Here is an 85,791-nt window from a genome sequence, read left to right on the forward strand (position 1 = left end):
GCTTTTTTCTTGGCTTCGGCATCAGCTTTGCGTTTTGCTTCGGCATCCGCTTTTTTCTTGGCATCAGCGTCGGCTTTACGTTTTGCTTCAGCATCCGCTTTTTTCTTTGCATCAGCATCAGCTTTGCGCTTTGCCTCTGCATCGGCTTTTTTCTTGGCTTCGGCATCAGCCTTCGCTTTTGCCTCAGCATCAGCCTTTTTCTTGGCGTCTGCGTCAGCTTTACGTTTTGCCTCAGCGTCAGATTTTTTCTTTGCATCCGCTTGGCGCTGTTTTTCTAAGGCTTCTTGGCGCTGTTTTTCCTGACGATCAGCTTCTTGACGTTGCTTTTGCTCAAGTTGCTTTTGCGCTTGCTGTTCTCTCTCTCGCTGTTTTTGCTCTTGTTGTTTTTGTTCTAGCTGTTTCTGACGAGTATCTTCGACAGGTTTTTCTTTCGGCTGAATTGGTGTTGGTACTGGATTGACTTCTTCAGGCGTTTCAGCGACTTCAGGTGCTTCGGTAATTTCTGAGATGTTCTCAGTCGGTGCTTCGGTGAGCTCTTGAAATGGTTTGTCTTGTTGTAACAGTTTGAGCTGTTCAGGCGTAATTAGAACGGTTTTTAATGGTTTTGGTGGTTCAGGGAGTGGTGCGTCAGCAAAAAAAGCCAAGCCGACCAATACCACGGCATGAATACCGACGGTAAAGGCAATAGCAAGTGGCTTTTGTTTAAACTCAGGTTGACGACGCATATTTTCTACTTTCTTACAAACTTCATTAAACGCTATAGGTTGACGAAAATGGCAGAACTATTTTAGCGGTTGAGTGACCAGTCCGACTTGATCAAGTCCTGCTTGTTGCAAATCTGACATCAGCTTCATCACTTCACCATAAGCAATGGATTGATCGCCTGCAACCATGACATTGATATTTTCATCTTGTGCAAGGGCAGAGGTCAGCGTAGTTTCGATCTCAGACAAACTCATTGGTTTTGGGTCATCACTTTGTACTTGAAGCTGTAATTGACCTGCTTTATCAATACTGACGGTGTAGAGCGTAGCATCATTGCTATTACTGCTTTGATCTTGTCCATTGACTTTGGGCAGATCGACATTGACTTTACTGGTAATCATTGGGGCAGTGACCATGAATATCACCAACAGCACTAACATCACGTCGATGTATGGAACGACGTTCATTTCACTTTTCAGTGGTTTTTTAATGCGTGCAAAACGGCTCGTTGAACGTGACATGATTTAACTTCTCAACTCAGCGGATTAATCTTCAAGCTCAGGTGCAAGCGATTGACGTTGCAAGCGTGCAGTCATTTCTTCGGCAAATAAAGCACGTTCTTCGTACAAACCTTCACTTTTTGAGGTGAAATGGTTGAATGCCAATACCGCAGGAATCGCTGCAAATAGACCAATCGCTGTTGCAATCAACGCCTCTGCAATACCTGGCGCAACCGTGGCAAGCGTGACTTGCTCGGCAGTCGATAATCCGATAAATGCAGTCATGATGCCCCATACCGTACCGAATAAGCCGACATAAGGTGCAACCGAACCGATACTGGCTAAGGTGCCTAGACCATGCTCCAAGCCTGCTTGTTCACGAGAAAGGCTGACACGCAAAATACGCTCTGTACCTTCTAAAGATTGGGCAAGTGAGGCCTTACGCTTATTCAGCTTATTAAATTCGCTATAGCCGTCATGGAAGACGTTTTCCAAACCTGCACGGTTGGCTTTGGTTTGTGCATTTTTAAATAAAGTCGGAAGTTCTGCGCCTGACCAAAAGACTTTTTCAAACTGTTGATCTTGTTTATTGGCATTTTTAAAGCTGATATAGAGCTTGGCGATGAGATACCAACTGAAGATGGATGCCAATAACAAGCCGAGCATCACCAATTGCACGATGATCCCTGCGCCTAAAATCAAATCCATGACATTTAAAGAATGTGCGGTCGCTGTGGTTGGTAGTGTTTCGGTTGGCATAATCTATTTGACCAAAAAAGTTTTAAATCAGTTTTACGATGACTATCGCTGTGCTTTTTGCAGTGATTGCTGTTCCAAAGCAAGCTGTTCAAGAATCATTTCCTTCAACGCTTCAGGAAGTTTGCGAGGTCGCATATCCTTTGATAGACAAGCGATGGTGACAAGTCCCGAAGCAAGCAGTATTTCATCACGGTAAATTTCTTGTTGCAAGGAAAATGATACGGATTTGCAAGAAATTACACGTGCTGTAACAGTCAGTAAATCATCCATTAAAATTGGTCGATGGTATTTCACCGAAATCTCGTGTACGACGAAGTTATAATCTTGCTGATGCCAATAATGTTCAAACTCAGACGCACGAAGCCATTCGGTACGGGTACGCTCCATATAGCGAATGTGATTGGCATGGTAGACGATGCCACCTGCATCAGTATCTTCGATATAGACACGGATGGGAAAACGGAAACAATTGACAGATGATTGCGCCGAATTTGCAGATTGACTCATAGGTTTTGCTCGAAGGACATTTTTAGAGAAATCACGATTTCTGAGTTTAGCCGATCAGTTTAATTTATCAAATGGCACTGCTGTTCATATTGGGTAGATTTTGCTACTGCATGGATTTTACCACAGCGTAGATTTTGTGATTGAGTGCATTTTGCCATTGAGTGCGTTTCAAAATGTGGCACACTGTTTCCGAAATTTTAATCTTTATTTTTTTCAACTTGGTTGCCAATGACTGACCCATTTGATCGCCAACATCTGTGGCATCCCTATACCTCAATGATTGATCCGCTACCGACCTATCAAGTGCGTTCGGCAGACGGCGTGTATATTGAGCTAGAAAGTGGTGAGCGTCTGATTGATGGTATGTCATCGTGGTGGTGTGTGATTCATGGCTACAATCATCCTGAACTAAATCAAGCGGTGGAAGTGCAACTGAAAAAAATGTCGCATGTGATGTTTGGTGGACTGACCCATCAGCCTGCGATTGATTTAGGAAAACAACTTTTGGCGATTGTGCCGAAGCATTTTCAAAAGATTTTTTATGCGGACTCGGGTTCTGTGGCGGTTGAAGTTGCCTTAAAAATGGCAATTCAATTTTGGGTTGCAAAAAGTAAGGCGACGAAGACGAATTTTATTACCACACGTTCAGGCTATCACGGCGACACGTGGAATGCCATGTCGGTGTGCGATCCTGTAACAGGCATGCACCATATTTTCGGCAGTAGTTTGCCACAGCGTATTTTTGTCCCTGCGCCACAATCTAGTTTTTCAGGAGAATGGTGTCCTGATGATATTGAGCCTTTAGCACAGATGTTGCAGGTGCATCACGAGAGCATTGCCGCCATGATTATCGAGCCGATCGTACAAGGTGCAGGCGGAATGCGCATTTATCATCCTGAATATCTGCGTCAAGCGGCGAAGTTGTGCAAACAGTATGATGTACTGTTGATCGTTGATGAGATTGCCACAGGTTTTGGCCGTACAGGAAAATTATTTGCAAGTGAACATGCCGATGTGCAAGCAGACATCATGTGTATCGGCAAGGCCTTAACAGGTGGCTATATGACGCTATCGGCGACGCTAACCACAGATCATGTCGCAGAGGTTATTAGTCAAGGCAAACCAAGCGCCTTTATGCATGGTCCGACCTTTATGGCAAATCCCTTGGCGTGCGCTGTGGCATTGAAATCTATCCAAGTGCTGTTGGCGCAGGATTGGCAAGGCAAGATTGCGCAGATCGAGAGTCGGATCGCTTCGGCTTTAAATCCTTTAAAATCGCTTAGCCAAGTCGCAGATGTGCGAGTGCTTGGTGCAATCGGCGTGGTAGAAATGAAAAATCCAGTTGATATGGCACAGATTCAACAGCGTTGCATCGAGCTTGGTGTGTGGATTCGACCATTCGGTAATTTGGTATACATCATGCCACCGTACATTATTTCTCAGGCGGAGTTGCAGACTTTGCTTGAAGCAGTTCAGACGATAGTCAAAGAAACTGCGGAATAAATTTCCTTTTAATTTTAATTGTTCACATTCAGGTATGCTTCACGTGAATCCACTTTATCAGTCTTATGCCGATACGCTTGATCAACTGAAGGCGCAGGGGAATTATCGCTTCTTTAAACAGATTGAGCGAGATGGACAATTTATTCATCTGAATGGCAAACGCATGCTCAATCTCAGCTCTAACGACTATTTGGGCTTGGCAGAAAATGTGGAATTAAAAACGGAATTTCTCGATACTTATCCGATAGAAAAACAACACTTTACCAGTTCATCGTCACGGTTACTCACAGGGAATTTTGAAGAATATACACAGCTTGAAGCGAATCTCAGCCAAGCCTTTGGGCGCTCGAGTTTGCTGTTTAATAGTGGCTATCACATGAATATCGGCATCTTGCCTGCGCTGTGCGATGCCAAAACCCTGATCATTTCCGATGAACTCATTCACGCCAGTATCATTGATGGGATTCGACTCACCAAGTCGCAAAAACAGCGTTATGCCCATCAAAACCTCACTGAACTTGAACAGTTACTGATTACGGCGATGGATAATGAGGCGATTGATAAAATCATCATCGTCACTGAAAGTGTCTTTAGCATGGACGGTGATGTGACGGATTTAAAGCAACTGGTTGCTTTTAAACAGAAATATGCAAAAGTCATGCTCTATGTCGATGAGGCACATGCCATCGGTGTCTATGGCGAGCGTGGTTTGGGCTGTGCAGAGGCGCAGGCATGTATCGCTGAAGTTGATTTTCTGGTTGGGACATTTGGCAAAGCTCTAGCCTCGATCGGTGGTTATCTGATTTGTGATCAGGTGATCCGTGAATTTTTAATTAATAAAATGCGTTCGCTGATCTTCTCCACCGCCCAAGCACCGATCAATATGGCGTGGACGAATTTTATTTTTCAGCGCATGATGAGTATGTCTGAACGACGTAAAAATCTGTTAAATATCAGTGCCAAACTGAAGGATGAAGTCATCAATCGTGGGCTAAGCTGTCCGACGCAAAGCCATATCATTCCTGTGATCTACGGTGAAAACCAAACTGCTGTGGATAAGGCGATGCAGATGCAAGATGCAGGATTTTATGTACTACCGATCCGTCCGCCGACGGTGGCACAAGGTACGGCAAGGGTACGGATTTGTTTGCATGCGGATTTGCAGTGGTTGCAACTTGAAGCACTTTTAGGAAAGTTATAAATCATGTTGAATCTGCAAAAAGGCATCTATTTTATCAGTGGTATTGATACCGATATTGGCAAAACTGTCGCAACTGGCATACTCGCTAAGCAATTGCTTGACCAAGGCGTATCTATCATCACGCAAAAATTGGTGCAAACAGGCAACAACGGATTTTCTGAAGACATCGCCAAACATCGTCAATTGATGCAAAAAAATGGTTTTCCAGAGGATTCCGAAGGACTCACCGCACCGCAAATATTCAAATATCCTGCATCGCCACATCTCGCCACACGCCTTGAAAATAAAAGCTTAGATTTAGATAAAATTACTTCTGCAACGCAAGTGTTGGCGGAACGTTATAATGTGGTTTTGCTTGAAGGCGCAGGTGGTCTGATGGTGCCACTGACCACCGATCTACTCACTATCGACTATGTCGCACAGCACAATTATCCTGTCATCCTTGTGACCTCAGGGCGCTTGGGCAGTATTAACCATACTTTGCTGAGTCTGTATGCACTAAAGCAGTTTGCAGTATCGCTACACAGCATTGTGTTTAATGCCATTCACGATGCACAAGATCAGGTGATTGCACAGGATACACGACAGTATTTACAGCAGAAAATGATTACGATGTTTCCTCAAGCGCAGTGGCTTGAGTTGCCAAAAGTTGAGCTTTAAAATTCAATAATTAGCATCAAAGTTCTAAGTAAAAGTTGTCCAAGTTAAAGATTTTTAAACGCATCTAATGCCCGTTGACGGCTTTGTTTTAAATCAACAATTGGTTTTGGATAATCAAGCGTATCTATTTCTTCAGATGATTTTTTAGCAGACTTATACGGCTCATGTATGGCTTTTTCATCCAAATGAGCAAGCTCGGGAAGCCAAGCTCGAATAAATTCGCCATGCGGATCGAATTTTTTGGATTGGGTGATCGGATTAAAAATCCGAAAGTAAGGCACGCTATCGGTACCCGTCGATGCGCTCCATTGCCAACCACCATTGTTTGCTGCGAGATCGCCATCAATCAGATGTTGCATAAACCATTGTTCTCCCGACCGCCAATCAATCAGCAAGTTTTTGGTCAAAAACATCGCCACGATCATGCGTAGTCGATTGTGCATCCAGCCTGTATGTTTTAGTTGTCGCATCGCTGCATCAATGATCGGAAAGCCTGTTTCGCCATTTTGCCATGAACGCAAATCAGAGTCATTATCTCGCCAAGCGATATGAATGGTTTCTTCTTTAAACGGTTGATGTTGGCTGAGTTTAGGGAAGCCATATAAAAGATGGCTATAAAACTCACGCCAAAGCAACTCATCCAGCCAAATGCGCACACCTTCATTGCCTGAAAGGAGGTCGCCATCGGTGTTGATCTGTGCAGCTTTTAAACATTGTCGAATCGATAATAGCCCTGCATTTAAATAGGTCGATAGTTGACTGGTTGAGTCGAATGCAGGGAAATCACGCTCGATGTGATATTGGTTGATGTGTTGGTCTATGAACGTATCTAGGCGGTGCCAAGCTTCAGTTTCACCGACTTGCCATTTATTCTGTCGTGATTGCGGTATAGGAGCAAAGCCATCAACGCTATGAGGGACTGTATCGGATGCAATTTTTAACTTATTTTGCTTTTTCGGTTTTGGATAGATTGGTAAATGGTGTTGCAGATGGTCTAAGCGTTCATAACAGACTTTTTTAAATGCGCCAAAAACTTTGTAATATTCATTGGATTGATTTTTGATTGAACCGACTGGGAATAACAAACGATCGTGATGTGCTTCAAAGTCAATATCTTGCTTTGATAGTTTTTTAGCAACGGCTTGATCACGTTGCATTTCATTGAATCCATATTCCTGATTGCAATGGACTTTTTGAATATTGTGCTGTTCACAAAGCTCAAAAATCGTATCGGTGAAATCCTCCCACAATTCACATGTGCGAATGAGTAACGGAATATTCAGGTCATCCAAATCCTGACAGAGCTGTTGTAATTGACGCAACCAAAAATCGACTTTGCAATCTGCATCGTCGTGAAATTTCCACTGTTTGGGACTGATGATAAATAGCGCAATGCAGTCGCTATCTTTTTGTGCGAAATGCAAAGCGGTATTATCATGTAGCCGAAGATCGGTGCGAAACCACATTAAGTTCATGATAGGATAATTGCGATGAATGCGTAGATTTGCACTGTAACATGTACATTCCAAACGATTGTATAAAAATCATTTTTTAATTTTGCAGTGCTAAAGGTCACTTAAAAAAGGAGCGTTTCCATGATCGTGGTCTGCCCAAGTTGTTTTAAAAAGAATAATTTGCCTGATGACATTGCTGTGTATGAAGCGCAGTGTGGACAATGTGATCATGATCTGTGGTCGAATCAGCCGATCACCTTGAATGATGATAATTTTATGCTATATGTGCCGAATACCGAGCTTCCTGTATTGGTGGATTTTTGGGCGGAGTGGTGTGGGCCTTGTAAGTCAATGGCGCCGACTTTTCAGCGATTGGCAGGGGAATTTAAAACGGTGCAATTTGCCAAAGTCGATACCGAAGCGTCGCCACGACTTAGTCAGTTTTTTCAGATTCGCAGTATTCCGAGTTTGATTCTATTTAAACAAACCACACAAGTTGCACGCTCAGCTGGTGCAATGAATGCAGGGCAAATGCAGTCGTGGTTAGTATCGCATTTAAAAGCACTTTAGTCGCTAATTTCAGCAATAAATATGATTTACAGCAACACTTGATCTGTGCTCAAACCAACTGAATGATCAGGATTGTTGTATAATTGCGCTTAGTTTTAGATTGGCAAAGGTAAATTATGCAAACCGTGCTCGACACAGAACAGCCACAAGGCACACTTTCTCTACAAACCATTGCCATGCCTGCCGATACCAATTGGAGTGGTGATGTCTTTGGTGGATGGTTGGTTTCACAGATGGATTTGGCAGGGGCGATTCATTCAGAGCGTATTAGTAATGGACGTTGTGCCACGATTTCTATTCATGAGATGACATTTCTCGTGCCTGTGAAAGTTGGCGACGTCATCAGTTGCTATACCGATACGCTACGTATTGGCAATACATCGATGCAAGTGCATATTGAGGTATGGAGCACCACGCCACATCGTGAAGTTTCAACTAAAGTCACAGAAGGGACATTTACTTTTGTGGCACTGGATAAAGATGGTCGCAAGCGTCCGATTCCTGATGAGATTAAAAAAGTCTATGCGGATAAAGGGAAAGCCTAAACTTTATTTTTAGTCAACAAATCAATGATGCAAAACAGCCAATCTTAATGATTGGCTGTTTTTTTAAGCTCGGATATTTAAACGACGGCGAGTTTTTTCGAGCTTGTTGCTTTCGTTGCAGTGTCAGCCTGTTGATACTGTACGTCATATTCATTCAGATCAAGTTTGGATAAGCGTTGTCTAAGCTTTTTCAATGACCACGGCCATGCAGCAAAGTTACGACCATTTTCATCCAAATAGTAGCTCTTACATCCACCGCTATTAAACACAGTTTTCTGAATGTGCTTTTGCACGAGATCATTGTGGTTACGAATCACATGAGATTTGATCGAAAACTTGCTGATGGATTTGTCTTTGAACTGCTTTAAACCATCAATCACATAATCAAGCTGTGCTTCTGCCAATCCAATGAATGAGTCATACACCAAAACATTTGGGCCAAGCATCAAGAATGCGTTTGGCACATGTTCAAGACTTGTGCCGAGATAGGCTTCAGGTGAGCTATTTTTCCACAGCTCTGACAAAATCTGCCCTTGATCATTTTGCACACGTTTGCCAATCGGCGGATGCGACACTTCAAAGCCAGTCCCCCAAATAATCACATCGACTTCATGACGCTCACCATTGGATGCGATCACGGTATTGCCTTCAACTTTGACCAAACCGTGCGGAATTAAAGTCGTGTTGTCTTGTGCAAGTGCAGGGTAATAGTTGTTTGCGAACAATAGACGTTTACAGCCAATGGTAAAGTTCGGCATGACATTTTTCAGTAATACAGGATCGTCAATCTGCTGTTTCAGCACTTGTTTAAACAAGGCATCGACAGGTTTTAAAAATGTCGGATTGCGCAGTCCAAAGTTAATCAGATTTAAAGATTGTGCAACGGTTTTGCGCCAATTGCGCTGTATCGCAGGATATTTGGCAATCAACGATTTACTAAAATCACCAAGAGGCATATCGGGCTTCGGTACAACCCACGGTGCCGTGCGCTGAAAGACAAATAATTCTTTAGCCAATGGTTGGATTTGTGGGACAAACTGAATCGCTGATGCGCCTGTACCAATGACGGCAATACGTTTACCTGTCAGATCATAATCATGATTCCAACGTGCCGAGTGGAACATTTCTCCAGTGAAGCCGTCTAAACCATCCAATTGGGGAATCTGTGGCTCGGTGATGGGACCTGTGGCAAAGATTGCAGTTTTGCTTTGATATGTTCCTTGATTGGTTTCAAGTGTCCAAAGATGCGTTTCATCATCCCATTTTGCACTAAGTAGTTCGGTATCAAACTGAATGTTTTTGCGCACATCGAAGTTTTTACTGACTTCAGTCAAATAGTTCAAAATCTCAGGCTGTTTTGCGAATAGATAATTCCATTTCGCACTGGGTGCAAATGAATAAGAATACAGCGCAGATGGCACATCACAGCCACAACCAGGGTAGCGATTGTCACGCCAAGTCCCGCCAACTTCGCTGGCACGTTCAATCACTTTGTAATTGTTTAATCCTGCTTTTTCCAAGCGAATCGCTGCGGCAATCCCTGAAATCCCTGCACCAACCACAAAGGTGTCGTAGATGTGAGAGGGAGTAATTTTTTTGCTTTGCGAAGTATTTTTTGCTTTAGCTGTCATGAGGAGTCTACCTATTTAGGTCATTTTGTACTTAGAGTCTAAGATGATGTCTTGCAATCTAAGGTCTGAAAATCATTCACAAAATTATTTTAAAAACTGGTAAGAAAAGCCAACAAACTTGTTGTACATGGTCGGCGAAGTACGTTTCATTGACCAAAACACTTTGGCATCAATCTGAGGAATGGTGTACAGCTCGCCCTTGTCCAAACGATCTAATGTCAGTTTTGCCACAGCATCGCTAGTAGTGAACGCATAATTCATCAAGGCATGATCAGCAAGTTTGGAGTAGCGATTGTCCAAGCGACCATTTTTGATGATATTGGTTGGCACAAGCGTAGGGCAGAGTACATTGACCTTGATGTCAAAAGGACGCAGTTCAGAAGACAAAGTTTCTGAGAGTGCTAAAACACCTGCCTTCGTCACATTGTAGGCACTCATCTCAGGCGCTGCGGTATAGGATGCCGCCGATGCCACATTGATAATTGCACCTTTACCCGATTTCTTAAATTTCGGCACAAAAGCATGACAGCCGTGAATCACGCCCCATAGATTGACGTTCATACACCATTGCCAATCCTCTAGGCTGACTTCATCAAACTTACCGCCTAAGCCAACGCCTGCATTGTTAATGATCAGCGTAGGCGCTTGACCGAATAAGCGTTCCGCTTCATCCGCCATTTTCATCACTTGTTCTGCCTGACCGACATCACATTGATAGGTAAATGCTTTTGCGCCCAGACTTTCGATCAGATCAACCGTTTCTTCTGCTGATGCAAGATTGATATCTGCACATAGTATCGTTCCACCACGCTTTGCGAGATCTAATGCAAAGCTACGTCCGATACCACTGCCTGCACCAGTCACCACTGCAAAAGCATTTTGACTTGGCTTGGTTTTTTTCTTAAAAATACTCATTCACATTTACTCTAAAACTTTTTAAATAGGATTTGCTTAGTTGCGCACAGGCGGAATAAATTGCTTGACGAAATACGGTGCAAGTGCGCCACCTTCTTCGAGTAATTTTTTCTCGAAATAGGCCAAATGTGCAGAGTTGTCATAATCATTTGGATGGAATGATGGGCGGAGATAATCCCAAATTTTGTTTTGCGTACTACCGAATACACCGTCTTTTGGACTAAAGATCAGGCGGACACCACGTCGAGCATCTTTCCAAAATTTAGGCGTCAACATGGCTTTTGGTTTACGCAGTGCAGGAACAAAAAGTGTCGCAAATGGAATCAAGCCTAGAATGGTGAAGTACGCCAAAAAGAACCCGCTAATACGCAGTGGATAATTACCATTTAAAGTTTGATAAACATCGTAAGCCACATCTTTGTGCTCAGATTCTTCGAGCATGTGCCACATCCACATCGCTCGTGTTTTGGCATCGTCGGTCGCATAGAATGCTTCTTCATGTTCCATCATGTATTCCGCCAGTACAGCGGTAAAATGCTCAATGCCTGCCATTAAAGAGAGCTTCAACGGTTGAGGAAATTTTAAGAAAATATGATCAAAAAATTGCTCACCTAAAAAACGGTATAGCTTCACAGGATAATTAATCGCCTGATCGGCAATTGCATCGTTAAATTCGTTATGCAGTTTTGAATGCAAAGCCTCTTGACCGATTAGGGAAGTGACACGTTGTTTTAAAATTGGATCTTTCAATTGGTCACGGTGATGGCGAGCTGTTTCAATCACCAAATCTTCACCATAAGTCAAAAATACCGATAACGTAGCAAAGAAGATTGTGGCAAATTCATTGTTGCGATAAAACTCAATGTTGATCTCACGACCTTGGAATCCGATCTGCAAATGACGAATTGGAATTGCAGAACGATTGGCATAATCCGAAACTTTAATATGTTTCTTTAAGTTCATTGTTTCGGTAATCAGATTGCGAACTGAAAGCGTAGTCATGAGAGAATTCCGAATAATTTTTTTATCACTTGGCAAATCAATGGGTCAAAACAGACAGCAGGATTTGTCAGAAAACGAGATATAGATGCTTCGAAAAGTCGGTGAAACTTTGTTCAAAACATCAGCGTTAAATTGAGTATAGAAAAAAACGGCACATGATCTTTGGCGAAAAACAACGGATCAATTGGCAAAAAGTGACAATATCGAAGGATACATGTAGTTATAGGACAATTGAGTTTTTCACTGTCCTTTAATGACAAAGTGCATCAAATTGCAGAAATTAATAAACGTCTAAAAATATAAAAAAGCGCCCAATTGTGGACGCTTTGAAACAAGTATTTTACTTGTGAAAAATGGCGCAATTAAGCTATTTTTTTCTTTTTAGGTAGCCATGCCCAAACCATTTTGCATTCGATCGGCGATTGACCAGAATCATCAACCACAGAGATCGGGATTTCTAACGATGCTTTGTCATTATCCAAGATGAATTGCTGTTGCTCAGCGCTTAAAGTTGCCGTTGCTGTTAAACCACCTGAAGCAACTTTGAGATAATCCACCTGCAAAGTTTTGATCAACAAAATTCGATCGTCAGGCACATTCAAACCTGTGACAAAACCTGTTGCGGTTTCTGCCAAAAGCGCCATCGCCGCAGCATGCACGCCCTTGATGTGGTTTTGCATATTGCGATGGTTTTCGATGCGCACCACGACTTTTTCTTTACTCACTTCGAGGTAGCGAATATTTGCCGTGCCGACCATCGGTACGATACGACCAAAAGTTTTGCTCCAAATCGTCGTGCGAAGTGCCTTCGGAAGTTTACTGGTCGCTTGGACGACTTTATAAAGGCGATTGTTTTTAGCCATGTTACACCTGTAAATAATGGAAGAATTAAAAGCTTTTCAGATTAAGCGAAAAACGTAGTCGATTAGTCCTTGAAGTTATTGAATTGCAAAGGTACGCCAAATTGCTCTTCACGCAAGAACGCCATCAGGCTTTGCAAGGTGTCACGTTTCTTATCAGTGACACGAATCTTGTCACCTTGAATCGAAGATTGCACTTTGATGCCACTTTCTTTAATGGCTTTGTTAATTTTTTTTGCGGTATCCGAGTCAAGGCCATCTTTGAGTTTGATCACTTGTACAAAGTTTTTCCCTGAAGCGGCCGCTTTTTGCGGGTCGAGTGCTTGGATATCGACTTTACGTTTGAAGAAGTGATTTTCAAGCATCGAATAGACTTGCTCACACTGAAAGTCGCTTTCTGTAGAGATTTTGATCTCTTTCGATTTTTCATTCAACTCAATCGAAACATCTTGTCCACGGAAGTCAAAACGGGTGGCAATTTCTTTTTGTGTATTCTGTACAGCGTGGTTCACTTCAAAAATTTCCAACTCGGAAACAATATCAAAAGATGGCATAACAATAGACCTTTACAACACGAAATAATATTGAGATGCTAAGGGGGTTTTCTGTTTTTGCCAAGTGCTAATGGAGTAAGAATGATCCGCAAGCAAGAAATTACCACCTTTGAATATCCAGAAGGTGCGATTATTTGGGATGTACGTGATTCAAAATCTTTTGCCGAAGGTCATTTGCCTGGGGCGGTCAATCAACCTATCGACAATATTGATGCCCAGCAACTACAAAACGTGCCAACGGGTACACCAGTCTATATCTTGTGTGGTGGTGGGAGCAAAGCACCTCGTGCCGCAGAACTGCTCGAAAGCTTCGATGATTCACGTGAATATGTGGTGCTCATGGGCGGTACACGTGCCGCAAAAGCAGCAGGCGTGATTTTAGAGCAGGGTTAACTGCTGACAGAAAAATTGTAAATAAGTTTAATGTTCATCACGCAAAATGAGTATTAAAAATGGCGCATTGATTGCGCCATTTTTGTATTTCAACTTTACAAAAAAACGTTAAATTTAGTCCTTATTCGGCTGTGGCGTTAGACGCAAATACGGCTTAACAGCTTTGTAGCCTTTCGGGAAGCGTTCTTTGATTTCTGCTTCATCTTTGATCGATGGCACAATCACCACATCATCACCATCTTGCCAGTTGGCAGGAGTAGCGACTTTGTAGTTGTCGGTCAATTGCAATGAATCAATCACACGAAGCACTTCGTTAAAGTTACGTCCAGTCGAAGCAGGGTAGGTGATGATCAACCGTACTTTTTTGTTCGGGTCGATAATCACCAATGAGCGTACAGTCGCTGTTTCGCTTGCGTTTGGGTGAATGAAACCATATAGCTCTGATACTTTACGATCTGCATCTGCTAAGATTGGGAAGTTCACTGTGGTATTTTGTGTTTCGTTGATGTCATTAATCCAGCCTTTGTGCGACTCAACGTCATCGACTGAAAGCGCAATCGCTTTGACACTACGCTTGGCAAATTCGTCTTTGAGCTTTGCGGTAAAGCCAAGCTCAGTGGTGCAGACAGGCGTGTAGTCCGCAGGGTGTGAGAACAAAACCCCCCAACCATCGCCGAGATAATCATAAAAACTGATTTGCCCTTCGTTCGAATCTTGTTGGAAATCAGGTGCGGTGTCGCCAAGACGTAAACTCATTTTTTCTGTCCTCTATTGTTTGTTGCTTTTCAAATCTATATCAAATCACTCTGTACGAATCGATGAAATGCACAGAAACGATCTGATAGATCAATCATAATATGCACCGAATACTTTTCAATGCAAAGTGAAGTTTTTGCATTTGGTTATCAGAAAATTTCATAACACTTTTTAAGCTATTGATCGCTCTATGCTTGTCGAGAGTTTGTATTGATGATTCGCTGATGTAGCATTTTGTAAGCTATAAATCATCATCGATATTTTGTAGTTATCAAAAAAGTCGATGAAAAAATGTGAAAACCCCTTGTACTTGTCATTTCAGTCCTCATAATATCCGATGAATAGGTTTTTCTTAAAATTATATTGATTTTCTAGACAGGTTGTTTGGGTTGATTCGGTGAAAATCGTATTGATTGCACAAGGAACTAAGCACCTTAATAGTTAAAGACAACTTGAACAGAGACAGAGAGTTTATACATGTTGGCAAGTCTGGTCGGAGGTATCTTCGGTACAAAAAATGAGCGAGAGCTCAAAAGAATGCGTAAAATCGTAGAACAAGTGAACGCACTCGAACCGTCGATATCCAGTCTTAGCGATGCAGGCTTAACTGCAAAAACCCAAGAATTTAAAGAACGTTTTAAAAATGGCGATAGTTTGAATAAGCTGATGCCTGAAGCGTTTGCGGTGTGTCGCGAGGCGTCGAAGCGTGTCATGGGTATGCGCCATTATGATGTGCAGTTGATCGGTGGTGTCACCTTGCATGAAGGTAAAATTGCCGAGATGCGTACAGGTGAGGGTAAAACCTTAATGGCAACGCTGGCGTGTTATCTCAATGCTTTGAGTGGCAACGGCGTGCATGTGATTACCGTGAATGATTACTTGGCACAACGTGATGCGGAATTGAACCGTCCATTGTTTGAGTTCTTAGGGCTTACAGTCGGTACGATTTACTCGATGCAAGCGCCAAGCGAAAAGTTTCAAGCGTATCAGTCGGATATTACCTACGGGACGAATAACGAATTTGGCTTTGATTATCTTCGTGACAACATGGTGTTTTCACTGGAAGAGAAGAAGCAACGTGGCTTGCACTATGCCATCATCGATGAGGTCGATTCGATCCTGATTGATGAAGCACGTACACCACTCATCATTTCTGGTCAGAGTGAAGATTCATCACAGCTTTATATGATGATCAATAACATTCCGCCGAAGCTTCATGCACAAAAAGAAGAAAAAGTACCCGATGGCGGACATTTTTGGATCGATGAAAAACAACGTCAGATCGAAATTACCGAAGTGGGTTTCGAAACCATTGAAGATGAACTAATCAAGCTGGGCTTATTAGAAGCAGGCGATAGTCTATATTCTGCAAGTAATTTAAATCTATTGCATCATGCAACCGCTGCGATTCGTGCGCATTATCTCTATCAGCGTAACGTACATTACATCATCGGTCTGAATCCAACTTCGCAAAAGCAAGAAGTGATTATCGTCGATGAAAATACTGGTCGTACCATGCCAGGTCGTCGTTGGTCAGAAGGTTTGCATCAAGCGGTAGAAGCCAAAGAAGGTTTGGAAGTTCAACCTGAAAACCAAACCATGGCGACCACGACTTTCCAAAACTATTTCCGCCTATATCGTAAACTCTCTGGTATGACAGGTACAGCCGATACTGAAGCGGCGGAAATGAAAGAAATTTATGGTCTAGATGTGGTGATCATTCCGACGCACCGTCCAATGATTCGTAATGACCAAAACGATCTGATTTATCTGACTAAAGATGGCAAATATAACGCCATTATCCAAGAGATCACTCGTGTGCGTGAGTCAGGTGTTGCGCCGATTTTGATTGGTACAGCGACCATCGAAGCCAGTGAAATTTTATCTGAAAAATTAAACCAAGCGGGTATTCGCCACGAAGTATTAAATGCAAAACAGCATGAGCGTGAAGCAGACATTATTGCCCAAGCAGGTAGCCCAAATTCAGTGACCATTGCCACCAATATGGCAGGTCGTGGTACGGATATTTTGCTTGGTGGTAACTGGCGTGCCAAGTTAGAACATATTGAAAATCACACTGAAGATGACGAACAGCGTCTGTTCGCAGAATGGCGTGAGAACAATAAAGCAGTCCTTGAGTCAGGTGGTCTACACATCATTGGTTCTGAGCGTCACGAATCACGTCGTATTGACAATCAGCTACGTGGTCGTGCGGGTCGTCAAGGCGATCCAGGTGTATCACGTTTTTACTTGTCGCTTGAAGATGATTTGATGCGTATCTTTGCGGGTGATCGTGTGGTTGCGATGATGCGAGGTATGGGCTTAAAAGAAGATGAAGCGATTGAACACAAAATGGTTTCTCGCTCAATCGAAAATGCACAGCGCAAAGTCGAATCACGTAACTTCGATATCCGTAAAAACTTGCTCAAATATGATGATGTGAATAATGAGCAACGTAAGATCATTTACTCACAACGTGATGAAGTGTTGTCTGAGCCAAGTCTACAAGACGGTATTGAAGACATGCACCGTGATGTGGTCAAAGCCATGATTGCTAACTTCATTCCACCTGAGTCGATTCATGACCAATGGAATATTGATGGGCTTGAAGATGCGCTACGCAAAGATCTAGGTATTACTTTACCTATCAGTCATTGGCTTAAGGTTAATCGCCGTCTTGATGAAGAAGGTTTGATTGAGCGTATCACCGATGAAGTGCTTGCACGTTATCAACATCGTCGTAGCTTGATGGAAGCAGATTCAGCGGCAATGCTTGAACGTCATTTTATGCTTCAATCTTTAGATAAGCATTGGAAAGATCATTTGGCTGCGATGGACTATCTACGTCAAGGGATTCATTTGCGTGGTTATGCACAGAAGAATCCTGAGCAAGAGTATAAAAAAGAAGCCTTTAACCTTTTTGTAAATATGCTCGGTGTGATCAAGACCGATGTTGTCACTGACCTATCTCGTGTGCATATTCCAAGTCCTGAAGAAGTTGTTGAGCTTGAAGCACAACAACAGCAACAAGCGAGAGAGATGGCGCTCAGCTTTGAGCATAACGAAGTTGATGGCATTACAGGTGAAGTTACCGAAGATGCAGATACACAAGGTGGTGTAACCTTGTCACGAGGTGCATCTGGGCAACTTGAGATAAAGCCACCTTCAAGCCGAAATGCGCCTTGTCCTTGTGGTTCAGGATTAAAATATAAACAGTGTCACGGAAAGATTTAATCTTTTTTAACAAAAAGGTAGCTCACGTAGCTACCTTTTTCGTGTTTAATAAGGCGTAGAATTTTAGTCCGCTATACGATGTTCGGTTTTTCAAAAACTCAAAAAGTGCTTTGAGTGGAAAGCGTGTATGTACTGAGATGAGAAACCAAAGTGAAAGATGCTCAAGTGAAGAGCGATGACTTTGCAATACAAGTTAAAGACTTTGCAAGATGAATTAAAAGGTTTATCCATGAAATTAAAAAGCATGAAACTTAAAAGTATGAAATTAAATACCCTGTTGACCAGTTTGGTTGTTATTTTACCAGTAAGTATGACGAGCTTCGCCAATGAGCCAGTCGCCAATACTACAGCGGATACGACAATGACTGTTCCAGTCAGTGTGCCTACGGTTCAGTTTGATGAGCAAACGAGTGCTGATGCTGTGACTGCAAATGTTGCGCCGTCAATTGAGGAGGCGACAACATCGCCATCAATGACTGTCAAAGCTGCAACAGTACAATCAGCGACAAGCTTGCCAAATGTACATGCGACACAAGACCGTGAAAATACAGTATTTGTCAGCCCTCGAACTGGAATGCGTTATTCTGTAAGTAATCCTTCAAACCGCAAAATTATTTTCCAAACGGAAGGGCTGAAACCCGTTACCGCCCAAAATGTAGATCGCATTCAAGCGACAAACCCGATGATTTCATCAGAAAGTCAGCAACAAGCAAAACAAAAACTATTAGATTTGGCAGGCATACAGCCAACGCCAGTGCAAGCACCAGCCAGTCCAGTTGCTCCTGAAACACAAACGGTAGCGACAACATCTGCTCAGACAGATGCACAATAACCTGCCATTGGTGATCGTGTGAGTCAGCTGAAAGTTTTGTTGATATGTGTTGGTGTGATACTTAGCGCATGTCAGCAGAACACTGTGCTTGAAAATGCACAGCCACAAGTAGATAGTTTGCATTATCAATGTGATGAGCAAGTGCAAATCAAAAAGCAACAGCTCGATGAGCAAACGATTCGCATTGAAGTGTCTGATCAGCTATTTGAGTTAACACGCTTTGATGCACCTGATAAAAGCCAAAAATATTATAGTAGTGAACAAGGCTTACAGCCTGAGCACGGCTTACTTTGGATTGAAAGTGAGCAAACTGCCACGCTCAAAAGCTTGATGCTCGATCATACTATCAAAATTGAAGATTACCCTGTAATCTATCAATGTCAGCAAAGCATCTAACACTTTTCGCTGTATATCCAATTTCTCAAATATCATATTTTTAAGGTCAATCTCATGGCAGTTGGTGACGTGTCTTTTCCAAAAATGCATTCTATTGCAGGTTTAACGATCGGAAGTAGTGAGGCTTATGTACGCTATGCCAATCGTCGAGATATGGTTATCTTTGAGATTGCTGAAGGTGCTAGTGTCGCGGGTGTATTTACCCAAAGTGCCTTTGCCGCTGCGCCTGTGATTTTATGCAAAAAGCATTTATTAGAAAATTCCATCCGTTACTTGATTATTAATACAGGCAATGCCAATGCGGCAACAGGTCAGGTAGGTTTAGAGAATGCACAGAAAACCTGTGAAAAACTTGCGGAATTATCAGGTGTTCAGCCAAATCAGATTTTGCCTTTCTCTACAGGTGTGATCGGTGAGCAGTTGCCGATTGAGCGCATGCTTCAAGGTGTACAGCCTGCATTAAATAGTTTGAATGCGGACAGTTGGGAAGATGCAGCCTATGGCATCATGACCACAGATACGACACCAAAAGGTGCCTCTGAGCAGTTTGAGTTGGATGGTGTGACTTACTCAATGACAGGTATCAGCAAGGGTGCAGGGATGATTCGTCCGAACATGGCGACCATGCTGAGCTTTGTAGCAACCGATGCACCGATTAGCCAAGTGCTTGTGCAGAAGCTTTTATCCACGACAGTCGAGCAGTCGTTTAACCGTATCACTGTAGACGGCGATACCTCGACCAATGACTCATGTATTTTCATTGCCACAGGTCAAGCGGGTGGTGCACAGATTCAATCTGAAACTGACTCACGTTATCAAGTCGTTCTTGAGGTGCTGTCACGGATTATGCTTCGTTTGGCGCAGTTGATCATTCGTGATGGTGAAGGTGCAACCAAGTTTATCACTGTCAAAGTTGAAGGCGGAAGTGAAACTCAAGAATGTTGTGATGTAGCCTATAGCATTGCGGAGTCACCACTGATTAAAACCGCATTGTTTGCTGCCGATCCAAACTGGGGTCGTATCGTGATGGCGATTGGTAAAGCAGGCGTGCCAAATCTGGATAGCTCGAAAGTGCAAGTGTGGCTTGACGATGTGCAAATCTGTTTAGATGGCGGTGCAAATCCAGACTATCGAGAAGAAATGGGTGCGGCGGTGATGCAACAACAAGAGATTACTATTCGTGTTGATCTAGGTCGCGGCATAGCACAAGATACGGTGTATACATGTGACTTCTCCTACGACTATGTCAAGATCAATGCGGATTATCGTTCTTAATCACCCTCACCGTTGCATATCATACAAGTTGTATTTCAGCGGTTTAACTTGAAATTGTGTAAATACACATCATATCTTGAGTAGTGGGTCTGAAGCATCGCTATTAGTCAGTCCAGTTTTACTGATTTATGCTATGCTTCATTTTCATTTTGTCGTGGTTTTTTACTGCTTCATATAATTTTGTTTGGAATAACCCTGAAAAGCCTAAGCCAAGTGTGCTTTGATATTTACAGCTTCTGTCTGAATATCAGTTTAGTGATCACTCGCCATTTTATAGGATTGATACCTCGATGACCGAAAGTCTGATTGCCAATGATGCGAAAAAAATCGTAGAGCAACATTTGGATCAACTGGGACAACCCAAAGAACACATTCTCTCGTCAGAAGAAAAACAGCATAAATTTGCTTTGATCGCAGAAGAGCTCAAACAGCAAGATGCTGTGCTTGTAGCGCATTATTATTGTGATCCCGAAATTCAAGAGCTTGCAGAGCTGACAGGCGGTTGTGTTTCTGATTCATTAGAAATGGCACGCTTTGGACGTGATCATCCTGCAACGACTTTGGTAGTTGCAGGCGTGAAATTTATGGGGGAAACCTCAAAAATTCTTTCACCGAATAAAACAGTGTTAATGCCAACATTAGAGGCAACGTGCTCTTTGGATCTTGGTTGTCCGATTGATGAGTTCTCCAGGTTTTGCGATGCGCATCCCGATCATACCGTGGTGGTGTATGCCAATACTTCGGCAGCGGTGAAAGCACGTGCGGATTGGGTAGTGACGTCGAGCTGTGCAGTCGAAATCATTGAACACATAGATAGTCAGGGTGAGAAAATTATTTGGGCACCTGATCAACATCTTGGTCGTTATATCCAAAAGAAAACAGGTGCGGAAATGTTACTGTGGGATGGTTCATGTATTGTGCATGAAGAGTTCCGAGCACGTGGTATTGCGCAAATGAAAGCATTGTACCCTGATGCGGCGGTTTTAGTGCATCCTGAATCGCCTGAATCGGTGATTGATATTGCAGATGCAGTGGGTAGTACCAGTCAGTTGATCAAAGCTGCACAAACTTTGCCACATAAGCAGATGATCGTTGCGACAGATCGGGGCATTTTCTATAAGATGCAACAAGCTGCACCTGATAAAGAGTTAATCGAAGCACCAACAGCAGGAGAGGGTGCAACTTGTCGTTCTTGTGCGCATTGTCCGTGGATGGCGATGAACGAGCTCGATGCGATTTTGCATGTGCTACAACATAAAGATCAACAGATTTTTGTTGATGAGGCATTGCGTGTTCGCGCAAAATTACCACTCGATCGAATGCTCGATTTTACAGCGAATATGAAGCGATAGTTTTGTATTTTTAATAAACATTCGATTGTAAATACAATGCTTTTTTGAACTTTGCTATTGACGAGATGCGGTACGAAGCCTAGAATGCACACCGTACCGCACATCGTGCGATATAGAAAAGCTGAGATCGGAGCATAGCACAGCCTGGTAGTGCACCTGGTTTGGGACCAGGGGGTCGTAGGTTCGAATCCTACTGCTCCGACCATTTATTATGGAATAAAGTCGGCGAACTTATCGCATGATCTAAGTGTCATCGGTGTTGCGCCTGTAGCTCAGTTGGATAGAGCATCCGCCTTCTAAGCGGATGGTCACAGGTTCGAATCCTGTCAGGCGCGCCATTTTTTTGGTGGCTTGTACATTTAAGATGTGATGGTGGATGTAGCTCAGTTGGTAGAGCCCCGGATTGTGATTCCGGTTGTCGCGGGTTCGAATCCCGTCATTCACCCCAAGTTTTTAAGACTACGTTTTAAGATTAAGTTTTTTAAATTTGAAAAATGCTTTTTAAAAGCGTACCAGTTTCGGAGCATAGCACAGCCTGGTAGTGCACCTGGTTTGGGACCAGGGGGTCGTAGGTTCGAATCCTACTGCTCCGACCATTTAAATATAGTAATTCAAAATAACATGATCCGCTTAAATGCGGTTTTTTTATGCTGAAATTTTATAGACATAAAAAAGCGAAACACTAGGTTTCGCTTCTTTTTGAATGATTTGAAGTGAATAATACTAAATCATGGCACGATGATAATAGAAACACGACGGTTTTCACTGCGTCCTTCTTCAGTGTCGTTAGACTTAATTGGTTTGCTTGAACCATAACCTATAGCTTGTATGTTATCTTTTGAAAAGCCATGCTTTAATGCGATGTTGGCGACACTCTGAGCTCGTTGTTCAGAGAGTTGATGGTTAAATTCTTCTGAACCGATGTTATCGCTATGTCCCTGAACTGAGAGCTTTTCTATTTTTTAGTTTATTGCTCAATTCGGCGACTGATTGTTTTTGTTCTGGAAGAAGTTCGTGTTCTGATGTTTCGAAAAGTAAACGTGATGGTAGGTCAAGTATCCAACCTTCATCATTGGTATAAATAAATCCTTCTGTTTTTAACACTTTTATTTGAGATTTTTTAACCCTTCAAGCCCAGTACATGCACTTAGTATGGTGCTAGCTAAGAATAGAATACTTAAAAATTTTAAATGCTTATTCATTATGGGCTTCCATGGCTTCAGGTTTGTACTCGATAATTGCCCAATGTGTTAGGCTATCTTTGGCTCGATACATGGCTTGGTCAGCGAGATGAACCAATTCACTAGGGTTGTCAATGTGTTTGCTTAACGCAATTCCGATACTAAAGCTATAATGAATAACCTCATCAGAGAACTTGATAGGGTGATCAGTAGTTTGAATTAGATTTTGAACCACCACAATTGCTTGAGAAGAGTGTTCAATATTTGTGAGTATTACAGCAAATTCATCACCACCTATTCGAGCAACGAAGTCATCGTCACGCAGGCTATATTTTAGCCGTCGAGCCATTTCTTGTAATACATAATCGCCTGCTTGATGACCATATTTATCATTAATCAATTTAAAATCATTGTTGTCAATGAATAGTAGAGCGGATTTCTTTCTAGACTCTAACTTTTGATAAATTTGATCTAGCTTTTGATAAAAAAATGCTCGATTGGGCAAGTGTGTTAATGAGTCGTGTAATGCTTGCTTTTCGAGTGAAATGTTTTGTGCTTGGAGCTGATGATCCCACTTTTGAATCTCATCTAAAAGTTCGTTAAAGCGTTGTGAAACTTTATTGAATTCTGTAATTTTACCTTTGGATACACGCAAATGAAATGCGCGTTGATCGGAGATTAAATCCGTTGTTTCTGCTAGGGTTTTAAGCGCATGATTGATGCGTAGATAATTTATTCGACTGCTAATTAATATTATTACAAAAGCAACCAATATACATACCATAAAAACCATAAGTAATAGGTTAATAAAATTTGTTAATGGTCGAAGGCTAATAATAATCTGTACATAAGCGACAAGTTGATTGTTGTGCTGAATACTAACAAGGCCAATATCATCGGAAATTAGAGCTTCATGAATATGGTCAAGCAGTATAGAGTCATTGATTTCGCTAGGATTGGTGGTTGTGTGTAATATTTCGTGTGTTGGTGATACGACTTTTATGCTTTGTATTGGATACTGTTGCATATATTCATTGATGATTCGAGTAGTGCTAATTCGGTCATCGAAAACAATAGATGCTTGTAGCCGTTCGGCTAACGATTCTGAGATGATTTTTACATTGGATTCAGAATATCTTTTGAATGTATAGCTTGCGATTCCGGTAAAGCCGATAATGCAAGTAAATAAAATAATAAATGATAAAATCAGTTGTGATCGGATGAAATAAGCTTTTAATGAGGTCGAGGATGATTTGAACCATGTCATCACTCCTCTCCTTGATATTTTTTTGACAATAATAAAACTTTTGAATCCATTTGGATTTCAGATTGTTTCAAACTATCCATGTTGATTTTAAATCGGTATTGTTGATTTGCACGATATAGACAAACAGCACTTCCAATTGCACATTGTTCATTTTTTTCAGAAATCGTCAAGGTATGTTGCTTTAGTCCATTGATCAAGCGTTGCTGAACGTCATCAGGAGTATTTACAAAATATAAGATCTGACAGCGACTGGCAGTGGCTTCATTACTCAGGAGTTCGCTACTTTGATGATGTTTAATACTGATATTTGCAGGGCGAATTAAATTTGAAGGTGACTTAAAAATATGATCGCTGATAAATTTTGCTTGACCATCAATCATGCAAAAATTCAATTGAGTATAACTAGGATTCCAGCGGACATAGCTCAGGATGCCATTGATAAGCGAGTCTGCGTGTTCTTCGGCATGTGTGACTATGGGAAGGCAGAATAAAAATAGCATGAACGTGAAAGCGTGAAATCGCTTTCTCATTTCGTAAAGCATTATGCTACCTATCACAAAAATATGGGAAAGAGATAAATTTTACCAAAAATATACATGTGCGTATAGATTGTATATTTGTTTAGCACCATGAAATTGTAAAAAACGAAAAAATTAGAACAAGTATGAAATGGAAATAGTGTGATGATTTGAGCTGAGAATTATTGAATTGGAAGGTAGATGTTTACCTCTAATCCACCATCTTGATGATTGCGTATATCAATATGACCTTCATGAATATCTACAATACGTTTGACGATAGCAAGTCCTAGTCCGCTACCTTGAATAGTACGTGCTGCTTCACCTCGGACAAAAGGTTGCATGAGAGCTTGTACTTGAGATTCTGGGATACCTTCGCCGTGATCGGCTACTCGGATGACGAGTTGTTGTTCCTCGATATGCGCAGACAGATCAATTGGTTCTGCGCCATAACGCTTCGCATTATTGACCAAGTTGCCAATCACTCTTTTTAAAGACATGGTGCGTGCTTGAATGATGGGTAGGGCTTGTGCTTCAAAACGAACGTCAAGTGGTTTAAATTGCACAACAACTTCTTGCAAGATGGCATTAATATCAGTTTCGTGTAGCGGCTCATCTGAACCATCACGCATATAAGAGATGAATTGATCTAAGATCGCATCCATATCATCGACATCATAGATCAATCCTTCTTTAAGAAATTCATCATCAGGCATCATCTCGGCACTCAGGCGAATACGAGTCAACGGTGTGCGCAGATCATGAGAAATACCTGCCATCATAAGACGCCGATCTTGCTCGATCTGTTGCAAGGTGCTGATCATGTGGTTAAAAGACTGGTTAACTTGACGGATTTCTAAAGGACCGTGATTGATTTCTAGATAGGGTGCTTTACCATATTTGCTATAACTATTGGCAGCGAGTTGTAGTCGTTTTAGTGGTCGATTGAGCTGACGTACAAGCGTTAAGACGATGACGATGGTCAATAAGGGAACACCAAAGAACCAACCGATCAGCAGTTCTGGGCTATAATTGGCATACGTTGGTAGTGGTTCCTTGAGCCATTTATCTCCAAGATGCGGTGTTTGTACCCAAAGGCTTGGCGTGGGCTTAAATTGGAAGTACACAGTGACTTTACTGTCATCGAGGTTGAGCTCATCCGCAAGCGCTTGTTCTAAGCGATCGGTAAAAAGCTCCGCAACAAATTTTTCTCGTACATTGGGGTAGAGTTCTGGGTCAGAAACAATGGCGATACCAAGACGTTCATTCAACCAATTATTAAGATTGACCGAATTTTCACGGTAGCTGATTTTGACCTCTTGATAGCTGAGCAGTTCGATCTCTACGCCAAGATAGCGAGCATGTTGTTTGATTTCAGGATAATACAGCGTGCGCCAAAAAAACCACAATGACATCCAAAGACTAAAAAACACCACAATAGATACTAATACTGTGGTGCGCATGGCTGCCGAGCGTGGTTTAAAGCGATCTAAGAAGCGTTCCCAATTCGTCCGTTTTCGATCCTTATACGGTTGCTCTTGATCAAGCACAGATTCGGGCGAGATTGGGTTGAGGTCTTCAGATCGCATAGCAGTTCGTCAATCAGTCCGTGAAAAATTGAAGTAGTTATTCTGCACCGTCTGGTACAAAGACATAACCCACGCCCCAAACTGTTTGAATATAGCGTGCACGTGCGGGATTTTCTTCAATCAAGCGACGCAAGCGTGATACTTGTACATCAATCGAACGCTCCATTGCACCCCATTCACGACCACGTGCAAGATTCATGAGCTTATCACGAGTGAGTGGTTCACGAGGGTGTTGTACTAATGCTTTTAATACGGCAAATTCACCTGTAGTCAGAGTGACGACTTGTCCTTCACGTGTCAAAGTACGTGTTGATAAATCTAACGCCCACGGTCCAAAACTAACTACTTCTAGATTTTGACTTGGTGCACCCGGAACTTCACGGACTTGGCGACGAAGCACTGCACGAATACGAGCAAGTAATTCATTTGGATTAAATGGTTTTGGTAAATAATCGTCCGCACCTGCTTCTAATCCTGCGATACGATCTGAGTCACTACCACGAGCGGTCAACATAATGATCGGGATATCTATATTAGACGTGCGTAGGCGACGGCAAATACTTAAACCATCTTCCACAGGCAACATAAAATCTAAAACGATCAATGAAAATAATTCACGTTGTAAAAGACGATCCATCTGTGTGGCATCGTGTGCAGTTTTGACGACAAAACCTTTATCTTCTAAGAATCGTTGTAATAGCGTTCGTAAACGGACGTCATCATCAACCACCAAAATCCGATCCACTCGATCTGAGTCTGGGCGAGGCACTTCGGTTTCGGCTGGTACAACTAAGCTCATGATGTACTCCTTTTGTTATTGCGTATCATTTCAGTCTTCAAGCACTAATTATCAACCAGTCACCAAAAAAAACTGAATAGACTGAATGCGTTGAGTATAAAGCGAAACTCATTTTCTACACTATGCTCGAATCTTCCAAAAAACACAAATAAAAGTCGAGCTTAGATACCAAAAATAAACAACGAAAATTCAAAACCCTAACGCAATTTTTTCAAAATAATCGGGCCAAATTCGGGGGCTTGCGCAAGATTACTATTTGGGGATTCAAAATCTTGAAATGGGTGCTTATAAAAATAGATTGCTAATCATTTCATTTATTTAAGTCAAGAAGATGACAATTGTCATAAATGGTTGAGTTTCTAAAACGCTTGATGAAAAACATTGGTATTGCTAGATGTGAGAAAAACTGTGAAGTTGTTTACCTAGAATGTTGCAACTATGTGGAAAAAGCATCAGGAAAGGCTTTATTTTCATCTTGGGCTACGTATAATCGTGGACTGATTAAATTGAATGTTGGAATTTCGCTGAATGACTGAAATAGTGCAGCAAATCGCTAAGGAATTAACTGTTCGTCCAGAACAAGTAGAAGCAACTATTCGTTTGCTTGATGAGGGACTTACTGTTCCTTTCGTAGCACGTTATCGTAAGGAAGCAACGCAAGGCTTAGACGATACACAGCTACGTCAGTTGGATACTCGATTGCACTATTTGCGTGATCTATATGAGCGCCGTGACAAAGTCATTGAATCGCTTAAAGAGCAAGAGAAGCTGACCGATGATTTGTTGGCGCGAGTCAATGGCGCAGAAACTAAAAACGCATTAGAAGAAATCTACGCACCCTATCGTCCAAAACGCACCAGTAAATCTTTTAAAGCAAAAGAAGCAGGTTTGGGCGAATTCGCAGAGAAAATCTTAACTACCGAAGTTGAGCCTAAAGACGCATTGGCTGGCTTTAGCCATGAAGACTATACTGATATTGATAGTCAACTGGATGCAGTGCAACACATTATCATTGATGAGTGGGCGCAAAACATCGCACTCACCGCCGAGCTCAAGCAGCTCTTTGCCAAAACTGCAATTTTAAAAAGCGCAGTCGCTTCTGATGAGAAAAAAGAAGTCGGCAAAAAATTCCGTGATTATTTTGAATTTTCAGAAAATTTCAACAAAGTGCCATCACATCGTTTGCTTGCCATGCTTCGTGGTCGTCAAGAAAATGTCTTGGGCTTAAAAGTTGATGGTGAAGATGAACCTGCGTTGGCACGTATCGAAGCCGAATATGATTTGGCTAGTGTTGCACCATCCGCTCGCCAAGACTTTTTAAAACACACAGCAAAATTATTTTGGCTCGCCAAAGTCCGTCCAAGTATTGAGCATTCATTATTGACAGAAAAACGCCTTGCTGCCGAAGCGGAGGCGATGGATGTCTTTGCAGAAAATCTACGTCATTTACTACTCTCTGCACCTGCGGGCTCTCGTACCACGCTAGGTGTCGATCCTGGGATTCGCACAGGGGTGAAGTTAGCAGTAGTCAATGCCTCTGGTGATGTGTTGGCGCATAGCACAATTTATCCTTTTGCACCGAAAGAAGATAAAGCAGGCTCGATTGCTGAACTGGCTCGTCTTTGTCGTGAATTCGAGGTGGATTTAGTCGCTGTGGGTAATGGCACAGCTAGCCGTGAAACAGAAGCAGTCATTGCTGAAATGATGGCGCAAAATGAGGACTTAAAGCTCACTCGTGTTAGCGTAAGTGAAGCAGGGGCGTCGGTCTATTCTGCAAGTGAATTGGCTGCGCAAGAATTACCTGAATTGGATGTGTCGATTCGTGGCGCAGTGTCGATTGCACGTCGTTTGCAAGATCCACTGGCTGAGCTTGTGAAAATTGATCCAAAATCCATCGGTGTGGGTCAGTATCAACACGATGTCAATCAAACTGGTTTAGCGAAAACGCTTGACGCTGTGGTTGAAGACTGTGTGAATGCGGTCGGTGTCGATGTGAATACAGCGTCGCCTGCAATTCTTGGCTATATCGCAGGACTGAATAAGTCGATTGCACAGCAAATCGTAGAATATCGTAAAGCCAACGGTCGTTTTGAAAACCGTGAATGGTTGAAAAAAGTACCTCGTCTTGGCGAGCGTACCTTTGAACAAGCAGCAGGTTTCTTGCGTATTCTGGATGGTGATCAACCGCTGGATGCGTCTGCGGTACATCCTGAAAGCTATGCTTTGGTTGCCAATATTGCAGAAAGCAAAAGCACCACGGTAAAAGACATTATCGCCAATAGTGAAATTATCAGCACCATTGATGCGTCTAATTTTGTTAGCGACCAATATGGTTTGCCAACGGTACAAGATGTACTTTCTGAGCTTGAAAAACCTGGTCGTGATCCACGTCCAGAGTTTCGTACAGCTAAGTTTCGTGAAGATATTACCGAAGTGGCGCAGCTTGCTGAAGGCATGAAGCTCGAAGGTGTCGTTACCAATGTCACCAACTTTGGTGCATTCGTCGATGTAGGTGTGCATCAGGATGGTTTGGTGCATATTTCTGAGTTATCAAATAGCTTTGTCAGTGATCCGCACAAAGTCGTGAAACCAGGTCAAATCGTACAAGTGCGTGTTTTACAAGTCGATGTTGAACGTAATCGTGTCAACTTGAGTATGAAAGCAGAAGGGACGAGTAGCAATCCGAAAGCTGCACGTACCAATCAAGAGCACAGAGGTGAACAAAAACGTCCACCACGCAATGATCGTCCTGAGCAAAAAGCACGTCCGCAAAACAAGCAGGCAAAACCGCAGAATAAACCTCAACCAGCAAAAATTGGTGGTTTCGGTGAGCTATTGCTACAAGCGGGTGTAAAGAAGTCTAAATAAATGGGAATATGTTTCCACTGATAAAAAATCCCCAATCATATATTGGGGATTTTTTTATGATCATGTTTAATGATGAGTTAAGCGATATAAGGATTGTTTATTCCTAGTTTGGCTAAAATCTCAATTTCCAAACTTTCCATTTCTTCAGCTTCATTATCGCCAAGCTCATGGTCATAGCCAAGCAAGTGCAGTACGCCATGTACTAAGAGATGGATAAAATGATTGATCGGCGTTTTTTGCTGTTCCTCTGCTTCCTGTAACACCACAGGAATGCAAATCACCAAATCACCTAGTGGTTGAGCGTCTAACATGTCCAAAATCTCTTCAGGAATATCACTTGGAAAAGACAGCACATTGGTGGGTTTGTCTTTGCCTCGATATTGCATATTCAGCTCGTGACTTTCTGCAAGATCAACGCAAGCAATGCCGATTTCCGTTAGCTCATTCATATCTAAATGTACAAGTGCAGTATCAATGATCTGTGCAAGTGCATCTTCATTTAAAATAAGCTCAGGGCTTTGAAAATCCTGTTGTAGTGCGAGATTAACTGTCACGGGGTTCTCGTTCGGGTAGTTCGGCATCTTCTGCACTTTCGCTTTTTAATCGGTGCTGTGCATCAGCAGCAGAGTCGTTTGCTTCAATCAATGCCATTTGCAAGGCTTTGCGTTCGGCACGTTTTTCTGCACTAATGCGCTGTTGGTGATCATCGAAAACATCGTAGGCTTCGACGATTTTTTGTACCAACTGATGGCGTACCACATCCCGAGAATGGAAGCGTGTGATGTGAATTTCTTTAATTTTTTCCAAAATTCGTAGTGCTTGCGCTAAGCCAGACTGTTGTCCACGTGGCAAATCGACTTGAGTAATATCGCCTGTGATCACTGCACGAGAGCCGAAACCTAAGCGTGTGAGGAACATTTTCATCTGTTCAGGCGTGGTGTTTTGCGCTTCGTCCAAAATCACGAAGGAATGATTTAGCGTGCGACCACGCATATAGGCAAGTGGTGCAACTTCAATGACTTGTTTTTCAATCAGTTTGGCGACCTTTTCAAAACCAAGCATCTCATAGAGTGCGTCATATAGTGGGCGCAAATAGGGGTCAATTTTCTGAGTAAGATCACCTGGTAAGAAACCCAATTTTTCACCTGCTTCTACCGCAGGGCGTACCAGTAGAATTCGTTGAATTTCATTGCGTTCAAGCATGTCCACAGCAGCAGCGACGGCAAGATAGGTTTTCCCTGTACCCGCAGGACCGACACCGAAAGAAATATCACTTTGCAAAATACGCTGTACATAACGACTTTGGTTTGCGCCACGTGGATTGATACGTCCTTTGCGAGTTTGCAAATACACATCCATCGGAGCTTCTTCCAGCTCTTCACCGACCAGTTCAAAGTCACGTTCGGTTTGACTGCCTTGAATGATCAGGTGAAGTCGATCGGCGCTGATATTTTGTGTGCTTTCAGATTCTTCAAAAAGACGTTGCAAAATGGCTTCAGCACGTTCTACCTGAGGCATGTCACCTTCGATAAAAAAGCTGTCGCCACGATGCGAAATATTGGTTTGGAGTCTTTGTTCGATCTGTCGCAAGTGGGCGTTATATGCGCCCAACATGCTTTTTAATTGTTCTAATGGAATGCCTGCGAATTGTACTGTACGACGAATGGTGGCAGTCAAATGAGAATCCTTTTTGAAGTGGATGGCGTATGCCTATACATTACGCCACGACCGACTCAAGATTCAAGAGTTTTCCATAAACAAAATTTAAAGTTTTGATTTCAGTGATTTCCACTTCGGCAAATTGACCAATCCAATCCGCTGAACCTTCAAAACTCACGAGGCGAGTATTGTCCGCAGTACCAACGAGCATATGTGGGTGATGATCAGATACTTTTTCGATCAAAACACGTTCGGTACGACCAAGCATGGCATCTGTTTTATCAATGCTCGATTGTTTAATGACTTTTTGGATTTCGGCAAGACGTGCTTTTTTCACCAATTCAGGCGTGTCATCAGGTAATTCAGACGCAGGTGTGCCTGGGCGTTTTGAATAGATAAAACTATAAGAATGATCAAAGTCTAAATCTTTGATGAATTGTAAAGTTTCTTGATAGTTTTGATCAGTTTCACCAGGGAAGCCAATGATAAAGTCACTGGAGAGGTGCATATCAGGGCGAATGGCACGTAGTTTGGCGATTTTATCAATATAGACATCAATGGTGTGATTGCGTTTCATGGCTTTGAGCACATCATTCGAGCCACTTTGTACAGGTAAGTGCAAATGTGAAACCATTTGTGGTAAATCACGATAGCATTCGATGAGTTCTTTTGAAAACTCAAGCGGATGTGAAGTGGTGTAGCGAATACGTCCAATACTTGGAATAGCAGCCACCAGACGAATCAAATCAGCAAATGTGCAAATCTCACCTTCAAAAGTTTCACCACGATAGCCATTCACGTTCTGCCCAAGCAAGTTGACTTCACGTACACCTTTTTCAGCCAAAGTGGCAATTTCTGCAAGCACATCATCTAGTGGACGAGAAACTTCTTCACCGCGTGTATAAGGGACGACGCAGAATGAACAATATTTTGAACAGCCTTCCATGATTGATACAAAAGCTTTAAAGCCCTCGACACGAGGCTCAGGTAAAAAGTCAAACTTCTCAATATCTGGAAATGAAATATCAACCAATTTAATCTTTTCGGATTTTGGTTTTTCGATCTGTTCATGATGTTGATCAAGCATTTGCGGTAGGCGGTGCAGGGTTTGTGGTCCAAATACCATATCAACATACGGCGCACGTTTCTGAATGGTGTCGCCTTCTTGCGAAGCCACACAACCACCGACACCGATGATCAAATCAGGGTTTTGTTCTTTGAGTTTGCGCCAACGACCAAGTTCGCTAAAGACTTTTTCTTGCGCTTTTTCACGGATTGAGCAGGTATTCATCAACAGAATATCTGCTTCATTTGGATCTGTGGTGAGCACATAACCATGCGAATCACCGAGAAGATCTGCCATACGATGACTGTCATACTCATTCATCTGACATCCTTGTGTTTCGATATAGAGCTTTTTCACCAAAGTATCTTGGAAATCAGCTTGATCAAAACTAGCTTGAACGAGATCAGCAGGATGCGATGGCTGGGATACAGTTTTTTCTGTGGCAGCACGTGCAGTAGGAATGAAGGTTTGAACCGTCATGAAGGTTTGAATCCTCTATCAAATATGAAAACATCTCAACAAAATGTTAAGTAACTTCCACATTAAAAAATGAAAGGCGCATATTCTAGCAGTTTATTTTGGTTTAGGCTGTTCGGGATTAAATTTTTTGTAATAAACGGCGCATTTAAAGGATAAGAATTTACATAACACTAAAACAATTTGATCTGTCGCTGTTTTAGAATGGCATTGATTTGTGATATCGAGTTGAATGATTCAGCGTTAATCTTTTTGAGATTGAATTCAACCTCATATCGACCATATTTAACCAAACAAAAGCCTAAACAGGCAACTAACCATGCAAATGACTAAATATGAGAAGTGAATTTTTTATAATTTAGTGATTGATTAAGTGAATGATTTTAGGAATCCCCATTGATGCGTAATACAGACTTAGATTTTTTTTCAGGTAAAAATCGAAGTGGTTTGGCTTTAGGTTTAACTTGTAAGCTGTCTATTCAAAGTCTTGTGATTGCGACTATTGCGGGTTGTGGTAATACGCCAAGTGAAGCATCAGATGAAATGTTTAGGGAAGCGTTTCGTGTCAGTAGTAGTGGTAATGTTGCATTATTAGATCAATATCAGCATGCCATGCAGGACAGTGTACTGTCGTACTATCCTGAATATTGGAAACTCAATCAAAACCTTGCTTTACAACCCTCAGCAACGATCGTTTCTTTTGCACGTCGTTATCCCCAATCGGCAATGGCAGAAAAGCTTTCAGCAGATTATGTCGAAGAAAAAGTACGAGCAGGTGATTTTGCCTCTGCAGCGCCTGTACTGAGTTATGTGACGAATGCTGATGATGCAGAAGCGTGCGCTATAGCGCAAGTACGTGCACGAACAGGTGATTCGCTAGTTTTAGCAGAGTTTAAGAATAAAGTGTGGCTCACCACAGACTCACAACCTGAGTCATGTAATGGCTTGGCGAGAATCATGCTCGATAGCCCGTTGATGACCAGTCAAGATCGAAAGCAACGCTTATTTACCATGCTTCGTGCGGGCAACTCTGGGCATGCTTTTGCTATGGCAAATAAAATGGGTGCACCATTGTCGTTAACACAGATGAACCAAATTCAAGCTAATCCGATGGGTTATTTATTGTCGGCGCCAAAAGTGATTGCGCAAGATCATGCTTATCTCATTTTTGCTTTAGGTCGATTGGCGGATAGTGATTTGAATAATGCAATCTCGATGGTGGATCGTTTGGCGCAAGGCGTACCAGAAGATGTGCAAAAATATTTGTATCGCACCGTGGCATATATCGGCGGAACGACAGTTTTAAAGAATAATTTTAATGCAGTATTGCCGAGTTATTTTGATAAGAGTTATGGTTTTCCATTTAGCCCTGAAGAAGCGGAAATCTATGCACGTCAGAGTATTCGCTTTGGTAAATGGGAAGGTGTGATTCGTGCGATTGATGCGATGACCGATCAGCAAAAGCAAGAATCTCGTTGGAAGTATTGGCTTGCACGTGCCAGCGAGCAACGTGGCGATGCGCAAAGTAAAGCTTATGCGCAACAGGTCTATCAAAAAATTGCTACGCAAGATGATTATCATGGCCTGCTTGCTAAGGCACGTTTAAAGCAAAATTACTCAAGTTTTCCAGAGGCGTATCAGCCAACCACCAGTGATTTTTCACGTCTTACCAAAGATGTGCATTTCCAACGTGCATTTGCACTGCGAAATATCGATGCGCCTGAAAACTATATCAATCGTGAATGGAACTGGGCGGTACGCCAAGCCTATCTGAAACATGATGATGGTTTGATCTTGGCAGCAGCGAAGCGTGCTACCGATATGGGTTGGTATGATCGTGCAATCTATGCAGCGGATCGTACAGAGAAGCGTCATAATTATGCACTTCGCTATCCAACACCGTATCAATCCACTGTGGTGAATTATAGTAATTCAGTGAGTATTAACCCTGCATGGGCATATGGTTTGATGCGTCAAGAAAGTCGTTTTAATGTGGGAGCTCGCTCGCATGTTGGCGCAGGTGGATTGATGCAGATCATGCCTGATACGGCACGTCTAGTCGCAAGGCAGATGGGTGAAAGTTACGATAGCGGTGCATTATCGAATATGAATACGAATATCCGCTATGGCACCTATTATCTCAGTATGATTCAAGGTCAGCTCAATGGTCATCCAGTCTTAGCGACTGCAGGCTACAATGCAGGACCGAATCGTGCGCGTCGTTGGCAACCGAGTATTCAAAATCTTGATGCAGATCAATATGCGGAGTCTGTACCAATCTTAGAAACACGGGATTACGTCAAGCATGTCATGGAAAATGCGATGCACTATGGCGTGGTCTTAGGGCAGGGTAATCAGTCGATTAATCGGCTGATGTACCCAATACCACAGCAGTTTTAATGTGGTGTGATGCCTTATGAAGATGATAGATAATATGCAACGTTATCATGATTTGAATTACTCAATATTCGACGTTATTAGAGCTGTGATCCCGAGTATATTTCGGTTCGGTGGTGCGTTTCTGTTTATCATCCTTTTATCGCATGCATCTAGTGTCTATGCTGCACCGAAAAGCTATGTTTTGCATGTAGAACTCTCACCAGCGGTCTGTCAAATCGATGCATCACAAAAGCGAACACGACAATGTTTGGAGGGATATTCGCTGACTGTTTTGGGTTTATTTCCTGAAGGTGTCGATACCAGTCGTTGTGAAACATCAAGTGCTGTCAATTTATCCCCAATACAAAAGCGTGTGCTGATGCGCTTAATCCCTGATGAGGCGTCACAAGCACGTCTTTGGCGATCGGTCGGCGGATGTGTGTCGATGAATGCAAGCCAATATTTCCGTAAAGTTGTCGCATTCGCAGAACAGTTAAAAATTCCTTCAGAAGTAACATCACCGACGACAATTCGAGTGAGCCGATCAAAAGTTGAAAATCAGTTTTATCGACTCAACTCTGGACTGAGTTATTCAAGTTTAAAGATGGGTTGTCGTGGTGAAGGTGGGGTATCCAATCTTCTGACTGATGTCGAAGTTTGCTATCGTTCAAATGGCAAGTACCAAGCCTGTCAAATCCAACAACGGAGCACCTGTCCATCTCAAGTGTTAATTAAAGGCTCTTATTAAAAGTTTCGGACAGATTCGATATTTGATGTGTCAGCCTTTTACACATTCATTTCAAATTTCACGCACCCATTTCAAAAGTCTTTTTTTATACAAATAACGGATCGTTTTGATTTTTTATTACAACTTTTGTTGAAAGTCATTGTCTTTTAGATGCAAGAAAACTGTGGATAGAGTACAATCTCGCCCGTTTATAAAATTTAAGATTAACAAGAAACGACCATATCCGATAAGGTCAATTCTTAATCCGTGTGAACGAACCTCTCAATTGGAGATAATTACATGAAGCAAGCAGTTCGTGTTGCCGTTACAGGCGCAGCTGGTCAAATTGGTTATAGCTTATTATTCCGTATCGCAAGCGGTGAGATGCTAGGTAAAGATCAACCTGTTATTTTACAATTGCTTGAGATCCCAGTTGAGAAAGCTCAACAAGCGCTTAAAGGCGTAATGATGGAGCTTGATGACTGTGCATTCCCATTGTTGGCGGGTATGGTTGGTACTGACGATCCTAAAGTTGCATTCAAAGATGCTGACTATGCGTTGTTAGTGGGTTCACGTCCACGTGGTCCAGGTATGGAACGTGCCGATCTTCTTAAAGTCAATGGTGAAATCTTCATCGGTCAAGGTCAAGCTTTGAATGAAGTTGCTAGCCGTGACGTGAAAGTATTGGTTGTAGGTAACCCTGCAAATACAAATGCGTATATCGCAATGAAATCTGCACCAGATCTTCCAGCGAAGAACTTCACTGCAATGCTTCGTCTTGACCACAACCGTGCTTTGACGCAAGTTGCGCAAAAAGCAGGTGTTGCGGTTGCTGACATCGAAAACATGACGGTTTGGGGTAACCACTCTCCAACCATGTATGCAGATTACCGTTTTGCACATGTAAATGGCGAAAGCTTGAAAGACAAAATCAACGATGCGGTTTGGAACAAAGACGTATTCTTGCCGACTGTTGGTAAGCGTGGTGCGGCGATCATCGAAGCACGTGGTTTGTCATCTGCTGCATCTGCTGCAAATGCTGCGATCGATCACATGCGTGATTGGGCGCTTGGCACAAATGGCAAATGGGTAACTATGGGTATTCCTTCTGACGGATCATATGGCATCCCTGAAGGCGTAATGTTCGGTTTCCCTGTGACTTGTGAAAATGGCGAATATAAGATCGTTGAAGGTCTTGAGATCGACGAATTTAGCCGTGAGCGTATCAACTTCACTTTGAATGAGTTGGAAGAAGAGCGTGCAGCAGTTGCTGACATGGTGAACTAATTTTGATGGTTTGAATTGTTTGATCTGTTAGGGTAGGTCGTCAACAAATTCAATCAGCTTGATTAGTAAGAAGTAGGGCATCCAAAAGGATGCTCTATTTTTTTGTTTAAACTCTACGAAGTTAAATATTTCACAAAAAATATAAAATATACAAAATTGGTCGGATGTATTTGTTATTTTGGAAAGGGAATACTTGAAAAAAAGTGTACTGATCAGTACACTTTGTGTCGGGTCGATATGGACATGAGACATCTGTCTGTAAAATTTGTGCGATAAAATACAAGTAGATTGCATATGTTATTGATTTTTATATTACTTGTTTTGTTTTTAATTGCACTGATGCTGATGGTGTTTTTTGATCCGCATAATGCTTTTGATCAATATCTTATGGCATGGGTTCAGCAGTATGATGTAAGTATTCTGGAGCGTAGTGCTGTGCTACTTGCATATATTGGTAGTCTATATGGGACTGCGCTGATTGCATTTTTGTTATTGGTCTATTCTTTGGTTCAACACAAGACAAAGCAAGCGTTGATATTGGTATCAGGTTTTGCTTCGACTGTGGTTGTGACGTGGTTGCTTAAATGGTTATTTGCACGACCAAGACCTGATGTCCTTCATGGGACTTTGGTTGAAACCTATGGTAGTGCTTTTCCGAGTGCGCATAGTGCTTATGCTGCGATGATTGCGGTGATGTTCGTCGTGGTACTCGGATCAAATCGAATCGTGAAATATTGGATATTGGGTATTGCTGTACTTTGGGCATTATTGATGGGATGGTCTAGAGTCTATATTAATGCGCATTATCCAACAGATGTATTGGCAGGGTGGATCATTGCAGTTTTGATGATGTTTTTCTCTGCTTGGTGGATGAACAAATTTTTTATGAAACAACAATTTGTATGAATTAAACATACATATTGTTTTGTTTATTATTGGCTTTATTAGTTTAGAGGTGAATAAATGAGAACGGCAAAAAATTGGGCACCTGTGCTCAGTGCATGTACCTTAGCCGTAACACTGGCCTTGGTTGGTTGTAGTAAAGATTCTGAACAAGCCGCACAAGGTGCTGCCGCTCAGCAAATGCCTCCTGCACAAGTGGGTGTGATCGTTGCACAGCCACAGAGTGTTGAAAATGTGGTGGAGATGACAGGTCGTACATCGGCATATCAAATCTCTGAAGTTCGCCCACAAGCCAGTGGTGTGATCTTGAAGCGTTTGTTTACAGAAGGTAGTTATGTCCGCAGTGGACAAGCGCTCTATGAAATTGATGATCGTACCAATCGTGCGAGTGTCGATAATTATAAAGCTGCTGAGCGTCGTGCACAGGCAAACTTAAATGCGCTTCGTACCACTGAAGGACGTTATCGTCAGTTGGTTGGAAGCAATGCGGTATCGAAGCAAGAGTATGATGACATCGTTGCGCAAGTGCGTTTAGCAGAGGCTGATTTGGAAGCAGCTCGTGCGACATTGAAAAATGCACAAATCAACTTGGGCTATTCAACAGTGCGTGCGCCGATCTCGGGTCAAACAGGTCGTTCTTCTGTGACAGCAGGTGCTTTAGTTACTGCAGGTCAGGCTGATCCATTGGTCAAGATTCAACAGCTTGATCCGATCTATGTCGATATTAGCCAATCGAGTGCTGAGCTTCTACGCTTGCGTCAAGGCATGAAAAATGGCGCCCTTGATCAAAGTAATAACACCAAAGTGAAGCTCAAGCTTGAAGATGGCAGTATGTACCCGATCGAAGGTAACTTGGCATTCTCTGATGCAAGTGTTGACCCTGAAACTGGTTCGGTGACACTGCGTGCAGTATTCGCAAATCCAAATCAATTGCTCTTACCGGGTATGTTTGCGACTGCGCAAGTGGTGCAAGGCATTGTTCCGAATGCGTATCTTGTCCCTCAGGTTGCGGTATCACGCACTCCAACTGGGTCTGCGCAAGTGATGGTTGTCAATGCTGAAAACAAAGTTGAAACGCGTACTGTTGAAACGGTCGGCATGAAAGATCAGCAATGGGTTGTGACCAAAGGTTTAACTGTGGGTGACAAGATCATCGTCGAAGGTGTGGCAAAAGTGAAAGAAGGACAAGATGTGAAACCAAGTCCTTACAATCCAAATGCGCAAAAATCTGATGCTCAGCAAGGTGCGGGCGCTGCTCAAGGGCAAGCTAAACCTGAAGCGAAATCAGATGCTCAGCCAACAGCTGAAGCTGAAAAAGCACCATCGAAGCAAGCCACTGAAACTGAACAAACAACTACTTCAAATACATAAGGGGTGGTGTTAAATGGCTAAGTATTTTATTCATCGCCCGATCTTTGCGTGGGTGATTGCGCTCATCATCATGCTGGCAGGGATCATGACCTTAACAGGCATGCCGATAGCACAGTATCCAACGATCGCAGCACCAACCGTGACAATTACAGCGACTTATCCAGGTGCTTCGGCATCTACTGTTGAAAATACAGTGACGCAAATTATTGAAAAGCAAATGAATGGCTTGGATGGTTTGCGCTATATGTCTTCAAATAGTGCCAACAATGGTCAAGCGACAATTCAGCTGAATTTTGAACAGGGTGTAGATCCTGATATTGCACAAGTTCAAGTGCAGAACAAATTGCAATCTGCAACAGCTTTACTTCCTGCAGATGTACAACGTCAAGGTGTGACGGTGAGCAAAGGTGGTGGTAGCTTTTTACAGGTTATTGCATTTTATTCGCCTGATGGTTCTTTGACGGATTCAGACATTAAAGATTATGTGAATTCGAATCTGTCTGATTCGTTGAGTCGTGTACAGGGTGTCGGTAGTATTCAAGTCTTTGGTGGTTCTTATGCGATGCGCATTTGGTTAGATCCTGCCAAGATGGCTAGCTTCCAGTTGAATCCATCGGATATTTCGGCAGCGATCAATGCACAAAATGCTCAGGTCGCTGTTGGACAACTTGGTGGTTCTCCTTCTGTGGAAGGACAGGCGATCAATGCGACCGTGACTGCACAAAGCTTGTTGCAAACCCCTGAAGAATTTGAAAATATCTTTTTGAAAAATGCGGGCAATGGTGCGCAAGTACGTATCAAAGATGTTGCACGTGTTGAGTTGGGTTCAGACAGTTATATGTTTGACTCTCGCTACAACGGCAAGCCTGCGGGTGGTATTGCAATCACACTGGCGACAGGTGCAAATGCGCTCGATACGGCTGAAGCGGTTGAGGAAAAGCTGACAGAGCTCCGTGCGAACTATCCAACGGGATTGAAAGACGATATTGCGTTTGATACCACACCATTCATCAAGCTATCGATTGAAAGTGTTGTTCATACGTTGGTCGAGGCAGTGGTCTTGGTATTTATCGTGATGTTCCTGTTCTTGCAGAACTGGCGTGCAACCATTATTCCCACACTTGCTGTACCTGTGGTGGTATTGGGAACTTTTGCCGTGATCAACATGTTTGGCTTTAGTATCAATACATTGACCATGTTTGCCATGGTATTGGCGATTGGTCTGTTGGTCGATGATGCCATCGTCGTCGTGGAAAACGTCGAGCGTGTCATGACCGAAGATCACAGTGATCCTGTGGCTGCGACTGAAAAGTCGATGGGGCAGATTACTGGCGCATTGATTGGTATTACCACTGTACTGGCAGCGGTATTTATTCCAATGTCATTCTTTGCAGGTTCTACGGGTGTGATTTACCGTCAGTTTGCATTGACGTTGGTGACAGCGATGGTATTGTCGTTGATCGTCGCTTTAACCTTTACACCTGCATTATGTGCAACAATCTTGAAGCAACATGATCCAAATAAACCGCAAAGTAATGGTTTCTTTGCACGATTCTTCCGTGGCTTTAATAATTGGTTTGATCGCACAGCTGGGCGTTATCAAAAAGCAGTTGCTTTCTTGACCAAGCGTTTGATTGTGCCGATTATTGGTTTTGTTGTGGTATGTGCCTTATTGTTTGTGAGTTATAAAAACTTACCAACAGGCTTCTTGCCTGATGAAGATCAAGGCGTGATTATTAGCTTGGTGCAGTTGCCACCAAATGCCTCACTTGATCGTACTATCGAAGTCAACACTAAAATGGAAGACTACTATCTTGGTCAAGAAAAAGATCATGTGCAATCAATCTTTACTGTTGCAGGCTTCTCTTTTACAGGGGTAGCACAAAATGCGGGTATCGGCTTTATTCGTTTGAAAGATTGGGAAGATCGTACCTCTGAAGAATCAAAAATTGGTGCGATTATTGGTCGTGCGATGGCACTGAATATGACCATTCCTGAAGCATCTTATGTCATGCCGATTCAGTTGCCATCAATGCCTGAGCTTGGTATTGCCTCGGGATTTAACATGCAATTGACTGCACTGAATGGTCAAAGTCATGAAGAGTTAATGAATGCACGAAATGCATTGCTGGGTATGGCTGCGCAAGATGAGCGTTTGACTGGTGTGCGTCCGAATGGTCAAGAAGATACGCCACAATACAAGATCAATATTGATCAAGCGCAAGCAGGTGCATTAGGTGTGAGCTTTGCTGACATCAATAGCACTATGGGTATTGCGTGGAGTGGCTCATATATCAATGACTTTATCGATCGTGGTCGTGTCAAGCGTGTCTACGTGCAAGGTGAGTCCGCATCTCGTATGATGCCTGAAGATTTAAATCAATGGTATGTCCGTAATGATCAAGGCGATATGATTGCGTTCTCAGCCTTTGCAACAGGTGAGTGGGCGTACGGTTCGCCACGTCTTGAGCGTTATAACGGTGTATCATCGGTGAACATTCAGGGTAGTCCAGCACCGGGTGTGAGCTCTGGTGATGCCATGCAAGCCATGCAAGAGATGGTGGATAAGCTGCCTGAAATGGGCATGGACGGCTATGCACTTGAATGGACAGGTCTATCACTTGAGGAACAAGAAGCGGGTAGTCAAGGGCCGATGCTCTATGCCTTGTCTTTATTGATTGTTTTCTTCTGTTTGGCAGCGTTGTATGAAAGTTGGTCGGTTCCATTCTCTGTACTCTTGGTTGTACCACTCGGTATTTTGGGTGCAGTTGGTTTGACCCTACTTGGTATGATGATCAAAGGCGATCCAAACTTATCCAACAACATCTATTTCCAAGTGGCGATGATTTCGGTGATTGGTTTGTCTGCGAAGAATGCCATTTTGATTGTTGAATTTGCCAAAGAGCTTCAAGAACAAGGTGAAGAACTCATCGAAGCGACTTTGCATGCGGCGAAAATGCGTTTGCGTCCAATCATCATGACAACCTTGGCATTTGGTTTTGGTGTATTGCCATTGGCACTCTCTAGCGGTGCAGGTGCAAACAGTCAGCACTCTGTTGGTTTTGGTGTACTTGGTGGTGTATTGACATCGACCTTCTTAGGCGTATTCTTTATCCCAGTCTTCTACGTGATCGTGCGTAGCATGTTTAAGTACAAAGCAAAACCAAAAGCTACCACAACCACAACACAGGAATAATGTCATGACAATGATGAATAGTATGATCGGACGAGGTTTTGCATTGACTGTATTGGCGGTATCACTGACTGCATGTCAAAGCATGAAGCCTGCTGTGCCTGCAGCAGAGCCAAATATTCCTGCGGAATATATGGCGCTCGCTCAAGATGGATCACAGTCGATTGCATCACAAGGTTATCGTGAATATTTTGCGGATGAACGTCTTGAGCAAGTGATCGCACTTGCTTTAGAAAACAACCGTGACTTACGCACAGCTGCACTGAATATTGAAAAGACACAATATCAATATCAAATCACTCGTAATAATCAGCTACCAACAGTTGGTGCGAGTGGTAGTGTAACTCGGCAAGAAACGGCAACTGCTCCAGATCCTTACACGACTTATAGTGCAGGGCTTGGGGTAACGGCATATGAACTTGATTTTTGGGGGCGTGTTGCAAGCCTAAAAGATGCTGCACTTGAAAGTTACTTTGCGACGCAAACCGCTCGTGATGCGACTCAGGTGGCATTGGTTGGACAGGTTGCGCAAGCATGGGCGGCGATTTCATTTGCAGAGCAAAACTTAAAGCTTGCAGAACAAACTTTAAAGGCACAACAAGAGTCTTATAACCTAAATAAGCGTCGTTTTGATGTTGGTTTAGACAGTGAGATTCCACTGCGTCAATCGCAAATTTCTGTAGAAACGGCTCGTGGCGATGTTGCGGGTTATAAGACAGAAGTTGCGCAGCAGAAAAATGCGTTGAATCTTTTGGTCGGGCAAACTGTACCCGATGGTCTATTGCCTGACAAAGCAGTGGTTCACATTACTGATAATCAAGTATTGAGTGCTGGCTTACCAAGTGAATTATTGGTTAATCGTCCTGACATTAAGTCTGCGGAATATCAACTACGTGCAGCAGGTGCCAACATTGGTGCGGCAAAAGCAAGATTATTCCCAACCATTAGTTTGACGGGTTCAGCGGGTTATGCTTCGACTGATCTAAGCGATTTATTTAAATCTGGTTCATTTGTTTGGAGTGTTGGTCCAAGTATTGACTTGCCAATCTTTGACTATGGTACTCGACGTGCCAATATCAAAATCTCTGAAGTCGATCAAAAGATTGCATTGTCTGACTATGAATCTACTGTACAGACTGCGTTCCGTGAAGTGAATGATGTGTTGGCAACACGTGCAAATATTGAAGATCGTATTGCAGCACAGCGTCGTTTAGTTGAAGCAACCAATAAGACTTATCAATTGTCACAAGCTCGCTACCGTGCAGGTTTGGATAATTATTTAACTGTATTGGATGCACAGCGTACAGCGTATTCTGCTGAACAGGGCTTGCTTGCTCTGCGTCAGGCGAATATCAACAGTCAGATTGAGTTGTATAAAACACTGGGTGGTGGGCTAACTGAAACCTCTACACAAGCGTCAACTCAAGTCGATGCGCCAAATGCAGATGCTACGCAAACCACTGTGAATTAATACTGCTTAATTTATATCTTATTGATATATTTGAAAAAGCGACCTGAGGGTCGCTTTTTTTATGGACATCTATTTTCAACTGGTGTTCTATTTGCTTAGAATAATCGCATCTTCATTGGTGTACATGGTTTCATCAGGAAAGCCGAGGTATTCGACTGTAACAACCATGCGATCTTGCTTTGGAATGCGAAACGCTTGCTTAATCGTCAATTTCGGCGCATAGCTTACAGCCTGCTGCGAGGTGCTTTTGTATGGGCTATCCTCCACAGTGTAGTCATAACGATATTCAGGCATGGTTTTTTCAGGGTCAGCCCAAGCAGGCACTTGTAACGTTTCTTCTTTTTCTACATTGATTTTGAAAATATTTGGATTGATTGGATAGAGTTTTTTTAATCGACGTGTAATTTTTTTGAGTTCACGTTCAAAAGGTACATCAGTGCCATCTGAGAAATAATCAATTTCCCCAGTCTTCGTTCGTGGATAGATGGATTTAACTTCGATCAATTGTTCAGGCTGAGCTGACTTAAAATCAAAATAATACAATTGAGGAAGTCTGCCACTGGCATCTTCATCATGTTTGAGAAGATAGAGTTTTTGATCTTTGGCTTCATAGCCCAGAAGCTCGATATATGATTTACCGCCAACCGTGGCAAAACTCACTGGCACTGTGAGAAGTACAGAGCCTAACCCTAAACAAATTTTAAAAATTAAATGTCGCATAAAAAAACCACCATGATTTGAACTTACTGTAAAAAGAAGCATCAGGTGGTTTTAGATTAATCATTTCATGATAAAAGAACAATGCGAAAATAGTGTGGTTTTAGTAGTTCACCTTAGGTCAAATGAAGTTGCTTAATCTTCATCATCACTACTATCCATGCCAAGCTCTTTCATTTTACGTGTCAAGGTATTGCGTCCCCAGCCAAGTAGCTCTGCGGCATGACGTTTACGACCACGGGTCTGATTCAGCGCTGCTAAGATCAGTGTCTTTTCGAACATTGGTGCAGCCACTTCGAGTATTTTCATCTCTCCATTTTGTAACTTTTCCAATGCCCATTGCTCAAGGAGCTGATCCCAAGTATGGTTTCCTGCATGACTCTGCATATCACTGTGCACATTCGCTTGCATATGACTAGTGGTATTTGGATTTGTACTTTGTGTATGAAAGCTAATGCTTGTATTCGTCAATGGCGTAGTTTCAAGACCACGCTGTTGTAATGGAATCTGACGTAGCTCAGTCGGTAGATCTTCAGGGTAGATTTCACGACCTGTAATCATTACAGTGAGCCAACGACAGGTATTCTCAAGTTGACGGACGTTACCCGGCCACGGCAATTGTTTGAGATAGTCTTTGGTTTCAGCTTTGAGAATTTTTGGACTAACGGCAAGTTCTTTGGCAGCACGTGCAAGGAAGTGTTCTGCAAGTTTTGGAATGTCTTCGCTACGATGTGCCAATTTTGGAATGTGAATACGAATCACATTTAAGCGATGATACAAATCCTCACGGAATTTGCCCGACTGTACTAAGCGTTCTAAATCTTGATGTGTTGCAGCGACGATACGGACATTGACCTTGACAGGAATGTGTCCGCCAACCCGATAAAACTCACCATCGGCGAGTACACGGAGTAAGCGAGTTTGGGTATCGAATGGCATATCGCCAATTTCATCTAAAAATAGCGTACCGCCATTGGCTTGTTCAAAGCGACCTTGACGTTGCGTGTTTGCCCCTGTAAACGCACCTTTTTCATGCCCAAACAATTCTGTTTCGATCAAATCTTTTGGAATCGCTGCCATATTCAAGGCAATGAATGGTTTGCTACTGCGAGGTGAGTGGCGATGTAGTGCATGAGCTACAAGTTCTTTACCTGTACCAGATTCACCATTAATCAATACGGTAATGTGTGACTGCGATAGGCGACCAATGGCACGAAACACTTCTTGCATCGCAGGAGATTCACCAATGATTTCAGTCGATGGTGGGGCAACTGGTACTTTGGCACTTTCTTGTTGTTGTAGCTTGGTGATGTGCAAAATTGCACGATTAACTAATGCCAATGCTTCATCAATATCAAAAGGTTTTGGTAAGTATTCAAACGCACCTGTTTGATAGCTTGATACAGCAGACTCTAGGTCAGAGTGTGCTGTCATGATGATCACAGGCAGGTCTGGGAATGAGTTTTTAACTTTAGATAGAAAGTTTAACCCATCCATACCGGGCATACGGATATCGGTGAGAATCACATCAGGTTGTGTATCAGTTAAATGATCAAGTGCAGATTGTGCTTCTTCATAACTTGTTACGTCAAAGCCTTCTTCCTTGAAGGTCTTTTCCAATACCCAGCGCATGGCACGGTCGTCATCAATGACCCAAATCTTGTGCTGTGTCATGTTCTATTCTCCCAAGGTAGATATAAGCTAAATATGGTTTGACCTGCTTCAGAGTGGCACTCGATCATGCCTTGATGTTGTCGCATAATGTTTTGCGCAATGCTGAGCCCAAGTCCTGTCCCATTGGCACGACCTGACACCATTGGATAAAAAACCGATTCTAAAATATCGGCAGGAATGCCTGGGCCATTGTCTTCAATATCGACTCGAACTGCACTGCGATGGTGCACGCCTTGAATGGTGACGAGGCGTTGTATTCGAGTTCGGAAAGTGAGCCGAGGAGTATCATTTTCATGGAAAAAATCGGCATTCTCAGTCATGGCTTGTACGGCATTGACACTGATGTTTAAAATTACCTGAATAAGCTGATCTCGATCGGCGATCACATCGGGCAAAGATAAGTCGTAGTCACGTTGCACTTTGATTTTATTTTTGGTTTGACTAAGTACGAGAGAGCGCACACGTTCTAATGGCTCATGAATATTGACTGGCTCGTAACTCGGCATTTGACGAGAGCCGAGCATGGTATCGGCGAGATTGCGAAGTCGGTCAACTTCATCAATGATGATGTCTGTATATTCTTTGATCTGCGCATCTTTGACATTACGACCAAGAAGCTGTGTTGCACCTCGAATGCCACCCAATGGATTCTTAATCTCATGTGCCACACCACGGATCAGCTGTCGTGCGATTTGATGTTGTTGAATATGGAGTTCTTCTTTAGAAATACGTAGTAAACGATCAATCTGTTGAAACTCAACCAATAAAGTTCCAGTTTTGTTGTTTGGTAATAAAGATACGGTGTAATCAACAAAGCGATCTTTGAGAGAAATATTGAGTAATGCTTCACGGTGAGTATAAGGCTGAGCGGTATCCAAAGTCTTTTGCAGAACTTCCTCAAGGCTAAATTGACTGTCTTCGCTCAGTTCAACTAAATGCTTTGCTCGCATGCCGTATGCACGTAAAAAGCTCATCTCAAACAAGCTTTCACATGCTGAGTTCATGTAATGCACTGTCAAATCTGCATTGAGCAACAATACGGCAGTGGTCATATGATCGACAATGGATCGGTAGTCTATATTGGTGCGCAAGTCCATATATTTATATGCCTAAGCTTTAAAATGGCGCAAAATCTGACTTGCCAAATAAAGCTAAATTTCTAAGTTATTGGGTATTAAGCAAGTTTCAAGCCAAGCTTTGTGATCCAGTGGAGCAATTGCAAAAACATGCACTAAAAGCTTTCGGTTGCGATGCTTGAGGTACCCAAAGTCTTTATGTTGGATCATGAAAAAGTATTTGCTGATCAATTTCAATGAATTAAAAGACTGGGTAAAATGGATTATATGCACAATTGTGGGGCGAAATATTAAAATTTATATTTTTGCACCAAAATAAATCATTTTTAGTGTAAGGAAATATAAAGTGCTTTCATCTGAGTTGAGCGTAATGGGTTAAAAACTGACTGTGGATTGTGTTTGATTGTTATTGTGTTGACTATTTTTCTTGGGCAAAACACCTTACAATATAGCGATTGTTTCGGAGTGTCTAGTCATGAAATCCCCAAAAGTAGGCTTTGTATCTTTAGGTTGTCCTAAGGCACTGGTTGATTCTGAGCGTATTTTGACTCAGCTGAAGACCGAAGGCTATGAAGTGGCACAGAATTATGATGGCGCAGACCTCGTAGTTGTGAATACGTGTGGATTTATCGAGTCGGCAGTTCTAGAGTCTTTAGATGCGATTGGTGAGGCGATTAGTGAAAATGGCAAAGTGATCGTCACAGGTTGTTTGGGTAAAGACGAAGCAAAAATCCGTGAGATGCACCCAAGTGTACTCAAAGTCACAGGTGCGGCAGCGTATCAAGATGTGATGGATGCAGTCCATCAATATGTCCCCCAACAGCCGAAACACAATCCTTTTGTCGATCTTGTCCCTGAGCAGGGCATTCGTCTGACACCGAAACATTATGCCTATTTAAAAATATCCGAAGGCTGTAATCATCGCTGTACCTTCTGCATTATTCCAAGTATGCGAGGTGATTTGGTATCACGTCCGATTAGTAGTGTGATGCAGGAAGCGCAAGCCTTGAAGCGTGCAGGTGTCAAAGAATTATTGGTCATTTCTCAAGATACTTCTGCTTATGGTGTCGATACCAAATACAAGCTCGACTTTTGGGATGGTCAGCCTTTAAAAACCAAATTTTATGATCTTTGCGAAGCACTCGGTCAGCTTGGGATTTGGGTGCGTTTGCATTATGTCTATCCGTATCCACACGTCGATGCAGCGATTGATCTGATGGCACAAGGTAAAATCTTGCCGTATTTAGATATTCCATTTCAACATGCGAGTCCAAGTGTATTAAAGGCGATGAAGCGCCCTGCACACAGTGAAAATACTTTGGATCGTATCAAAGCATGGCGTGAAAAATGCCCTGAACTGGTGATTCGCTCGACTTTTGTGGTGGGTTTTCCTGGAGAAACTGAAGAAGATTTTCAATATTTGCTCGATTGGCTGAAAGAAGCACAACTTGATCGTGTTGGCTGTTTTAAATATTCACCTGTAGAGGGTGCAACAGCGAACGATTTGCCAAATCATGTGCCAGAAGATATTCAGCAAGAGCGTTTTGAACGCTTTATGCAACTGCAACAAGAAATTTCATCACAGAAATTACAGCAACGTATTGGTAAAACCATGACGGTCTTAGTCGATGAACTGGAGGCAGAGTATCCGGTGGCAGTGGCTCGCTCGTATGCTGATGCGCCTGAGATTGATGGTAATGTTTTTGTCGAAGATATTGATCGTGATGCGATTAAGGCAGGCAATTTAATTCGAGTGAAAATTACTGATGCTGATGAATATGACTTGTTTGCCGAGCTGATTGAAGTCATTGCTTGATCGAATAGCATATGAATTAAAGTTTGAATTGATTTTTAGAAAAGTATACACATAAATTTTGGAGCCTGATCATGAGTGAAAAAAGTCCACGCTATACCCGTATTTTACTAAAGCTTTCTGGTGAGGCTTTGTCTGGAAATAAAGAAATGGGCATTGATGCCACTGTACTTGATCAAATGTCATTATCCATTGCGCATTTGGTTGGACTCGGTGTGCAGGTTGGTATCGTGGTTGGCGGTGGTAATCTCTACCGTGGTAGCCAATTGCAAAAAGATGGCTTGGTTGGTCGTGTCACAGGTGATCAAATGGGTATGCTTGCGACCGTTATGAATGGCTTGGCAATGCGTGATGCTTTGGTGCGTCGTAATATCAAAACTCGTCTGATGTCTGCGCTTGAGATCGGTACGGTGGTTGAACCGTATTCAAGTCGTGATGCGATTCGTCATCTGAATAATGGTGAAGTGTGTGTCTTTGTTGCAGGCACAGGCAATCCATTCTTTACTACAGATACCGCAGCCTGCTTACGTGGGATTGAGATTGAATCAAAATTGATCTTAAAAGCCACCAAAGTCGATGGTGTGTATAACAAAGATCCAAGCAAATATGATGATGCGGTGAAATACGATAGTTTGACGTTTGACCAAGTGCTTGATGAAAAACTCGGTGTGATGGACTTGACGGCGATCTGCTTATGTCGTGACCATGATGTCCCATTGCACGTCTTTGATATGAATAAATCAGGTGCATTGCTGTCAGTGGTGATGGGTGAAAATGAAGGTACGCGCGTTAGCAACTAAACTGAGCTTCAATCATTAAAATGATCACGCAGCATTTGCGGGTTTAAACAGATTGCCGAAAAGTGAAGCTACACTTTTCGGCAAAAATTCATTTATAATGATGCAATTTTTGAAAATTTGATACGGAATACAGCATGATTAATGACCTTAAAAAAGATGGCGAACAACGCATGCAAAAGAGCCTTGAATCATTAGAGCAAGGCTTTGCCAAAGTGCGTACAGGACGTGCGCATCCATCTATGCTCAATGGCGTTATGGTGCCGTATTATGGTTCAGACGTGCCGTTGAATCAGGTAGCGAGTGTTGGTTTGGATGATTCTCGAACTTTACTTGTACAGCCGTTTGAGAAAAATATGGTGTCTGCGGTGGATAAGGCGATTCGTGAAAGTGATTTGGGTTTAAACCCGATCTCTGCCGATGTGATTCGTGTGCCACTACCAGCACTCACTGAAGAAACTCGCCGTGATATGCAAAAGCTTGCACGTTCTGAAGCAGAAAATGCCAAAGTGGCGATTCGTAATATTCGCCGTGATGTATTGGGTGATGTGAAAGATTTATTGAAAGAAAAAGAAATTTCTGAAGATGACGAGCGTCGTGCAGGGGATGATATTCAGAAACTCACTGATAAATATGTTGCTGAAGTGGATAAGCGCTTAGCCGATAAAGAAGCGGAATTGATGCAGGTATAAGTTTTTGACTGTCACGATTCAACCGATGATTTCTGCGTCTACTCTGCCAAAGCATGTTGCCATTATTATGGATGGCAATAATCGCTATGGGAAACGCAATCATTTAGACTCGGGTGGTGGGCATCGCGCGGGTAAAGATCGGCTTGATCCGCTAGTGGAGCATTGTCGTGCGATTGGTATTCAATCCCTTACAGTGTTTGCTTTTTCCAGTGAAAATTGGAATCGTCCCGAGTCAGAAGTCGCTTTATTAATGCAACTTCTTGAAGAAACTGTCATAGAGCAAAAGCCGAGAATGATAAAGCATCAGATTGCCTTACGTTTTATTGGTGATCGTTCGAAACTTTCCGCACGTTTACAACAGCTAATGCTTGATGCAGAGCAAGAAACAGCACAATATACTGCGATGACCTTGACCATTGCGATTAGCTATGGTGGCATGTGGGATATGGTGCAGGCAGCAAAAAGCTTAGCGCAACAAGTGCAACAGAATCAGCTCACTCTTGACGAGATTGATGAGCACACTTTCCATCAACAAACCTGCTTAAATGATCTTGCGCCTGTAGATGTCTTGATCCGCACAGGCGGGGACTTTCGCTTATCTAATTTTTTATTATGGCAGACTGCTTATGCAGAGCTATTTTTTACAGAAACTTTATGGCCTGACTTTTCAGTGGAAGAGTTTGATCGAATTTTAAAAGACTTTGCACAGCGTGAACGTCGTTTTGGTAAAACTTCTGAGCAAGTGCAAGCCATCCAATATCATACTGAGAATTAAAATATGTTAGAGCGGATCATCACCGCATTGGTTTTGTTGGTTGTCGTACTCGTGTGTATGTTTGCAAGTACTTCAGCATATCCAATGATTGGACTTATGACTTTAGCCGCTTTGGGCGCAGGCTACGAGTGGTTGAAACTTGTGCCATTACAAGCGGATACGCAAAATCATAAGATGGTCGCTGCATGGTACTACGGTAGTGCGCTTGCGTTAGTGTCATTGCTTTGCATGCTCTATCTTGCAGACGTATGGATTCTATTTTGGTTAGCCTCGATACTCATCTGGGCAGTAAGTATCGTTTGGGTACGTCGTTATCCGAACTATGATGCATGGTTTAATTCTTCATTATTAATTGTAGGTGCTGTATTTGTACTTGCTGCAGTGACGGCGATATTCTTTCTGTGGCAGTTTTCGCCGTGGTGGTTGATGTATGTGTTCCTCTTGGTCTGGGGAGCTGATTCAGGCGCATATTTTGTCGGACGTAAGTTTGGTATGCGCAAACTCGCACCCAATGTTAGCCCAAATAAGTCAGTAGAAGGGTTGCTCGGTGGATTGGCAACTTCGGCGTTGATTATGATTGCTGTATCAGCGGTATATTTAGAGCTTAGCACCACAGCTTTTATTATTTTCCTGCTTTTATCGATGGTCACAGTGGCGGCATCAGTACAGGGCGATTTGGTCGAGTCGATGATCAAGCGCCGTGCAGGGGTGAAAGATTCAGGACGTATATTTCCAGGTCATGGTGGTGTGCTTGATCGTATAGATTCTTTGCTCTCGGCAACGCCGATCTTTGCAGCAGGTTTGTATTTACTCAAGCTTATGGGAATTGATGTTTGATGAAGCAGTCGGTTGCGATACTCGGGGCGACTGGCTCGATTGGACAAAGTACCTTAAAGATCTTAACCGAACATAGCGATGATTATCAGGTGTATGCGGTCACAGGACAGCATCGCATCACTGAGCTCGTTGATATTTGCCTACAATATCAACCCAAAGTGGTCGGTATCCCATCTGTGCAATTGGATCAATTTAAAAAAATAGCACATGAGAAAAAACTGCAACCATTGCCTGAATTGGTTTTTGATGAACAAGGTTTAGTTGAGATTTCCTCAAATTCTGAGGTGGATATTGTCATGGCTGCGATCGTCGGTGCGGCGGGTTTGTTGCCGACTTTGTCTGCGGTCAAATCAGGCAAGCGTGTTTTACTTGCCAATAAAGAAGCCTTGGTGATGTCAGGGGATTTGCTGCTATCTGAGGCGAAAAAATCAGGGGCATTGTTACTTCCAGTAGACTCTGAGCATAATGCGATTTTTCAATGTTTGCCTGAGTCGTATTTTTCGCATCGAAATGAAAATAAACAGCCACAACTTGGCTTATCGCAAATTTTACTTACCGCATCTGGCGGACCATTTTTACATTTCGATCAATCACAATTAGAAAACGTTACACCTGCTCAGGCGTGTAAACACCCGAATTGGTCAATGGGGCAGAAGATTTCAGTCGATTCGGCAACCTTAATGAATAAAGGTTTGGAGCTGATCGAAGCGTGTCATTTATTTTCAATTTCTGAACATTTTGTTACAGTGGTAATTCATCCACAAAGTATTATTCACTCAATGGTACAGTATATTGATGGTTCGACCCTTGCGCAGATGGGCAATCCTGATATGTGTACGCCGATTGCGCATGCTTTGGCTTGGCCAAAGCGTATCTCGACTTCAGTGCAGGCTTTAAATTTGTTTGATGTACAAAAATTGGATTTTTATCCACCAGACCACCAAAAATTCCCTGCCTTAAATTTGGCACGTGAAGCGATGCGTGTTGGTGGCACAGCACCGACAATTCTGAATGCGGCGAATGAAATCGCAGTACAAGCCTTCTTAGAAGGGCGGATCAAATTTACTCAAATCACAAATCTCGTTGCTGAGATGCTCAATCAAGTGTCTGCACAAGTTGCGAGCAATATTGAAAATATTTTACAAGTCGATCGCCATGTACGTGAGCGTTCAATAGCGTGGATCGAAGATCATGGAGTACCTCTATGAGCATTCTCTTCATTGTCTTTGCCGCCTTGATGCTACTTGGACCATTGATTGCGATTCATGAGTTTGGTCACTACTGGGTGGCTCGACGTCTTGGTGTCAAAGTCTTGGTTTACTCGATTGGTTTTGGACCAAGTCTTTTGCAATGGACGTCTAAAAAATCGGGCATTCAATATCGCTTTGCCGCATTTCCACTCGGTGGTTATGTGCGCATGCTTGATGAGCGTGAAGGCGATGTGCCGAAAGATCAGGTGCATCTCGCTTTTAATCGTCAGTCGCCGTGGAAACGTATTGCCATTGTTGCAGCAGGGCCATTGATTAATTTGTTGTTGGCTGTGGTGTTGTTTTGGGCGCTGTATTTGCCAGCAAGTGAACAGCTGAATACGCGTATTGGACGGGTTTTGGAGCAAACTCCTGCTGCACAAGTTGATCTGCGTATTGGTGATAAAATCACTGCGGTTGATGGTCAGGCGACGCCGACTTGGGAAAAGTTGAATTATGCTTTGCTTGAGCGTATGGGTGAGAGTGGGACACTTGCGGTACAGGTGGAGCGTCAAGTTTCACCAAATGGCACTCAAACTTTAGAAAAGCAGTTACCAATAGAAAATTTTATTAAAGATCAAAGCCAATCACCATTACAAAGTTTAGGCTTTATGCCGTATCAGCCGAAAATCAAACCTGTGATTGGTGAGATTAGCTCAGGTGGTGCTGCAGAGCGACAAGGCATGAAAGTTGGTGATGAGATCACAGCGATTAATGGCAATGCGGTCGATGATTGGTATCAGGTGGTGGAATATATTCGCCAGTCGCCTGAGAAGCTGATGACATTTACCGTACTACGTAATGCTCAAAGTATTGATTTAAAAGTTATGCCTCAAGCACGTAAAGATGCGATGGGTACGGAAACAGGTTTTATTGGTGCAGGGATTAAAGCTGAGAGTTTTGTGATTCCTGATGCGTATAAGCAGACGATTCAATATAGTCCGATGGAAGCATTGTTCCGTGCAACGGATAAGACATGGCAGCTGTCTGTGATGACAGTCAATGGGATTGTTAAAATGGTAAAAGGGTTAATTGGATTAGACAATTTGTCAGGACCAATTACCATTGCCAAAGTTGCAGGACAAAGTGCTGAAATGGGTTGGCAGACCTTTTTCTCCTTTATGGCGCTGATGAGTGTCAGTCTAGGTGTGTTAAATTTGTTACCGATTCCTATGCTTGACGGCGGACATTTAGTATATTACCTCATCGAATTGATTCGTGGGCGACCTGTATCAGAGCAAGTGCAGATGTTTGGGCTTAAAATTGGCATGGCATTGCTTGGCATGATGATGTTGTTGGCATTGTTTAATGACTTTATGCGATTTTAATCGATGAGATTTGAAAAAATTGATCGACTTGAAAATCTAAGATTTTGGATTTCATTTATCAATCTAAAATCCGAATGATAGATGAGCGTATTTACGCAAAGAATTTTTATACAAAGATTTGATGGTGGCGTTTTCGGACAAAGCCAACGACTGAAAAAAGACTGGAACTGAACACTATGCGTCATAATGCTTATTTCATGCCTTTAGCACTGGTCAGTGCGATGGCGATTGTACAAACTGCACATGCAGAAACTTTTCAAGTCAGTGATATTCGTATCGATGGCTTGGTACGTTTGACACCTGCGTCTGTGTATAGTGTTTTACCAGTCAGTAGTGGTGATCAGGTCGATGATACAGCGATTGCTGCATCGGTACGTGCATTGTACGAGTCAGGTAACTTTGATGATGTGCAAGCCAATCGTCAAGGCAATGTTTTAACTTTTAAAGTGGTTGAGCGTCCAGTCATTGCAAAAGTCGAGCTTGATGGCAATAAGCTGATCCCGGCTGAAGCTTTAAACGAAGGTTTAAAGAAAATGGGCTTGGCTGAAGGCGAAGTACTGAAAAAGTCAGTCTTGCAAAATGTTGAGAATGAATTAGAGCAACAATATACCCAACAAGGTCGTTATAACGCAGATGTGCAAGTGCAGACTGTTGCTCGCCCCAATAACCGTGTTGATTTAAAACTATTATTTAATGAAGGTGATGCAGCCAAAGTTGTTAACATCAATGTTATTGGTAATACGGTATTTAAAGATAGTGATATTGAGCGTGCATTTGCGGTCAAAGAAAGTTCTTGGTCATCGATCTTGACACGTAATGATCGTTATGCCAAAGAGCGTATGACAGCGAGCTTAGAAGCGTTACGTGCGATGTACCTCAATGATGGTTATATCAACTTTGAAGTGCTCAATTCACAGCTCAATATCAGTGAAGATAAAAAACGTATTTTCATCGAAGTCAGTATTGATGAAGGTGAGCAATTTAAATTTGGTGAAACCAAGTTTTTAGGTGATGCACTGTATAGCGAATCAGACTTAAAAGCATTACAGCTTTATAAGTCTGGTGAAACCTATTCACAGGCACGTGTGAATACATTAAAACAGCTATTAACTCGTAAGTTTGGGAATGCAGGTTATTACTACGCTGAAGTGAATGTGGTTCCTGAAATCAACGAAGAAACTAAAACTGTTGATTTGAATTATTATATCAATCCAGGTCAGCAAATCACCGTACGTCGTATTAACTTTACAGGTAATAATAAAACTGCCGATGAAGTATTACGCCGTGAATTGCGTCAGATGGAAGGTGCTTTAGCAAGTAATGAAAAAATTGACTTGTCTAAAGTACGTTTAGAGCGTACAGGTTTCTTTGAAACTGTTGAGATTACGCCTGCTCGTGTGCCAAACGCACCTGATCAAGTGGATCTTAATGTTGCGGTCAAAGAGCAGCATTCAGGGACAAGTACCATTGCTGTAGGTTATTCTGAAAGCGGTGGTGTGACCTATCAGTTAGGCTTAAGTCAAACCAACTTTATGGGTACAGGGAATCGAGTGTCTATCGACCTATCTCGTTCAGAAACCCTTGATTATTATAATTTAAACATCTATGACCCGTACTTTACCATTGATGGAATTAGTCGTGGCTACAATGTTTATTATCGTAAAACCAAGCTTGATGAAGACTATAACGTCAGTAATTATGTGACCGACTCAATCGGTGGTTCTTTAACTTTTGGTTATCCACTGGATGAAAATCAGAACATCAGTGCAACTTTAAATGTAGATAAAACTAAAGTGACAACAGGTGCTTATGTATCAACCTATGTACGAGATTATTTACTAGAAAATGGTGGTAAGGCGACAGGTACGAGCCAATATTGTACGGATGATTACGAACTTAATGATGAGGGTGAGTATGAGTGTACAGGAATTATTGAAACGTATGATAGTGAGTTCCAAGGTGAATTTCTTACGTATAATTTGAATTTATCGTGGGCATATAATACTTTAAACCGTCCAGTCTTCCCAACTAAAGGGATCTATCACCGCTTAAGTGTTGATGCAGCATTACCAGGTAGTGATGTCGAGTATCAAAAAGCGACTTATGATACACAAGCGTATCTACCACTTTGGGACAGCGGTTTTGTCTTGCGTGGCTATGGTAAGCTTGGTTATGGGCACGATCTACCATTCTACAAAAACTTCTTTGCGGGTGGCTATGGCTCGGTACGTGGTTTTGACACCAATACATTGGGTCCACAATATGATTCAGTCATTTATGAACAAACCAATACCAGTGATCCTGACCCAGAAGAGGTCGGTGGTAATGCTTTGATTCAAGGTGGTATGGAGCTTGTATTACCAATGCCAACCAAGAGTGACTGGGCACGTCAGATTCGCCCTGTGATGTTTATCGAGGGTGGTCAAGTTTTTGATACCGAATCTGACGAATATGATGTTGATTTCAATGAAATGCGTTATAGCGCAGGTGTTGGGTTTACATGGATTACCATGATTGGGCCATTATCATTGAGCTATGCGTATCCATTGAATGACAAAAAAGGTGATGATACCAAGTCAATACAATTTGAGATTGGTCGTACCTTCTAATACCACTTAATATGCAATGTGTAACTGTATAAAACGGAAACCATAATAAAGGGAGTAAAATTATGCGTAAATTATTCGTTTCTTCTGCGTTGGTGCTTGGTGTATTGGGCTCAAGCACTGCTTTTGCAGAAAAATATGCTGTCGTTGATATTCAAAAAGCAGCGACAGAAACAACTTATATGAAGTCACAAATGTCTACCTTAGAAAGTTCACTTAAGCCACAACAGCAAAAGCACGAGCGTCTAACTAAAGAACTGACTGCATTAAGAAACAAAGCGCAAAATGATGCCAAAGTGATGAAGCAAGCGGATTTGCAAAAACTTGAGCAAGATTATGCGACGAAGATGAATGAGTTCAATGCCAATGCAGCAGGTATGCAAAAACGTGCACAAGATACATTGGCAAATATCAATAAAACCCTTGCACCAAAGATCGAGCAAGCAACAGAAGCTTTGCGTAAGCAAGGTGGATATACCATGATTATTGACCGTAAATCTGTGGTGAGCTTTGATCCATCGATCGACTTGACCTCTCAAGTGACACAACAGGTGAATTCAACTTTGAAATAAGGTCTGCTGAGTGAGCTACAGTCTTGAACAACTTGGTCGTCATGTACAGGGAGCTGTGCATGGCGATTCTCAATTTAATGTCCTAAAACTTCGCAGCTTAGAGCAAGCCACTGCGCAAGATATTGCTTTCGTCAATGGAGAGAAATATCTTGAACAGGCATTGGCATCAAAAGCTGGTGTGCTGATTGTGTCCAAAGATTTGGTGGAAAAACTACAGACTCAGTTTCAGCTGATCGTGGTGGAGTCACCTTATTTGGCGTTTGCACAGTTGACGCATTTATTTGCGGATACAGTCGAGTTTTCTAATATTGCTAAAACTGCAGTGATTCATCCAACCGCACAGCTTGGTAAAAATGTGAGGATTGGTGATTATGCAGTAATTGGTGAAAATGTACAGATTGGTTCAAATAGTTATATTTATCCACATGTACATATTGGCAAAAATGTCAGTATTGGTCATTCGGCTTGGATCGAGTCGCATGTCAGTATTTTTGCTGAAGCGACGATTGGCGATCAGGTGCGTATTCATGCCAATACGGTGATCGGCTCTGAAGGTTTTGGTTTTGCACCATATCAGGGACGATGGCATCGTATTGCGCAGCTTGGTCGTGTGCGAATTGGTCATCAAGTGCGCATTGGTTCGAATAGTAGTATAGATCGTGGTGCTTTGGACGATACGGTCATTGACGACGGTGTAATCATTGATAATCTAGTACAAGTTGCACATAACGTGCAGATTGGACAGCACACCGCTATCGCTGCTAAGACCGCTATTGCAGGAAGTACCAAGATCGGTGCACACTGTATTATTGGTGGCGCGAGTGCAATTGCAGGGCATTTGACTATTGCAGATCAAGTGCAACTTACAGGGATGTCGATGGTGACTAAATCTATCCATCAAGCAGGGACATATTCCTCTGGAACAGGTCTGCTTGAAAGTGCTGCATGGAGAAAGGCAGTTGTTGGATTTAGGCAATTGTCAGAAATGCCAATCAATAAGTTGTTAAAACAGATTAAAGTTTTAACTGCTCGAATTGACCAGCTCGAATCACATCAAACTGTTGAACAAGCCAATGAACGACCAAATCCAAACGACGACAAAAAAAACAAGCTCTGAATTAGCGACTACACTTGTTTTGCCTGCAGTGCCAATGCACTCACAGTCAATTCAAGACTACTTGCCTCATCAATATCCATTTTTATTGGTTGATCGTGTGACAGCGATTTCTGAAGATGCAAGCTTTATTCAAGGTTATAAAAATCTGACCATGAATGAAGAGTTTTTTCAGGGGCATTTTCCAAGCTATCCGATCATGCCTGGTGTGATGATGATGGAGGCTTTGGCGCAGATTTCTGGGATTTTGGGGATGATTATTATCCAAAAACGCCCAAAAGATGGAGAAAACTTTCTTTTTGCAGGGATGGAGAATGTTCGCTTCAAAAGACCAGTCGTACCGGGCGACCAATTAGTGTTACAATCGCAGTTTGTATTTCAAAGACGTGGTGTCTTTAAATTCCATGTAACCGCTCGTGTTGATGAGAAGATCGTTGCACAGGCAGAAATTTTATTATCTCAACAAAAATTAGATATATGATGGCAAACGCTGAATTGATTCACCCAACAGCTATTATTCATGCAAGTGCAAAATTGGCAGATGATGTCAAAGTCGGGGCATACTCATTCATTGGACCGAATGTCAGTATTGACAGCGGCACTGAAATTTTTACCCACGTGGTTGTCGCTGAAAATACGCGTATTGGTAAAAATAACCAAATATTTCAGTTCGCAAGTGTGGGTGAACGCTGTCAGGATTTAAAGTATAAAGGCGAAGAAACGTGGTTGGAAATAGGTGATCACAATGTCATTCGTGAGCATTGCACCTTACATCGTGGCACAGCACAGGATCAATCTCTGACTAAAATTGGTAGCCACAATTTATTGATGGTCAATACCCATGTTGCGCACGACTGCATGATTGGCAGTCATAATATTATCGCCAATAATGTCGGTATCGCAGGGCATGTGCATGTCGGTGATCATGTGTTACTGGGTGGTAACTCAGGGATTCATCAGTTCTGCCGAATCGACTCTTATAGCCTCGTTGGTGGTGCATCATTGATTATTAAAGATGTGCCTGCTTATGTGATGGTATCGGGAAATCCTGCGAGTGCACACGGCATGAACTATGAAGGCATGCGTCGTAAAGGTTGGAGCAAGGAAACCATTAATGGTTTGAAGCAATGTTTTAAATTGCTCTATCGTTCAAATCTTACGGTGAAAGAAGCGATTGAAACCATTGAAAATGAGATTATACCGACCGTACCTGAAGCACAATTACTTGTAGATTCGTTGCAAGCATCGAAGCGTGGCATTGTGCGATAAGTGTCGAAATGATTTTTTAGAAAGCAGTTCTACAAGGACTGTTTATTTGTTTTTAACTTTTGTCTTAGGGTTTTATTTTAAACCGATTTGGTCTTAGTAAATACGCCAAATTACTTGGCACAGGTAAAGTTTCATTAAATATCTGACTGACAATAATCTCCGCACAGAGTGGTGCAAATAAAAATCCTTTTGAACCGAGTCCTGCGAATAGATAGATGTTTGGTGAAACACGATCATATCGTCCAACCAAAGGTAAATAATCTGCAGTTTGTGCACGTAAAGCAGCACGTCCTTGCCAATCTTGCGGTTTGTCGCTGATGCGCTGTGCAAGCTTAGGCTGATATTCTTGTAAAAGCTCGAAATTATGCTGATGATCTTCGATGCGTAAATCAGTTTGATCATCATTGGGTAAAAATGATGCACCAAAAATAAGTTGCTGTGTTTGATTGTCCTGCATTGGACTGGCATAGCCACCAAAACTATATGCAGTATTTTTCTCAGCATTTTTCAAAGGTGTATTTAAATCTGTTCCCTTTATATTTGTCCAAGTCACTTGCCCACGAATCGGTTTAAGTTTTGGCGTGTTCGGAAGTAGTCGATTCAAATCCATCGCATTACAGACGATCACATCGCTAAATTCTTCTGCTTTATTATCGTCTTGATCATACAAGTGAACTTTTTGATCATCACAAACTTCAAGTTGCGTAACTTTTTTCTGAATTAAAGAAATTAGCGGATGTGCTAAAACTTGCGTAGCAAATTGCTGTGGTGAAATTACACCAGCTTGCTTGAGTAAAACTGTACTTTGCCCAGTATCGTGATGCCCTGATTCTGATTGGATAATTTCGAGAATATCATTGGGATAATCTTGAAGCGAAAGCACTTCATTGATCTTTTTAATATTGTTTTTAGTGTCGTGAATTTGTTCAACCTGCATGGCTTGAAAAGCATCAAACTGCTGATAAAAGCGCAAAGCATATTGCCATGAGGTCGTCATCAGATGTGTGGCAACTTTATCCATCGAGCAGAGTTTAGGATTGAGCATCGCCAAAGGATTGCCTGAACCGCCTGCTAAGGGCTGATATTGCTCAAATAACGTGACTGTAATACCACGCTGAGCCAATGTCCAAGCCGTTGTTAATCCTGCGATCCCTGCACCGATGATTGCAAATTTTCTTCGGGTATTATGATTATTATATTTTGAATCATTTGAGGTTTGAATTAGATCTTCTGTATTCTTCCAAATCGCTTTTAGCATTTCCCGTTTATGCCCAAAACCTTTCGGGCGATTGATCTCAACACCATAAGATTTCAAGGCACGTTTTAAAACGCCTGCGACGCTAAATGAAGCAAAGGTGGTGTCCTGTGCTGATAGACGCATGATGTGCTGAAAAATTTGCTCTTGCCATAGTTCAGGATTACAGGAGGGTGCAAAGCCGTCTAAAAACCATGCGTTGACAGTCTGATTACTTTGAATCAGTGGAAAACATTCACTGGCATCGCCAAACCACACATCCAATGAAATCCGCTCATCATCGAAACGTAAGCGATGACAGCCTGCTAAAGCAAAGGGGTAGGACTCGATCAGCCGTTTAGAGATTGGTGCAAGTTCATCCCATGTCGCTAAAGCACGTGCTAAATCTGCTTTTGATAAGGGGTATTTTTCAACAGAAATAAAGTGCAGTCGGCTGTTATTATTCGGTCGGACGTTTTGCCAAAGTTGCCATAAGGCTAGAAAATTTAATCCTGTACCAAAGCCAGTTTCCCCGACAATGAATTGCTCACCATCTGTAAGCTGAGCGAGGCGTTCGCTAAGATCATTGCCATTTAAAAAGACATGGCGTGTTTCAAGTAATCCATTGGCTTTGGAAAAATACACATCACCAAATTGTTTGGATACAGGAATATCCACACCATCCACCTGTTGCCATTCAAGCTCAGCACAGGTGATCGGTGAAATATTTTGTGAATGATTCATTTCAAAATTAACATGAAAGCTTGCTTAAAAGCGACGACGGCGTGTGCTCATAAAATTATATAGAATCACACCGATGATCACACCAAGCCCTAAGGTCACAGCGCCATAAAGAAACATCTGCGCACTACGCTCACTCTGTAGCACTTGGACTTGTACGGTGAGATTGTCATTTTTTAATTGTAATTCTTGATTTTGTGCTAGAGCAGTTTGATTGGCAGTTTCGAGTTGAGTCAGTCGCTTTTGCATGTCTACGCTACGCTTTGCAACGGCTTGCTCAATGGCTTTGTTGAGATTGGCACGTGCAGTCGCGTCAGATGGTTTTGCGGTATTGGTTGCCGTTGCACCTTGCGCAGTCGCTTGGCGCAGTGGCGCAGGTGTGCTTGGCGATGCAGGCTGAGTTGTTGTGTTTTGTGCTGTATTTCGACTACTTTGCGCAGTACCTTGCGCATTATTTTGCACGGTATTTTGTTGTATAGCCGCCTGATTTGTGGCGAAACTAGATGTGCTTAATCCAAAGCTGAGAATAGCCAAAGCAATGACGAAAACTTGAGAAATTTGCTGAGTCATTGAATTATTTATCCTGTTCCGCAGATTGAGGAAGTGCTTTGATAAATGGCTTCACATCAACGCTTTTGTAGACACCCGCTTTTAGATAGGGTTCATCTGCAAGCCACGTATCAAGCGCCTCACGACTATCAAAATCAACGATAATGGTACTGCCTAAAAAACCTTTACTGGTATCGTCTGCATCAATCGGCATTGGTCCAGCGACGATCAATTTTCCTGCTGCATCGAGCGCTTGCAATCGTGCGAGATGCTCAGGTCGTGCCGACATGCGTTTGTCTAATACATTGTCATGGTCAAGGCTTTGAATCACAAATAATGGCATAACAGGCTCTCAAGCTTCAGGATTTTTGAAGTGTTTACGCAAAATAATGAATTGAATAATGATAAAGGAAAACATCACGATCATGTCGCCAAAAGCAGTGAATTCTCCCCAATATTTACCATCCATAAATAAGAATGCAAAGAAGGTGTGTAATCCCGCCATCAGAGCAAACAGTCCTGCCCACGCCCAGTTGAGTTTTTTCCAACCTGAGCTACTTAGCTCTAAGAATGGTCCAAACATCCGTTGAATAAGTGGTTTCTTTTCTTTTCCAAAAAATGGGCTGACCAAGAACACAATGGAAAACACACCATTGATAATAATGGCTTTGAGTTTGATAAAATTGGCATCGCTAAAAGCAAGGGTTAATCCACCGAAGAACACAGTCATTGCCACGATAAACCATTGCTGTTTTTCCAAGCGAAATTTTTGAAAAACAAATAAGCAACCGTAGACGATCAATGTCGCCATCAGTAGCGCAAAAGTCGCCACCAAAATATGGTTTTGATCGACATTGCCAGCATTGCCTAAAAACTGCAACATCGGGTGTTGATTGTCTTTTGGGTCGGTAGTTTTATAAAAATAAAAGAAGATAATCAGCGGAAGATAATCTAACAACGCTTTCATGCGACAGAGCCTTTTCTGCTTCAGCCCTTTTTGTGGTACTGTAGCTTGGTAAAATTCAATTTCAGTTTAGTTTCAACGAAGCGATAGCATAATACAAAGTATGAACAGTGTCGATTTAGATCGTGTTGTTTTACACGGTGTTGACGCCAACACAGCCGATTCAGCGCAGAATACTCAAAAAGTCGATTTGCATAGTCACAGTCTTTATTCTGATGGTGAGCTATCGCCATTTGCTTTGCTTGATCTCGTTAGAGAAAAGCAGATTGATACCTTTGCATTGACCGATCATGACACGATGGAGGGAAGCCTTCTTGTTGAAAGCTATGCTAAAGACATTGGCATAAACTTCATTCGTGGTGTGGAAATTTCCAGTTACTGGCAACGTCCAAGTACCAAAAAAAGTTATGCGGTGCATATCGTTGCCCTGAATATGCAGAGTCTTGCACCAATGCACGCTTTATTGGAAAAACAAAAACAACATCGTGCTGAACGTGCGCTATTGATCTGTGAAAAACTACAGCAAGTATTAAAAACCGATTTTCTACCTGAAATACGAGAACTGGTCGATGGTCATGACGATCGGATTACTCGTGCGCACATTGCCAAAATATTGGTAAAACGAAATGTCGTGACTCGACTACAACAAGCTTTTGATCGTTTTCTTAAAGAAGGGAAACGTGCGTATGTACCGTTTATTGGCGTGGAAATGGCAGATGCGATACAAATTATCCATGATAGTCAAGGTGTTGCGGTACTTGCGCATCCAACCAAGTATGATCTGTCTGCGACCAATGTGCGCTATATGATCGAACGCTTTAGCGAAGCAGGTGGCGATGCGATCGAGCTACCGCCAAGCAATGAAAGTCCTGCAACTCGGCAGATGATCGATCGTTTAATTGCCCAGTATGATCTCAAAATCTCTGTGGGTAGCGACTTTCATGGCTCGCATATGCCGTGGCTACATTTGGGTCATGTGCCACAGCTCAAAGATGGGCAAGTTGGTGTGTGGGAAGGTTAACTAGAGAAGAGTTTTAAGATTGCTTTAATCGGTAAATAGAGGATATCTAATAAATCACTTAAATTGATTACAGAAGGTTGCTTTCTTGTCGTAATATCAGGTTCAGTGATTTTTTTACGCCATTTAGGATGGATGAGCATAATTAATATAAAAATCAAAAACAGCATCAAACTGATACTAATAATTGATTGTAAATGATCAACCCATTCCATAATGCGGATTATCTATTTTTTTAATTGATTCAAGTATATTGCATAAAAGATAAAAAGAAACCCTCATTCACTAAGTAATAAGGGTTCTGATGTTTTTTAAGTGATTACTTTGACAAAAATCAAAGCTTAGTAATCAAAGCTAAAGTGTTCTACTGGAAGTCCAGTCATACCACGAGATGGTTTTACCATAGATTCAGCATGACCTTCTGAGCGTGGAAGCAATTGATCGAAGTAGAAATCAGCAACTTTGATTTTTGCTTTGTAGAAATCCACTTCTTCTTTGCCGTCACCTTTTTCAAGCTTTTCAGATGCAACAGCCGCTTGTTGTGCCCAAAAGTACGCCATCATCGCATAACCAGAGAACATCAAGTAGTGTACAGAAGCACTTGATACTACATCACGATCTTTACGACCTGCAAGCATTAGGCGCAGTGTCAAAGTATTCCACTGTGCACAGATCTTAGTCAGATCCCAAATAAAACGACGCATGTATTTGTTACGTGCATGACGACCACAGAATTTCAAGATTTCAGCGGTGTATTCACGCACCACTTTACCTTTAGAAGAAAGCAGAACTTTACGACCAAGCAAGTCAAGTGCCTGAACACCTGTTGTCCCTTCATACAAAGTTGAGATACGAGAGTCACGAACGATTTGCTCCATTCCCCATTCTTTGATATAGCCATGACCACCGTAAACTTGCATACCATGATTGGCAGCTTCATAGCCAAGCTCAGTCAAGAAGCCTTTAAGAATCGGTGTATAGAAACCAAGACGGTCATCATATTCTTCAAATTTTTGATTGTCGCCAGTCGCCAACGCATCAGCCATTTGGTCGGCAAGTTGTGATGCGTAATAGATCATCGAGCGACCACCTTCAGCGATGGCTTTTTGCGTCAAGAGCATACGACGAACATCGGCATGATGAATGATCGAGTCTGCAACTTTTTCAGGCTCTTTTTTACCTGAAAGGGCACGCATAGACATACGATCTTTTGCATAAGGCAAAGCACCTTGGAATGCAAGCTCAGCATGACATATACCTTGAATCGCTGTGCCAATACGAGCAGTGTTCATAAAGGTAAACATCGCATGCAAACCTTTGTTTGGTTCGCCGATGAGATAACCAATCGCATTGTCAAAGTTCAATACAGCTGTCGCAGAAGCTTTAATCCCCATCTTGTGCTCAATCGAACCACAAGTCACAGGATTACGCTCACCGATACCACCGTCAGCAGTCGGCATGAATTTTGGAACGATAAATAATGAAATACCACGTGTACCCGCAGGTGCATCAGGTAGACGCGCAAGTACGATATGGATAATGTTTTCAGTTAGATCATGTTCACCCGCAGAGATGAAGATCTTTGTGCCTGAAATGTTGTAACTACCGTCAGCATTTGGTTCAGCTTTAGTTTTGACTTGACCTAAGTCTGTACCACATTGTGGCTCAGTTAAGCACATTGTACCTGACCACGTTCCTGCAACGAGGTGTGGCATATAGGTATTCTTTTGCTCTTCAGTACCGAACTGCAAAATGGTATTCATACAGCCAATACTTAAACCTGGATACATTTGGAATGACCAGTTTGCTGTACCCATCATCTCAGCTTTGATCAAGTTCAACGATTGCGGTAAGTTTTGACCACCAAACTCTTCAGGATATGACAGACCTTGCCAGCCACCTTGAATAAATTGGTCATATGCTTCTTTAAAGCCTTTTGGTGTTTTGACATCACCATTGTCAAAAGTACAGCCTTCGTCATCACCAGATTGGTTCAGCGGTGCAAGGACATTTTCACAAAAATCAGCAGCACCTTCGAGGATCATATCGACGGTATCTGGATCAGCAAGATCACCATTAGACAAAGTTTGATAATGTGCAGAAAAATCAAACACTTCATTCATCAAAAAACGAATATCACGTATAGGCGCTTTATAAGTTGGCATAATAATTTCCTAGATAAAGGGCGGTACAACAATGGTCAGTCAATGGCTTAATATGAATCCTTAACAGACCTTAGAGCATCAAATATAGATTCATCGAATTATTATTCATATTTGGTAATAAATGGCATTGATTAAACTGTAAGTAAAAATTGTCAGAAAAGCGAATCAAAGTTAAACTCAAAGTTTAGACAGCTATATTTTATCTATATTTATAATGCTTTCTGATAAAGCAGAAATGATAATTCATATGGTCAATGGACGAAAAAAAGTCTTAACAAAGTAGCATCACGTTACAATCTAGGAGAAGTGCTTTGAGAGCCTCATTATTAAGCCTATCAATTTTAACCATTACCCTTGCAGGATGTGCTACAACGCCAAAGCAATACACTCAAGCCCTCAATGAAAAAGTCTATCATAGCTATGAGCAAATGATGGGTAAGCAAAGCTATGCTTTTTCAGGGCACATGTCTTTCCATGCAGAAGCAGGGAAAATGACAAAGCCTGACATTACTTCGAAAGCATTAAGCACACCGCCTACCTCCGATGAAGCAACATTGGCAGAGGAGATGTCTTTAGAGTCGCAACGTGAGCAGATATTAAAAGAATTGTTGACGACCACACCTAATTATCCAAGCGAACAACAACAATGGATGAAAGAGGGTATTGAAAATCCATACAGCGCACCATCTAAAAAAATGAGTAATAAAGCGCAAGCTATGCCAGTATTAATGGCAAGTTTTATGAATCGCTATTTCTATGAGTTTGATGGCGTGGTGGATTTGAAACGTGGCCAGATGAGCTTTAATCCAACCATTGGCTATCGTGCGAAAAATCTACAAGCATGGATCAAATTACCGCTTGCCTTAGACTTTACCAACTATAAAGTCTATGCGGATATTTCAGCGTTATCCCCGATTGTGACTGACCCACAATATGATGGTCAGTACGTGGTTTATGATTTTAAAAAGCTCATGGACAAGACCGATATTGACCTCAAACCTGCATTAGAAGTTGTCCGTGAAATGATGCTCGTCAATGCGGCATTGGCTGAGGAAAGTGAATATAAGCGCTTACCATTGACTGAGGAAGATAAACAAAATCAAGCTGTGGAGCGCATTCAATACAAAGGCGACTATGCCAAAATGCTGGCGCAATACATGTTGTATTTTTATGTCAATCAAGATTATTTAAAAACTTTACTGAATAAAAATCTCAAATCTGATCAACCGATTACGCCTGATCAATTATTCTCTTTAGGGAAAAAATCGAGCTATGGTCAGACACTAGGTACACAACATATTGCCAAAGAACCATCTGAACAAGCACGTGATGCAATGTATCGAGTCTATGATGGTATTGATGCGATCTATGCGGAAACTGATTTGGCGAAAGATAGCGTTCCTGCTGTAGAAGAAATCGTTGCACCACCGCCTGCATTGGCGAAAGATATGTCAAGTGATGACGTCTTAAATGGCGATGATCTAAGTGGTGAAGAAAAAAGCGAATACCAAATTCGTCGTGAAGAGAATAAAGCACTGCTCGCAAAATTTGATCAATACAAAAAAGCTGATCAACTCATCACCGCACAAGATTTGAAAAAGATTGTCGCCGAACAACCTGAAGCTTATCAAGATCTTATCAAACAAAGTGATGCGGAGTTTAGCGATCTAGAGTTGCTCGAAGATATGGGCTATGTCACCAATTTCTCACTTGATGCTGAAGGTCGTTTGAAGCGTGCAGAGCTGTTGATTGAAATGCCGAATTTCGATGAAATTGGGATTAAAAATATGACAGCAAAAGCAGTGATGAATATTGGTAACTACGGTAATGCACGTGTTGATCAAAGCAAATTACGCAATGCGGTAACTTTCCAAGAAGCTGCCAATGAGCGTTCGGTATTGAATCTCGGAAAAATCGTTGAGCAATTCACTGCTGATCCAAAGGATTCACAAAAAGGTGAAGCAAAAGACGCAGAGAGCCGTAGTAAGTATTGGTCGAGAACAGAGCGTTACGATCAGCTCGCAAAGAGTTTTTGGCAACAAGGATTAAGCTTTGTTGAAGTCTATAGCGCTTTATACAACTATGCAGCGATCGCAGAGTTAAAAGAATCAGATCGTGAAGACTTTGATTTGTCAGCACTGAAAACCACAGCGAAATGGACGGCTTACTATTATGCAGATGAAGAAGGCTTTCCACTGACTGTAGCACAAAAAACAGAATACGATCAAACGCCTGATGACTGGCCGTACTATGATGAATATCTTGCAGAAAATGTTTGGTACTCAGTACAAAAAACTGAGAAAGAAGCGAAACTCGTGACAGATGTTCAAAAGCTACGTAAGCAAGGTAAAACTAATCTGCAAATCTTTGAAACTTTGTATAAGCAAATGGATGAAAAATCAGGCTACAACCAATATCTCACAGATGAAGAAATGGATGAACATCAACGCTTTATGCACACTATTGCTGAGATCGCAGTAGAAGATTTAAATACGAAAAAAGTGGATGTCAATAAATTGCGTCCATATAGCGAAGCCGCATTGAATCGCTTTTCATCAGAAAATTATCGTGCGGTATATGAAGTTTTCTTAACGCAATAAAACCTCAAGAATCAAAAAATCAGCCAAGTGGCTGATTTTTTTTTAACTTGGAACATTGGCTTAAAACATATTCATTTATAGAAAATCTTTTAACTCAGGGCGTACACCATTCCAGATTGCAAAGGCTTCGATCGCTTGACCAACGAGCATCGAGTAGCCATCGGCATACGGCACACCTCGAGCAATCGCTTGATCAATAAACGTCGATGCTTTGCCATATGCCATTTCATAAGCAAAATTAAACTTTACGCCTACAGGCAGTTGTAGCGCATCGCCTGACAGACTTGCTGATGTTGCATTGACCACGATATCAAACTGCGCATTCATTTCATTTTGCAGTTGATCGAGTGAAAGTGCGGATAATTCACAGCTTGGCACATGCGCTTGAATATCTTGAATGAGTTGTTCTGCACGAGCCAGTGTGCGGTTGGCAATACTAATTTTTGCGACGCCAGCCTGCGCCAAAGGATAGATGACGCCACGGGTTGCACCACCTGCACCGATGATCAAAATCGTGGCTTGATTTAAATCTAAACCATTTGCTTTTAATGCATCGACTAAGCCTTGCCCATCGGTATTATCGCCGATCAACTTGCCATCTTGCATATATAAGGTATTGACTGCTTTCGCAATTTTGGCGCGCTCGCTAAGCTCATCACATAGCGCAAAGGCTTGCTCTTTAAACGGCACGGTAACATTCATGCCCACGCCACCTTCGGCAAAAAATACCTGAACGGCTTGCTCAAAGCCATCGAGTGGCGCAAGTAATTTTGAATAGTGCAAATCTACACCTATTTTTTCTGCAAACGCATGGTGTAGTTCAGGAGAGCGAGAGTGCTCGATGGGGTTGCCGATAACGGCGAATTGTTTGGTCATTAGATTACTTTTTTATCGAAGTGAATTCATGGACATTATTAAATCGTAATTGTGAGGATTATTCCACCGCACCGACTTGATCTACCCAATCTCGTGGTTTGAGATAATATTCAGTCAAACGCTTTTCAGGCGAGTCGGCATCCCACTCAGGGCGATACGACCAGCCTGCAAGATTCGGTAAACTGACCAAGATTGACTCAATTCGACCGCCAGTTTGTAGACCAAACAAAGTGCCGCGGTCATACACCAAGTTAAACTCGACATAACGTCCACGGCGATAGAGTTGGAATTCACGCTGTGCTTCGGTATAAGGTTTATCTTGATTATGCTCAAAAATTGGCAATATCGCATCCAAATAACCATTACCCACCGCTTGCATATAAGCAAAACAGGTGTCGAAATCCCATTCGTTCAAATCATCAAAGAATAAACCGCCAATGCCACGCTGTTCATCACGATGTTTGAGATAAAAGTAATCATCACACCATGCTTTATGCTTAGCATAAACATCATCACCAAAGGGCTGGCACAGGTCATAGGCTTTTTTATGCCAAGATACACAATCATCATCATTGGGATAAAATGGCGTGAGATCAAAGCCACCGCCAAACCACCAAATCGGTGCTTGACCTTCTTTTTCTGCAATGAAAAGACGCACATTGGCATGAGAAGTTGGTACGTGTGGATTCTTCGGATGAATGACTAGAGAGAGCCCGAGAGCTTGGGCTTTTGCACCTGCAATCTCGGGATGGCGTGCTGTGGCAGAAGCGGGCAGTTGTTTGATGTCGATGTGAGAAAACATCACGCCACCTTTTTCGATCACTTCACCGCCTTGTAAGACGCATGAGCGACCACCGCCACCTTCAGGACGTCGCCAATCATCAGCGACGAATTTGGCTTGTCCGCCTCCTGCGTGCTCACGTTGCTCTAAGCTTTCACAAATTCGTTTTTGTAAATCGAGGAGGAAAGTTTTGACTTGTTCAATGTGCTCAGCATTCGGAGTAGACATGACATTCACCGTAGCAAAAATGGGATTGATTTCAACTGCTTATACTACAGCATAAAACCATATAAAAAGTAAGTGTTTTAATTCATATATTAATGAGAAAGCGTTTAGAGATGACGAATGAGGTATTCCTCTGTCAAAAAGTCATTAATACAAAAGTCATTAATACATATGATCCATGCGATCACGTTTGGTGCGTAGATAGGTTTCGTTAAACGGATTCTTACCAACGACTAATGGCAGACGATCGACGACATCAATACCCAATTTTTTAAGCGATTGGATTTTGTTTGGATTGTTGGTGATGAGTTTAACTTTATGGATACCAAGCTGTTTCAGCATAATCGTGGTCATGTCATAGCGACGTGCATCTGCAGGAAGATTGAGCAAAAGATTGGCATCAACGGTATCATGCCCTTGATCTTGTAAGGCATAAGCACGGATTTTATTAGTTAAACCAATGCCACGACCTTCTTGACGCAAATATAAAATCGCCCCACGACCATGCTGTTGAATCAGCTCCATTGTCGCATTGAGCTGAGGACCGCAATCGCATTTTAGTGATGAAAACGCATCGCCTGTTAAGCATTCAGAGTGAATACGCACTAAGGTTGGCTCATCAGAAAATTGGTCTAATCCTACAGATAGCGCAACATGTTCTTCTTTTGTTTCAGGATCTTGAAAAACACTAATGATAAACTCGCCATGTGCAGTAGGTAATTTTGAACTGGCAACAAACTCGATCGACACGTAGAATACTCAATACCTTTAAAAAGCATTCTATTATAACTGAATCCCACAGTAAAACCGCAATTTGGCATTGTTTTTGTGCAACAAGCGCACTTTTTTGTATTCATCAGTCAATAATAGTTGCTATCAAGGGTCATTATTCAGGATAATCTACGCTTTATTTTGCGACCTAATTTTGCACGCTTCTGAAGTTTTTTCGACCTTGTGTTTTTGTAGATTTGGTAGAACGCAACAAAAGCATCTTAGATTCACATCATAAGTGCAATTTTTTTAATTAAAATGTGGCAGTTATATGTTGTAATATAGTTATTGCAATCAGCTGACAAACATTCCCGAGCAACCTTTAGCAAGGCATTTGAAGGCATAGCCACATATGTTGTATACCAAGATTCCTACGCAACGACCTCATACTCCACTTTTAGATAGCGTTGATTATCCAGCACAGTTGCGTCAGCTTTCTGTTGATCAGTTGGCGACTTTGGCTGATGAACTGCGTCACTATCTTTTGTATGCCGCAGGGCAGAGCGGTGGGCATTTTGGTGCGAATTTGGGTGTAGTTGAGCTCACAGTTGCCTTGCATTATTGTTATAATACGCCACATGATCGTCTGATTTGGGATGTCGGTCATCAGGCGTACGCGCACAAAGCATTGACAGGTCGTCGTGAGGCGTTGACTTCGATTCGTGCGCAAGATGGATTGGCGGCATTTCCTACCCGAGAAGAATCCGAATATGACACTTTTGGCGTCGGACATTCTTCCACAGCGATTTCAGCGGCGCTCGGTATGGCACTTGCCAGTCGCTATCAAAATCAACAACGTGAATGTATTGCTGTAGTCGGCGATGGCGCAATGACCGCAGGTATGGCGTTCGAGGCGATGAATGATGCTGTGGCGCATCAAGCCGATGTACTGGTCGTGCTGAATGACAATGATATGTCGATCTCATGTAGCACAGGTGGTTTTGCCAAGCATTTAGCAGCGATTTGGAAAAGTGGGCAGTCGGTTAGCTTGGATGCGCAAGGTCAAGTGGCGATCTTACCTCATCCTGAGTGGACATATACCTCTCGTCTACATGATGCAGCAACCGACGCTGCAGATAATCTATTTAAAGCATTGGGTTTTGAGTATTTTGGACCTTTTGATGGGCATAATCTGGAAGAGCTCACGCAAGTTTTAAATGCCGTCAAACAGCGAAAAGGGCCTCGTTTAATTCATGTTTATACAAAAAAAGGCAAAGGCTTTGAACCTGCCGAAGCTGATCCGATTGGCTATCATGCCATTACTAAAATTAATCCAAATGTCAGCACATCTGTCCCAGTTAAATCTGCTAAAAAATATTCTGATGTATTTGGTGATTGGCTCTGTGATGAAGCCAATCTAGATCAACGCCTTTTAGCGATCACACCAGCGATGTGTGAAGGCTCGGGCATGGTTGAGTTTGCTAAACATTATCCACAGCGTTTCTTTGATGTGGCGATTGCAGAACAACATGCGGTCACACTTGCTGCAGGGATGGCGTGTGAAGGGTTAAAACCAGTCGTTGCAATTTATTCGACCTTTTTACAGCGTGGCTATGATCAGCTGATCCATGATGTGGCACTGCAAAATCTTGATGTCACTTTTGCGATTGATCGTGCAGGTTTGGTCGGAGAAGATGGACCAACCCATGCTGGGGCGTATGATTATGCTTATATGCGTACTGTGCCAAATATGGTGATCCTTGCACCGAAAGACGAAAATGAATGTCGTCAGATGTTGCACACGGCTTACCATTATCCAGGCCCTGCGGCGGTGCGTTATCCTCGTGGCACAGGTGTAGGTGCAGAGATCATTACAGAGATGTCGATCTTGCCACTTGGGCAAGCGGAAGTCGTTGCTGAATATGGTACTGCGCCGTATGCGGTATCTATTCTCGCTTTTGGTAGTCGGGTTTATCCGTGTATGGCAGTTGCAGAGCAATTGGCTGAACAGCTTAATATTGCGGTTCGTGTGGTGAATATGCGCTATGTCAAACCGATTGATCATCGCATGATTCAGCAATGCGCCTTAGATAGCGACATACTGGTTACCGTTGAAGAGCATGCAGTCATGGCGGGTGCAGGCAGTGCAGTCAATGAAAGTATCGTGGCGCAGTCTTTATCTGTATCATGTTTGAATATCGGCTTGCCTGATCAGTTCTTAGCACAAGCCACGCCTGCGCAAATGCTTGCCAGTGTTGGATTAGATGAAGTCGGTATTTTTCATCAAATCAAACAGCGTTATCAGTCGCTCACTGAGCAAGCTGAACACGATAAAATTTCAGCTAAAGTTTTTGCTTCGCAATAGGGTCTGTTGACATTTCACAGATGCTTGCGACAACGGATGCTTTTTAGACGGTACTAGGCATGAATGAGGAAATTTAGTCATTCTAAATGACTAATTTATAACAACGTAGCGTCAAAAAGCATCCTTGTCCCGAAGGGTTATGGCTAAAACCGCCATACCTTTCGTTATGAAACTTGGCAAGGGAATAACCATTCCCTGCGTTTCATGCCTCAGTTATGTTGTTTTAGCTCATAACGCAAGACATGGTTGAAATGTCAACAGACCCTAATTTCATTGTATTCAAAAGTTCAATTTTTTCAGAAAAATTTCTACTTCACGGAAATGCCTAAAGTTTGCTAGAATACGTAGGCTTTAGGCATTATTCTTTTTAATCTGTATTTTCTCATCTGTAATTATTCAAGGTCGGTGTTCAATGGAACCTATGGTGGTGATGGCTGCTCGTGCGGCGCAATTGGTCGGTGAAGAGCTTTTAAAGGCGCATAAAAATCGCCATATGCTCGATTTGCAAGTCGAAGAAAAGGGCATTGATGGACCAGTCACTCGTGTGGATCGTTATCTTGAACAGATGATTATTGATACATTAAAACGCAGTTATAAAAATCATAGCTTCCTCGGTGAAGAATTTGGCTATCAAGAAGGCAAAGGTCACGATGCTGATTGGTGTTGGATCATTGATCCGCTTGATGGTACGCAAAACTTTATTAATGGTTTTCCACATTTTTGTATTTCAATGGCGGTACAGCACAAAGGCGTCACCCAACATGGCGTGATTTACGATCCTGTGCGTGATGAGCTGTTCTCTGCCAGTCGTGGTCGTGGTGCGATGCTCAATCAACGTCGTATCCGTGTCAATGTGAAAGACAGCCTTGTAAATACTTTCCTTGCAGTCGGTCATCCTTTCAAATCTTTACGTGGTGAAGAAGTCGTATCACATGAGGAAGAACACTTTGCATCTTTACTTGCGGTGACCAAAGCAGGTGCACAAATTCGTCGTGCAGGTTCTGCGGCACTTGATTTGGCATATGTGGCGGCAGGTCGCTTTGATGGTTTCTTTGAGGTGAATCTTAAGCCGTGGGATATCGCAGCAGGTGAATTACTGGTTCGTGAAGCAGGCGGTACGGTAGTAGATGCACGTGGTGGTCAAGATAGTCTTGATAATGGTCAAGTCTTAGCCTGTTCATTAAAGCTATTAAAGCCCTTGATGAAAACTGTGGTTCCTGCGTGGGGCGATGCGGTGAAAAGTAAATAATTGCTCAGTGAATAAAAAAACGCATGCGCTGTTGAGCTCATGCGTTTTTTTGTGGCTAGGATTTAACATCCAAGATTTAAAGTCATGATTGCAACTTTAGAAAAGCACTTTATAGATAAAGATAATGATTGCCAAAGCAATCAGCGGATTTAAAAATAAATACAGTTTCGATGCTTCCGCGGTTGGTGCGAGTACTATGTTTTGATGCGTATGGCTTTGATGTGCGTGCTGATGTGTATGGTCATTGTCTGCTTGATGTGCATCATGTTGTACATTTTGGCTGATCATTTGGCTAAACTCTTTCATCACCTGTTGACTATCGACAGCTTGCTCTGCTTCGATGTCTTCGGCACGTTTGTGCTCAGGTTGCCCAATACTATCCCAAAACCAACCATTGGCATGGACGCGTAACCAATGATGCTGACCATCAATCAATTCAGAAATGCCATCTTGCCCAAGTGAGGCACTTTGATCGAGATGTTGAAGTTCTTGCAAAAAGATTTGCGCAATATCGTGGTTGGCAGACTGGAGCTCAGATTGAATCGGGGCAAAATAATATTCTGCTTTTTCTTCACTTTGGATATGCGAAATGGTACGTGAGGCAAGTGGCTCTACATCTTGATTTTGTATTTGTGCATAGACTTCATTTGCATTTTTCTTCTGTGCAGAAATTAATTCAGCCACTTGCAAAGCCAAAAGATGTAAGACAAATTGCTTACGCTCTACTTTGGGTTGTGATGCCAAAAGCTTAGGCTGTTGCTGTTCGACCTGTTGTCCGATGTAGCTGACAAAATCAAATGCCATGAGATGTCCTTCTTGTTTTATTACAGTTAATCTAACACACGTAGCGACGGTTTTTTCTTATTTTCATCAGTTTTTTCAGACTGATCCTGTTCTATTTCTGGGAGTGCATCCTCTGTGGAAGTTTGACCGTCATATTCTTTTGGATCAAAGAATAAGCCCTGACCATTTTCACGACTATAAATCCCAAGTACCGCAGACATAGGCACATAGATTTCTTGAGGGACACCGCCAAAACGTGCACTAAAGAAAATCGCATTATTGTCCATTTGGAACTGATGTACAGCATGCGGCACAATATTGAGTACGATTTGCCCATCTTTGATGTGTTGCGTTGGCACTTTGACATGACTTTGTGTTGCATCAACCAACAGATAAGGCGTCAGTTGATTGTCACAAATCCACTCATATATTGCACGAGCAAGATAGGGGCGGGTTGGGGTCAAGTTGGCATCGGTCATGTGTAGCACCTTAGTTGTTGAAAAGCTTTAAATAATCACTATACCGTGAAAGCTCTACTTGTGTCATGGATTGTTTAAAACTGTCACGATTAAAAACACGTTTACAATAGAGTGAAAGTGCCTTGCTGTGTTTGCCTGACAGTGAAATTCCGATTGATGGCAAGCGTAGTAACAATGGTGCAAGGCTACAGTCCAAAATCGAAAATTGATCAGACATAAAGTAGTTGGAATGCTGAAACAAGCGACTGAGGTTAATCATTACATCTTGGAGCTCTTGCTGTGCTTTTTTCTTTTCAAGATCGCTTAGTTGTTCAGGATGATGTAACAGTTGATCGGCATATTTAAACCAGTCTTGATGAATGCGCCATAACAGTTGTTTTTGTTGTGCTTTTTCTGCGGGTGCATCAGAGAATAGACGGTTTTGTCGATAACGATCGTCGATATATTCATTAATAATCAATTGATGATAGAGCTTCGTTTGTGGGTCAACTAGAGCGGGTAAAGAACCATAAGGGTTAATTTGAGTCAGATCTTCGATTTCGCTATCTTCTACCAATATCAAACGATATTGAATGCCTTTTTCCGCCAAAATCAGACGTGTACTGTGGCATTGGTAATCATTATTATGACTGTATAGCGTAATGCCATGAAAATGCGGAAGGTCTGAAATGGACATAAGGCCTAAGCGTAAAAGATAAAAATCGCTATTTTACCCAAAATTTGATGCTGACTAAAGCAATGTATTTATTTTCAGCTAATGGAAATATTTTTTAAGCGAGATTCGCTTATTTTCTAAGCGAAAATGACACAGACCGTTTTAAGTTGACAGAAGTAGTCAATTAATTATAAATAATTTCAATAAAATCAAATAGATTATTATCTTGTTTAAAAAAAACACTATTGAGATCAGGTGAAAATCATATATAATATTTTGTTAAGTTAATCACTTTTTTAGATAATATTGTTAAGTTTATTTAATTGAAGTAAGTCTAACTCGGCTCAATTGATGTTTTAGTGTAAAAAATAGATGCAAAGGGGAAAGGATCTTGGCTAAAGTTTCATTAGAAGCATTAACGGAGATTGATGGTTTTATTGCGGGTGCATTGGTCGATAGCGAAAGTGGTTTGGCGATGGTAACGCAAGGTGTGGGATTTGATCTAGAGCTTGCTTCTGCTGGGAATGCAGAAGTATTGCGAGCAAAGCGCAAAGTTGCCAAAGCGTTGGATTTGGATGATGAGATTGAAGATATATTGATTACTTTGGGTCGTCAGTATCACATCATCCGACCACTTGAGCGGAATGATGCATTGTTTTTGTATTTGGTTATAGATCGTTCAAAATCAAATTTGGCGTTAGCTCGACATGAGCTGAGAGCTTTTGTCAAAGGTTTGAATTTTGCCTAAACCTTTGTAATAGGGATATTTTATTGAATTTCAGTGAGTGGATATACTGATGAGTGCAAGACAATCGGTTTATATTGCGATTTTTGGATTGAGTTTAAGAGAGCTAAACGACCTTAAAATTTTGATCAAATCAATGGCACCACATCATATGGAAATTCAATGGTCTAATGTTGCCGAATCAAAATTGCAAACCCTATTGATTAATGAAGATTTTTACAAATCGCCGAGTATTCAGCGTCTTTTGCAGAATAATCGGATCAATGTACTGAAAGTAAAATCACGTTCAGATCGTCCTAGCATTATTGAAAATGGTGTGTTGCATTTACCTGTGACCGATCGCAATGCTTTACAGCTATGGCTCAGTGAGCATGTTTTTGAGGCGAAAGTTGAAACCTTAGTTGAGCAAGCAGAGAGAGAAAAGCAACAAGAGGCAGAAGAAAAGCAATTTAAAGTCAAACAGCAAAAGCAAGATGCTAAAAAAACTTACGCAACCAAAGCAGAGTTTGTTCAAGATTTGCTCGATCCAAAAAATGGACGGATTCAGATTTTTGATCGTCATGGTGTACTTGGTATTGCAGATACACAGCGCCAGACTTTCTTGGTTGATAAATCGAGAATCAAGAAGAACACCGATCAAACGATTAATTTTACTTATGCAACGATGACAGATAGTGCACGCTTGAGTGAAACCAAACAGCAAAACTTACAATCTTATTTGTGGAATTTGTTTTGGCGCTCGCCAAGCTATTTGGATTTTGCACCACAAAAGGGTGCTATGAAATTGCTTGCTTGGCCTCAAGCGGAAGACGGTTTTGATCGTCGTGATATTTTGAGATTATCTGCATGTTTTGCCGAAGGTGCGGATATGGAATTTGTCGCCGAGCATTTGCAACTCGATTATGATCGTGTCCGTCAATATGTTGTGGCAACTGTCACAGCTGGGTTCGGTGAAATGATTTCAAAATCTCAGGCTAATTTTGAGCTTGCGCCAAAATCGAATCATGCAAATGATGATCAACAAGCGCATAAATTTTTGGGTGGATTACGACGTCGGTTCGGACTCTAATTGGGGCTCTAGGCTGTCAATGATCAGGATATCACTATGATTCTACATCAATATAAAATTGTCTTTGGCGGTTCAATCGGTGCAGGGAAGTCTACAGCGATTCAAACGATCTCTGAGATTGATGTCATTTCTACAGAAGCGAAGAATACTGACACTTCAACACATCAAAAGCCACAGACGACAGTTGGTATTGATTATGGTGAAGCTACCTTGGATGATGGTGTAAAAATAGGCTTGTATGGTACACCAGGACAGCAGCGTTTTGATTTTATGTGGCCAATGGTGGGGCTAGGCGCAATCGGCGCAGTGATTTTGATTGATCATAGTGCAAGCAACCCTATTCAAGATTTGCAATTTTATTATGATGCGTTCAAAGCATTTAGCTCGCATATCGTGATTGGTGTAACCCATGTCGATGTGGTGAAAGATCGTGATAATCGTATCTATCAACAATGGATGGCCAAACAAGATAAGTTGCATCCGTTATTTTTTATTGATGCACGTCAGAAAAAAGATATCTTACTGATGTTAGAAACATTAATCGCTAAGATTGAAGTCAAATTGGAAAATGTAGGGTAATTCGCATGTTTAATCACGCTAATAATCAACCACAAGTCCCAGATGAGCTCGTGAATATCGCTAAAGTGCAGATCAATGAGATATTGATGAATGTTCGTGGCGTGGACTTTGTGATGGTTTGTTCAACAGATGGCTTTGAGCTTGCTAATGTCTACAAAAAAAATGTCTCAAATACAGGCAAGCTAGCCGCTCTAAGTAGCTCAATTTTGGCAATGGTTAGTGCGTTTGGTAAAGAAATTCAATTGCAAGGTGCACAGACCATTACTTTAGATGCAGAGAATGGTAAAGCGGTATTGTCTGCGGTGCATGCGCCAAATCATCCAATGATGATCGTGGCACTCGGGACAAAAGAAATGAAACATGAAATGATGGGTTTTGCGCTCAAAAAGGCTGCTGAAACAATTAAAAAAGCTGATCACTGATCACGTCTAGCATGCTTGATTTTTTATACGTGTTCGTCAAATTGAATCACTCTAAAAATGACATCCATACTGTAACCACGATATTGTAAAAATCGAATCTGTTTCGCTTTGAGTTTGGGATCTGTAGCAACTTCAGTCCCATATTTTTTAACTTTAGTTGCTAATGCCTCAGCAAACCAATCGACTTCAGCCAAATCCCCGCTTGCTAATTCAGCATCTATCTGATGTTTTTTCAACTGTTGACGAATACGCTGAGGACCTCTCCCTTGACGTAGATTACTACGAACCACCATGCCTGCCATACGTTCGTCACTTTGATAATTCTGATCGGACAGCTCATCTAAGAGGGTGTCAACCTCTACAGCATCAGCATCTTTCTCTAAGAGTTTTAAGCGAAGCTGTGCTTTGGAAAATTCTCTTTTTGCCAAATAAGCAAATGCCAGTGAGCGTAGGCGCTGACCAGTAAGTGCTTTTTGGGTTTGTGATTCCATAGAGTGCATATCAATTCAACAGCTTGATTCATCAAGATTATCAAAGTTTAAGCTTAAATGAATTTACGGTGGGATTGTAGTGGCATTGATGCTCTGATTTGATTTTGCGCATCAAGATCAAATGGTGCAAAAAGTAACTGCGCACCTGCGTGATCTGTCTGCGTAAGAACTTTTCCCTGTGATTGGCAAATCAAACTGTGTCCCCAAGTTTGACGTTTACCATGCCAGCCTTGCTGTGCTGAGCCCAATGTCATACATTGCGTATCCATTGCACGTGCTTGTAGCAACAATTGCCAATGCATTTCACCCGTGGTATAGGTAAATGCAGCAGGTACAGACAATATATTTGCACCGAGCTCACGTAGTTTGATTGCAAATTCTGGAAAGCGCACATCATAGCAAACCATCATCCCAATATTACCAAAAGGGGTATTTACCACCGCAGGCTGATCACCTGCTTCAAAGACTTTGGATTCTTGATAGGCGCCAATATGATCGCCAACCTGTACGTCAAACAAATGAATTTTGTCATAACGTGCGACGGTTTTTCCCTCAGGGCTAATACACAGACTTGTCGTGCGAACACGTCCATCAGGGACAATCACGCCATCAGGGCGATAAGGGCAGGGCAATGTGCCTGCAATGATCCATATTTGATGTTGAAATGCCAATTGCTCTATTCGAACTTTTAATTCATCAAAGCGCTCTGCCGTTGCAAATTGCTGACCTGCGGCAAAACAGGCAAAATTTTCAGGCAGCACAATCAGTTCAGCATGTTGCGCTTTGGCATCCATGATGAGCTGTTCTACTGTAGAAAAATTGGCATCAATATTATCTTGCGAATTAAGTTGCGTTACAGCGAGTAAAACCATCGTGTTACTCCTTGTATGCAGTTTGAATAGAGAATTAAACTCAGAGAATTAATTAGACTTTAGAGTTACATGCGGTTGGTTGCATGCAAGATTGCTCTTTTTGCAATTGCTTAACCAATGGCTCGAACATATTTTGATTATTTTCATTGAGTTGCATCAAAGTACGGTGCGCATCCAATACTGTTTTTAGCATGGTTGCATGTGTAACATTTTCTTCAACCAAAGCTTTTGTGCAGACGTCTGAGCTACCACAGTAGTTTAAAATCACGAAAACTTGATTTAAACCCATGCTATTTGCAAGCGTCGTAATATCAGCATTTGTTGATAGCATTACCGCTTGGATATTGTGATTCGACATCAATTTTAGACCAAGCTTCGCCAATATGCCGAGCACAGTACTATCAATAAATGTGGTTTCGGTAAGATCAACAATTGCACCAACAACTTGTTCGCCTTGATCCAGTTTGTTGAGCAATTTATCTAAACTAATGCAACCATGAGCACGGACTTCGCCTACAATTTTAAAAATGTGGGTACCGTTCAAACTTGCATATTCGATATGACCAATAGACATATAAATGCCATGATTAAAAGACATACATAATTATCCCATAGCGCATATATGTCCGCAAGCATTGAAATTAAAATATTATTATTACATTGAAATTAATTGTTTATTAACAATAAGTTATTTCTATTTAAATATGGCTAAAGTCTAAAGAATAGTACGTGTTTGAGATTAAAAAATAAGCAAATAAATGACAAAAAATGTCGCTAATTTGAACTAATTTTCCACGGTCTAGAGTAGATGAAAAGGATTGCTAAATGCTAAAGAATTTTATGTAAATATTATTCAATGAAAAATGGGTTAGTTTGAGGCGTGAATGATTTTCAGCATGGCAATGTCATCATTGACCTGAATTGGTGGATTAAAACTTTTCTGAGAAAGATCGTTCAGTAACTGTTGGAATTGCTCATTGATGCCACCTTTGTAAGGTTCAAGTGCACCGTCGGAACATAGGATAAACTGGCTGCCACTTTGCATCTCAACGGTAATTTCATCAATCTTCAAATCCTCTGTTAAACCGAGTGGAAAGCTACTCGAATTAAAGACGACAGGATCTTGGTTTGGAGCAATGTAAATTGCAGGTGGAAAATGCCCCGCATTAATACAGCGCAATTGATTTTGTTTTAGATCAAGCATGCCTGCAATCATGGTAATGTGCTTTTCAATATTTTCTTTGATCAGCATTTCATTTAATTTTAAAATGAGATGCTCTGGTGAATGGGCACGTTTATGGAATCCAGCAAGCCACGAAGTAAGTAGGCTACTTGTTACACCATGTCCAGAAACATCAGCGAGATAAAATAAAATTTGATCATCATTCACTTGCCAAAAATCAATCCAATCCCCCGAAAGATACGCAGACGGTTGGAATAAATATTGAAAGTTGTATTGTCTAAACTGCTCTGGCGTCGGCAGAAGGCGTTGTTGAAGCTCTGCGGCTGTGGGCAAATCTCGGCTATCTTGATTGCGTTTATATTGTGCTTCAATTTGCTGTAGCTTATCAAAAGGTTGCTCAGGCAAATCTTCCCATATCCAACCTGCCAAAGCGCCTTTTTGCCATGCTTCGCTGAGCGCAGCGCCTTCATGTTCACGTGCGATCACGACGGTGGGGCATGGCCACTGGTGAGTCAAAAAATCAAGAACATCGGCAATGTAGATCTGATTTGGATCGCACATGTTGACTAATGTAAGTTTGACCCACTCAATATCTGCAAACAAAGTCAAAGCTTTGTCCAATTGTCTGAGCTCTCGAGAGGGGTACACAAAATACATAATTAAAATATCTCAAACTTAATCTAATAGACGATGAGGTTATTCGCTATCAGGTAAAGTTTCGTTAGATTCAGATGTTTCGGTAGTTGAAGGTTCTTCGTCGGTAAATTCATCATCTGAAAAACTATCATCTTCTATAAACATGTCTTCGGAAGAGATCTCACCTTTGCGTGTCGAAATTTCAAAATTTTTCTTTTGCAAATACATATCTCTCAGAGCAGCATATTTGTCACCCTGTACAACAGAATCAAGCTCTAAAAACTGAGCACGGGTATCAACACCTTCGGCTACATTAAAAGACCAAAATATTTTATCATCTCTAAAAATATAGCTTTGTGGACGTGCAAAGGAGTCAACTGTTACTTTAGCTGCGCCATCCCGAAAGGTGCTCGGGCCTAAAAAGGGTAAAACAATATATGGTCCTGATGGTACACCCCAAACACCAAGTGTTGTTCCAAAGTTTTCATTCTCAGATGTAAGGTTTTGGGTTTTAGCGGGATCTGCAAGTCCTAAACTAGTTACCGTGTTTAGTGTAAATCTCCCGAGTGTCTTTGCTGCTTGTTTAGGATTTCCTTGTAGGAGCTGATTGACGGCATTCCATGGGTCACGCATGTTATTGCGAAAATTACCAAACCCACTACGAACTTTATCTGGAACTTTAGATTGATATTGAACTGCAACTGGGCGGACTACAGCGTTATCAATAGCCATATTAAAATTATGAACTTTGCGGTTGAGTGGTTGTAGGGGATCTTTTATTGCTTCAGGTTGATTTGCTTTTGCATCCACTTTTAATTGTTCTGTATGAATGTTCTTTAAAGCTTCAATTGTTTTTGAGCGATGATGTGTTGTCTTAACTTCAGTTTGATCGACTATAGGCGCTTGGGCTTGGGTAGATGCCTCAGCTGTTATAGTTGTATTGGCGAACACAAAAGGCGAATAACATACAACACTACAGAGTAAGTATTTAAAAAAGTGAGTAAACATAAAACACCAATGATCAAATGATAGGCTAGATCATATCAAGGATTTGGTCTTCCGCAAACAATAACACTGTATCTCAGTCAAAATGAATCAGATTAACATGTCCAAAAAACACACACTTAAAATAAAAAATGAAATTAATGGGTTGCATCGCTGAATTAATGGTGTAGAATGCGCACCTATTGGCGGACAGTTAGATAAAAACTTGTTGATAAACAGGGACTTGGCTAAAGCGGTTAGGTTTTAAGTTTAAGGAATAAGTTTTAAAAAATATCTAAATATCCAGTTGACTTTTTAGAGATAGAGAGTAATATAGCCGACCTAGCTTGATGCTGACGAAGTATTGAGTGATTCATTAAGAGTTAAAGAAGAACAACTTGTGTGGATTTTTACTGATTGATTGATCGAATATATATTCATTGATTGAATTGGTAGAAATTACTCGAAGTTTATTTGAGCGAATTTTTAGTCAGTAAGATTAATGAGCCAGAATTGTGACCTTAAGTCACTGAATGATA

The 85,791-nt window shown here is 42.0% G+C and carries 77 protein-coding genes and 4 tRNA genes; 43 read left to right on the forward strand and 38 right to left on the reverse strand.

Going from position 1 to position 85,791, the window contains the following annotated elements:
- The 4 genes from tolA to ybgC form a co-directional block, all read right to left on the reverse strand.
- Window positions 1-725, reverse strand: a 725-nt coding sequence (gene tolA, locus MKI79_RS08355) for a cell envelope integrity protein TolA (protein ID WP_241572005.1), incomplete at its 3' end; no start/stop codon positions are given.
- Between the two features lie 57 nt (window positions 726-782).
- Complete coding sequence (tolR, locus tag MKI79_RS08360; RefSeq protein ID WP_241572008.1) at window positions 783-1,226, reverse strand: protein TolR; 444 nt, start codon at window positions 1,224-1,226, stop codon at window positions 783-785.
- A gap of 24 nt (window positions 1,227-1,250) precedes the next feature.
- Entirely contained in the window at window positions 1,251-1,964 is a 714-nt protein-coding gene (tolQ, locus tag MKI79_RS08365) for a protein TolQ (RefSeq protein WP_241572010.1), read from the reverse strand.
- A 42-nt stretch (window positions 1,965-2,006) separates the two neighbouring features.
- On the reverse strand, window positions 2,007-2,471 hold the full coding sequence (ybgC, locus tag MKI79_RS08370) for a tol-pal system-associated acyl-CoA thioesterase (RefSeq protein ID WP_241572013.1): 465 nt from the start codon (window positions 2,469-2,471) through the stop codon (window positions 2,007-2,009).
- Between the two features lie 228 nt (window positions 2,472-2,699).
- Here ybgC and bioA point away from each other — a divergent pair, with 228 nt between their 5' ends.
- The 3 genes from bioA to bioD are packed head-to-tail and all read left to right on the forward strand — an operon-like array spanning window position 2,700 to window position 5,835.
- The gene (bioA, locus tag MKI79_RS08375) at window positions 2,700-3,974 is read left to right on the forward strand and encodes an adenosylmethionine--8-amino-7-oxononanoate transaminase (protein ID WP_241572015.1); all 1,275 of its coding nucleotides are present in this window, start codon (window positions 2,700-2,702) and stop codon (window positions 3,972-3,974) included.
- A gap of 43 nt (window positions 3,975-4,017) precedes the next feature.
- Window positions 4,018-5,175, forward strand: a complete 1,158-nt coding sequence (locus MKI79_RS08380) for an aminotransferase class I/II-fold pyridoxal phosphate-dependent enzyme (protein WP_241572019.1) — start codon at window positions 4,018-4,020, stop codon at window positions 5,173-5,175.
- Between the two features lie 12 nt (window positions 5,176-5,187).
- Window positions 5,188-5,835 (forward strand): dethiobiotin synthase, encoded by a 648-nt coding sequence (bioD, locus tag MKI79_RS08385; RefSeq protein WP_407651609.1) that lies wholly within the window; start codon window positions 5,188-5,190, stop codon window positions 5,833-5,835.
- A 44-nt stretch (window positions 5,836-5,879) separates the two neighbouring features.
- Here bioD and phrB read toward each other — a convergent pair whose 3' ends face one another.
- Window positions 5,880-7,310 carry a deoxyribodipyrimidine photo-lyase gene (gene phrB / locus MKI79_RS08390; RefSeq protein ID WP_241572025.1) on the reverse strand — a complete coding sequence of 477 codons (1,431 nt, stop codon included), beginning with the start codon at window positions 7,308-7,310 and terminating at the stop codon, window positions 5,880-5,882.
- 120 nt (window positions 7,311-7,430) lie between these two features.
- Here phrB and trxC point away from each other — a divergent pair, with 120 nt between their 5' ends.
- Both trxC and MKI79_RS08400 read left to right on the forward strand, forming a co-directional pair.
- The gene (gene trxC / locus MKI79_RS08395; RefSeq protein ID WP_241572030.1) at window positions 7,431-7,859 is read left to right on the forward strand and encodes a thioredoxin TrxC; all 429 of its coding nucleotides are present in this window, start codon (window positions 7,431-7,433) and stop codon (window positions 7,857-7,859) included.
- Between the two features lie 116 nt (window positions 7,860-7,975).
- Complete coding sequence (locus MKI79_RS08400; protein WP_407651605.1) at window positions 7,976-8,404, forward strand: acyl-CoA thioesterase; 429 nt, start codon at window positions 7,976-7,978, stop codon at window positions 8,402-8,404.
- Window positions 8,405-8,481: 77 nt separating this feature from the next.
- On the opposite strand, the gene MKI79_RS08405 is transcribed toward MKI79_RS08400, so the two are convergent.
- The 5 genes from MKI79_RS08405 to MKI79_RS08425 form a co-directional block, all read right to left on the reverse strand.
- The gene (locus tag MKI79_RS08405; RefSeq protein ID WP_241572034.1) at window positions 8,482-10,035 is read right to left on the reverse strand and encodes a flavin-containing monooxygenase; all 1,554 of its coding nucleotides are present in this window, start codon (window positions 10,033-10,035) and stop codon (window positions 8,482-8,484) included.
- 84 nt (window positions 10,036-10,119) lie between these two features.
- Window positions 10,120-10,950, reverse strand: coding sequence for an SDR family NAD(P)-dependent oxidoreductase (locus MKI79_RS08410; RefSeq protein ID WP_241572036.1), 831 nt, complete (start codon window positions 10,948-10,950; stop codon window positions 10,120-10,122).
- A 36-nt stretch (window positions 10,951-10,986) separates the two neighbouring features.
- The gene (locus tag MKI79_RS08415; RefSeq protein WP_407651610.1) at window positions 10,987-11,913 is read right to left on the reverse strand and encodes a metal-dependent hydrolase; all 927 of its coding nucleotides are present in this window, start codon (window positions 11,911-11,913) and stop codon (window positions 10,987-10,989) included.
- A 401-nt stretch (window positions 11,914-12,314) separates the two neighbouring features.
- A complete protein-coding gene (locus MKI79_RS08420; RefSeq protein WP_241572037.1) occupies window positions 12,315-12,815 on the reverse strand; it encodes a DUF4442 domain-containing protein in 501 nt (166 codons plus the stop codon).
- A 62-nt stretch (window positions 12,816-12,877) separates the two neighbouring features.
- Window positions 12,878-13,366 carry a YajQ family cyclic di-GMP-binding protein gene (locus MKI79_RS08425; RefSeq protein WP_241572039.1) on the reverse strand — a complete coding sequence of 163 codons (489 nt, stop codon included), beginning with the start codon at window positions 13,364-13,366 and terminating at the stop codon, window positions 12,878-12,880.
- An 81-nt stretch (window positions 13,367-13,447) separates the two neighbouring features.
- Between MKI79_RS08425 and MKI79_RS08430 the strand changes: the two genes are divergently transcribed.
- The gene (locus MKI79_RS08430) at window positions 13,448-13,759 is read left to right on the forward strand and encodes a rhodanese-like domain-containing protein (protein ID WP_241572040.1); all 312 of its coding nucleotides are present in this window, start codon (window positions 13,448-13,450) and stop codon (window positions 13,757-13,759) included.
- A 114-nt stretch (window positions 13,760-13,873) separates the two neighbouring features.
- Here the strand turns inward: MKI79_RS08430 and MKI79_RS08435 are convergent, their stop codons facing one another.
- Window positions 13,874-14,515: a peroxiredoxin gene (locus MKI79_RS08435; protein WP_241572042.1), complete on the reverse strand. Its 642-nt coding sequence runs from the start codon at window positions 14,513-14,515 to the stop codon at window positions 13,874-13,876.
- Between the two features lie 477 nt (window positions 14,516-14,992).
- On the opposite strand from MKI79_RS08435, the gene secA reads away from it, so the two are divergent.
- From secA to MKI79_RS08480, 9 genes are all read left to right on the forward strand, one after another.
- Entirely contained in the window at window positions 14,993-17,749 is a 2,757-nt protein-coding gene (gene secA / locus MKI79_RS08440; protein WP_241572043.1) for a preprotein translocase subunit SecA, read from the forward strand.
- A 175-nt stretch (window positions 17,750-17,924) separates the two neighbouring features.
- Complete coding sequence (locus MKI79_RS08445) at window positions 17,925-18,581, forward strand: hypothetical protein (RefSeq protein WP_241572045.1); 657 nt, start codon at window positions 17,925-17,927, stop codon at window positions 18,579-18,581.
- Between the two features lie 18 nt (window positions 18,582-18,599).
- On the forward strand, window positions 18,600-18,977 hold the full coding sequence (locus MKI79_RS08450) for a hypothetical protein (RefSeq protein WP_241572047.1): 378 nt from the start codon (window positions 18,600-18,602) through the stop codon (window positions 18,975-18,977).
- Between the two features lie 54 nt (window positions 18,978-19,031).
- Window positions 19,032-20,252 (forward strand): bifunctional glutamate N-acetyltransferase/amino-acid acetyltransferase ArgJ, encoded by a 1,221-nt coding sequence (gene argJ / locus MKI79_RS08455; RefSeq protein WP_241572050.1) that lies wholly within the window; start codon window positions 19,032-19,034, stop codon window positions 20,250-20,252.
- A gap of 290 nt (window positions 20,253-20,542) precedes the next feature.
- Window positions 20,543-21,604 (forward strand): quinolinate synthase NadA, encoded by a 1,062-nt coding sequence (nadA, locus tag MKI79_RS08460; protein ID WP_241572054.1) that lies wholly within the window; start codon window positions 20,543-20,545, stop codon window positions 21,602-21,604.
- Window positions 21,605-21,732: 128 nt separating this feature from the next.
- Window positions 21,733-21,809 (forward strand) — tRNA-Pro (locus MKI79_RS08465).
- A gap of 56 nt (window positions 21,810-21,865) precedes the next feature.
- A tRNA-Arg gene (locus tag MKI79_RS08470) sits at window positions 21,866-21,942 on the forward strand.
- Between the two features lie 34 nt (window positions 21,943-21,976).
- Window positions 21,977-22,052: transfer RNA gene (locus MKI79_RS08475), tRNA-His, on the forward strand.
- Between the two features lie 71 nt (window positions 22,053-22,123).
- Window positions 22,124-22,200: transfer RNA gene (locus tag MKI79_RS08480), tRNA-Pro, on the forward strand.
- A gap of 132 nt (window positions 22,201-22,332) precedes the next feature.
- Here MKI79_RS08480 and MKI79_RS08485 read toward each other — a convergent pair.
- The 5 genes from MKI79_RS08485 to ompR form a co-directional block, all read right to left on the reverse strand.
- Window positions 22,333-22,563, reverse strand: a complete 231-nt coding sequence (locus MKI79_RS08485; RefSeq protein WP_274619076.1) for an OmpA family protein — start codon at window positions 22,561-22,563, stop codon at window positions 22,333-22,335.
- 235 nt (window positions 22,564-22,798) lie between these two features.
- The gene (locus MKI79_RS08490) at window positions 22,799-24,052 is read right to left on the reverse strand and encodes a diguanylate cyclase domain-containing protein (protein ID WP_241572055.1); all 1,254 of its coding nucleotides are present in this window, start codon (window positions 24,050-24,052) and stop codon (window positions 22,799-22,801) included.
- Window positions 24,052-24,594, reverse strand: a complete 543-nt coding sequence (locus MKI79_RS08495) for a YfiR family protein (RefSeq protein ID WP_322111816.1) — start codon at window positions 24,592-24,594, stop codon at window positions 24,052-24,054. Before MKI79_RS08495 ends, MKI79_RS08490 begins: the two co-directional genes overlap by 1 nt.
- A 158-nt stretch (window positions 24,595-24,752) precedes the next feature.
- Window positions 24,753-26,159, reverse strand: coding sequence for an ATP-binding protein (locus MKI79_RS08500; protein WP_241572062.1), 1,407 nt, complete (start codon window positions 26,157-26,159; stop codon window positions 24,753-24,755).
- Between the two features lie 37 nt (window positions 26,160-26,196).
- On the reverse strand, window positions 26,197-26,958 hold the full coding sequence (gene ompR, locus MKI79_RS08505; protein WP_241572066.1) for an osmolarity response regulator transcription factor OmpR: 762 nt from the start codon (window positions 26,956-26,958) through the stop codon (window positions 26,197-26,199).
- A 528-nt stretch (window positions 26,959-27,486) separates the two neighbouring features.
- On the opposite strand from ompR, the gene MKI79_RS08510 reads away from it, so the two are divergent.
- Window positions 27,487-29,826 (forward strand): Tex family protein, encoded by a 2,340-nt coding sequence (locus MKI79_RS08510; RefSeq protein ID WP_241572070.1) that lies wholly within the window; start codon window positions 27,487-27,489, stop codon window positions 29,824-29,826.
- A gap of 77 nt (window positions 29,827-29,903) precedes the next feature.
- On the opposite strand, the gene ybeY is transcribed toward MKI79_RS08510, so the two are convergent.
- From ybeY to miaB, 3 genes are read right to left on the reverse strand one after another with little or no spacing between them, the layout of a single operon-like run.
- A complete protein-coding gene (gene ybeY, locus MKI79_RS08515; RefSeq protein ID WP_241572072.1) occupies window positions 29,904-30,380 on the reverse strand; it encodes an rRNA maturation RNase YbeY in 477 nt (158 codons plus the stop codon).
- The gene (locus tag MKI79_RS08520; protein ID WP_241572077.1) at window positions 30,370-31,503 is read right to left on the reverse strand and encodes a PhoH family protein; all 1,134 of its coding nucleotides are present in this window, start codon (window positions 31,501-31,503) and stop codon (window positions 30,370-30,372) included. The genes ybeY and MKI79_RS08520 overlap by 11 nt, the downstream gene beginning before the upstream one ends.
- 40 nt (window positions 31,504-31,543) lie before the next feature.
- Window positions 31,544-33,031, reverse strand: a complete 1,488-nt coding sequence (gene miaB / locus MKI79_RS08525; protein ID WP_241572079.1) for a tRNA (N6-isopentenyl adenosine(37)-C2)-methylthiotransferase MiaB — start codon at window positions 33,029-33,031, stop codon at window positions 31,544-31,546.
- Window positions 33,032-33,427: 396 nt separating this feature from the next.
- Here miaB and MKI79_RS08530 point away from each other — a divergent pair, with 396 nt between their 5' ends.
- From MKI79_RS08530 to adeC, 7 genes are all read left to right on the forward strand, one after another.
- On the forward strand, window positions 33,428-35,428 hold the full coding sequence (locus MKI79_RS08530) for a lytic transglycosylase domain-containing protein (RefSeq protein WP_241572082.1): 2,001 nt from the start codon (window positions 33,428-33,430) through the stop codon (window positions 35,426-35,428).
- Window positions 35,429-35,462: 34 nt separating this feature from the next.
- Entirely contained in the window at window positions 35,463-36,155 is a 693-nt protein-coding gene (locus MKI79_RS08535; protein WP_241572084.1) for a ribonuclease T2 family protein, read from the forward strand.
- Between the two features lie 279 nt (window positions 36,156-36,434).
- Complete coding sequence (locus tag MKI79_RS08540) at window positions 36,435-37,421, forward strand: malate dehydrogenase (protein ID WP_241572087.1); 987 nt, start codon at window positions 36,435-36,437, stop codon at window positions 37,419-37,421.
- Window positions 37,422-37,715: 294 nt separating this feature from the next.
- Entirely contained in the window at window positions 37,716-38,327 is a 612-nt protein-coding gene (locus tag MKI79_RS08545) for a phosphatase PAP2 family protein (RefSeq protein WP_241572090.1), read from the forward strand.
- A gap of 57 nt (window positions 38,328-38,384) precedes the next feature.
- Window positions 38,385-39,695: an efflux RND transporter periplasmic adaptor subunit gene (locus tag MKI79_RS08550; RefSeq protein WP_241572093.1), complete on the forward strand. Its 1,311-nt coding sequence runs from the start codon at window positions 38,385-38,387 to the stop codon at window positions 39,693-39,695.
- Between the two features lie 70 nt (window positions 39,696-39,765).
- Window positions 39,766-42,891 (forward strand): efflux RND transporter permease subunit, encoded by a 3,126-nt coding sequence (locus tag MKI79_RS08555; protein ID WP_407651611.1) that lies wholly within the window; start codon window positions 39,766-39,768, stop codon window positions 42,889-42,891.
- A gap of 4 nt (window positions 42,892-42,895) precedes the next feature.
- A complete protein-coding gene (gene adeC, locus MKI79_RS08560) occupies window positions 42,896-44,359 on the forward strand; it encodes an AdeC/AdeK/OprM family multidrug efflux complex outer membrane factor (RefSeq protein WP_241572099.1) in 1,464 nt (487 codons plus the stop codon).
- An 87-nt stretch (window positions 44,360-44,446) separates the two neighbouring features.
- Here the strand turns inward: adeC and MKI79_RS08565 are convergent, their stop codons facing one another.
- The 3 genes from MKI79_RS08565 to glnL all read right to left on the reverse strand — a co-directional run bounded on the left by MKI79_RS08565 (window position 44,447) and on the right by glnL (window position 47,847).
- Window positions 44,447-45,079, reverse strand: coding sequence for an aminotransferase (locus MKI79_RS08565; protein WP_241572103.1), 633 nt, complete (start codon window positions 45,077-45,079; stop codon window positions 44,447-44,449).
- A 132-nt stretch (window positions 45,080-45,211) separates the two neighbouring features.
- The gene (gene glnG / locus MKI79_RS08570) at window positions 45,212-46,750 is read right to left on the reverse strand and encodes a nitrogen regulation protein NR(I) (protein ID WP_241572115.1); all 1,539 of its coding nucleotides are present in this window, start codon (window positions 46,748-46,750) and stop codon (window positions 45,212-45,214) included.
- On the reverse strand, window positions 46,747-47,847 hold the full coding sequence (gene glnL, locus MKI79_RS08575) for a nitrogen regulation protein NR(II) (protein ID WP_241572118.1): 1,101 nt from the start codon (window positions 47,845-47,847) through the stop codon (window positions 46,747-46,749). The genes glnG and glnL overlap by 4 nt, the downstream gene beginning before the upstream one ends.
- A gap of 454 nt (window positions 47,848-48,301) precedes the next feature.
- Between glnL and rimO the strand changes: the two genes are divergently transcribed.
- The 12 genes from rimO (at window position 48,302) to lpxA (ending at window position 60,876) form a co-directional block, all read left to right on the forward strand.
- Window positions 48,302-49,642, forward strand: a complete 1,341-nt coding sequence (gene rimO / locus MKI79_RS08580; RefSeq protein WP_241572122.1) for a 30S ribosomal protein S12 methylthiotransferase RimO — start codon at window positions 48,302-48,304, stop codon at window positions 49,640-49,642.
- A gap of 71 nt (window positions 49,643-49,713) precedes the next feature.
- On the forward strand, window positions 49,714-50,439 hold the full coding sequence (gene pyrH / locus MKI79_RS08585; RefSeq protein WP_241572124.1) for a UMP kinase: 726 nt from the start codon (window positions 49,714-49,716) through the stop codon (window positions 50,437-50,439).
- 134 nt (window positions 50,440-50,573) lie between these two features.
- A complete protein-coding gene (gene frr, locus MKI79_RS08590) occupies window positions 50,574-51,128 on the forward strand; it encodes a ribosome recycling factor (protein WP_241572126.1) in 555 nt (184 codons plus the stop codon).
- A gap of 25 nt (window positions 51,129-51,153) precedes the next feature.
- Window positions 51,154-51,903, forward strand: a complete 750-nt coding sequence (gene uppS / locus MKI79_RS08595) for a polyprenyl diphosphate synthase (RefSeq protein WP_241572223.1) — start codon at window positions 51,154-51,156, stop codon at window positions 51,901-51,903.
- A 3-nt stretch (window positions 51,904-51,906) separates the two neighbouring features.
- Window positions 51,907-52,740: a phosphatidate cytidylyltransferase gene (locus MKI79_RS08600; RefSeq protein WP_241572130.1), complete on the forward strand. Its 834-nt coding sequence runs from the start codon at window positions 51,907-51,909 to the stop codon at window positions 52,738-52,740.
- Window positions 52,740-53,948, forward strand: coding sequence for a 1-deoxy-D-xylulose-5-phosphate reductoisomerase (gene ispC, locus MKI79_RS08605; protein WP_241572133.1), 1,209 nt, complete (start codon window positions 52,740-52,742; stop codon window positions 53,946-53,948). Before MKI79_RS08600 ends, ispC begins: the two co-directional genes overlap by 1 nt.
- Window positions 53,945-55,315 carry an RIP metalloprotease RseP gene (gene rseP / locus MKI79_RS08610; RefSeq protein WP_241572136.1) on the forward strand — a complete coding sequence of 457 codons (1,371 nt, stop codon included), beginning with the start codon at window positions 53,945-53,947 and terminating at the stop codon, window positions 55,313-55,315. The genes ispC and rseP overlap by 4 nt, the downstream gene beginning before the upstream one ends.
- Window positions 55,316-55,491: 176 nt before the next feature.
- Window positions 55,492-57,924 carry an outer membrane protein assembly factor BamA gene (gene bamA / locus MKI79_RS08615; RefSeq protein WP_241572139.1) on the forward strand — a complete coding sequence of 811 codons (2,433 nt, stop codon included), beginning with the start codon at window positions 55,492-55,494 and terminating at the stop codon, window positions 57,922-57,924.
- Window positions 57,925-57,986: 62 nt separating this feature from the next.
- Window positions 57,987-58,493 (forward strand): OmpH family outer membrane protein, encoded by a 507-nt coding sequence (locus MKI79_RS08620; RefSeq protein WP_241572142.1) that lies wholly within the window; start codon window positions 57,987-57,989, stop codon window positions 58,491-58,493.
- 10 nt (window positions 58,494-58,503) lie between these two features.
- Complete coding sequence (lpxD, locus tag MKI79_RS08625; RefSeq protein ID WP_241572146.1) at window positions 58,504-59,610, forward strand: UDP-3-O-(3-hydroxymyristoyl)glucosamine N-acyltransferase; 1,107 nt, start codon at window positions 58,504-58,506, stop codon at window positions 59,608-59,610.
- 34 nt (window positions 59,611-59,644) lie between these two features.
- The gene (gene fabZ, locus MKI79_RS08630; RefSeq protein ID WP_241572149.1) at window positions 59,645-60,088 is read left to right on the forward strand and encodes a 3-hydroxyacyl-ACP dehydratase FabZ; all 444 of its coding nucleotides are present in this window, start codon (window positions 59,645-59,647) and stop codon (window positions 60,086-60,088) included.
- A complete protein-coding gene (gene lpxA, locus MKI79_RS08635; protein ID WP_241572151.1) occupies window positions 60,088-60,876 on the forward strand; it encodes an acyl-ACP--UDP-N-acetylglucosamine O-acyltransferase in 789 nt (262 codons plus the stop codon). The genes fabZ and lpxA overlap by 1 nt, the downstream gene beginning before the upstream one ends.
- Window positions 60,877-60,940: 64 nt before the next feature.
- Here lpxA and mnmC read toward each other — a convergent pair whose 3' ends face one another.
- The 4 genes from mnmC to MKI79_RS08655 are packed head-to-tail and all read right to left on the reverse strand — an operon-like array spanning window position 60,941 to window position 64,367.
- Window positions 60,941-62,854 (reverse strand): bifunctional tRNA (5-methylaminomethyl-2-thiouridine)(34)-methyltransferase MnmD/FAD-dependent 5-carboxymethylaminomethyl-2-thiouridine(34) oxidoreductase MnmC, encoded by a 1,914-nt coding sequence (gene mnmC / locus MKI79_RS08640; protein WP_241572153.1) that lies wholly within the window; start codon window positions 62,852-62,854, stop codon window positions 60,941-60,943.
- A gap of 24 nt (window positions 62,855-62,878) precedes the next feature.
- Complete coding sequence (locus tag MKI79_RS08645; RefSeq protein ID WP_241572156.1) at window positions 62,879-63,421, reverse strand: hypothetical protein; 543 nt, start codon at window positions 63,419-63,421, stop codon at window positions 62,879-62,881.
- Window positions 63,422-63,425: 4 nt separating this feature from the next.
- Window positions 63,426-63,743: a YciI family protein gene (locus MKI79_RS08650; RefSeq protein ID WP_241572159.1), complete on the reverse strand. Its 318-nt coding sequence runs from the start codon at window positions 63,741-63,743 to the stop codon at window positions 63,426-63,428.
- Window positions 63,744-63,752: 9 nt separating this feature from the next.
- Window positions 63,753-64,367 carry a septation protein IspZ gene (locus MKI79_RS08655; protein WP_241572161.1) on the reverse strand — a complete coding sequence of 205 codons (615 nt, stop codon included), beginning with the start codon at window positions 64,365-64,367 and terminating at the stop codon, window positions 63,753-63,755.
- A gap of 100 nt (window positions 64,368-64,467) precedes the next feature.
- Here MKI79_RS08655 and MKI79_RS08660 point away from each other — a divergent pair, with 100 nt between their 5' ends.
- Window positions 64,468-65,385, forward strand: coding sequence for a PHP domain-containing protein (locus MKI79_RS08660; protein ID WP_241572163.1), 918 nt, complete (start codon window positions 64,468-64,470; stop codon window positions 65,383-65,385).
- Window positions 65,386-65,723: 338 nt separating this feature from the next.
- Here the strand turns inward: MKI79_RS08660 and MKI79_RS08665 are convergent, their stop codons facing one another.
- A complete protein-coding gene (locus MKI79_RS08665) occupies window positions 65,724-67,547 on the reverse strand; it encodes an acyl-CoA dehydrogenase C-terminal domain-containing protein (protein WP_241572166.1) in 1,824 nt (607 codons plus the stop codon).
- Window positions 67,548-67,858: 311 nt separating this feature from the next.
- Here MKI79_RS08665 and MKI79_RS08670 point away from each other — a divergent pair, with 311 nt between their 5' ends.
- A complete protein-coding gene (locus MKI79_RS08670; RefSeq protein ID WP_241572169.1) occupies window positions 67,859-70,147 on the forward strand; it encodes a hypothetical protein in 2,289 nt (762 codons plus the stop codon).
- Between the two features lie 75 nt (window positions 70,148-70,222).
- Here MKI79_RS08670 and aroE read toward each other — a convergent pair whose 3' ends face one another.
- The 3 genes from aroE to ribA all read right to left on the reverse strand — a co-directional run bounded on the left by aroE (window position 70,223) and on the right by ribA (window position 72,779).
- Window positions 70,223-71,023, reverse strand: coding sequence for a shikimate dehydrogenase (gene aroE, locus MKI79_RS08675; RefSeq protein ID WP_241572172.1), 801 nt, complete (start codon window positions 71,021-71,023; stop codon window positions 70,223-70,225).
- Between the two features lie 58 nt (window positions 71,024-71,081).
- The gene (gene hemF / locus MKI79_RS08680) at window positions 71,082-72,032 is read right to left on the reverse strand and encodes an oxygen-dependent coproporphyrinogen oxidase (RefSeq protein ID WP_241572176.1); all 951 of its coding nucleotides are present in this window, start codon (window positions 72,030-72,032) and stop codon (window positions 71,082-71,084) included.
- A gap of 159 nt (window positions 72,033-72,191) precedes the next feature.
- Window positions 72,192-72,779, reverse strand: a complete 588-nt coding sequence (ribA, locus tag MKI79_RS08685; RefSeq protein WP_241572177.1) for a GTP cyclohydrolase II — start codon at window positions 72,777-72,779, stop codon at window positions 72,192-72,194.
- A 373-nt stretch (window positions 72,780-73,152) separates the two neighbouring features.
- Between ribA and dxs the strand changes: the two genes are divergently transcribed.
- Together dxs and MKI79_RS08695 are read left to right on the forward strand one after the other, a co-directional pair.
- The gene (gene dxs / locus MKI79_RS08690; protein ID WP_241572182.1) at window positions 73,153-75,105 is read left to right on the forward strand and encodes a 1-deoxy-D-xylulose-5-phosphate synthase; all 1,953 of its coding nucleotides are present in this window, start codon (window positions 73,153-73,155) and stop codon (window positions 75,103-75,105) included.
- 412 nt (window positions 75,106-75,517) lie between these two features.
- Window positions 75,518-76,354, forward strand: coding sequence for an inositol monophosphatase family protein (locus MKI79_RS08695; RefSeq protein ID WP_241572185.1), 837 nt, complete (start codon window positions 75,518-75,520; stop codon window positions 76,352-76,354).
- A 96-nt stretch (window positions 76,355-76,450) separates the two neighbouring features.
- Here the strand turns inward: MKI79_RS08695 and MKI79_RS08700 are convergent, their stop codons facing one another.
- From MKI79_RS08700 to MKI79_RS08710, 3 genes are read right to left on the reverse strand one after another with little or no spacing between them, the layout of a single operon-like run.
- On the reverse strand, window positions 76,451-77,158 hold the full coding sequence (locus MKI79_RS08700) for a hypothetical protein (protein WP_241572188.1): 708 nt from the start codon (window positions 77,156-77,158) through the stop codon (window positions 76,451-76,453).
- A 26-nt stretch (window positions 77,159-77,184) separates the two neighbouring features.
- Window positions 77,185-77,616 carry a ClpXP protease specificity-enhancing factor gene (locus MKI79_RS08705; RefSeq protein ID WP_241572189.1) on the reverse strand — a complete coding sequence of 144 codons (432 nt, stop codon included), beginning with the start codon at window positions 77,614-77,616 and terminating at the stop codon, window positions 77,185-77,187.
- 10 nt (window positions 77,617-77,626) lie between these two features.
- Window positions 77,627-78,292, reverse strand: a complete 666-nt coding sequence (locus MKI79_RS08710) for a glutathione S-transferase N-terminal domain-containing protein (RefSeq protein WP_241572192.1) — start codon at window positions 78,290-78,292, stop codon at window positions 77,627-77,629.
- 370 nt (window positions 78,293-78,662) lie between these two features.
- On the opposite strand from MKI79_RS08710, the gene MKI79_RS08715 reads away from it, so the two are divergent.
- The 4 genes from MKI79_RS08715 to MKI79_RS08730 are packed head-to-tail and all read left to right on the forward strand — an operon-like array spanning window position 78,663 to window position 81,086.
- Window positions 78,663-79,019, forward strand: a complete 357-nt coding sequence (locus tag MKI79_RS08715; RefSeq protein ID WP_241572195.1) for a roadblock/LC7 domain-containing protein — start codon at window positions 78,663-78,665, stop codon at window positions 79,017-79,019.
- Between the two features lie 49 nt (window positions 79,020-79,068).
- Window positions 79,069-80,085, forward strand: coding sequence for a hypothetical protein (locus MKI79_RS08720; RefSeq protein WP_241572198.1), 1,017 nt, complete (start codon window positions 79,069-79,071; stop codon window positions 80,083-80,085).
- A 36-nt stretch (window positions 80,086-80,121) separates the two neighbouring features.
- Window positions 80,122-80,664 carry a GTP-binding protein gene (locus tag MKI79_RS08725; RefSeq protein ID WP_241572201.1) on the forward strand — a complete coding sequence of 181 codons (543 nt, stop codon included), beginning with the start codon at window positions 80,122-80,124 and terminating at the stop codon, window positions 80,662-80,664.
- A 5-nt stretch (window positions 80,665-80,669) separates the two neighbouring features.
- Window positions 80,670-81,086 carry a roadblock/LC7 domain-containing protein gene (locus MKI79_RS08730; protein ID WP_241572204.1) on the forward strand — a complete coding sequence of 139 codons (417 nt, stop codon included), beginning with the start codon at window positions 80,670-80,672 and terminating at the stop codon, window positions 81,084-81,086.
- 23 nt (window positions 81,087-81,109) lie between these two features.
- Here MKI79_RS08730 and MKI79_RS08735 read toward each other — a convergent pair whose 3' ends face one another.
- The 5 genes from MKI79_RS08735 to MKI79_RS08755 form a co-directional block, all read right to left on the reverse strand.
- A complete protein-coding gene (locus tag MKI79_RS08735; RefSeq protein ID WP_407651608.1) occupies window positions 81,110-81,577 on the reverse strand; it encodes a regulatory protein RecX in 468 nt (155 codons plus the stop codon).
- A 53-nt stretch (window positions 81,578-81,630) separates the two neighbouring features.
- Entirely contained in the window at window positions 81,631-82,449 is an 819-nt protein-coding gene (locus tag MKI79_RS08740; protein ID WP_241572210.1) for a carbon-nitrogen hydrolase family protein, read from the reverse strand.
- 52 nt (window positions 82,450-82,501) lie between these two features.
- Window positions 82,502-83,023 carry an STAS domain-containing protein gene (gigB, locus tag MKI79_RS08745; protein WP_241572227.1) on the reverse strand — a complete coding sequence of 174 codons (522 nt, stop codon included), beginning with the start codon at window positions 83,021-83,023 and terminating at the stop codon, window positions 82,502-82,504.
- A gap of 294 nt (window positions 83,024-83,317) precedes the next feature.
- On the reverse strand, window positions 83,318-84,289 hold the full coding sequence (locus tag MKI79_RS08750; RefSeq protein WP_241572212.1) for a PP2C family protein-serine/threonine phosphatase: 972 nt from the start codon (window positions 84,287-84,289) through the stop codon (window positions 83,318-83,320).
- 39 nt (window positions 84,290-84,328) lie between these two features.
- Window positions 84,329-85,276 carry an MlaA family lipoprotein gene (locus tag MKI79_RS08755; protein WP_241572215.1) on the reverse strand — a complete coding sequence of 316 codons (948 nt, stop codon included), beginning with the start codon at window positions 85,274-85,276 and terminating at the stop codon, window positions 84,329-84,331.
- Window positions 85,277-85,791: the final 515 nt, after the last annotated feature.

It is taken from the genome of Acinetobacter sedimenti, from assembly GCF_022601685.1.
In the GTDB taxonomy this organism is placed as follows: domain Bacteria; phylum Pseudomonadota; class Gammaproteobacteria; order Pseudomonadales; family Moraxellaceae; genus Acinetobacter; species Acinetobacter sedimenti.

Excerpts from the sequence above, each read along its gene's own strand:
- tolR (WP_241572008.1), bottom strand. The coding sequence starts at position 1,226 with ATGTCACGTTCAACGAGCCGTTTTGCACGCATTAAAAAACCACTGAAA.
- tolQ (WP_241572010.1), bottom strand. The coding sequence starts at position 1,964 with ATGCCAACCGAAACACTACCAACCACAGCGACCGCACATTCTTTAAAT.
- ybgC (WP_241572013.1), bottom strand. The coding sequence starts at position 2,471 with ATGAGTCAATCTGCAAATTCGGCGCAATCATCTGTCAATTGTTTCCGT.
- bioA (WP_241572015.1), top strand. The coding sequence starts at position 2,700 with ATGACTGACCCATTTGATCGCCAACATCTGTGGCATCCCTATACCTCA.
- phrB (WP_241572025.1), bottom strand. The coding sequence starts at position 7,310 with ATGAACTTAATGTGGTTTCGCACCGATCTTCGGCTACATGATAATACC.
- trxC (WP_241572030.1), top strand. The coding sequence starts at position 7,431 with ATGATCGTGGTCTGCCCAAGTTGTTTTAAAAAGAATAATTTGCCTGAT.
- MKI79_RS08400 (WP_407651605.1), top strand. The coding sequence starts at position 7,976 with ATGCAAACCGTGCTCGACACAGAACAGCCACAAGGCACACTTTCTCTA.
- MKI79_RS08405 (WP_241572034.1), bottom strand. The coding sequence starts at position 10,035 with ATGACAGCTAAAGCAAAAAATACTTCGCAAAGCAAAAAAATTACTCCC.
- MKI79_RS08410 (WP_241572036.1), bottom strand. The coding sequence starts at position 10,950 with ATGAGTATTTTTAAGAAAAAAACCAAGCCAAGTCAAAATGCTTTTGCA.
- MKI79_RS08415 (WP_407651610.1), bottom strand. The coding sequence starts at position 11,913 with ATGAACTTAAAGAAACATATTAAAGTTTCGGATTATGCCAATCGTTCT.
- MKI79_RS08420 (WP_241572037.1), bottom strand. The coding sequence starts at position 12,815 with ATGGCTAAAAACAATCGCCTTTATAAAGTCGTCCAAGCGACCAGTAAA.
- MKI79_RS08425 (WP_241572039.1), bottom strand. The coding sequence starts at position 13,366 with ATGCCATCTTTTGATATTGTTTCCGAGTTGGAAATTTTTGAAGTGAAC.
- MKI79_RS08430 (WP_241572040.1), top strand. The coding sequence starts at position 13,448 with ATGATCCGCAAGCAAGAAATTACCACCTTTGAATATCCAGAAGGTGCG.
- MKI79_RS08435 (WP_241572042.1), bottom strand. The coding sequence starts at position 14,515 with ATGAGTTTACGTCTTGGCGACACCGCACCTGATTTCCAACAAGATTCG.
- secA (WP_241572043.1), top strand. The coding sequence starts at position 14,993 with ATGTTGGCAAGTCTGGTCGGAGGTATCTTCGGTACAAAAAATGAGCGA.
- MKI79_RS08445 (WP_241572045.1), top strand. The coding sequence starts at position 17,925 with ATGACTTTGCAATACAAGTTAAAGACTTTGCAAGATGAATTAAAAGGT.
- argJ (WP_241572050.1), top strand. The coding sequence starts at position 19,032 with ATGGCAGTTGGTGACGTGTCTTTTCCAAAAATGCATTCTATTGCAGGT.
- nadA (WP_241572054.1), top strand. The coding sequence starts at position 20,543 with ATGACCGAAAGTCTGATTGCCAATGATGCGAAAAAAATCGTAGAGCAA.
- MKI79_RS08490 (WP_241572055.1), bottom strand. The coding sequence starts at position 24,052 with ATGACATGGTTCAAATCATCCTCGACCTCATTAAAAGCTTATTTCATC.
- MKI79_RS08495 (WP_322111816.1), bottom strand. The coding sequence starts at position 24,594 with ATGCTTTACGAAATGAGAAAGCGATTTCACGCTTTCACGTTCATGCTA.
- MKI79_RS08500 (WP_241572062.1), bottom strand. The coding sequence starts at position 26,159 with ATGCGATCTGAAGACCTCAACCCAATCTCGCCCGAATCTGTGCTTGAT.
- ompR (WP_241572066.1), bottom strand. The coding sequence starts at position 26,958 with ATGAGCTTAGTTGTACCAGCCGAAACCGAAGTGCCTCGCCCAGACTCA.
- MKI79_RS08510 (WP_241572070.1), top strand. The coding sequence starts at position 27,487 with ATGACTGAAATAGTGCAGCAAATCGCTAAGGAATTAACTGTTCGTCCA.
- miaB (WP_241572079.1), bottom strand. The coding sequence starts at position 33,031 with ATGACGGTTCAAACCTTCATTCCTACTGCACGTGCTGCCACAGAAAAA.
- MKI79_RS08530 (WP_241572082.1), top strand. The coding sequence starts at position 33,428 with ATGCGTAATACAGACTTAGATTTTTTTTCAGGTAAAAATCGAAGTGGT.
- MKI79_RS08535 (WP_241572084.1), top strand. The coding sequence starts at position 35,463 with ATGCAACGTTATCATGATTTGAATTACTCAATATTCGACGTTATTAGA.
- MKI79_RS08540 (WP_241572087.1), top strand. The coding sequence starts at position 36,435 with ATGAAGCAAGCAGTTCGTGTTGCCGTTACAGGCGCAGCTGGTCAAATT.
- MKI79_RS08545 (WP_241572090.1), top strand. The coding sequence starts at position 37,716 with ATGTTATTGATTTTTATATTACTTGTTTTGTTTTTAATTGCACTGATG.
- MKI79_RS08550 (WP_241572093.1), top strand. The coding sequence starts at position 38,385 with ATGAGAACGGCAAAAAATTGGGCACCTGTGCTCAGTGCATGTACCTTA.
- MKI79_RS08555 (WP_407651611.1), top strand. The coding sequence starts at position 39,766 with ATGCTGGCAGGGATCATGACCTTAACAGGCATGCCGATAGCACAGTAT.
- adeC (WP_241572099.1), top strand. The coding sequence starts at position 42,896 with ATGACAATGATGAATAGTATGATCGGACGAGGTTTTGCATTGACTGTA.
- MKI79_RS08565 (WP_241572103.1), bottom strand. The coding sequence starts at position 45,079 with ATGCGACATTTAATTTTTAAAATTTGTTTAGGGTTAGGCTCTGTACTT.
- glnG (WP_241572115.1), bottom strand. The coding sequence starts at position 46,750 with ATGACACAGCACAAGATTTGGGTCATTGATGACGACCGTGCCATGCGC.
- glnL (WP_241572118.1), bottom strand. The coding sequence starts at position 47,847 with ATGGACTTGCGCACCAATATAGACTACCGATCCATTGTCGATCATATG.
- rimO (WP_241572122.1), top strand. The coding sequence starts at position 48,302 with ATGAAATCCCCAAAAGTAGGCTTTGTATCTTTAGGTTGTCCTAAGGCA.
- pyrH (WP_241572124.1), top strand. The coding sequence starts at position 49,714 with ATGAGTGAAAAAAGTCCACGCTATACCCGTATTTTACTAAAGCTTTCT.
- frr (WP_241572126.1), top strand. The coding sequence starts at position 50,574 with ATGATTAATGACCTTAAAAAAGATGGCGAACAACGCATGCAAAAGAGC.
- uppS (WP_241572223.1), top strand. The coding sequence starts at position 51,154 with ATGATTTCTGCGTCTACTCTGCCAAAGCATGTTGCCATTATTATGGAT.
- MKI79_RS08600 (WP_241572130.1), top strand. The coding sequence starts at position 51,907 with ATGTTAGAGCGGATCATCACCGCATTGGTTTTGTTGGTTGTCGTACTC.
- ispC (WP_241572133.1), top strand. The coding sequence starts at position 52,740 with ATGAAGCAGTCGGTTGCGATACTCGGGGCGACTGGCTCGATTGGACAA.
- rseP (WP_241572136.1), top strand. The coding sequence starts at position 53,945 with ATGAGCATTCTCTTCATTGTCTTTGCCGCCTTGATGCTACTTGGACCA.
- bamA (WP_241572139.1), top strand. The coding sequence starts at position 55,492 with ATGCGTCATAATGCTTATTTCATGCCTTTAGCACTGGTCAGTGCGATG.
- MKI79_RS08620 (WP_241572142.1), top strand. The coding sequence starts at position 57,987 with ATGCGTAAATTATTCGTTTCTTCTGCGTTGGTGCTTGGTGTATTGGGC.
- fabZ (WP_241572149.1), top strand. The coding sequence starts at position 59,645 with ATGCACTCACAGTCAATTCAAGACTACTTGCCTCATCAATATCCATTT.
- lpxA (WP_241572151.1), top strand. The coding sequence starts at position 60,088 with ATGGCAAACGCTGAATTGATTCACCCAACAGCTATTATTCATGCAAGT.
- mnmC (WP_241572153.1), bottom strand. The coding sequence starts at position 62,854 with ATGAATCATTCACAAAATATTTCACCGATCACCTGTGCTGAGCTTGAA.
- MKI79_RS08645 (WP_241572156.1), bottom strand. The coding sequence starts at position 63,421 with ATGACTCAGCAAATTTCTCAAGTTTTCGTCATTGCTTTGGCTATTCTC.
- MKI79_RS08650 (WP_241572159.1), bottom strand. The coding sequence starts at position 63,743 with ATGCCATTATTTGTGATTCAAAGCCTTGACCATGACAATGTATTAGAC.
- MKI79_RS08655 (WP_241572161.1), bottom strand. The coding sequence starts at position 64,367 with ATGAAAGCGTTGTTAGATTATCTTCCGCTGATTATCTTCTTTTATTTT.
- MKI79_RS08660 (WP_241572163.1), top strand. The coding sequence starts at position 64,468 with ATGAACAGTGTCGATTTAGATCGTGTTGTTTTACACGGTGTTGACGCC.
- MKI79_RS08665 (WP_241572166.1), bottom strand. The coding sequence starts at position 67,547 with ATGCCAACTTATAAAGCGCCTATACGTGATATTCGTTTTTTGATGAAT.
- aroE (WP_241572172.1), bottom strand. The coding sequence starts at position 71,023 with ATGACCAAACAATTCGCCGTTATCGGCAACCCCATCGAGCACTCTCGC.
- hemF (WP_241572176.1), bottom strand. The coding sequence starts at position 72,032 with ATGTCTACTCCGAATGCTGAGCACATTGAACAAGTCAAAACTTTCCTC.
- dxs (WP_241572182.1), top strand. The coding sequence starts at position 73,153 with ATGTTGTATACCAAGATTCCTACGCAACGACCTCATACTCCACTTTTA.
- MKI79_RS08695 (WP_241572185.1), top strand. The coding sequence starts at position 75,518 with ATGGAACCTATGGTGGTGATGGCTGCTCGTGCGGCGCAATTGGTCGGT.
- MKI79_RS08700 (WP_241572188.1), bottom strand. The coding sequence starts at position 77,158 with ATGGCATTTGATTTTGTCAGCTACATCGGACAACAGGTCGAACAGCAA.
- MKI79_RS08705 (WP_241572189.1), bottom strand. The coding sequence starts at position 77,616 with ATGACCGATGCCAACTTGACCCCAACCCGCCCCTATCTTGCTCGTGCA.
- MKI79_RS08710 (WP_241572192.1), bottom strand. The coding sequence starts at position 78,292 with ATGTCCATTTCAGACCTTCCGCATTTTCATGGCATTACGCTATACAGT.
- MKI79_RS08720 (WP_241572198.1), top strand. The coding sequence starts at position 79,069 with ATGAGTGCAAGACAATCGGTTTATATTGCGATTTTTGGATTGAGTTTA.
- MKI79_RS08725 (WP_241572201.1), top strand. The coding sequence starts at position 80,122 with ATGATTCTACATCAATATAAAATTGTCTTTGGCGGTTCAATCGGTGCA.
- MKI79_RS08730 (WP_241572204.1), top strand. The coding sequence starts at position 80,670 with ATGTTTAATCACGCTAATAATCAACCACAAGTCCCAGATGAGCTCGTG.
- MKI79_RS08735 (WP_407651608.1), bottom strand. The coding sequence starts at position 81,577 with ATGGAATCACAAACCCAAAAAGCACTTACTGGTCAGCGCCTACGCTCA.
- MKI79_RS08740 (WP_241572210.1), bottom strand. The coding sequence starts at position 82,449 with ATGGTTTTACTCGCTGTAACGCAACTTAATTCGCAAGATAATATTGAT.
- gigB (WP_241572227.1), bottom strand. The coding sequence starts at position 83,023 with ATGTCTATTGGTCATATCGAATATGCAAGTTTGAACGGTACCCACATT.
- MKI79_RS08750 (WP_241572212.1), bottom strand. The coding sequence starts at position 84,289 with ATGTATTTTGTGTACCCCTCTCGAGAGCTCAGACAATTGGACAAAGCT.
- MKI79_RS08755 (WP_241572215.1), bottom strand. The coding sequence starts at position 85,276 with ATGTTTACTCACTTTTTTAAATACTTACTCTGTAGTGTTGTATGTTAT.